The 115,343-nt window shown below is 43.8% G+C and carries 105 protein-coding genes, 2 pseudogenes and 1 riboswitch (1 of these 108 only partly in view); of the genes and pseudogenes, 17 read left to right on the top strand and 90 right to left on the bottom strand.

The annotated features are described in order from the left end of the window. From secA to fliS, 6 genes are all read right to left on the bottom strand, one after another. Positions 1-1,546, bottom strand: partial view of a preprotein translocase subunit SecA gene (gene secA / locus CZ434_RS20265; protein ID WP_077624789.1) — the 5' portion only. It extends 968 nt beyond the left edge of the window; 1,546 of the gene's 2,514 nt are visible here — the first part of the coding sequence; it begins with the start codon at positions 1,544-1,546; its stop codon lies beyond the left edge, outside the window. 264 nt (positions 1,547-1,810) lie between these two features. After that, positions 1,811-1,987 carry a hypothetical protein gene (locus tag CZ434_RS22335; protein WP_179107330.1) on the bottom strand — a complete coding sequence of 59 codons (177 nt, stop codon included), beginning with the start codon at positions 1,985-1,987 and terminating at the stop codon, positions 1,811-1,813. 269 nt (positions 1,988-2,256) lie between these two features. Next, positions 2,257-2,817 carry a ribosome hibernation-promoting factor, HPF/YfiA family gene (gene hpf, locus CZ434_RS20260; protein WP_077624788.1) on the bottom strand — a complete coding sequence of 187 codons (561 nt, stop codon included), beginning with the start codon at positions 2,815-2,817 and terminating at the stop codon, positions 2,257-2,259. Positions 2,818-3,270: 453 nt separating this feature from the next. Next, positions 3,271-3,657, bottom strand: a complete 387-nt coding sequence (locus CZ434_RS20255; RefSeq protein WP_077624787.1) for a DUF8042 domain-containing protein — start codon at positions 3,655-3,657, stop codon at positions 3,271-3,273. Positions 3,658-3,665: 8 nt separating this feature from the next. Then, entirely contained in the window at positions 3,666-4,019 is a 354-nt protein-coding gene (gene fliT / locus CZ434_RS20250) for a flagellar protein FliT (protein ID WP_077624786.1), read from the bottom strand. Next, a complete protein-coding gene (gene fliS, locus CZ434_RS20245) occupies positions 4,019-4,420 on the bottom strand; it encodes a flagellar export chaperone FliS (protein ID WP_077624785.1) in 402 nt (133 codons plus the stop codon). Before fliS ends, fliT begins: the two co-directional genes overlap by 1 nt. Before the next feature lie 205 nt (positions 4,421-4,625). Here fliS and CZ434_RS20240 point away from each other — a divergent pair, with 205 nt between their 5' ends. From CZ434_RS20240 to tatC, 4 genes are read left to right on the top strand one after another with little or no spacing between them, the layout of a single operon-like run. Next, positions 4,626-5,393 carry a gluconate 2-dehydrogenase subunit 3 family protein gene (locus CZ434_RS20240; RefSeq protein WP_077624784.1) on the top strand — a complete coding sequence of 256 codons (768 nt, stop codon included), beginning with the start codon at positions 4,626-4,628 and terminating at the stop codon, positions 5,391-5,393. Between the two features lie 18 nt (positions 5,394-5,411). After that, positions 5,412-7,151 carry a GMC family oxidoreductase gene (locus tag CZ434_RS20235; RefSeq protein ID WP_077624783.1) on the top strand — a complete coding sequence of 580 codons (1,740 nt, stop codon included), beginning with the start codon at positions 5,412-5,414 and terminating at the stop codon, positions 7,149-7,151. Positions 7,152-7,191: 40 nt separating this feature from the next. Continuing rightward, on the top strand, positions 7,192-7,410 hold the full coding sequence (tatA, locus tag CZ434_RS20230) for a twin-arginine translocase TatA/TatE family subunit (RefSeq protein ID WP_077624782.1): 219 nt from the start codon (positions 7,192-7,194) through the stop codon (positions 7,408-7,410). 20 nt (positions 7,411-7,430) lie between these two features. After that, the gene (tatC, locus tag CZ434_RS20225) at positions 7,431-8,183 is read left to right on the top strand and encodes a twin-arginine translocase subunit TatC (protein ID WP_245831037.1); all 753 of its coding nucleotides are present in this window, start codon (positions 7,431-7,433) and stop codon (positions 8,181-8,183) included. A 52-nt stretch (positions 8,184-8,235) separates the two neighbouring features. Here the strand turns inward: tatC and CZ434_RS20220 are convergent, their stop codons facing one another. The 3 genes from CZ434_RS20220 to mnmH all read right to left on the bottom strand — a co-directional run bounded on the left by CZ434_RS20220 (position 8,236) and on the right by mnmH (position 11,397). Next, positions 8,236-9,831, bottom strand: a complete 1,596-nt coding sequence (locus CZ434_RS20220; RefSeq protein ID WP_077624781.1) for a flagellar hook-associated protein 2 — start codon at positions 9,829-9,831, stop codon at positions 8,236-8,238. 14 nt (positions 9,832-9,845) lie between these two features. Beyond that, positions 9,846-10,232: a flagellar protein FlaG gene (flaG, locus tag CZ434_RS20215; RefSeq protein WP_077624780.1), complete on the bottom strand. Its 387-nt coding sequence runs from the start codon at positions 10,230-10,232 to the stop codon at positions 9,846-9,848. 115 nt (positions 10,233-10,347) lie between these two features. Continuing rightward, entirely contained in the window at positions 10,348-11,397 is a 1,050-nt protein-coding gene (gene mnmH / locus CZ434_RS20210) for a tRNA 2-selenouridine(34) synthase MnmH (RefSeq protein WP_077624779.1), read from the bottom strand. A 310-nt stretch (positions 11,398-11,707) separates the two neighbouring features. Here mnmH and CZ434_RS20205 point away from each other — a divergent pair, with 310 nt between their 5' ends. After that, positions 11,708-14,422: a P-loop NTPase family protein gene (locus CZ434_RS20205; protein WP_077624778.1), complete on the top strand. Its 2,715-nt coding sequence runs from the start codon at positions 11,708-11,710 to the stop codon at positions 14,420-14,422. A 259-nt stretch (positions 14,423-14,681) separates the two neighbouring features. Here the strand turns inward: CZ434_RS20205 and CZ434_RS20200 are convergent, their stop codons facing one another. The 10 genes from CZ434_RS20200 to CZ434_RS20155 form a co-directional block, all read right to left on the bottom strand. Beyond that, positions 14,682-16,118, bottom strand: a complete 1,437-nt coding sequence (locus tag CZ434_RS20200) for a hypothetical protein (protein WP_077624777.1) — start codon at positions 16,116-16,118, stop codon at positions 14,682-14,684. A 788-nt stretch (positions 16,119-16,906) separates the two neighbouring features. Next, a complete protein-coding gene (locus CZ434_RS20195; protein ID WP_143262149.1) occupies positions 16,907-17,290 on the bottom strand; it encodes a hypothetical protein in 384 nt (127 codons plus the stop codon). A 200-nt stretch (positions 17,291-17,490) separates the two neighbouring features. Next, on the bottom strand, positions 17,491-18,540 hold the full coding sequence (locus CZ434_RS22560; protein ID WP_077624775.1) for a hypothetical protein: 1,050 nt from the start codon (positions 18,538-18,540) through the stop codon (positions 17,491-17,493). A gap of 323 nt (positions 18,541-18,863) precedes the next feature. Then, positions 18,864-19,388: a hypothetical protein gene (locus CZ434_RS20185; RefSeq protein ID WP_077624774.1), complete on the bottom strand. Its 525-nt coding sequence runs from the start codon at positions 19,386-19,388 to the stop codon at positions 18,864-18,866. 573 nt (positions 19,389-19,961) lie between these two features. Beyond that, entirely contained in the window at positions 19,962-20,345 is a 384-nt protein-coding gene (locus CZ434_RS20180; protein ID WP_077624773.1) for a hypothetical protein, read from the bottom strand. Positions 20,346-20,357: 12 nt separating this feature from the next. Further along, complete coding sequence (locus CZ434_RS20175) at positions 20,358-22,133, bottom strand: dynamin family protein (RefSeq protein WP_077624772.1); 1,776 nt, start codon at positions 22,131-22,133, stop codon at positions 20,358-20,360. Continuing rightward, positions 22,130-24,052 carry a dynamin family protein gene (locus CZ434_RS20170; protein ID WP_077624771.1) on the bottom strand — a complete coding sequence of 641 codons (1,923 nt, stop codon included), beginning with the start codon at positions 24,050-24,052 and terminating at the stop codon, positions 22,130-22,132. The genes CZ434_RS20175 and CZ434_RS20170 overlap by 4 nt, the downstream gene beginning before the upstream one ends. Continuing rightward, positions 24,049-27,126: a TcaA NTF2-like domain-containing protein gene (locus CZ434_RS20165; RefSeq protein WP_077624770.1), complete on the bottom strand. Its 3,078-nt coding sequence runs from the start codon at positions 27,124-27,126 to the stop codon at positions 24,049-24,051. Before CZ434_RS20165 ends, CZ434_RS20170 begins: the two co-directional genes overlap by 4 nt. Before the next feature lie 149 nt (positions 27,127-27,275). Next, complete coding sequence (locus CZ434_RS20160) at positions 27,276-27,476, bottom strand: YjfB family protein (protein WP_077624769.1); 201 nt, start codon at positions 27,474-27,476, stop codon at positions 27,276-27,278. A 107-nt stretch (positions 27,477-27,583) separates the two neighbouring features. Beyond that, complete coding sequence (locus CZ434_RS20155; RefSeq protein WP_077624768.1) at positions 27,584-28,819, bottom strand: flagellin N-terminal helical domain-containing protein; 1,236 nt, start codon at positions 28,817-28,819, stop codon at positions 27,584-27,586. 358 nt (positions 28,820-29,177) lie between these two features. Between CZ434_RS20155 and CZ434_RS20150 the strand changes: the two genes are divergently transcribed. Then, positions 29,178-29,738 carry a hypothetical protein gene (locus CZ434_RS20150; protein ID WP_077624767.1) on the top strand — a complete coding sequence of 187 codons (561 nt, stop codon included), beginning with the start codon at positions 29,178-29,180 and terminating at the stop codon, positions 29,736-29,738. A gap of 886 nt (positions 29,739-30,624) precedes the next feature. Here the strand turns inward: CZ434_RS20150 and CZ434_RS20145 are convergent. The 15 genes and pseudogenes from CZ434_RS20145 to CZ434_RS20075 form a co-directional block, all read right to left on the bottom strand. Further along, positions 30,625-30,738 (bottom strand): annotated as a pseudogene (locus CZ434_RS20145) (flagellin); the annotation flags it as partial. A 343-nt stretch (positions 30,739-31,081) separates the two neighbouring features. Further along, positions 31,082-32,221: a flagellin N-terminal helical domain-containing protein gene (locus CZ434_RS20140; protein ID WP_077624765.1), complete on the bottom strand. Its 1,140-nt coding sequence runs from the start codon at positions 32,219-32,221 to the stop codon at positions 31,082-31,084. 118 nt (positions 32,222-32,339) lie between these two features. Beyond that, complete coding sequence (gene csrA / locus CZ434_RS20135) at positions 32,340-32,570, bottom strand: carbon storage regulator CsrA (protein ID WP_077624764.1); 231 nt, start codon at positions 32,568-32,570, stop codon at positions 32,340-32,342. Then, positions 32,570-33,016, bottom strand: coding sequence for a flagellar assembly protein FliW (gene fliW / locus CZ434_RS20130; protein WP_077624763.1), 447 nt, complete (start codon positions 33,014-33,016; stop codon positions 32,570-32,572). The genes csrA and fliW overlap by 1 nt, the downstream gene beginning before the upstream one ends. Positions 33,017-33,029: 13 nt before the next feature. Further along, positions 33,030-33,620, bottom strand: coding sequence for a DUF6470 family protein (locus tag CZ434_RS20125; protein ID WP_077625284.1), 591 nt, complete (start codon positions 33,618-33,620; stop codon positions 33,030-33,032). 440 nt (positions 33,621-34,060) lie between these two features. Then, positions 34,061-34,933: a flagellar hook-associated protein FlgL gene (flgL, locus tag CZ434_RS20120; protein ID WP_077624762.1), complete on the bottom strand. Its 873-nt coding sequence runs from the start codon at positions 34,931-34,933 to the stop codon at positions 34,061-34,063. Positions 34,934-34,943: 10 nt separating this feature from the next. Further along, positions 34,944-36,506, bottom strand: a complete 1,563-nt coding sequence (gene flgK, locus CZ434_RS20115) for a flagellar hook-associated protein FlgK (protein ID WP_077624761.1) — start codon at positions 36,504-36,506, stop codon at positions 34,944-34,946. A 24-nt stretch (positions 36,507-36,530) separates the two neighbouring features. Beyond that, positions 36,531-37,019 (bottom strand): flagellar protein FlgN, encoded by a 489-nt coding sequence (locus tag CZ434_RS20110; protein WP_077624760.1) that lies wholly within the window; start codon positions 37,017-37,019, stop codon positions 36,531-36,533. 15 nt (positions 37,020-37,034) lie between these two features. Further along, on the bottom strand, positions 37,035-37,304 hold the full coding sequence (flgM, locus tag CZ434_RS20105) for a flagellar biosynthesis anti-sigma factor FlgM (protein ID WP_077624759.1): 270 nt from the start codon (positions 37,302-37,304) through the stop codon (positions 37,035-37,037). A gap of 87 nt (positions 37,305-37,391) precedes the next feature. Further along, entirely contained in the window at positions 37,392-37,805 is a 414-nt protein-coding gene (locus CZ434_RS20100) for a TIGR03826 family flagellar region protein (protein WP_077625283.1), read from the bottom strand. A gap of 106 nt (positions 37,806-37,911) precedes the next feature. Then, positions 37,912-38,598 (bottom strand): ComF family protein, encoded by a 687-nt coding sequence (locus CZ434_RS20095; protein WP_077624758.1) that lies wholly within the window; start codon positions 38,596-38,598, stop codon positions 37,912-37,914. Between the two features lie 2 nt (positions 38,599-38,600). Next, positions 38,601-40,025, bottom strand: coding sequence for a helicase-related protein (locus CZ434_RS20090; protein WP_077624757.1), 1,425 nt, complete (start codon positions 40,023-40,025; stop codon positions 38,601-38,603). 57 nt (positions 40,026-40,082) lie between these two features. Beyond that, positions 40,083-40,925: a DegV family protein gene (locus CZ434_RS20085; protein WP_077624756.1), complete on the bottom strand. Its 843-nt coding sequence runs from the start codon at positions 40,923-40,925 to the stop codon at positions 40,083-40,085. A 152-nt stretch (positions 40,926-41,077) separates the two neighbouring features. Next, positions 41,078-41,758 (bottom strand): response regulator, encoded by a 681-nt coding sequence (locus CZ434_RS20080; protein WP_077624755.1) that lies wholly within the window; start codon positions 41,756-41,758, stop codon positions 41,078-41,080. A gap of 172 nt (positions 41,759-41,930) precedes the next feature. Then, positions 41,931-43,070, bottom strand: coding sequence for a sensor histidine kinase (locus CZ434_RS20075; RefSeq protein ID WP_077625282.1), 1,140 nt, complete (start codon positions 43,068-43,070; stop codon positions 41,931-41,933). A gap of 170 nt (positions 43,071-43,240) precedes the next feature. Between CZ434_RS20075 and CZ434_RS20070 the strand changes: the two genes are divergently transcribed. Next, entirely contained in the window at positions 43,241-43,873 is a 633-nt protein-coding gene (locus CZ434_RS20070) for a YigZ family protein (RefSeq protein WP_077624754.1), read from the top strand. 93 nt (positions 43,874-43,966) lie between these two features. Here the strand turns inward: CZ434_RS20070 and nagB are convergent, their stop codons facing one another. Then, on the bottom strand, positions 43,967-44,698 hold the full coding sequence (gene nagB, locus CZ434_RS20065) for a glucosamine-6-phosphate deaminase (RefSeq protein WP_077624753.1): 732 nt from the start codon (positions 44,696-44,698) through the stop codon (positions 43,967-43,969). 3 nt (positions 44,699-44,701) lie between these two features. Beyond that, a complete protein-coding gene (gene nagA, locus CZ434_RS20060; RefSeq protein WP_077624752.1) occupies positions 44,702-45,880 on the bottom strand; it encodes an N-acetylglucosamine-6-phosphate deacetylase in 1,179 nt (392 codons plus the stop codon). 194 nt (positions 45,881-46,074) lie between these two features. Here nagA and CZ434_RS20055 point away from each other — a divergent pair, with 194 nt between their 5' ends. After that, positions 46,075-46,797 (top strand): GntR family transcriptional regulator, encoded by a 723-nt coding sequence (locus CZ434_RS20055; protein WP_077624751.1) that lies wholly within the window; start codon positions 46,075-46,077, stop codon positions 46,795-46,797. 253 nt (positions 46,798-47,050) lie between these two features. Here the strand turns inward: CZ434_RS20055 and nagE are convergent, their stop codons facing one another. From nagE to CZ434_RS20045, 3 genes are all read right to left on the bottom strand, one after another. Further along, positions 47,051-48,991, bottom strand: a complete 1,941-nt coding sequence (nagE, locus tag CZ434_RS20050; RefSeq protein ID WP_077624750.1) for an N-acetylglucosamine-specific PTS transporter subunit IIBC — start codon at positions 48,989-48,991, stop codon at positions 47,051-47,053. Positions 48,992-49,200: 209 nt separating this feature from the next. Further along, positions 49,201-49,341 carry a hypothetical protein gene (locus tag CZ434_RS22330; RefSeq protein ID WP_179107329.1) on the bottom strand — a complete coding sequence of 47 codons (141 nt, stop codon included), beginning with the start codon at positions 49,339-49,341 and terminating at the stop codon, positions 49,201-49,203. A gap of 147 nt (positions 49,342-49,488) precedes the next feature. Then, positions 49,489-49,977: a VanZ family protein gene (locus tag CZ434_RS20045; protein ID WP_077624749.1), complete on the bottom strand. Its 489-nt coding sequence runs from the start codon at positions 49,975-49,977 to the stop codon at positions 49,489-49,491. Between the two features lie 134 nt (positions 49,978-50,111). Here CZ434_RS20045 and CZ434_RS20040 point away from each other — a divergent pair, with 134 nt between their 5' ends. Further along, a complete protein-coding gene (locus tag CZ434_RS20040) occupies positions 50,112-50,645 on the top strand; it encodes a phosphatase PAP2 family protein (RefSeq protein WP_245831087.1) in 534 nt (177 codons plus the stop codon). Positions 50,646-50,785: 140 nt separating this feature from the next. On the opposite strand, the gene CZ434_RS20035 is transcribed toward CZ434_RS20040, so the two are convergent. From CZ434_RS20035 to sinI, 3 genes are all read right to left on the bottom strand, one after another. Further along, positions 50,786-51,514, bottom strand: coding sequence for an SIS domain-containing protein (locus CZ434_RS20035; protein WP_077624747.1), 729 nt, complete (start codon positions 51,512-51,514; stop codon positions 50,786-50,788). Between the two features lie 78 nt (positions 51,515-51,592). Continuing rightward, positions 51,593-51,925 carry a helix-turn-helix domain-containing protein gene (locus CZ434_RS20030; protein WP_077625281.1) on the bottom strand — a complete coding sequence of 111 codons (333 nt, stop codon included), beginning with the start codon at positions 51,923-51,925 and terminating at the stop codon, positions 51,593-51,595. 81 nt (positions 51,926-52,006) lie between these two features. Beyond that, positions 52,007-52,141, bottom strand: coding sequence for a DNA-binding anti-repressor SinI (sinI, locus tag CZ434_RS21785; RefSeq protein WP_095742941.1), 135 nt, complete (start codon positions 52,139-52,141; stop codon positions 52,007-52,009). A 23-nt stretch (positions 52,142-52,164) separates the two neighbouring features. Then, positions 52,165-52,250: riboswitch (cyclic di-GMP riboswitch) on the bottom strand. 393 nt (positions 52,251-52,643) lie between these two features. Between sinI and CZ434_RS20020 the strand changes: the two genes are divergently transcribed. Together CZ434_RS20020 and CZ434_RS20015 are read left to right on the top strand one after the other, a co-directional pair. After that, entirely contained in the window at positions 52,644-53,594 is a 951-nt protein-coding gene (locus CZ434_RS20020) for an LCP family glycopolymer transferase (RefSeq protein ID WP_077624745.1), read from the top strand. Positions 53,595-53,770: 176 nt separating this feature from the next. Beyond that, complete coding sequence (locus CZ434_RS20015; protein WP_077624744.1) at positions 53,771-55,801, top strand: penicillin-binding transpeptidase domain-containing protein; 2,031 nt, start codon at positions 53,771-53,773, stop codon at positions 55,799-55,801. Positions 55,802-56,050: 249 nt separating this feature from the next. On the opposite strand, the gene CZ434_RS20010 is transcribed toward CZ434_RS20015, so the two are convergent. The 19 genes and pseudogenes from CZ434_RS20010 to nikB form a co-directional block, all read right to left on the bottom strand. Beyond that, positions 56,051-57,046 carry a Gfo/Idh/MocA family protein gene (locus tag CZ434_RS20010; RefSeq protein ID WP_077624743.1) on the bottom strand — a complete coding sequence of 332 codons (996 nt, stop codon included), beginning with the start codon at positions 57,044-57,046 and terminating at the stop codon, positions 56,051-56,053. A 27-nt stretch (positions 57,047-57,073) separates the two neighbouring features. Continuing rightward, positions 57,074-57,844, bottom strand: a complete 771-nt coding sequence (locus tag CZ434_RS20005; protein WP_425442106.1) for a carbohydrate ABC transporter permease — start codon at positions 57,842-57,844, stop codon at positions 57,074-57,076. Positions 57,845-57,894: 50 nt separating this feature from the next. Further along, positions 57,895-58,899, bottom strand: coding sequence for a carbohydrate ABC transporter permease (locus tag CZ434_RS20000; protein ID WP_077624741.1), 1,005 nt, complete (start codon positions 58,897-58,899; stop codon positions 57,895-57,897). Positions 58,900-58,993: 94 nt separating this feature from the next. Beyond that, positions 58,994-60,322 carry an ABC transporter substrate-binding protein gene (locus CZ434_RS19995; protein ID WP_077624740.1) on the bottom strand — a complete coding sequence of 443 codons (1,329 nt, stop codon included), beginning with the start codon at positions 60,320-60,322 and terminating at the stop codon, positions 58,994-58,996. A gap of 119 nt (positions 60,323-60,441) precedes the next feature. After that, on the bottom strand, positions 60,442-61,866 hold the full coding sequence (locus CZ434_RS19990) for a response regulator (RefSeq protein ID WP_077624739.1): 1,425 nt from the start codon (positions 61,864-61,866) through the stop codon (positions 60,442-60,444). Beyond that, positions 61,863-63,320, bottom strand: coding sequence for a sensor histidine kinase (locus CZ434_RS19985; RefSeq protein WP_077624738.1), 1,458 nt, complete (start codon positions 63,318-63,320; stop codon positions 61,863-61,865). Before CZ434_RS19985 ends, CZ434_RS19990 begins: the two co-directional genes overlap by 4 nt. Continuing rightward, positions 63,317-64,318 (bottom strand): sugar-binding protein, encoded by a 1,002-nt coding sequence (locus CZ434_RS19980; RefSeq protein ID WP_077624737.1) that lies wholly within the window; start codon positions 64,316-64,318, stop codon positions 63,317-63,319. Before CZ434_RS19980 ends, CZ434_RS19985 begins: the two co-directional genes overlap by 4 nt. A 139-nt stretch (positions 64,319-64,457) precedes the next feature. After that, positions 64,458-65,114 carry a class D sortase gene (locus CZ434_RS19975; RefSeq protein ID WP_077624736.1) on the bottom strand — a complete coding sequence of 219 codons (657 nt, stop codon included), beginning with the start codon at positions 65,112-65,114 and terminating at the stop codon, positions 64,458-64,460. After that, on the bottom strand, positions 65,111-66,310 hold the full coding sequence (locus CZ434_RS19970) for a processed acidic surface protein (RefSeq protein ID WP_077624735.1): 1,200 nt from the start codon (positions 66,308-66,310) through the stop codon (positions 65,111-65,113). Before CZ434_RS19970 ends, CZ434_RS19975 begins: the two co-directional genes overlap by 4 nt. Before the next feature lie 115 nt (positions 66,311-66,425). Next, entirely contained in the window at positions 66,426-67,217 is a 792-nt protein-coding gene (locus tag CZ434_RS19965) for an SDR family oxidoreductase (RefSeq protein ID WP_077624734.1), read from the bottom strand. An 873-nt stretch (positions 67,218-68,090) separates the two neighbouring features. Beyond that, positions 68,091-68,621, bottom strand: a complete 531-nt coding sequence (locus CZ434_RS19960; RefSeq protein WP_077624733.1) for a chromate transporter — start codon at positions 68,619-68,621, stop codon at positions 68,091-68,093. After that, positions 68,618-69,199, bottom strand: coding sequence for a chromate transporter (locus CZ434_RS19955; protein ID WP_077624732.1), 582 nt, complete (start codon positions 69,197-69,199; stop codon positions 68,618-68,620). Before CZ434_RS19955 ends, CZ434_RS19960 begins: the two co-directional genes overlap by 4 nt. 26 nt (positions 69,200-69,225) lie before the next feature. Next, complete coding sequence (gene ggt, locus CZ434_RS19950) at positions 69,226-70,839, bottom strand: gamma-glutamyltransferase (RefSeq protein WP_077624731.1); 1,614 nt, start codon at positions 70,837-70,839, stop codon at positions 69,226-69,228. A gap of 455 nt (positions 70,840-71,294) precedes the next feature. Next, positions 71,295-72,191, bottom strand: a pseudogene (locus CZ434_RS19945) (gamma-glutamyltransferase family protein); the annotation flags it as partial. Positions 72,192-72,886: 695 nt separating this feature from the next. Further along, positions 72,887-73,858 (bottom strand): ABC transporter ATP-binding protein, encoded by a 972-nt coding sequence (locus tag CZ434_RS19940; RefSeq protein ID WP_077624729.1) that lies wholly within the window; start codon positions 73,856-73,858, stop codon positions 72,887-72,889. Continuing rightward, entirely contained in the window at positions 73,833-74,831 is a 999-nt protein-coding gene (locus tag CZ434_RS19935; RefSeq protein ID WP_077624728.1) for an ABC transporter ATP-binding protein, read from the bottom strand. The genes CZ434_RS19940 and CZ434_RS19935 overlap by 26 nt, the downstream gene beginning before the upstream one ends. A 5-nt stretch (positions 74,832-74,836) precedes the next feature. Continuing rightward, complete coding sequence (locus CZ434_RS19930; RefSeq protein WP_077625280.1) at positions 74,837-76,372, bottom strand: glutathione ABC transporter substrate-binding protein; 1,536 nt, start codon at positions 76,370-76,372, stop codon at positions 74,837-74,839. 23 nt (positions 76,373-76,395) lie between these two features. Beyond that, positions 76,396-77,292: an ABC transporter permease gene (locus tag CZ434_RS19925; RefSeq protein ID WP_077624727.1), complete on the bottom strand. Its 897-nt coding sequence runs from the start codon at positions 77,290-77,292 to the stop codon at positions 76,396-76,398. A gap of 18 nt (positions 77,293-77,310) precedes the next feature. Continuing rightward, on the bottom strand, positions 77,311-78,252 hold the full coding sequence (nikB, locus tag CZ434_RS19920; RefSeq protein WP_077624726.1) for a nickel ABC transporter permease: 942 nt from the start codon (positions 78,250-78,252) through the stop codon (positions 77,311-77,313). A 297-nt stretch (positions 78,253-78,549) separates the two neighbouring features. On the opposite strand from nikB, the gene CZ434_RS19915 reads away from it, so the two are divergent. Further along, positions 78,550-79,005, top strand: a complete 456-nt coding sequence (locus CZ434_RS19915; RefSeq protein WP_077624725.1) for an Lrp/AsnC family transcriptional regulator — start codon at positions 78,550-78,552, stop codon at positions 79,003-79,005. A 758-nt stretch (positions 79,006-79,763) separates the two neighbouring features. Here CZ434_RS19915 and CZ434_RS19905 read toward each other — a convergent pair. Then, entirely contained in the window at positions 79,764-80,201 is a 438-nt protein-coding gene (locus CZ434_RS19905) for an IDEAL domain-containing protein (protein ID WP_077624723.1), read from the bottom strand. A 253-nt stretch (positions 80,202-80,454) separates the two neighbouring features. On the opposite strand from CZ434_RS19905, the gene CZ434_RS19900 reads away from it, so the two are divergent. From CZ434_RS19900 to CZ434_RS19885, 4 genes are all read left to right on the top strand, one after another. Then, on the top strand, positions 80,455-81,519 hold the full coding sequence (locus CZ434_RS19900; protein ID WP_077624722.1) for an aromatic acid exporter family protein: 1,065 nt from the start codon (positions 80,455-80,457) through the stop codon (positions 81,517-81,519). A 154-nt stretch (positions 81,520-81,673) separates the two neighbouring features. Further along, entirely contained in the window at positions 81,674-82,363 is a 690-nt protein-coding gene (gene pxpB / locus CZ434_RS19895) for a 5-oxoprolinase subunit PxpB (RefSeq protein WP_077624721.1), read from the top strand. Continuing rightward, on the top strand, positions 82,364-83,344 hold the full coding sequence (locus CZ434_RS19890; protein ID WP_077624720.1) for a 5-oxoprolinase subunit C family protein: 981 nt from the start codon (positions 82,364-82,366) through the stop codon (positions 83,342-83,344). It begins immediately after the preceding gene. Further along, positions 83,326-84,075 carry a 5-oxoprolinase subunit PxpA gene (locus tag CZ434_RS19885; protein WP_077624719.1) on the top strand — a complete coding sequence of 250 codons (750 nt, stop codon included), beginning with the start codon at positions 83,326-83,328 and terminating at the stop codon, positions 84,073-84,075. Before CZ434_RS19890 ends, CZ434_RS19885 begins: the two co-directional genes overlap by 19 nt. A gap of 127 nt (positions 84,076-84,202) precedes the next feature. On the opposite strand, the gene CZ434_RS19880 is transcribed toward CZ434_RS19885, so the two are convergent. From CZ434_RS19880 to xylA, 23 genes are all read right to left on the bottom strand, one after another. After that, positions 84,203-84,943 carry a SurA N-terminal domain-containing protein gene (locus CZ434_RS19880; RefSeq protein WP_077624718.1) on the bottom strand — a complete coding sequence of 247 codons (741 nt, stop codon included), beginning with the start codon at positions 84,941-84,943 and terminating at the stop codon, positions 84,203-84,205. Between the two features lie 245 nt (positions 84,944-85,188). Then, positions 85,189-85,539 (bottom strand): DUF779 domain-containing protein, encoded by a 351-nt coding sequence (locus tag CZ434_RS19875; RefSeq protein ID WP_077624717.1) that lies wholly within the window; start codon positions 85,537-85,539, stop codon positions 85,189-85,191. Positions 85,540-85,588: 49 nt separating this feature from the next. Next, positions 85,589-87,109: an aldehyde dehydrogenase gene (gene adh, locus CZ434_RS19870; protein ID WP_077624716.1), complete on the bottom strand. Its 1,521-nt coding sequence runs from the start codon at positions 87,107-87,109 to the stop codon at positions 85,589-85,591. Positions 87,110-87,284: 175 nt separating this feature from the next. Next, positions 87,285-87,473, bottom strand: a complete 189-nt coding sequence (locus CZ434_RS19865) for a cold-shock protein (RefSeq protein ID WP_077624715.1) — start codon at positions 87,471-87,473, stop codon at positions 87,285-87,287. Between the two features lie 266 nt (positions 87,474-87,739). Continuing rightward, a complete protein-coding gene (locus tag CZ434_RS19860) occupies positions 87,740-88,354 on the bottom strand; it encodes a YesL family protein (protein ID WP_077624714.1) in 615 nt (204 codons plus the stop codon). Between the two features lie 62 nt (positions 88,355-88,416). After that, positions 88,417-89,379: a 2-hydroxyacid dehydrogenase gene (locus CZ434_RS19855; RefSeq protein WP_179107326.1), complete on the bottom strand. Its 963-nt coding sequence runs from the start codon at positions 89,377-89,379 to the stop codon at positions 88,417-88,419. A gap of 34 nt (positions 89,380-89,413) precedes the next feature. Continuing rightward, on the bottom strand, positions 89,414-90,547 hold the full coding sequence (locus CZ434_RS19850; RefSeq protein WP_077624712.1) for a glycerate kinase: 1,134 nt from the start codon (positions 90,545-90,547) through the stop codon (positions 89,414-89,416). Positions 90,548-90,667: 120 nt separating this feature from the next. After that, positions 90,668-92,164 (bottom strand): aldehyde dehydrogenase family protein, encoded by a 1,497-nt coding sequence (locus tag CZ434_RS19845; RefSeq protein WP_077624711.1) that lies wholly within the window; start codon positions 92,162-92,164, stop codon positions 90,668-90,670. Positions 92,165-92,185: 21 nt separating this feature from the next. Further along, positions 92,186-93,376, bottom strand: coding sequence for an iron-containing alcohol dehydrogenase (locus CZ434_RS19840; protein WP_077624710.1), 1,191 nt, complete (start codon positions 93,374-93,376; stop codon positions 92,186-92,188). Between the two features lie 21 nt (positions 93,377-93,397). Then, positions 93,398-94,486, bottom strand: a complete 1,089-nt coding sequence (locus tag CZ434_RS19835) for an Ldh family oxidoreductase (protein WP_245831036.1) — start codon at positions 94,484-94,486, stop codon at positions 93,398-93,400. Continuing rightward, entirely contained in the window at positions 94,455-95,150 is a 696-nt protein-coding gene (locus CZ434_RS19830) for an RraA family protein (protein WP_077624709.1), read from the bottom strand. The genes CZ434_RS19835 and CZ434_RS19830 overlap by 32 nt, the downstream gene beginning before the upstream one ends. An 89-nt stretch (positions 95,151-95,239) precedes the next feature. Then, the gene (locus tag CZ434_RS19825) at positions 95,240-96,211 is read right to left on the bottom strand and encodes a carbohydrate ABC transporter permease (protein WP_077624708.1); all 972 of its coding nucleotides are present in this window, start codon (positions 96,209-96,211) and stop codon (positions 95,240-95,242) included. Between the two features lie 10 nt (positions 96,212-96,221). Next, the gene (locus tag CZ434_RS19820; protein WP_077624707.1) at positions 96,222-97,112 is read right to left on the bottom strand and encodes a carbohydrate ABC transporter permease; all 891 of its coding nucleotides are present in this window, start codon (positions 97,110-97,112) and stop codon (positions 96,222-96,224) included. A gap of 92 nt (positions 97,113-97,204) precedes the next feature. Beyond that, entirely contained in the window at positions 97,205-98,533 is a 1,329-nt protein-coding gene (locus tag CZ434_RS19815; RefSeq protein ID WP_077624706.1) for an ABC transporter substrate-binding protein, read from the bottom strand. Positions 98,534-98,603: 70 nt separating this feature from the next. After that, positions 98,604-99,068 (bottom strand): RpiB/LacA/LacB family sugar-phosphate isomerase, encoded by a 465-nt coding sequence (locus CZ434_RS19810; RefSeq protein WP_077624705.1) that lies wholly within the window; start codon positions 99,066-99,068, stop codon positions 98,604-98,606. A gap of 28 nt (positions 99,069-99,096) precedes the next feature. After that, a complete protein-coding gene (locus CZ434_RS19805; RefSeq protein WP_077624704.1) occupies positions 99,097-99,957 on the bottom strand; it encodes an NAD(P)-dependent oxidoreductase in 861 nt (286 codons plus the stop codon). A 39-nt stretch (positions 99,958-99,996) separates the two neighbouring features. Further along, entirely contained in the window at positions 99,997-100,716 is a 720-nt protein-coding gene (locus CZ434_RS19800) for an RraA family protein (protein ID WP_077624703.1), read from the bottom strand. Positions 100,717-101,127: 411 nt separating this feature from the next. Beyond that, positions 101,128-101,838: an RraA family protein gene (locus CZ434_RS19795; protein ID WP_077624702.1), complete on the bottom strand. Its 711-nt coding sequence runs from the start codon at positions 101,836-101,838 to the stop codon at positions 101,128-101,130. Positions 101,839-101,890: 52 nt separating this feature from the next. After that, positions 101,891-103,237: an ABC transporter substrate-binding protein gene (locus CZ434_RS19790; RefSeq protein ID WP_077624701.1), complete on the bottom strand. Its 1,347-nt coding sequence runs from the start codon at positions 103,235-103,237 to the stop codon at positions 101,891-101,893. A gap of 498 nt (positions 103,238-103,735) precedes the next feature. After that, positions 103,736-103,915 (bottom strand): hypothetical protein, encoded by a 180-nt coding sequence (locus tag CZ434_RS19785; protein ID WP_077624700.1) that lies wholly within the window; start codon positions 103,913-103,915, stop codon positions 103,736-103,738. A 210-nt stretch (positions 103,916-104,125) separates the two neighbouring features. Then, positions 104,126-105,253: a LacI family DNA-binding transcriptional regulator gene (locus tag CZ434_RS19780; protein ID WP_245831035.1), complete on the bottom strand. Its 1,128-nt coding sequence runs from the start codon at positions 105,251-105,253 to the stop codon at positions 104,126-104,128. 124 nt (positions 105,254-105,377) lie between these two features. After that, on the bottom strand, positions 105,378-106,877 hold the full coding sequence (gene xylB / locus CZ434_RS19775) for a xylulokinase (protein ID WP_077624699.1): 1,500 nt from the start codon (positions 106,875-106,877) through the stop codon (positions 105,378-105,380). Between the two features lie 34 nt (positions 106,878-106,911). Next, positions 106,912-108,237 (bottom strand): xylose isomerase, encoded by a 1,326-nt coding sequence (gene xylA, locus CZ434_RS19770; protein ID WP_077625277.1) that lies wholly within the window; start codon positions 108,235-108,237, stop codon positions 106,912-106,914. 401 nt (positions 108,238-108,638) lie between these two features. Here xylA and CZ434_RS19765 point away from each other — a divergent pair, with 401 nt between their 5' ends. After that, the gene (locus CZ434_RS19765) at positions 108,639-109,259 is read left to right on the top strand and encodes a YesL family protein (protein WP_077624698.1); all 621 of its coding nucleotides are present in this window, start codon (positions 108,639-108,641) and stop codon (positions 109,257-109,259) included. Between the two features lie 137 nt (positions 109,260-109,396). On the opposite strand, the gene CZ434_RS19760 is transcribed toward CZ434_RS19765, so the two are convergent. The 5 genes from CZ434_RS19760 to CZ434_RS19740 form a co-directional block, all read right to left on the bottom strand. Then, complete coding sequence (locus CZ434_RS19760) at positions 109,397-109,681, bottom strand: hypothetical protein (RefSeq protein ID WP_077624697.1); 285 nt, start codon at positions 109,679-109,681, stop codon at positions 109,397-109,399. 209 nt (positions 109,682-109,890) lie between these two features. Beyond that, a complete protein-coding gene (locus CZ434_RS19755) occupies positions 109,891-112,002 on the bottom strand; it encodes a glycoside hydrolase family 52 protein (protein ID WP_077624696.1) in 2,112 nt (703 codons plus the stop codon). A gap of 39 nt (positions 112,003-112,041) precedes the next feature. Further along, positions 112,042-112,863, bottom strand: coding sequence for a carbohydrate ABC transporter permease (locus CZ434_RS19750; RefSeq protein ID WP_077624695.1), 822 nt, complete (start codon positions 112,861-112,863; stop codon positions 112,042-112,044). A 14-nt stretch (positions 112,864-112,877) separates the two neighbouring features. After that, complete coding sequence (locus CZ434_RS19745) at positions 112,878-113,756, bottom strand: carbohydrate ABC transporter permease (protein WP_077624694.1); 879 nt, start codon at positions 113,754-113,756, stop codon at positions 112,878-112,880. A gap of 85 nt (positions 113,757-113,841) precedes the next feature. Beyond that, the gene (locus CZ434_RS19740) at positions 113,842-115,146 is read right to left on the bottom strand and encodes an extracellular solute-binding protein (protein ID WP_077624693.1); all 1,305 of its coding nucleotides are present in this window, start codon (positions 115,144-115,146) and stop codon (positions 113,842-113,844) included. Between the last annotated feature and the right edge of the window lie 197 nt (positions 115,147-115,343).

The raw sequence follows: 115,343 nt of genomic DNA, 5'->3' as shown, positions 1-115,343 counted from the left end.
ATTCATGGCGTTCCGTACCGATTACCGCCAAGCCGCCAAGTTCCTTGACGCCCTCGCCGAGTTTGATATCCGTACCACGTCCGGCCATGTTGGTCGCAATGGTAACGGCACCGCGCTGGCCGGCGTTTTCGATGATTTCCGCTTCCCTGTAATGGTTTTTCGCATTCAGGACATTGTGCGGCACACCGGCTTTTTTCAACAGTTTGGAAATCAATTCGGATGTCTCGACAGCGACCGTACCGACAAGCACCGGCTGGCCGGCGTTGTGGCGTTCCTTGATTTCTTCCACTACTGCATGGAATTTCCCTTCCATTGATTGATAAATCAAATCCGCTTTGTCATCACGCACGATCGGTTTGTTCGTCGGAATGACAACAACATCCATGTTGTAAATGTTGCGGAATTCTTCTTCTTCTGTCTTCGCTGTACCAGTCATACCGGCCAGTTTTTCGTACATCCGGAAGAAATTCTGGAACGTGATCGAAGCGAGGGTCATGCTTTCATTCTGGATCTGCAAACCTTCTTTAGCCTCGATGGCCTGGTGAAGTCCGTCACTGTAACGGCGGCCTTTCATCAAACGTCCAGTGAACTGGTCGACGATGACCACTTCGCCTTCTTCCACCACATAATCGGTATCACGATGCATGGAAGCATGTGCTTTCAGCGCCTGGTTGATGTGGTGTGTCAGTGTGACATTATTCAAATCGAACAGGTTTTCAATACCGAAGAACTTTTCAGCTTTGTTGATCCCTTCTTCAGTCAATTGGACGCCTTTCGTTTTTTCGTCGTATGTGTAATCATCTTCATTATTCAACGTACGTACAAAAGAATTGGCCCCATGATAAAGGTTGGCCGATTTTTGCGCAGATCCTGAGATAATCAATGGTGTTCTAGCTTCATCGATCAAAATCGAATCGACCTCATCAATGATCGCAAAGTGAAGCGGACGCTGCACCATTTGCTCTTTGTACAGCACCATATTGTCACGCAGGTAATCGAATCCAAATTCGTTGTTCGTACCATAAGTAATGTCTGCCTGATATGCTGCGCGCTTTTCTTCTTTACTCAAGCCGTTGCCGTTCATTCCGACAGTCATTCCGAGGAACTGGTATAGCTCGCCCATTTCCCGTGAGTCACGTTCGGCCAGGTAATCATTGACCGTGATAATATGAACGCCTTTTCCAGTCAATGCGTTCAGGTAAGCCGGCATGGTAGAGGCAAGTGTTTTACCTTCCCCAGTTTTCATCTCGGAGATGTTCCCACCATGAAGGGCGACCGCACCTAAAAGCTGGACATTGTATGGACGCATGCCCAGTACACGCTTTGCTCCTTCACGGACGACAGCGTATGCTTCCGGCATCAAATCGTCCAGAGATTCACCGTCCTGATAACGTTTTTTGAATTCTTCAGTTTTATTTCGCAATTCTTCATCGGATAATTTCTCTATTTCAGGTTCCAGCGCTTCTATTTCATCTGCCACTTTCTGCAGTTGATTCAATTGACGTTGGTTACCATCACCAAAAACTTTCTTCAGTAATCCACGCATGTAAAACGCTCCTCTTTATTTATGAAACCCTGCCTGCTCCGGCAGGTTTCTATTTGCTAGGAATCTTCCTATTTAAAGTGTTTGAAAACATAGTATAGTCCAACCATAATAATAACACTAGCACCACTTGATGACAAGAACACTGAACACGTCCACAGGCAGCAGGCGAACGAAAGAAGCAGCCCGGGGATGGACTGCTTTTTCGTCAGCAATGAGGATTAAAGTTCTGGAGGTTAAAGAGGATAACGGGGATTTAAAACGAGGTTAATGAAGATGAAGTAAATAATCCTTGGCAAACGCCGTCTGCTTCGTATCAAGCTCGGTCAATTTGCGGTTGGTCACAGCAATGATCGCCATCAGCTGTGTGATCGTCTGTTCATGCTGCTTTAGTCTGAGGTGGATGTTGTCGCATGTCGGACAATGTTTCGCTGCCTTTTTCAAAAAGCATCCCTCCTTGCTAGTAACTCATTTATATCACAACGCAAATTTCGAGGCGAACTGCCTATATGCGATAATATGCGCTATTTTTTGCGCCGTTTTCCTGTTTTGTCCCCGGATTTCCGAGAAATACCTGCCTGTCTCTTTCCTTTCCCATAAAATTATCAATCCGGAAAACAAAAAAGACGGCCCGGTTACTGCAACCGGTCCGCCCTTTACAAAAAGTTTACTTTATATTTATATCCACTTCATCTTGTTCATTTATACTGAAATCAGCTTGGTTCAATCAACCCGTACCGTCCATCGCGGCGACGGTAAACAACATTGGTGTCACCACTGATTGCGTTCGTAAACACATAGAAGGAATGGCCTAACATATCCATTTGCAGGACAGCTTCTTCGGAATCCATCGGCTTCAAGTCAAAAGACTTGGTACGGACAATTTCCAAACCTTCGTCATCTTCTTCCTCCTGCAGCTGTGCTTCCAAAGCATCCTGTTCCATACCGGCAAACACATGTTTCGGAGAGCCATTTTGACGGGATTTGCGGTTCACCTTCGTTTTATATTTTCGGATTTGTCGTTCCAATTTATCGACTACAAGGTCGATGGCAGCGTATAGATCATCATGCCGCTCCTCGGCACGGAGTAACAGATTCGGCATCGGAATCGTCACCTCAATTACCTGCTCATCGTTATAGACACCTAAATTAACATATACATCAGAGGTAAGCGGCGTTTCAAAGTACCGCTCTAGCTTGCTCACTTTTTTCTCCACATAACTGCTTATGGGTTGAGTCACCTCAAGATTTTCTCCACGAATGTTAAATTTCATAGTTAGTGTCCTCCTTTCATCCTTATGTATTTATTATTCCACAGTACCCCGTCTAATTCCTTCTTAAACAGGGCGAATTTTCAACTATTTTGTGTCTAAATCTGACGAAATGTCGGAATCTGTGTGTGTCGGGGATTAAAGGAGAATTTTGTCTGTGGCCGCTCCAGTTTTGATTATGGTGAGCATGTTGGCCTGGGGGACGCTCAAAATTTGGATCATGATAATCTTGTTAACCTTGAAGGCGCTCCTGTCCGGGGCTGCATGTTCCACGGATGCGCGCTCCACTCAGGCGGGCCCGCGCTCAGCTTCCTTCCGTACCTGCTAACTGGATCACCAGCCACCCGTTCTAGAGCGCCTCGATCTGAAACTAGAGCGGCATCCGACGCCGGCCACCGGCCCCAATCACAGCCCCCTACCCAACGAAAAAAACCACCCGATCGGGTGGTTTTTCCATTAATGCACTATATACGGTGTCAGGAATTTATCCATCTGGCTTTTCCAGCTTTCAAACTGTGGAAGTACCCGCGCTTTGATAAGCAGGCGTTTTTCGTCATTAGTTTGGAAATCAAACCACTCTGCAAAGGACTGGATAATATCCTTGCAGTCCTCTATTAACTCGCCCAGCCTGGTTTTGTTTTCTTCAAAGATTTCGGCCATTTGCTGGTGGCAGTTGTTTAATTGATCGAACGCTGACAGCAAATCTTCGAATACCCGGACAACCTGGGGAGGTGCTTCCTCTTTCAAGTTATGCTCGAGATACGCCAGGCCTTCTTCCATGACATTCAAGAGTTCAACATATTCTTTCAGCATATGACGCTGAGAATCTTTCAGGTTGGTCATCCTATCACCTATTTCTTTTGATCTAGAAATGCCCCATCGAAATTGGCGACATTTTGGTATGGATTCGTATATTTCACGTTCGATGTTTTTTGCTTTTTGACGGCTTTCATTTCCGATTTCAACTCAGCAAACAATGTTTGAAGCTTCTTTTCGATGCCCTGGTCGAGTGGCAAAAGGGCCCGTCCCAGTTTCTGCTCTTCTTCTGAGTACGGAGGTTTGACTTGTGCAAGCAGTTGTTCACGCTCATCGAGCAGGGAAGTGATCTCTGCAATGGCTTCCTCCCGCTGTGTCGACGGGCCGATTTTTTGCAATAGATTGTGAAGGGCATCTGTCGCTTTATACAATGGAACCAATCTGTTCATTACACATTCGCACCTTGGGAATATTGCTGCTGGCGGGTCACTTTGATTACTTCTTTCCACGTATCGCGGAATTCTGTGACAAGTCCTGCCACCTCATCCAGTATTTCCGTGTCGTTCTGGATGTTCGCTTCGATCAGACGGCGGTTTATGTAATCATACATCGGCATGATTTCTTTGGTGATGGCCGCATCCTGATCCAATGTCACCATCAGTTCATGGATGATATTTTGTGCCTTTTGGATGTTCGTGTTTTTCATTTCGATGTTCTTTTCTTCTATTCCGCGTTTTCCATGTTTGATAAATTTCAAGCAGCCATTATACAGCATGAGTGTCAATTCCCCTGGTGATGCTGTTGTTACAGAATTGCTTTGGTAGGCTTGATATTGCTGTTTTATAGACATAGGTTTACAAAACATCTCCCTTATATTGCTTAAATATCCTTATTGTTTATATCGGCCGGAAAGTGGAATCTGTTAAGCCTTCTTTGAAAACTTTTTTGCCTCCCCTCCCCCACGCCTGTCATCTCCGGCTTTAAAGAGTATATGATTCTACATTTGTGTCCATAGTATAAAAGAAAAGAAACCCATATGGTATAGGAGGCGCAAAATGGCAGACGAAAAAGAACGCTCAACCATGTCCCGGCGCCGGTTCATCAAAAACTCAAGCTATGCAGCTGGGGGTGCAATCGGCGGAGGCTTTCTAGGTACGATCCTTGGCAGGAACCTGTTCGGCGGCAACAATACCGAAAAACAAGGACAGCAACAGCATGCCAACAACGACGAATCGACGAATTTCAACCAGGCATTGATGCACTTTACTAGACAGAAAGATTTTCAAATCATCAGTGCCGCAACAGAACGGATTTTTCCGGAAGACGACAACGGGCCTGGCGCCATCAAACTCGGTGTCCCGTTTTTCATCGACCACCAGTTGGCCGGTTCCTACGGGCATAACGAAAGAGAATATATGATGGGGCCGTTTTATCCTGGTTCCGACTTTCAGGGATACCAGACGAGGCTGAAAAGACATGAAGTATTCGATGTCGGCATCCAGGCGATCGAACGGGAAAGCCAGAACGAATTCGGTGAATCTTACATTGATCTGGAAGGCGAACAGCAGGATAAAATCCTGCAAAGATTCCAGGATGGTGACGTGAAATTGAAAGGGGTCACCTCGACTACTTTCTTTGAATTGCTTCGTTCGGCCACGATAGAAGGAGCCTATTCCGATCCGCTGTACGGAGGGAACGGGAACATGGAAGGCTGGCTGATGAAAGAATATCCTGGCAACTATATGAGTTATATCAATGAAATCGAAAAAAAAGAATTTATCGAAAAAGAACCACAAGCTTTAAGAGCACACATTTCCCAATAAAGAAATGGAGGACGAACAGTGGCTAAAAGACTGGATAAGGTAGAAGTAGTTACCGTCGGAGTCGGTTGGACAGGCGGTATAATCGCAGCGGAACTTGCCAAACAAGGAGTGAAAGTCGTCGGACTTGAACGGGGCAAATCGAGGTCCACGGACGATTTCCAGCATGTGCACGATGAATACCGGTATGCCATCCGCTATGAATTGATGCAGGATTTGTCCAGGGAAACAATCACCTTCCGGAATCACCGGGAAGAACGCGCCCTGCCAATGCGGCAGCTGGGCTCTTTCCTTTTAGGGGAAGGACTTGGCGGTGCAGGCGTCCACTGGAACGGCCAGACATGGAGATTCCTTCCATATGATCTTCAAATCAAAACAATGACCGATGAAAAGTATGGAAAAAACAAACTCGGTGAAGACTATACCCTCCAGGACTGGGGGATCACCTACGAAGAGCTGGAACCGTATTTCTACCAATTCGAACTAACCGCCGGAATAAGCGGTGAAGGCAACAAGAACAGCGCTCCAAGAGAAAATGACTACCCGACACCGCCGATGAAGGAAACACCGATCACGAAGCGGTTCAAGGACGCGGCTGAAAAATTGAAGTTGAGCCCGTTCCATATGCCGTCAGCAAACCTTTCCGAAACTTACGAAAACCCTGATGGCCAAACGATCAACCAGTGCCAGTATTGCGGTTTTTGCGAACGGTTCGGTTGTGAATACGGCGCCAAAACTTCCCCGAATATCACGGTCATTCCGACTGCCGAGAACACGGGGAATTTCGAACTGAGGACACATGCCAATGTGACCGAAGTGATTTATGAAGGCGGGAAAGCGACCGGTGTGAAATATATCGACTTGCAGACAGGCGAAGAATTCATCCAGCCGGCCGACATCGTGGTCTTGACGAGTTATGTCATGAACAATGTCCGGTTGTTGTTGAATTCCGGAATCGGCCGCCCGTATGATCCGGAAAGCAGAACAGGCGTAATCGGCAAGAACTACTGCTATCAAATTTTGCCTGGTGCGACAGGTTTCTTTGAAGACGAAAAATTCAACACCTATATGGGAGCAGGTTCGCTCGGAGCTGCAGTCGATGACTACAATGGCGATAACTTCGACCATTCCGACCTCAATTTCATCCATGGCGGCACCATTGCGATCACGCAAACAGGACAGCGCCCGATCAACAACAATACCGTACCGAACGATACACCGAACTGGGGAAAAGAGTTCAAGTCCCAGTCGATCAAATACTATCACCGGAATCTGTCTATCGGCGTCCAGGGAGCTTCCATCCCACACCGCAACAATTACTTAAGCCTTGATCCGGACTATAAAGACGTATTCGGCAGACCGCTGCTCCGGTTAACTTATGACTTTACCGAGCAAGATCGAAATCTGCACAAATATTTGTCAGAGAAGTGCGTAGAAATCATGAAAGAGATGGGTGCAAGCAAGGTAGAGCCAAGAGAAATCAGCGACCATTACAGCATCGTGCCATACCAGACCACCCATAATACCGGCGGCGCAATCATGGGGGCAGACCCGGAGACTTCGGCAGTGAACAATTATTCGCAGATGTGGGATGTCGATAACCTGTTCGTGGTCGGCGCTTCGGCATTCGCCCATAACGGCGGTTACAATCCGACAGGTACAGTCGGCGCATTGGCATACCGGGCTGCAGAAGGGATCATGAAGTACAGAGAAGGAAGCGGGCAATTGGTGAAGGCAAAAAACAACAGTGAACATGTTTAGAAGAATCCGCTTATCTGATGCGTAAAAAGGAGCTAATATGATGGGAATAACCAATATAGGCATTCCAGGGTTGATTATTATTCTGGTGGTGACACTGATCATTTTCGGACCGAAAAAACTTCCGGAAATCGGTGCCGCCTTCGGACAAACACTTTCCGAGTTCAAGAAGTCTGCAAGCAATTTGATGAACGATGATGGAGAGGAACAGAAGAAATACATTGAATCCGCGGAAACAGACAAAAAAGATAATCCATCTTAACCTGGCGGGGGGAATCGATGATGCGCGAAGCACATATGGATAAAAATGCTTTGGAAGCAGAGCAGACGCTCGTTGAACACCTTACCGACTTACGGAAAGCTGTCATCAGCTCTGTCGTCTTCTTTCTGGCTTGTTTTATAATCATACTGGTTTCAATCGACCATGTCATTCCATTGTTGACCGATGAAAGCAAACTGGTCATGCTGGGACCGCTGGATGTCGTCCGATTTTATACAGGGATAGCCGGAAGCCTCAGTCTCGGGCTTTCGGCCCCGTTTATCGGCTACCAAGGCTGGAAGTTTGTCAGACCGGCATTGACTAACCAGGAAAGCAGGACAGCCCTGTCTTTCATACCGGGAATCTTTTTCAGTTTCCTGGCTGGTATTTCCTTCGGTTTTTTTATCATTTTCCCTACTGTCTATGGCTTTCTAATGAGGATCGGGTCGAATAATTTCGATATGATGATCACCGCCAAAGAATACTTCTCGTTTATGCTGATGACATCGATCCCACTTGGCTTTCTATTCGAAGTACCATTGTTTCTCATGTTCCTGACGGCTATCGGCATCATCACACCGGCCAAACTGGGAGAAATCCGGAAGTATGGTTACCTGCTGATGGCGATCGTTTCGGCGCTGATCACGCCACCGGACCTGCTTTCCCAGATGATTGTGTTAGGACCGCTGATCGGGTTATACGAGTTAGGTGTACTCTTATCAAAAGTCGTCTATAAACGAAAAGAAACGGCAGAGGAACAGGTCGATCCCACCTAATTGAATTTCACATAGCAAAAAGGAGCACCATCCCCACATGGTGCTCCTTTTTTTATCCGCCGAATTGGTTCATTAAATACATCGACTGCTGATTCATCCGCTGGATCGCTTTTTCCATTTCCGTGAACTGACGCCAGTAACGGTTTTCCGTTTGCACCAGTTTGTCCTGGAACCGGTCGATCCGGGTGTCGATATCCTTCAACTGTTTACCCAGCGTGTACTGCTCAAGTGTCTGCGTTCCCTTGCCGGCCCGTTCCTGAATCCGGTCCATCGTCCCTGCCATCGAATCTTCGAGGCGGTTGATGATCCCTCTTCCACTGCCTTCCACGTCGTTCGAAAACAGCTTGTAGACAGATTGAGGATCTTCCCGTAAAGCAGTCCGCAAATCTTCCTCATCGACAATCAGCTTGCCCCCGTCCATGTAGTTGGGAGATGTTTCAATGCCGATATTCGACAGATGGCTGAAACTGCTTTCGTTATCAATCTGGCCGTACCAGCTTTGCCGCATACTCACCAGCCCGGATGACAGCATGTTGTCCCCTCTGAGCAGGCCGCTTTTTGCCCTTTCTTCCCACTGTTCGATTTGTTTATCGGACATTTCTTCTTTTTGGGCATCTGTCAGCGGTTTGTAATCGCGATACCTCGGTTCGCTTACACTTTCATTGACTTTCTCAAGCAATTCGTTGTATTTATCAACAAAACCGACGATTTTTTCGAGAGCGGCGTCGACGTCATTGTTGACAGTCACTTTGGCAGGGCCGTCTGTCGTGTCCGTGAAGTTGAACGTAACGCCGTCCAGTGTATAGGAGTTTTTCGTCGTTTCCACTTCATAGCCGTTGTTGTAAATGAACCTGGCATTGGAACCGCCTGTTTCCGCTCGCTGCCATTCAGTCGTGCCGTCTTCCAAGGTGACTTGTTTGCCATTTTTAATCTGCAGGATATCGGTCAGGAAACTGGAATTTGTCTGGCCGTTGAAGCCAATCTCGGCGCCGAGAAATTCGTCGGACTGGTTGAAATTCCCTGTCTCCGTACGTTCCAAAATCACTTTATCTGCTTCATTATCATAAAAGGCCCGGACAGCCCCGTCAGATGCTGTCGAGATTTTTTTGAAAATATCGTTCATGGAATCGTCACCGGTAAACTTCACCTGGTGATCCTGCCTGTTTCCATTCTTGTCATACGTGAAGAAATCGAAGGAAAGCTCCGTGTCAGCCCCCGTGTCGATCGATCCATTGGCAAAAACCTGTTCATTCAGTTTTCCATCAAGGTTGATCGGTTCATCCCCGCCGGAAATCGCCGACTGGCTGAAGTTGACCGCTGAAGTCGCCAATTGATCGACTTGGATATTGTAAGTACCATTCGTGGAAGCAGCCGTTGCGGAAGCAGTCACCGCCCCTGATTGTGTCGTCGATGTCGACTTGGAGCTGTACGTCTTCTGCAATTTCATATCGAGCACTTGCTGATCCAAGTCATAGAACAATTTGTTGACATCGCGATAAGCGTCACGCTGCCAGGTCATCCATGTTTTATCTTGTTCAAGCTTGTCGAGCGGCATCCGTTCCGCCCGCATCAGGTCATTGACCATTGATTCGGTATCCATCCCGGATGCCAGCCCGCTGATTCTGTTTGTATTAATACTGTCTACCATTTTCTCACCAGCCTCTATATCTTCTCATCCACGATGAAACCCATCATTTCAGCCATCGACGCATACATGTCCAGCAGCTTTTTGGGTGGAATTTCCTTGATGACTTCATTTGATTCCGTATCAATGATCGTGGCATAATATTTTTCCAATTTCTCATGATATTCGAATTTAAGTGATGATCGGCTCGGTCCGATGAATTCGTTCAACGCCTCGACCATATCTTTCACTCTTTGTTTATCCGACTCTCTGTCTTCATTTAATCCATCTTCGCGATTGCTAGTATCATTGGATTCGATTTGTTTGATTTCAGTAATGGATCTGTCTTCTGCAGATGTAGGATACTCGATGTGTTCAGCCTTTTGCAGTAGTTGGGATCCAGATATGATTCTCCCAACATTCATTACAAAAGCCAACTCCTTTATATGTATTTTCTTTTTATATCGGCTCTGTCTGGCGGGATTTTAAGTTTTTTCTTAAAAAAATATGAAAAAGAGACCGGCGGACCGGCCTCTCTTGTCAAGCATGGATCGGCATGTTCATTTGTGCCAGCAATTCTTCCATCGAAGCAATCGCATCTTCTATGTTATCCACTTTGATGTAACGGGTTTTTTCATCTGCATATTGTTTCCGGGTATGATCATAGCGCGGATCATAATAATATTCCAGCAAAAGCCTGACAGCGGTCGCATAGTCTTCCGAATGGAGTGCTGTTTCGATTTCTTTTGCTATCGGGGTATGGATCCGTTTTTTAATATGGTCAAATGCATTCAAATTTTCCTGATGGTGTTTCCATGGCTCATAATCTTCGAGAATGATTTTGACCCGCTCTTCCACCGGCATATCGATAAAAATCTGGATGCCGTTCGATTTTTTCTCGGACAAAAAATCGGGAAGGGCCACTTTGCCGATCCGTTTGCTTTCTGCTTCGAACAAAATATAGGGAGCGGATTGATAGTGAATCAACTGCTCGAGAAGCAGGGAATCAAATTTTTTCTGGTTGTTCGGCGTCAGGCCGATTTGTCCGAACACAGATCCCCTGTGCTGGGCCATGCCTTCCAAATCGATGACCGGATACCCTTTTTTCCTCAATTCGTGTAAAATGATGGTTTTGCCCGATCCGGTATAACCGTTCAAAGCAATCGACTCTGGCTGTATATGATAACTGTTCAATGTGTCGACCACCCAGCTGCGGTATGTTCTGATTCCGCCAACCAGACGGGATACAGACATCCCCATCAAATCGACCACGGTGGCAGCCGTTTTACTGCGCATACCCCCGCGCCAGCAGAACACGGCTTTCGGACCTTCGACTTCTTTGAACTTTTCGATAAACTGCGGAAGCTTCGCCGACATGATTTCGAGCCCGCGTTTTTTGGCAGCTTCGGTACTTTCCTGTTTGTAAATCGTGCCTACCTCCGCCCTTTCCTCGTCATTGAAAACAGGAATGTTGATACTCCCGGGGATGGTCCAATCACGAAACTCGGACGGCGACCTGACATCGATCAGCTTGATTTGTTGTTTCTGATGTAAGGCTAATACTTCATCTAGATGGATATCTTGAAACATTTTTTTACATCTCCAACTTTTTTAAAATTGCCGATAAAATCTATCAGCTTAATATTACTATTTTATCACTGTCATGCCGGGTAGTAAATCGGCAGAAAGATTGATAAAATTCTCGTATAAGATACAAGACTGTAACAAAAAACTTAGCGAATTGAAACATTGCAATGCAGGATTTTTTGTTACCATATAAGGATAGTAAAAGAATAATGGCGTACTATGCGATTTTTTAGCATGTGACTTCCTTCGTTGTTAGAAGGACGTTGTCGTAATCTGAATTCACGCTTTTAAATAAGCACTGCGGGGGATCTAGATGACAGTAGAAAAGCAACTGATCAACAAAACCTATTACGAAACATTGATGGAAGAGAATACAAACGCCCAGCCAATCCAGGTCTTGGGCGAGCTGTACAGCGAAGAACAGAAACAGGAAATGCCCGAATTATCGTCAATCCGGTTTGCACAGGGAGAAATCTATTTCCAAAACAAAGACTATGAAGCGGCGATTTTCAAATGGGAAAATGTTTCCGATGAATTGAAGCCGTGGGCTACCAAAAATATCGCCGATGCCCATCTTGAAATCGACTTACTCGCCATCGCCGAGGATTACTATAAGGAAGTCGAAACCGACTCGGATGTATTGAAAACGGAAGTGCTTCTGCAGCTGTTCTCCTTGTACATACAACGCGACAAGCTGGAGCTTGCGGTAGAATCGATCAAAAAAGCGGTCGATCTCAATCCGGATTACCCGGATGTGACCGATATGGCGAGATCCTTTTTCGAAAAACAGCACGACTGGGACAATGCCGTGGCACTCGCTATCAACGAAGCGATCCGGACCGAGTCGCTGTCATGGTTCAAGGTGGTCGAGTCCTATGTCGAAGCAGGCCATACGACTGGCAAACAGCCGAATTACTTCAAGCAGGCTTTGGTTCGTTTATTCAGTCTGAACCAGGCCCGTTTCGAAAGCCTCTCGGCGGCACTTTGGAACAGTTATAAACACACCGACATGTATTTCACATGGCTTGAGGAGTACAACAAGCTGTTTCTCGTCTTGAAACCGGAAGACTCTTATGTGTGGCGGGACCTTCCCCTTTTATATGAAGAAACGTATTTGGAATTGACGAACCGGGAAATGCTGATCGAGGATTTCTCTTATTTGATTCCGAATCATCTGACCAATTGGCTGAAGGTGTCAGCTACTTCCGACCCGCTCGTTTCATCAGCAGCAGTTCTGGCTTGGAACGAGCTGTTCCCATCTGCCATCGACGAAGAAGTCGTTAGCAAGGCCGAAAATCTGCTCAAAAAATCGGGCCGCAATCACAATGGTGTGGAAGATGGAAGCAAGTTGTTAACATCGCTCCTGAACTGGGCGGAATATGAAGGCTTTTCATTCGGGGAACAATTCCAGGCAATGGTCCGGGAATTGCTCGATGTCCAAGCCTACAACTTGATGGTGGCAGGACCGGAAACTGCCGGAAAAACGACATTTCTCAATACTCTATTAAATGAGCGGCTCGTCGAGGACAGCACTTCTGCGACGATTCTTTTCAAAGACGCAGAAGAAGCGGAAATCCAAGTTGTATCAAACAATCAACAAAGCAGTGTTTCCGACTCCGAGGCTTACCGGCAGGCTGTCCGGATCAGGGACAACTTCATCAAGTGCAGAAGACCTGTTTCGTTCTTGCAGGATCATAAGCTCGGTTTGATTCACAGCCCGCTTCCGGTTGCAGGACGACACGCACATCTAGCGGATGGACTGCTGTTCGTGATGAACGCCGATTCCCATCTCACCTTCGAAGAGCTGGACAAAGCGGTCAAAATCAAAGAACAGGCACCAGACCTGCCAATCCATTTCCTGTTATGCCAAATGGACTGGGCAGCCGATTATCAGCAAGAAGCGGAAATGTTCAAAACGACAACCGAACGAATTTATTCCTATTTCCCTAATGCCAATGTGTTTTCTTTCCGCGTCAATGACCGGAAAAACCGCCTGGCTGAAGCGTCCGAAATGATCTGGACGATTATCGGAGACGAAAACCAGGAAAAGATACGCGCAATCAACCTCCTATATTTCGTCAACAAAGCGATCCAGACACTGCGCGACCGCCGTACAGAAATGGAAGATTCCTATGTCGAGAACATCAAATGGAACGATGAAATTGTCGTAAAACTGAAAGGCGCCCAACACCAGTTAAGCGACATGGAGGAAGAAAAAGCCCGCGTCGTCAAAAAATCCTACAAAGCGATTACAGACGACTTGCGGAAAGAACTGAACAAAAAAATACCGGAACTGTTGAAGAACTGTTCCAAATTGGTCAACGAAAAAAGTGATTTCAACAAAATCCATATCGAGTTGAATGAAGAAATGAACAAGCGCATCGCCGATTACCTGGAAGACACGGCCCTGCCGAACTTCCGCACAGCCATCCAAGGATGGATCGTCAGCTGCGAAGGCCAGTTCAACGACAGCCAGGCATACCTGCATGACATCAGCGAAAGCTTCAATCAGCTATATGGCGAAGAAAAAATCACCCTGGACTGCGACTTCAAAGTACTGAACGACTGGCGCCGGGATGTCGACCGGATGACAAGAGGAAGCGCACAACCCGAAAAAGTCAACATCATCACCAATTCGGATCCGACCCAGTTCCTATGGAAAAGTGCCGGCAGACTGTTCGGCGCGTTCTCGCAAAACGACATGATTCATAGTAAGTACAAGCAGTTCATCGAAAACAAAGACTACAGCGCCGTAACCCAATCCATTACGGATCAGTTCATGCAGCAGTTTGAGTTGTTTGAAAAGTATCTGGAACGCGACATCAGCATGTTTTTCAAAAATCCTAATGAAGAGCTGGAGAGAACGTTGGAAGAGGCACTGGAGGACATCGAAAAGAATAGAAACGCCCTGAATGAAATGAGGGAACATCCTGAGACACAGCTTGATCCGCTGAAGTTGTTTGAGTTGAGGCATCGTCAGTATGAGTGGATGGAGAAGTTTGAGGAACGGATTCATGAGTATCAGTAGGGTGAAGGATAAAAGAAGAAGGCTGCCGGTGGGGCAGCCTTTTTCGGGTTTGAGTTTTTTATAGAAATGTTATGTTCCGTTAAACTGCCTGATTGCAAAAAAATTATCTATAATTTTTTAGATTCATATCCTGAAGGGGGGAATGATAGTTTTTTTAAACTTAAGAAAAATATCTTTTTAATAAAAAGATATGTTCGCCCTTTTGCTTTAACTTCTACTGAATAACCTTTCTTACATGATATAGTGAATACTCTTGATTTTACAAATTGTAATAATGAGTATATTCATAATACTTTAATTTTTCCAAACAACAAGATTCAAATGACTCTCTGGATCCACATGGGCAATCTTCTTCTTTAGGTGTTTGACAATTTCTTCTGAAAGCATTCATACAAACCTCATCATTATATGAGCGCCTCTGTTCTTCCTTTTCTACTATTCTCAATGTTTCTGGGTGGTGAGCTACCGCCCCACTAAATTCTAAACTGTTTTCAATAACTGCAAAGAATTCCTCTTCAAATGTCACTTCATCATAACCATATTCTCGTAAACTAGAGTAAATTATATCTATATTAACATTTCCAAAATAAGCTATGTCTTTATAAGGAATTTTCACACTTGAAGATAGTCTTTCAAGGAAATATAATAAAACCTTTTTTCTGATTTCCTCTGGTAATGTATTAACACCTGTAATAGAAGTCATTGACTTCCAATCTACAAAATCAGTAGAATTGTATTCTGCCACCAAAGGGTCTAAAACATCTAAATAATGTCTAACTTGAAATAACGAAAGGTATTCTAATGGAATTTGTCTTCCTATTGGATTTGGAAAATATATTGAATCAACCATTGGGTTAGAATAATCAAAAGCATCATAAACTCCTTCTTGTCCATAATTGACTATTTCACCATACTGAAGCATTCTGAAAAATTGATGTAAATGTCTTATGACGATTACACCATCAACATTTTCAAAGCGAGAATCTTTATAAAAAGAGTTTTCAGTTAACAAGCCGGAATAAGGGTTAGCCAGAGCACTTAGAGGTTCATTAATATAGTCGTCCCAAAAAATACAGAGAAGGCGTAAATCACCTTTAAATTCTTCTTTTTGTTTGTATTGCTCAAATTTTTTGTCAGCACTAACTAAATAATCCTTCACTTTTAATGCTCGAGAATTAACTGTTTTTCCACTTTGAATAAGTATATCTAGGTCTTCATCATCAAACCTACTCGTAATTTGTAAACCAGTTTGCCGTTCGATATTAAATTTAAATAAACTTGCAGTTTTAACCTCTATAGCAAAATATATGTCTTTTACTCGGCCTCTGTACTCGGGATTTTTACCACCTTTTTTTGCCGTAGGGTCCAATGTAATAGTATTGGGTGGCGTTGCAACAGTAACTAACCTTTTTAAAATAGTAATTTCAGCAAAAGTCTGTATAACTTGCTCAAAGTTATCCTTGTTAAAACTAGCTATTCTTTCTATAGTAGTTTTTGCATAACTCTTGTCTGGAAGAGCCTGTTCTATTTTATCTAATGCGTTTACTAGATTTATTATAAAAGGATGTAGATTTCCGTTTGTGATAAACGGATGTACATGTACCGAATATTGCAGAATATGTTTATTTAAATTAGCTTTAACTGAGTAGTCAGGTATGTTAGATTTTAAGTAATTGATTATTTCGTTTTTATTCATTTAAATCCCCCTAATGGCAGTTTCATCTAAAGTTTTAGACCTAGCTTTTCGTCAACCTTTTATGAGCTTCTCCGACTATAAAATAGACACCGATTTTGTCCTAGCGGTTGTATGTAAATTTAATTACTTATTAAAACTTTTTATATTAATAACATACTCTTCGTATATTACAATATTTTACCATATCATATTTAACATAATTATCCAATTGATCTTCCACTCAAACTGAAAAATACTCTTTCTCACAAGTCATTGAAGTAAAAGCTTATACTAGACAATATGTTATAAAGACTGATACAAATATACGTGTTACTCCATAATCTGCCCTATAAATAATAAAACAGTTATAAAACACCCCTGATTACCTCACCGACATTCTCAGCCCCTCCTAATCAGCACGAGCTCGTTTGCTTCCGTTCTTATAACCATAATCGTCTCATGCTCGCAATTAGGTGTTGCGTTCGGAAAAATCAAGAGATTATTTTATTGATCATGGAGGATTGGGTAAAATTTTCTAAGCTAAGTTCGTCTAAAAATTTTTACCACGCGCCTTTCCTTTTCTCTTTTATATCCTCTTTCTTCTTCATCTCTTTTAAGTACGGTAAACCTTTCCACTTCCAACCGGTCCACAATCTCTAATACAGGTGCAGATTGGTACACCACTTGGTCTACAAATTGGTCAAGTAAATTAAATACATTTGGTATAAATAGGATTTTTCACAGCGCCCACAAAAAAAGAGGCTGTAACATACTCACACAGCCTCCTCTTTCACTATCATTCTCTCAACTCACCCAAGATTATTACCACTCACCCCATCAGGATCACTCCGATAATAACCCCCACCTTCTTCTTTCGTTCGATCTATATCCGTATTTCCATCACCATCGCGATAGTAACCATCCACATAAGTGCCGTCCGCCCTTGTGTACCCATCTACATAATGGGGATCAACAGAATGGATATTCCCTACATCCAATTTCAGCTCCGGGCACTTGTAACTGTGTGCATGCTTCAACGGATCGCCTGCATTGAAAATGTCCTGTCTGGAGAAAGAGTTGATATCCAGATGCGGAACTTCCTGATAGTTGTCTTGAAAACTATGATTCTGGTTTAAGTCGGAGTCGAACACATCTCCTGCATCAATCGGCTGATTGTTATAAAGTTCGCTCATTATCATTTTAGTTATGTGCGGTTGAAGAAGAATCAATTTATTAAGGTGGTGACAGGCACTCAATCCTCAAGATGATAAACTATTTAATATTTTCTTTATGATAATGTTCTGCGTGGTAATTTAAGCAGGAAAAAACAAGGAAGGAGAATAGAACCTTCTACCTCTCTAACAGCGAAAAATTCAAAAATCAATTAAAGAAATTAAGGTTTTACTATAATTAGTTCATTTGGATTAAGTCCCTTTTTCACGTATAATCCTGGTGTATTTTCTTCTGGAATACCTTCGAGCATTAGAGCAGCTTTTCCTTGTTCGAAAGCCCTCTTCACCGAAAGTCCAAAGCCAATGGCAGCATAAAAATGAGCAGCAAAGACCCTGGCGGCTTCATCACCTATTGTGGTCGTCATCCCAATAGCTGCGTCCACATGTTGTACCATCGCCTGTGCTTGTCCATATGAAAAACAGGTGTTAAAAAAGACCAATTTAATTTCATCCGATGTACTCATCATTGTTTGGACTATTGCCTCCTTGGAGACAAGTTTAGCATTCCCTTGATTGTCTTGGAAAACAATTTCATCATCCTCCGATCCATGCCCACTAAAGTGAATGATTGTGGGATTTTCCTCATTAATAGTTTGTATTACGTCCAAAGCTCTAGTAGCCCATCTAGTTTCAAATGATACAGAATCTCTATTTTCTGATTTTCTAATCATCCCTTGAATGTCTCTAGCCTCTTCGTCCAATCTTAATTTTGGTGCATCTAAAGGATTAGAAGCCATAAATAGGACAGTAATTTTATCTGGTAACTTTTTTAATTCTTCCAATGTCCTATTTGTTTCTTGGTGTATTTTACCATGCTTATCCAGCATACTACTAACCTCCTTCATGCGTTTTTCGTTATTAGCTAGTCTCTTCTTTTCTGCAGCATTTCTTTTCTTTTGCTCACGTTCAACCTCTCGATCTAGCTTTTTTTCTTCAGAGATTATGTCACCTTCAATTTTTGCTATCTTTTTATCAAACTCAGCAATCTTTTTATCAATACCAGCTAGTTTTTTCTCTTCACGTTCAATTTCTTTATATTTAGAAGTCATGCTAACAGCCGACTTTGTTCTACTGATAGTTGCTTGGGCTGAAAGTATTTTTTTCTTATGTGACGGTATTTTTCCTACCTCGGCAGCTTTAGAAGTCCTAAGTTTGCTTAACTCTCCCTTTTTCCTTTTAATTGTTCCTCTATACGTTTCAATGAACGACAAATTGTCCGACCTCCTAAGCTCAATTTCATCACTTATATTATACGAACACCCTTCGGAAACAAACGTTCTTATAATTGCCAATAAAAAGACAGTTCCATTATTCTGTTATTGGAACTGCCTTTTGCTGTCTATTCTTAGGTTGTCTTTTGACTAGTTATATCCCAGCCCTTTTAATTGAATTGAAACACTAGGGTCTTTTGGGTTTACTTTTGCTTGACTGCTTATTTCCATTACTTTCACTGAACTTATCTTTTGTCACCTTACTGGTTCCAAGGCCCGGAATTTTTGAAGTAGATTCATTGAAAACATGCGGTTTCCTATCGTTAGACAATTTTTATGACCTCCTCTACTATAAAGTGAATAGCAAAAAGTATAAATCCCCACAAAACAAGAGTTAATCCTATGCTGTAAATCTCCATTTTCCGCTCTACTAACTTCTTATTTAAATCAATTGCATCCTTGTATGTTGCAGCGATCTGCAACTTTACCCAACTTGCATCTTCTCGACTAAGGTCATCCTCTACAATCGCCTCTAACGAAACCTGATCGTATTTTCCAGTTCCAATTGCTTTCAATAATTGAATTATACTAAGTGAAAGTAATATAAAAATTAAAAATTTGAACAAGAAGGTATAAATTAGATAAGCATCTTCTTCAGTAGTAGGCTCAAATGAACTCAGATAAGTTAGGTAAATACCAAACAAAATACCTACAAATGCAATTGCAATATTTGTTTTATTTTCTGCTTGTTTGAAACGCTCAGATTCTTCGTTGTAAATGGTTTTTGCAGTATCTAAAATCGTTTCACAAGAACTCTCATTTCTACTGTTTTTTTCAGGCTCGCTCATTGCTTTTCTCCAATCTATACTAATAGATTAATTATATTACCTATCATGAAAATCTTCAATATTTTCTGAAAGTTTTTAACTTTTTATGTCTATCACCATTAAATTTAGTTAACTCTAGAATAACACTTTCATTCTTATTTTGTATTTTTGATACTTATTGTTTTTTCGCTTGATGGTATAGGTAGTTAGTTTCTAGCCGTTTAGTAGTTTTATTTAATAATCTCTATTACTGAAATGGCGGAAATCGTCAACCAAATGAACCATTTTTTGCTTCACAGGCTTTTTCGTTGCCTTGCTTGTATCAAGATATGATATTGAAAGTGAATACTCAATCTTTAATCCCCAAAACAGTTGCTGATCGGTACCACACTTAGTCTATGAATACCCATCTGGTATTCATTTTAGTCTACAGATTGATCATTTATATATAATGCATCCAATAAAAACAGATTTCTTAAAGCATTTTAGGCTCACTTAATACCCAAAGATAACTTGAATCTGATTCGCTCGCCCACAAAAAAAGAGGCTGTAACAAATTCACACAGCCTCCTCTCTCACTATCATTCTCTCTACTCACCCAAGATTATTACCACTCACCCCATCAGGATCACTCCGATAATAACCCCCGCCCTCTTCTTTCGTACGATTAACATCCGTATTTCCATCCCCATCGCGATAATATCCATCCACATAGGTTCCATCCGCCCTTGTGTACCCATCTACATAATGGGGATCAACAGAATGGATATTCCCTACATCCATTTTCAGCTCCGGACACTTGTAATTGTGCGCATGTTTCAGCGGGTCGTCCGCATTGAAAATATCCTGTCTGGAGAAAGAGTTGATATCCAAATGCGGCACTTCCTGATAGTTGTCTTGAAAACTATGATCCTGGTTTAAGTCGGAGTCGAACACATCTCCGACATCAATCGGCTGGTCGGTATAAAATTCGCTCATATTATCCTCTCCTTATACTGGTTGGATTTCCTTGCTTTGCATCCATTTCTCTTGAAATTGCACCAATCTGTCTAAACGCTCCGCTTGGTCGCGCTCGGATTGCTGCTTTGCCTTTATCTTCTGATCAATGGAAGTTTCATAGTGGGAGACCATCCGGTTGAATTCTTCGGACGAACCTTGTTGAATCTTTCTGATCGTTTCCTGCACGTAGGCATTCATATGTTGGCGGAAATCGATAAAGATCATGGAAACATGATTGTCTGTTTCCTCGATAATAGTTGGTTTTACCTTTTCCCACTTTCGTTCCTTCAGTTTGTTGCTCAACCATGGTTGTCCGACAAAAGCGACGATTGGGAACAACACCCCGGCTCCCAGGGCCAACGCCAATGCACTTGCTCCCCCTAAGAGGGCACCTGAAGTAATCGCAGTGTTGGAAGAATCAGGTGAATCCATATCGATTGCCGCTGAAAAAGTTACGGAATCTTTCACTGTTTGCAGTTCGGAGTTCTGTTGAAAAGTGGCTGTCAGCCCTTTTGAAATTTCCACTTCCAGCATTCGAAACAACGTATAGATTGACTGGCTGTGGTGATCTACCCATTTTGTCAGTTCATTTTTGATTTTTCTCGACAGGTCTCTTTCCACAAACGTTTTGATATTGTCCCCTGTATGATAGTCAATCGCTTCAGCTAATTCGGTTTTGAGTTGTTGTTCAAAGTGATCCATTGACTTGATAATCATGAAGTTTATTTCAGCTGTCCGTTCGTCAATATAATCATGCAGTTGGTTATTCCAATCCTCTTTGCCTTCGGTTAACTGCTGTAATTGGCGTTTTTCTGCTTGGAGCTTGTCCACTGTCTGGCTGGCAAAAGTTTTCTCTTGTTCTATTTCACGATTCATTTCGTTCTTCAACAATTGGAAACGATACTGATATCTGTCGACCTTTTCCTGTTGCTTTGTTCCGTTTAGAATCAGTTCCTCGACAGACTGTCTTATCTGCTCCATGCCTGACAACTCATAGGTTTCCTCATCATTTTGGAGTGTTCCTTCCAACGCTTCCAAGGCCGACAATGGCAGGATGTTGTGTTGTTTACGACCGGTGACTTTGGACAGTCTTCTATTGGCAAATTCAAGCACTTCATCTATCGCATCTTCATCGTCAAGAAGGTCGATAAAGTTGGCAATGAACAAAATATTTTCGATGCCGTTGTGCAGGAGATAATCCTCGAGAAATTCCATTTCACTTTTTCGAAAAGGAGCCGTGATATCTACCAAAAACAAAATGCCGTCAGCACGGGGGATGAATTGGTGGGTCACGGCGACACGGTGCGTGTTCAAATCATTCACTCCGGGAGTGTCGACCAGCACGACCCGGTTACCCAGCATCCTCGAGGGGTGGGGTACTTTAATATATTTGACCGTATCAGGGTCAAATTCTGCCTGGGCTGTGAATTTCTCCAAAGACTTGCTTACCAATGGAAGATATTCTTTTTCTCCGTCCGCTTTCACGACTTCCATTTGCCTGTTTGTCCCCTGATAAAGCATATGGATGGCAGCCGTTGTCGGGGTGACATTAACCGGAAGCAGCTCTTCTTCCAACAAGGCATTCAAAAAGGTGGACTTTCCGTTTTTGAACTCCCCTACGGTGACCAAAGTAAAATAATCCGCTTCTATATCCTGTTTCAATTCTTCCAGCTTCTCCAGTTGGGGACTGGCAGGTGCAATTTCCCCCCATTCTGCCAGGGCTGCCTGGATATCTTTATACAATGAGACCTTTGTCGCTTCACTCATCCGAACACTTCCTTTTCATTCCGAATGTTCATCCTCTCGACCAGCTGCTGGAGCTCTTGCTGGATCTGTTGCAATGAGCGTTCTTGCTCCCTGATTTCAGCCAGCCTGTTTTCCACTTCGCTTTTTTCCATTTGCGCATTTTTAGTCAATAAAGCGAGTTGTTGTGCTTTTTCCCGGACCATTTGCTCTACCGTCTTCCGGTAGTTGGATTCGATCCCTTTTACGACAGCTTGCCACTCTTTTTTGAACGCGCTTGCTTTATTTTTTCGATTGGATTCCAATTGGTTGGACAACTGGCTTCTCAACTTTCTGCGCTTTTCGTTTTCCGATATTCCAAACAAACTTTTAAAAAAGGAAGTAATACCTGATGCGACCGTGTTCACCATATAGCCGACACCGATGACCGCTTTACCGAGAAGGCTCGTACTCTTGCTCCAGGCAACATCCAATTCTGCATATATATCATCAAAAATGTCATAATCAGGTTGTGCCGGCATGGAGTTGATCGTCACTCGGGTGTCATCGCCCGTTTCAATTAATTGATTAAATTGAGTATCGATCTGTAGCCATTGCTGGTTGGTGTTTTTACTTCCGCTTTCGATTACTTCTTTGGCCGTGTTTTGCATTTTTTCTACTTTCTGTTCATGCAATCGACGTTCCAACGGAGCCATCGCTTCCTCTACCTCCCCGGTAATGGTCGTCTCGTCGATGAAAGTATGCCGATCAAATTCATGCATTCCTGCTTGTTTGATTTTCACTAGCTCGTCCTTATACCACCGCATCAATTCTTTTTCTTTGATTTTCAGCTTGCCGCTTATATCACTCAACGATTTTTCGCTGTTTTCTTTAAACGACTTCAGTTGCGTCTGTATTTGGGTGATTTTAGCTTCGAGACCGACCTTCTCCAATTCCAATGACCTTCTAGCAATGTTAATTTCTTGTTCGATCGTGTCGTCGATAAGGCGCAATGTCTTATGGACCGGTCGTTTCATTTTCACTTGTGCCCGTTCATACTGCAGGAAGTCGGCCAAGGATTGCTCGAATTCCGGTACTCCCGTTTCTTCTATCGGCACCGACTTTCTCACCCGGAGCTTTTCGCCGTTAAGAAGCCTTCTGGCAGTCAGACCCTGCTTGGCCGATACGAGAAAGATTTTTGGTTCATCGATGATCCCCTGCAGATTTTCCCTTATGTATTCGATTACTTCCCTTTCATCCTGTTCCGTACGGATGGCATCTTTGAAATTGGCCACGAGAAATACCTTTTGAATATCATTTTTCAAGAGGCGGTCTTTGAGCATGGTCATTTCCGAAGCAGATAATGGAGACTTTGCCGTCAACAACAAAATGGCCACATCCGAACGTGGGATAATTTCGGATGCAAGCCGGTCACGTGTCGCGTTCCCATCGTTCAAACCAGGCGTGTCGATGATCCGGACACCATCCTTGCAAAAGTCAATCGGGTAACGCACTTCAGCATAGGCGATGCTTTCTATATAGTTAACGGCCTCGTCATACTCTTTCTGCCCCTGCTTATCTTCCTCCATCACTTCCAACGGAGCCACGATCTGCTGGAATTCTTCCAGACTGATGACTTTTTCCGGGGTGTTCTCATCCTCGAATCGCAAAACAACTTCTTCTTTCTCTCCATATGTAATATGGTTCAGCACGGTAGTTGTCACCAATGGGGACGAAGGCAGGATTTTCTTCCCGAGCAACGCATTGATAAACATCGACTTACCACGCCCGAATTCACCCACGACTGTGATGTTGAATTGGTCGTTTTGCAGTTCTTCCCGATAGCTGGCGACTTTGTCCGCTTTCGCTGGGACTCCAATGTCACGGAATACAGCCATCAGCCGCTTGGTTTGTGATTGAAAGTCTTGCAATGATTCTACATAGTGTTCTAAAGAAAAACTCATACTTCTCCTCCTTCATCTGACACTGGCTGCTCTTCTTCCGGCAGCTGTTCCTGCGTTTCCTCCTCAGGTGGAGCATCCTCTATTTCCATCTGTTCTTCTTCTGTAGGAACGGGCGAGTTTTCATTCTCTGCCGGTGCTTCCGGAAGTATTTCCTCCTCACTTAACACGTCTTCCCTTGTTTTATCTAGGATGGTGAGATTGCCATACCGATCAACGGCCAGCCTGTATTGCATTTGCTTATCGAATATGTGGGTCACCCCGTCCATCGAAAAGATTTTCTCCTGTAAATCTATGTCTGCAAGATAGTTCCTGGCATCCTCTTCCTGGATCGAATAAACGGACATTTGGACGATTTCGAGTTGATCGCCCGCTATCGCTGCACCTTCTATGTACTGCTCCATCTCCTCCCAAGCAGAACCGGAAGGATGAAAATACTCTTGCAAAGCATTGGCAGAACCGCTGTAGACCGCGTACTCTTTCTCGCTTATAAAGTTCTGCATAAAACGTCTCACTTGATCCTCTGAAGCCAACTCTACCGTCCGGAGCTGTTCCAATGTTTTTTCCGTATTGTCTGTATCGATTTGGATGATGGATAACGAATCAGCATCTGTCCTGATTGTATAGGTCTTCTCTTTTTGATAATGAAGCAAGTCGCCTTTTTCGTCTTCATATGTAAATGTCTCGTCGGTTTCCACGTGGAATGTGCCCTCTAGCACTTCGGAAGTGGAAGTTATTTCGATTGCCTGATTGCTGAAATGATAGACTTCCGGAAGCCCTTTTTCCACATAATCTTGAAGTGCTGTATAGGCTTGGCTCCCATATTCCAAATATGGGGAGACATAGTCAAAGTCTTTGCCGTTCAAAGCAGTAAAATAGTCATCACGGTAACTTTCCATAAAGGCTGAAACTTCCTCAAACGGAACAAAAACAGGTTCCGCTTCCTCTTCTTCTACTGGCTCGGCCCCGGATTCTACTTCCTCTATTTCTTCCACCGGGGTTGTTTCTTCCTCTTCCGGAGCATCTGAATAAGTAGAGAGTTCTTCCGTGTCAGCCTGTGCATCCTCTTTTTCAAAAGAAGAAAACAGACCTGCCAAAACGTTTGTCTGCCATAAGAAAATAAACACTGCCGCAACAATTCCGGATGAAAATACCCGTTTCCTGTTCCTGTTCAGCCTCCAAAGCTGGGTCCGTGTGTCAAAAAGCTTTTCCATCGTCGGCTCCTCTACATGCAAGGAAAGGAGTGCTTGTTCATCCAACTCCAAATTGCCGGGAACAGTGTCCGGGAAAACATCCTCCCCTACACTTGCAACAGCCTCTGCAAACAAATGAAATGCTTGTTTGTTTTCTTCCGTGAACCTTTTTGTCCAGCCGATGGAAACAATCTTGTCATACTCCGCATATGCCGCCTGGTATTCTTCTTCGGAGACAATATCCGGATCATCGATTGTAAAAGAGGGGTTCAGTATCATCAGTAGTTGTTGAATATCCTCGGTAAAACGATGCATATCTTCGACTGTTTCCTCTGATAAAGAAGGATATTTTTTCTGAAAGCCTGACAGGTACTCTGTCAATTCGGTTGTTAACAGCTGGTAGTTATCGACTAGGAGATTGGCAATCTGTTCATGGAACGAAGAAAAGCTTTCCTCGAAAGACAGCATCTGGTTGTATAAATCCTTTTTCTGTTGGTTGATTCGTTCATATTCCTCGTGCAGCTGAATGGATTTTTCCCTTAAATCTCCATCTTTTGCTTCGAATTTCTTTATCCGGCGAATCCCTGTCAATTTGCGGTTGATCAGATTGCTCCATTCCACTTTTAAGGCAAGCCGCTCCTGCTTAACGTTTGTTTTCTTTGCTTGCCAAGCCTCGATGTTCTTCTCCCAGTCATTAATCTTACCGATCAATTCTGTGATCTGCTGTTCGGTGTGATGAAATTCCTGTATTTCCTCTTCCGGAAGGTGGGGGTAAATGGAACTGCATTCTCTTAACTGGGCAAGTAATTCTTCCAAATCACTTAAAGAGTTTATTGGAGTTCCCCCAACTTTTTCCCAATCTCTTAAGAAATTCTCTACTTCATGAACAGCAGCCCGCTTTTCTTCGTATTGAAGATGAAAAGTGTCGGCCTCTTCCTGGCAAAATTGATCAACAAACCGGGCATATTCTTCAAACGGCAAGTACTTCTCCCGCTCCGCGATCGAAACATGGAGTGCCTGCAGCAGCTCTTTCAATTGATGGTACTGCTTTTTATATTTATAGGATGGATCGTCCTTTATTTCGTCTAAAAGGTTGTCGATGGCCTCCCAATTACTAAGCTCCAAATCTTCCTCATGGCCATTCAGTTTCGCCTCAAGTGCATTCGAAGCTGTAATGCCAATAATCTTGTCCTCGAAGGCATTATTGGTCAATACCTGGGCCCGCTGATTGATCCGTTGCAGGTTAATTTGCAGATCCTCTTCTTCCTCTTCATCGACTGCCTCCATCAATCCATCGACATGATTGATAATCGAAAAGACGGGGACATGGCGCTGCTTCAATTTATGGACAAATTCCCTGTCGACCACATTCATCGGACTTTCATAAAACAAAAGCCAAAAGGCAAGGTCGATGTTATCGAAGTAACCTTCCGAAATATCGTTGTGCTCCTGTTTAGCATTCACACCAGGAGAATCGACCATATGTATATATTTCAAAACCTCAATCGGCAGACGGATTTCGATCAAGTCGACATACGGCTTCAACGCCGTACCGCCGCCTTGGCGGTCGGAAGTGAGAGAAGACAGCCATTCCATCGGCAGCTTGGCTTCCCGTCCATCCTTATAATGGGCGATCAGTTCCTTCTCTTCTCCATAAGTCAGCTTCGTGATAATCGCTGTTTCGGCCCGCTTCGAGGAATTTAATATTTCTTCGCCAATAAACGTATTGAGAAAAGTAGACTTTCCCGCCCCAAACACCCCCGCAATCATCAACTGCAAAGGCTCATCAAATTTATCGCTTTGTTCCTTGATTTGTTTATATAAGAATGGGTTGTAATTTGTATTTTTCACCCATATTCCTAATTGTTCTAAAGTATTTCGCACATTATCTTTCCAAATGACAAGCCCTCCCTCGTGACTATTCTCCTATTATATCGGTCAGAATGTTAAGTTTATTTAGTAAAATAGGGATAAGTACAGTAAAAAAACCTACTCTTTTTATAGAGCAGGTTTCTGTTAAGACATTTAGTTTTTTATCCTTTTATATCAATCGAAGCACCTAAATGTGGTTGTGCAGCTTGCTGCATGGCTTTCACACTTGAGTGTTGCATCATATCAATCATTCCTTGACTCTTGTGTTCTGCCTGGTCCATTACCTTGTTCATAAGAGACAAGTTTGCATCCTGGCGAACACTCGATTGACTTAGTGCCATAGATAATGCGGCGATATCCATTCATCATTCCCCCTTTTTTCTATGTAATGAAAAACTACAATTGAGTCAGGTAGAATACACAAATGCAGTTGCCGTTTATATCGGCTTGAAAAGAGTGGAAATGAAGGTTAACTTAATAATTGCAAAACACTTTCCGTTCTTTGGTTTGCCTGAGCCAGCATTGCTTGGGATGTCTGAGTGAGAATAGAAGTCTTTGCCTGCCTCATAATTTCTTTTGCCACGTCCACATCCCTAATACGCGATTCTGCAGATGTTAAGTTTTCCTTAGAAACTGCAATGTTTTCACTTGTGTATTCCAATCGATTTTGAATAGAACCGAACCGTGTCCTTTCTGAGGTTACTTTATGAAGGGCATCGTCAATTGTCGTAATCGCATTTTCCGCATCTTCCCTTGTTAAAACAGAAATGTCCTCAATCCCTAATGAGAACGTACTGACATCGTGGACATCGACCTTTAGGTTATCGCTTTGATTAGCACCGATTTGTAGTTGTATAGAATTTCTTTCCGGCGAATGGAAGCTAAATAGTAAGTCATCCCTTATATTACTTGCGCCTGAATTGTCCACAATTTCAGCAGCTCCAAAATAATCTTGAGCTGATCCACCAGGAACTCGATTGATGGTAAAGCTGTTGCTCCAGTTTCCTGAGTATGTTATATCCCCATCGGTACTATTGTTTACTAAAAAATATCCATCTCCCATGGTGTTTTCCAGCTTGATTTGGTTATCAGCAGGTTTAGACAAAACCCATTCCTCAGCAATAGCCTGCGTTGAATCATTGCCTATTTCACCGTTCTTAAGTTTGGTGAAATTTTCCATAATATTATCAGCTGTTTCTTCTGGTGAAGCCCCAATTAAAGTGGAAACTTCTACTCTTGTCCCGCCAAAGGAGTTACTACTAGTTAAAACTTCCACACTATTAGATTGAACCGATAATAATGGAATATCATTAAACTTTGTATTTTTCGCAATGTTATCAATAGAGCTTTTTATCTGCTCTATTTCCTCTTGTATGTATTTTCTATCTTCTGTTGTCAGCGTATCATTTGCAGCCTGAATAACCAGTTCTCTCATTCTCTGAATTGGAGGATTTGTAATTTGAGCCAAGCCGGCTTCAGCTGTTTGTATTAATGAAATTCCATCCTGTACATTGCGTGAAGCCTGATCCATCCCCCTTATCTGTGCTCTCATCTTCTCAGAAATCGCTAGACCTGCAGCATCATCGGCCGCTTTATTTATTCTTAATCCGGAAGATAATTTTTCCACACTTTGCGATGCTTTTTTAGAATTTTTATTCAAGTTATGTAGATTGTTAAGCGCTGGTATATTATGATTTATAATCATCTTCACACCTACTAAATTTGTTTTTCTCTTCTTTTATCGGATGAAAAATATAAATGTAAAGTTGTACTGTAAGGTGTGTTCCTTTCGGTGAATTTGCTTTTCCGCAATGTTTTAGATAATAGCATATTATTTCTACACTCTAGTATTCTTCCTAACTTTTCCGATAAGATTTGAGTTTTTTGGGGTAGAGACAGACATTAATACCATTCGTTACATATTACAGTCCTGTCATTAATAACGGTTTAAGAATAGTTGTGAAGGTAGCTAAGGAATGCAAATTGCATTGTTTGTTGAGTAAATTTCACTTCTGAGATATAATTTAATATACGAACATACATTCTTATCAAAGAGGTGGACTATGGATAATAGAGAGGTCATTTCTTATATTCGGAAACACTTTCCTAACACCGCTACAAATAAAGTGGCAAAACATTTAAACATAAGTACTTATCAAGTGAGAACAATAGCAAAAAAGCATAACATAAGAAAGTCTTCATCATACTTAAAAAGCCTAAAAACGGAACTTGTAAACAAACGAAGAAACTGGTACTTGAGCAATATACCTGACTTTAATCCTTCTTATTTTCAAGAACAGATTCTTCTTGGTAGTTTACTTGGCGACGGCTATATTAGCAAAGGTGCAAAACGAAGTAAAAATTTTTATTATCAAGAACATTTCGGAAATCGGCAATTAGAATATCGACAATGGAAACTGTCGCAACTCGAAGATTTAGGTTTTTCCTTAAACGGCACTTTTCTTAATTCAATAAGCCATCCCTACTTCACTGATTTGTATCCTCTACTTTATGAAAACGATGAAAAAATTCTATCTCTCAAATTACTAACCAAGTGTACACATCCCATCTTTTTAACTACCCTGGATGATGGCAGTTTAGTATTATCCTATAAATATAATTAATCTAAACATACTGTATATTGCCATCCAAGTATCATTTTATATACTTTAAACTTTTCTTCAGAAGAGAATCATTTACTTGCCTTCCATTTAAACAATACCTTCAAAACAAACTTTGTCGTTTCTGGTCATCCGGATGGAAAAGGATCGCTCCTTAAAATCAATAAAGAAAAAGAAGTTATAGACTTCTTAAACTGTTTGGACCCATCTGTAGCTTGCATAAATGCAATGAAATATAAATTGAGTTTAACCGAATAATTAGATAGCCAAATCGATAGGATCAAGCATAGATTCGGACATGATGTAACTGTTAAGTTAAGTTCTTCCAATCGAAATAAACCATACACTCAAGAAGAAATCAGTTTGATTGTTGAACTGAAAAGACAGAGGTTGAAGAACCAGGTAATTGCTGAACGTTTAGGAAGAAGTTATTGGTCAATTGTCTACAAGGTGAAAGAGTTAAAGAAGAAAAATTTACTATAAAACAAAAGAGACCCCGATTCAGGGATCTCTTTAATTTGAATATTATCGAAGTAACTGAAGTACTCCTTGTGGTTGTTGATTGGCTTGCTTTGCCGCTATGTCTTTCGATCATAGAATAGACTATATCTTCATCCATGTGTTTCATGGAGCTGGGCACTTCGAATGTTTATACATCCTACGAGATTCATAATCATAGTTTCCCTAAGACCGTATTCTCTAGTCGTTGAACCTTCTCCAGCGTTTCCGCACAGGAGCTTGGCTGCTGATTATCCATATATCTCTATCATTTTCTGACCTTCACGCTTGCCGTTTCCAGCTACGTTGTGGTTGAGAGAGCTTTGGGAAGTTCCAGCAATTCACCCAGTAATACTCTTACCCATTGCTGGATAAGACGCCCTTTCAATCATTACCGTAGAAGTTGTAGTACTCCCTGCGGTAATTGTTGAGATTGAGCCAACATTGCTTGAGATGCTTGTGCAAGAATAGAATTCTTAGTTTGGTTCATCATTTCTTTCGCCATCGTGCGAACATTTACTTTCATAAATGACTAGACTATATCTTCACCCTTATGTATTAATAAGGGGTCGGGCACTTCGGATTCACAATACGATGATATATTGCTTCACCTATGGATTTCATCATCATAGCTTTTGCTTTAGATGGTTTATCCTAGTCGTTGAACCTTCTCCAGCGTTTCCGCACAGAAGCTTGGCTGCTGATTGCCCAATCTTTTCTTTTTTTGAACCATCACGCTTGTTGTTCCCAACTACGTTGTGGTAAGAAAAGCTATCAGGGGTTTCCAGCAATTCACCCGATAATTATCGCTAACCGTTACCAGCTAGGACGACTGTGCTTAATACTGCTTAAGCAGCTAAAGCATAATCTACGTCACGAATACGAGATTCAGCAGCAGTTAAGTTTTCAGATGATGTGCTTAAGTTGTTGATAGTGTGGTCTAAACGGTTTTGAGTTGCACCTAATTTAGAACGTTCTGCTGAAACTGCATCAATAGCACTTTGAATTTTTGTTACAGCATCTGCAGCACTAGTATGTGATGTTACATCAAGAGCCATTTCCTTAATAGTATTATTTGTACCATCTGTAACACCAAATTTAGCATCATTACCTGCTCTTGTAATCCCTAAATTTTCTGCTCTCATATCAGAGATATCTAGGGTTAAGCTTTGGTTTTCATTTGCACCGATTTGGAATTGAAGGGATGTACCTGCATCAGTACCACCTGCTAAAGCACCAGATGCACTTCCAGTAGCTGTAGAAGTAGCTGTTCCACCTACAGTTACAGTAACACCTGCAAAGTCTCCACCTTCAGAAGTAAGAGCTGTTTCGATTGCATCTTTAATATCAGATGCAGCTGAGAAAGTACCGTTAGTATCAGTATCATCGAAGTCTCCATTAATTACAATCTTTTTGTTAGTTGTATCAATAGAAGCAGTTTCCGCAGTATCATCATCAACAGTTCCTAATTCCAACGTATAGCCATTTAACGCAGATGTTGCTGAAAAATCAAAAGTTAATCCTCCAACAGCTTCTTGATCTGGTGCAGTCCCAGTACTGCTAGAGTCTTTTGAACCGTTTAATAGTTTTTGTGTATTGAATTCAGTAGTATTTCCAATACGGTTTATTTCAGAAGTTAATTGGTTAACTTCTTTTTGAATTTCCTCACGATCAGAAGTTGTATTTGTATCATTTGAAGCTTGAACTGCTAGTTCACGCATACGTTGGAGTATATCTGTTGTTTCACTTAAAGCCCCTTCAGCTGTTTGAATCATTGAATTAGCATCTTGAGCATTCGAAGAAGCTTGATCTAGTCCACGAATTTGTCCACGCATTTTTTCAGAAATGGCAAGACCTGCTGCATCATCTTTTGCACTGTTAATACGAAGACCTGAAGAAAGTTTTTCCATTGAAGCTTGTTGACCATTATTTGCCGCACCCAACTGACGATACGTATTCAACGCCGCAATATTGTGATTAATTCTCATTATAAAATTCCTCCTTGATAATAAGTCCCACATCCTTGTGGTCTTTACCTATGTATGGAAGTCGGCCGCCTTCCGTAACATGGTTACATAGATATTATCGGAGGAATCTGTCGAATGTTTAATCTTTTTTGATATTATTTTTTAAAATATTTAACAGGTCTGCCGAACCTTGAGCGGCGCCTTGGTTTTCCTGCTGGATATCCACATAAATCTCTTTTCGGTATATGTCTACATGTTTCGGTGCTTCGATGCCAAGCTTAATTTGTTCCCCATCAATCGAAAGGATTTTGATTTCAATGTCTTCGCCAATTTTAATAGCTTCATTTATCTTTCTAGTCAGGACAAGCATTATTTCTCCCCCTTTACTGGGGTCTGCGCCATAATCGGAGTGCGGATGGAGTAATTGCTGTCATTCAAGATATATTGCTTCGCTAATTGCTTCGTCTGATTCATGATAATAGGTGCCTGCAAGTTCATCGTCGACTGTTCAAACGGATCTTTGATCGACAAAATCACATAAACAGCTACTTCTTTGTCAGAGATGATCCGCAAAGTATCCAGTATATTCTTATCCAAATCAAATGCATATTCTTCCCTAAACAAATAAGGGTTGGCAACAATAAAAGCTGCCTGGGAAGAAGTTGTCGATTGCAGTACCTGAAAAGCAGGGTTATCTTCAATGTCCAGCAGAGTAAATTTCTTCTCATCCGGAAATCCCGGCAACCCTTGTGGAAAGTCTACTATATTGTCTTCGTTAATCTTTATCTCGCCGAAAAACTTCGAATTTATTTTCATGATGAATCATCCTTTAAATAGATATTTCAAAATTTATGCCATGGTGCTTTAAGTTCTCAAAGTCAATTTGTAGATCCTCACGCTGTACCAAATTCACATCTACACTGCCGGGCTGGTAATTGACTGTCGGCTTTTGGGGTGTCGCTTCAATAACCGGTCTCCGGGCTTTAATGTCGACATTCACTTCCGATGGCTGATAATCAATTTTGACAGCACCATGTGATGGAATCCAGCCGATATTGAATTCCATCGGTGCATCGAATCCATTTTCGTTCGCTTGTCTTGCAATCGGATTGCCGCTATTCTCTATTTTCATCAATTCGTCACCCTGCCTGGCCACACGGGCAATCCCTTCCAACCAGTCCTGTCGTGCCAAGTCGGCCGCATGCTCTGTCAGCCGGAAGACGCTTCGCATGTTCATATCCTCCCATGCCTGGGTCTGGTCGATGCTCAACTTTGACGGAGTGCGCTGAATATTCATTTCAGCCCTTGGCTGCCGGATCGACTGTTCTGCTTTGGGCTGTTCCATCGTCAATTGGGCAGCAGTCATTTCCAAACCGATTTTAGCCGGACGAGACTGCAGCCGTATTTGCGGAAATTCCATACCCATCCCTCTCTCCAATAGTAAAAAGCCTTGTCACCCCGCTCGGAGGACAAGTGCTCTCATCTTTATGTTTGGTTCTTTTTATATTGATGTAATTTAAGTCCTCAGAGTTTCACAGGAAGATATAGTGCTTAAAGAGGACTTCGATAGCGTTACTCACGCATGTCTTAAATAAGTTTTGTTATGTTACCAAAGTCGGAGTCCGATTAAAATAATTGGAAACTACAACTTTATAGCACAATATTTAAACGTACTTCCTCACCCTAGTACAGAAAACTACCCTAAACTGCGGAAAAATGCGAGACTCCAGGGGGAATGGAACAGTCTGAAGATCCCGCAGGGGTGCTCTTCCCCGAGGAAGCTGAAGCGTTCCCCACGGAAAGCGAGTATTTTTCCGCAGCGCTGGACTAGCACTCATCTCCAAAAGAAGTTTTAAGACATTACCTTAAAAAGTCCAACAACGTCGGCTGGATAATCTGCGCACCAGCACTAAGCGCAGCACGATGCACACTTTCCTGTGTTTTCAAGTTCATGATCACCTTTTCCATATCGGCATCTTCATTATCCGACATCGTCTGCGTAGCAATCACTTCCTGTTCAGCCAAGCGGTTTTCAATCAAATCCAACCTGTTCATCCTTGCCCCCAAGTCGGCACGTTCACCAACAACGTTATCGATATGCCCATCCAAATCTGCAATCGCAGATCTGATACCGTCCTCAGGTCCTTCCGTCAAAGCAGTAGAGAAAGCGGCGATATCATCAAATAAATCATTACCGAACACCGCTCCAGCGTCGATGTTTGCTTTCAAGTTCGTCCCTTTCGAAACCTCAATAACGACTTCATCCCCTAAATCACCATTCACCACACCGCCCTCTGAAATAGGCGGTATGTCTGTTTTCGTACCGTTAAAAATATACTTGTTATTGACCTTCGTATTGCCGATATCGATCAAGTGTTCCCGCAGCTGATCGACTTCTTTGGCAATATTTTCGCGTTGGCCTTCTTCATATGTATCATTGCTGGCCTGGACCGCCAACTCTCTCAGGCGCTGTAATGCTTGTGTCGCTTTGTCCAATGCCGAGTCCGAGTTGTCCATCCAGTTATGCACTTCGCTCGTGTTGCGTTGGAACTGTTCGATTTCCGTCACCTGTGACCGGTAATTCATGCCCTTCATCGCCACGACCGGGTCGTCGGAAGGACGGTTGATCTTTTTTCCGGTCGACAGCTGGTCCATGTATTTTCCCATGCTGTTGTAACTGTTGCTGAGGTTGCGCAGCATGTTATTGAATAGCATACTTTGTGTTACGCGCATATTTTTTTACCTACCTTCCTACCAAGCCCATGTTATTAATGATTCGGTCGAGCATTTCATCGACAGCGGTCATGTTTCTGGCCGCTGCGTTATACGCATGCTGGAACTTGATCATGTTGGTCATTTCCTCATCAAGCGATACGGCACTGACCGACATTCTGTTTTCTTCGACTTGCTGTCTCAATGTACCGGCATTGTTGACCATGCGATCTGCTTCCTGGGTCACGACAGCCATGTCCCCGATCGCCGATTCATAAAATGATTGAATCGATGTGTTGTTGCCGAGACCGACATCTTTCTTGCGCATCACTTCGGCTAAATCCAAGGCGTTTTCGCCGTTTCCTTTGTCACCGGAATCACCGGCGCTTGCCGCGATTTTATCGGCATTATCTTTGATATCCTGATGGACATCCATCGTTGCCGCCGCACTCTCACCGTCTGTGACAGTGAAGAAAGTGCCTCCCGCATTGCCTTCAAGGTCAATTCCCGCTTGGTGGGCCGCATTGAATTCTGCCACAAACGTGCCGGCCATTGTATCCAAATCGGCAAGCATGCTCGAAAATTCACCGACAACCTCACCATCTGCTTGTACATACCCATTGGATTCCATCAATGCTTTCAGCTTTCCATTGGAAGAAAAGTTTTCAGGGCCGACGGAAGTACCGCCTGTTGGTGGATTGTCCTGGCTGATTTTGCCTGTCTGGTCGGCAGGGTTATAAAAAACGATATTATCGACGTTCTGCTTGTCATCGTAACTTACAAATACTTCGTTGACTGTTCCTTCCAGGCCGTCTACAAGCTTCGTTCCTGTGGGCCTTCCTTCGCTGTCTGCCAGTTCGATTGTCGCCAGGCCGGTTGCCATCCCGTTCGGCTGTCCACCGCTTTTGTCATAAGAGACATTGATGTTGACGATACCCGATAACTTGTCGATCAAGCGGTCGCGCTCATCGTATAAATCATTCGGCAAATAGCCATGCGGTTCGATACCGGCTATTTGCTTATTGACGTTGTTGATTTGGTTGATCAAGGAATTGGCTTCCGTTTCGGTGACTCCCATTTCGCTTTGAAGGTCGCTGCGAACAGAATTCAAGGAGTTGGACAGATAGTTGAATGTTTCTGCAACTGCCAGCCCTCTCTGCCTTACTACAGAACGGGCTCCGGAGTCTTCCGGGTTCACCGATAAGTCCTGCAGTGCCTGCCAGAAGCGGTCCATAGTTTTGGACAGTCCTTCTTCTGAAGGCTCGTTCATGATGCTTTCCATCTGCTTCATCGCTTCGGCTTTTGATTCATAATAGCCCAGCTTGGCGTTTTCGCCGCGATACTGCATGTCCAAGAATTGGTCGCGGACCCGTTCGATCGAGCCTGCCTCGACACCGCTTCCCACCTGTCCGGGGATTTCCGGGCGGTTCCGGGATGCCGGCGGATATGGAGACGTCTGTTCAAAGTTGACGCGCTGCCTCGTGAATCCTTCCGTGTTGGCATTGGCGATATTATGTCCGGTTGTATATAAAGCGGATTGCTGGGTGGTCAGCGCCCGGCGCGCTACCTCTAATCCGTGAAAAGTTGAACTCAAAATAAGTACTCCTCTCGCTGCCCTTTAGGCCTTTGAATCAAACAGGGACCGCTTGTTTGACTGTTGTCCGGTCCCAGTGCCGTAGTTCATGTTCTTGATGGAAGGATCGAGCATGTCGATCGAGAATTCGAGAAACTGCAGCGACTGTTCTGTCAGTTCCTGGTTCAGCTGTTCCTGTTTTTTCAACTCGATCAATACATCTGTCAAGTGGTGGAACTGTTTCTCCAGGTCTGTCTTGTCAAGATGATCATCAAGCTTCTCGATCATGGCCGAGACGGTCGCTTCTCCCGGTTTCATGTTGTTTAAGGCGGCCCATTCACCGACAAGTTCCTGCCGTTTGGTCTCGAGCTGGTTGATTGCTTGAACATGTTTTCGTTCCTGTACCAGCAGTTTTTGCAGCTTGTCGGTATCGCCTTCCTTCAGGCAGTTCGTTTTATCCTTTGATATCGATAACAAGCTTTCGTGGAGCTTGGCGATATTTTTCAATGATTCGACTATCGGTTTAACGGACATGTTTCGTCCTCCCTCTTATGCTTGATTGTTCCAAAAATCAATCATCTTCTTCGCTGTCTGTTTGGCGTCGACATTGTATTCACCGGATTGCACCTTTTGTTTCAACTCTTCGATCCGCTGTTGTCTGGCCGGATCGGTTTTCGTGCTCTCCTGCAGCTCTTTTGCCTTGTTCGATATTTGGACTTTGTCTTCTTTGTTGGTTGCTTCTTTCTGTATATCCGCCTGCTTCTGCAGCTGTTTTTGATATGGATTGAAATTGGAATGGTTCGGACCCTGTATTTTCAAGATCGCTCACCCCTTTCATTGGTAAAGCTTATCGTTCATGCTCTTATTCCTATTATCGGCTCAAGCGGCCGATTGTTTAATACTTTTTCACTGATTTTTCCCTGTCGTGTAATAAGTAGTTCTTTCTTCCCGTACGTTCCGGTCAGCGATTTGATCTATTTTCTCTTGGTCGGCCAGCGCCTCGTTCAGTTCATTCATACAGCTCTTACATAGTTCTCCGTCCTGGATTCCTGTTCCGCATTTTTTGCACGGATAAGTCAGGTTCGGAAATTGCGATGTCCGGAGCCGTTTTTCCCGGACAAATTTATGGATCAATGCCTCCTCGACACCAGTCGCTTCGACGATTTGATAAATCGTTGCCTGCCTGTTGATCCGTTTCTTCAAAAAATCGTAAACCGTGTTGTAATCCTGTTCTTCTTTTCTGTGGCAGTCACGGCATACTTTGCTGATACTCGCTACGAACAAGGCATTGCACCGTTCGCAATTTGCTAACTCTCCCATTTGTTTCACTCTCTCGCATTTTTTCGTTCATTATAGCATAAGATCTCCTGCGGAAAAGCCTTGTTTTTCCAGAGGAAGCCGAAAAACAGGTAAAAAGTATCACCGGTCATCCCCTCGCCAATGTTAGTGCATATACTTCCGGACATCCGCTCTCCTTCAGGACTCTGGCCGCATGGCGGAGGGTGACCCCGGTTGTATATATGTCATCGATAAGAATCACCGGACGATCGACGGCTTGTTCCAGCTTGAACGGATTTTCCGAGCCCAATCTTTCCCGCCTTGTTTTCTTCGACTGTTTTTCCCCATTTGTTCTCGACAGCAATTGATGAACCGGTTTCTCCAACAAAGATGCGAGCGCTTCTGCCTGGTTGAATCCGCGCTCATGCAGCCGTTGCTCACTGAGTGGAACCGGGACAATCCATGCCTCTTTTCGAAGCTGTTTGGGAAAGGCGCTTTTGTACTTTTCCTTGAAAGCACATGCAAAGCATTCCTTTAACACATAGTCGCCTCTGTATTTCCATTTGGCGAGCATTTCCTGCATCCGCTCATTGTAAGCAAACACCGATTGGTTGAACGCCAGCAAATCCCTCCACTCCCCATCCTTTTCCCAGTAGAGACAATCCGGACATATTTTGTCCCTTGATTCCCGTCCACATTTCCTGCATAGTTCGCCCTTCAGGAAGTGCAGTTCCTTCTCACATATTTTGCAAAGGGGTTTGAGGGGATCAGGATATAACAGGTTGACCCAGCTGACTTCCAGGATGATTTCCGTGTCGCACCATAAGCAATACATTTTTACACCCCCGCCCGTTTGTTCATTTTTTTGATGGATTGGACCGATCCGATCATGGCAGCTGTTTTGCCGTCATGATAAAAAATCACTTCACCTGTCGGGTCATCCGGACTCCGGCCGGCCCTGCCGGCTATTTGGACGAGTGCGGCTTCATCGAACACTGGATGGCCGGCATCGAATATGACGACATCCACTGAAGGGAAGGTCACTCCCCGTTCCAGGATGGTCGTCGTGATCAACACGGACAGCTTTTTGTCGCGGAATGATTGCACCTTGTCAGCCCTGTCCGGATCGGCCGCATGGACGGCGGTTATCTCACCAAAATATGCGCTGAGTGTTTTTTCCATCTTGGCAGCCAGTTCGATGGTCGAAGTGAAAATAAGCAGTTGCCTGTCCGGATTTTCCCGTTTCTCGAGCCAGTCGAAAAAGGCTTTGGGCGGTTGATTTTGTTGGAGCGATTTTTTCAAAGAAAAACACATGTGGAGCTTTGGAACTGGAAGGGGATGGCCGTGAAAACGGACCGGGACGAAGACATGAGGGAGTTTGCCTGCGTCGACAAGCCTGCGGTGATTTTTTCGCGGAGTGGCGGTCAGGTAGATACGGGCTGCATCTTCTTTGGCCGCCCTGTCAGCCGCGAATGGCAGCGAAGCATCGATATGAAACGGGAAGGCGTCGATTTCATCGATGATCACGACGTCGAAAGCCCTCCCGAACCGCAACAGCTGGTGGGTGGTCGCCAAAATCAGCTGTCCGTCGCCTGCCTTGTCTTCACTGCCGCCGTACAGGCCGTTTATCGCAATTTCCGGAAAGGCGGCCCGGAATCTCGGTAACAGCTCACGGACCACATCCGCCCTCGGGGTGGCGAGGCATACCCTTTTTCCCGCTTCCAGCGATTGTCCGATGCCATAAAAAAGCATTTCTGTTTTGCCGGCCCCGCAGACAGCCCAGGTAAGCAGTTCGGCATCGCCCTTGTTCATTGTTTCGGCAATCTTATCGGCAGCTTTCTGTTGATAAAGGGTCAACTCGCCGGACCATTTGCACGCATTCTGTACACTCGGCCAGACAGGCGCCGGGCCGCTCCAGCCATACAAAGACTGACAGGCCAGGACCCGACCCATCGAGATGCATTTCCGGCAGTAGGGATGCTCCTTGCCGCACCTGGCGCATGGCATTTTGCCAAACTGACTTCTTTTTTTGTTGCCACAGCGCCGGCAGCGATATTGGCCCAGTATCTTCTCAAATGGTGGAATTTCGGTAAACAGGTGTCGGGAAAGGCAGTTTTCGAATTCTTCGTTTTCCAGGGGGATTTCTTCTCTTAGCAGGATTTTGCCTGCAAAGCGGTTGGTTAATGAGGAAGAAATGTTGGTTGGGGAATGGGAATCCTGACGGGGTATCCAGTCAAAATCCGGGGCGAGAAAACTTATCATAATCCTCTCCTTTGTTTGGAAGATGCCCCGCTAGAGGCACCTCCGGAATCATAATCATTACTTAAAATACCAGCCAAGCCCGATTGCACCTTCACCGAGGTGGGTGCCGATGACAGGGCCGAAATAACTGACAGACACTTCGACATTGTCAAAGCGCGCTTCCAAGTCTTGTTTCATTTCTTCTGCTTCCTGTTCACGGTTGGCCTGGATCAGGACGGCCCTGATTGGCTTCCCTGTATTGGCGTCTTCGGCAAACAGGCTGTCGATCCGTTTCAACGCTTTTTTCCTTGTCCGGATTTTTTCAAACGGCACGATTTTCTTGTCGACAAAATGGAGCAGCGGCTTCACTTGCAGCATACTGCCGATAAGAGCCTGCGCCCCGTTCAAGCGGCCGCCCCTGTGCAGGTTGCTCAGATCATCGACCATGAAATAAGCGGTTGCCGTTTGTTTCATTTCCTCAAGCCGGGCCATGATGTCGTCGATAGACTTATTGTTTGCAGCCATATCGGCAGCCTCCAACGCATAAAAGCCTTGGACCATACAGCTTATTTCCGAATCAAAAGCGTAAACATCGATGCCTTCGACCATACCGCCGGCCGAAACGACGGCCTGGTAGGTACCGCTGATGCCGCTGGATAAATGGACGGAGACGACGGCGTCATAATCTTTTGCGAGTTCTTCCAGCTTTTCGGTAATCAGCCCGATCGATGGCTGGGAGGTTTTCGGCAGCTCATCCGCTTTTTTGACCATTGGGTAAAAGTCGGCCGCGGTCAAATCGACTTCTTCCTTGTACGTTTCCTTTTCGAACACGACGCTTAGCGGGATCATATGTATATTTTTTTCGTCACGGACATGTTTGGGAATATATGCCGTGCTATCGGTCATGACAGCGATTTTCATGAGTATCTTACCTTTCATCAACAAATGGTGTGACCCATTTGCTGTTAATTCTGCTTACGTCTGCCTTTATTTTACATGATTCCCCGGAAAAGGGAAACGACAAAAAAGCAAAATAAAACCCGGTGTCTTAAAAACACCGGGCCTGCCGCTTATTATAATACTTCCACCCAGCCATTGCGGATCGCCAGTACAACGGCTTGCGTGCGATCGTTGACATTCATCTTTTGCAAGATATTGCTGACATGGTTCTTGACTGTTTTTTCACTAATGTATAAAGCCTCTGCTACTCCACGGTTGCTTTTTCCGTCTGCCAAAAGCTGCAGGACTTCGCATTCCCGTCTGGTAAGGAGGTGTAGAGGTTTTCGGTATTCTATGGATTTCTCTGCTGGTCTGTTTGCATTTTCTTCTGCAAGTCTGCGATATTCCTGGACTAGATTATGGGTGACTTTCGGGTGGAGATAGGAACCGCCTTCACTCACGACTTTGATCGCTTCAATCAAAGCGTCGGAATCCATCTCCTTCAACAGATAGCCCTGGGCCCCTGTTTTCAATGCATGGGTGACATAATTTTCATCATCATGAATCGACAAGATGATGACGTTCACCTCTGGATGGTGCTTGATCAATTCCGCTGTGGCCTGAACACCGTTCAAATTCGGCATGTTGATGTCCATCAATACGACATCCGGATGGAATTCCTCTACTAATTGGACGGCATTCGACCCATCGTCCCCTTCGGCCACCACATTGAAAGAAGGTTCAAATTCTAGTATCCTTTTGACGCCTTCCCGGAATAACTTATGGTCGTCGACTAATAATATATTGGTTGTCATCTCTGCTCCTCCTATACCCATAATTCCATATGCTGTAAATAGTGCTCTATCTTTTACCCTGACACCAGTAATAGAAAACCAGTATTTTTCTCTAATTATACATGAATTATACTAGATTTGGTGAAAATCACCTGCATAATTAGTCAGTTTTACGTAAAATGATACTTTCTATTTACTCCTGGTTCAGCGGCACTTTTATTAGGACAGAAGTCCCCTTATCGATTTTCGAATTGATTTCAATTTCGCCGTCGAGCATCTCGACACGCTCTTTCATGCCAATGATGCCGAAGGACTTGTCCCGTCTTTGGTTCATGTTGAAGCCTTTGCCATTGTCCTTGATCACGATGACCACGGTACAGTCTTTGATGTCCATCTTGACCTGGATCAACGAGGCTTCCGCATGTTTGACGGCATTTTGCACGGATTCCTGGACAAGCCGGAACAAGGCTACTTCGTACTTCGAGTCGAGCCGCTGTTCTTCCCCGATCGATTTGAATTCTATTTTGATTTTATTGTAATCTTCCACGGTCGCCAAATACTTCTTCATAGTCGGCACCAAGCCTAAATCGTCCAATGCCATAGGCCTTAAGTCGTAAATGATCCTCCTGACTTCCGACAGAGACGAATGGACCATTTTCTTGACGCTTTTCATTTCCTGGACGGCTTCTTCGACGCTCCGTTCCCGGAAGGTGCGGTCGACAAGTTCAGAACGAAGCAGGATGTTGGCAAGCATTTGCGCCGGTCCGTCGTGCATTTCCCTGGACAGCCTTCTGCGCTCTTCTTCCTGCGCTTCGATGATCTGCAGCCCGAATTCCTGTTTTTGCTGGGCATCCTGCAGGACTTCGGAAACATGCTTGAAATCATCGTTCAGGTAATTGAGGACAACCGAAATCCTGCTGACGAGTCCTTCCGCCCGCTTGACGGTCTGTTCCAGGTTTTTGAGCCTCCGTTCGATTTCATCGCGTTTTTCCCGGAGGTTCTTTTCTTTCTCTCGTTTCATCTTCAACTCTGTCTGCATCGAATGGGTTTGATCATAGACCTCGCGGATTTCCTTTTCGGAAAAGTTGTCGAAATGCTTACTCACCTCAGAGAGCCGGATTCTGGAAAACCGGACTTTCTGCTCGAGATCGTCGCCCTCTTCAATGACCTGGATCACCTTACGCTTGGTTTCCTCCAGTTCATTTTGGAGTTGTTCGTATTCCTGCCGCGATTCTTCTCCTATAAAATACACTTCATCTTTGCTGTTTTCGACGGTTTCAATCATCTCGGTAATAATATGATCCAAGGTTATCTCATCCGCTTTCTTTGTCATACATTTCACCATTCTTCATATAAATCCTTTCGGGGTAAAATGCCTGCTTTTGGGGGCAGTTAAGAATTTTTTTCCTGCTTTCATTTTACCTTCATCTATATAATCTCTCAATTGTTTGCCGGCTTCTGGCTTACTCTTATATAATGATGTTTTAGGAGGTATAATGCAAGATGTTAAATAGCTATTTTACCGTAAAACCTGAGGGCAGTGACGAAATCGTCATCCAGAAATCGCGCTTCATCGGTTATGTCCGCAGAGTGGAAACCGAAGAAGAGGCACAGGAATTCATCAAAGAAATCAAGAAAAAGCATCATGATGCCACCCATAATTGCTCCGCCTATATGATCGGAGAGACAGATAATATTCAGAAAGCGAATGATGACGGGGAGCCGAGCGGTACGGCTGGTGTCCCGATTCTTGAAGTGTTGAAAAAACGGCAGTTGAAAGACACCGCCGTTGTCGTGACCCGTTATTTCGGAGGCATCAAGCTGGGTGCGGGCGGTTTGATCAGAGCCTATTCCAGTACCACCTCCCAGGCAATCGATACAACCGGGATGGTCAACCGCAAACTAATGAAAAAAATGACCGTCAAAGCCGATTATCCGTTGTTAGGGAAACTGGAAAACCAGTTAAGGAACTCCGAATATATTCTAGAGAATATCGATTATCTGGAACGCGTCGAATTCCATGTCTTTGTAGAAAATGAGAAAGAACAGGCATTCACCGAATGGATGGTCGACTTGACCAGTGATCAGGCAGAAATCGATTCGGCAGGGACCGCATATCTGGAAATCGACGTGTGACGAAAACCGCCAACTTATTTCCCAGGAAATCATTTTTCGACAATTCGCCCAAAAACAAGGCAGGCAAATCAGCCAACCCGGCTGACGCCTGCCTTATTTTTTCATTAAAGAACGTGCTGCACGATCTGCGATGATTTTAACGTTCGGATGTGTTTGTAAGATCGATGCAGGAAAATCTTCGGTAACCGGACCATTCAACAGCCTGTCGAGGGCTTCTGCTTTTCTTTCCCCGGACACGAGCAGGATGATTTCCCTGCTGGCCATGATTGTTTCGATCCCCATCGTGATCGCTTGTTCCGGCACTTCTTCCAGGCTGTCGAAAAACCGTGCATTCGCTTTTCTCGTGGATTGGGCCAATTCAACGACATGTGTCCTGGTTTGGAGAGATGTCCCCGGTTCGTTGAAACCGATATGGCCGTTCAATCCGATTCCGAGCATCTGCAAGTCGATACCTTGTTTTTCCTTGATCAATTGCTCATATTGCCCGCATTCTTGTTCCAAATCCTTTTTCATGCCGTTCGGAACCCTGGTGTTTTCTCCCGGAATGTCGATATGGCTAAACAGTTTCTCATTCATATAATAACGATAGCTGTTCGGGTCGTCGCCATCCAATCCGACATATTCATCAAGATTGAATGTGGACGTATTGGCAAAGGAAACATTCCCCTGTTTCCGTTTCTCGATAAGCTGTTTATATACCCCTTCTGGAGTCGACCCTGTCGCCAGTCCCAGTACAGGGTTGTCGAGTAGCTGTACCTTTTCGATGATAAACTGACTAGCGACACGGCTCATTTCCTGGTAATCTTCGACTTCGATCATTTCCATGTTCTATTCCTCCTTAAAAGCAATTTCTCCCCGGCAGATGGTATAGTGAATGTTCAATTCATCGTCCACCAGGAGAATGTCGGCATCCTTACCGGCTGTGATGCTGCCTTTACGATCATACAGCTGGATTTGTTTGGCCGGATTGACGGAAGCCATTTCGATGACATCGCGGATCGTCGCTTCGGTCATTTCGAGCATGTTCCGGGCGCCTTGGCACATTTTCAAAATGCTTCCGGCCAATGTACCATCATGAAGGGTGGCTCTGTCTTCGTTCACGGTCGCTTGCTGCCCGCCAAGATCATAGGTTCCCGGCTTCAGGCATTTTGCCCTGAGTGCATCGGTGATCAGCATCAACCGGCCGCTTCCGATATTACGGTAGATTAAGTCAATCATCTCTGGAGACACATGGATTCCGTCTGCAATCAATTCCGCTTTCAGATCATCCAGTGTGAATGCAGCCCCGACGACGCCGATGTCGCGGTGGTGCAGGCCTGTCATCGCATTGCAAATATGGGTGACCTGGCTGACACCGTACCCGACTGCCTGCTTCATGTCCTCTATCCCTGCTTCCGTGTGACCGGCAGATACGTTGACCCCATGCTCTGCCAAATAGCGGATCAAAGCTCCGTCTTTATCTTTTTCCGGTGCCATGGTCACCGTTCTGATGTTGTTGCCGGATATACGCTGCCACTTGGTGAACTGCTCCACTTCCGGTTCGAGGATGTGCTGTTTCGGCTGTGCCCCGGCTTTCTTTTCCTCGATGAACGGACCTTCGAGATGAACGCCGACGATTTCTGCATATCCCGGTTTGTTTTCATATTCGGCAACATTCTCCAATGCTTTATGGATGTTGTTGGCGGACTGGGTGATCGTCGTTGCCAAAAAACTTGTCGTCCCTTCTTTTGGCAAAACTTCGGCCATTGTATCGAGCGCTTCTTCCGTGGCGTCCATGACGTCCGCCCCATTGGCCCCATGGATATGGCCGTCGATAAATCCGGGTATCGCGTTAAGTCCCTTGCCGTCAATGACAGGCAAACCAGTTGCTTCCGCTTCTTCCCACTCTTCCTGTCTAAAAGCTTTTTCTATTTTTTCCCCTTTTATCAGTAAGCATCCATTCGGGATGATTTCGTTTTCCGTGAAAATATTGACATTGGTAATCAGCAGTGTTTTTTCTGCAGCCATGGACTGCACCCCTTCCTTCTAAATCAAAACGATTCGTTTACGAGCTTTTTCCCAAACTAAAGGTAACACAATCATATATAGTTGTCTATACATTAGTATCAGCCTATACATGTGCTCCGTACATTGTTATAATTTTTATATTACTTTGCGACACGATGCACAAGATAATACCTGTAATCTGAAAGGAGATTGTCATGATCGATAAAAACTCCCCTTTGCCCATCTATTATCAACTGGAAGAAGAAATCAAACAGCTTATAAAGTCGGAACAATTAAAACCCGGCGAATTGCTCCCATCCGAAAGGGAATATGCGGAAAAGTACAATATAAGCAGGATGACTGTCAGGCAGGCCATCAACAACCTCGCTTCGGACGGGCTGTTGATCCGCCAAAAGGGCAAAGGCACGTTCATCGCCGAGAAAAAATTCGAACAAACGCTGCAAGGGCTGACAAGCTTCAGCGAAGACATGAAAGCGCGCGGATTGACTCCGTCCAGCAAATTGGTCCGGTTTGATGTCATCCAGGCAGATCAGAAACTGGCAGAGAAATTGCAGCTTGCCGAAGGGGACGACTTGTTTATCATCCACCGGATCCGGCTTGCCAACGAGTCCCCGGTCGCCGTGGAGACCATCTACACGCCCAAAAGCATTGTCGGTGACATGACAGAAGCGGATTTCACTCCGTCGTTCTATCACTATATGGAAAAAAAGCTCGGGTACAGCATCAAGCAGGCACATCAGGAAATGGAAGCATCCCTTGCCAACGATTTTGAACGAGAACATCTGCGAATAAACGAAGGCGACCCGGTATTGTTGATGGAACGGCTTACCTTTTTAAGCAACGACATTCCGTTTGAGTACGTAAAATCCGCTTATCGCGCCGACAGATACAAATTCAAACTGCAAATGCCGAGATAATCACAAGGAGAGCTCAAGGGCGCTCCTTTTTATTTGCGCGAATTTCCCCTTTCCCGCCTGAATCGTTCTTATATCGTCTTAATTTCCCCGTTTTTCGGAATAATCGCCCCGTTTGGAACGGTATTTTCCCCGAAATGCGTGCTAATCGCCCCAAAAACGCTGATATTCTCCCCAACCCCACCCAACCCACCTCCAACGCTTAAAACAACTGCACAACAAAAGGCTGCCGGGTTTTCCCCGACAGCCCTTACGCCTATTGTATCTCGATAATATTCGCTTTCTTTGCTTCGATCGTGCCGCTCTTCGTCAGTCTCACCGACTGGCCTTCCTCCAAGTTGGTAAACACTACCGGAGTCACGGTTGATGCAGCATTAGTTTTTACATAATCAAGGTCGACGGTGATCATTTTCTCCCCTTTGGACACTTTCTGCCCTTCTTTGACATGGACTTCGAACCCTTCTCCATTGAGCCGGACAGTGTCCAGTCCGATATGGACAAGCAGTTCATGACCGGTCGCCGTTTTGATTCCGACCGCATGCTTGGTAGGGAAGACACTTAAAATCTCTCCGTCTACCGGTGACACAAAATGACCGTCGGCAGGTTCGATCGCAAACCCATCGCCCATCATTTTTTCGGAAAACATCTGATCAGGCACCTCGGTGATGTCCAGCAGTTTTCCGTTGACCGGTGCAGCAACATCCTCTGCTTTCAACGGTTGAAGAACGCTGTCTTCTTCAGTTTGCGGTGCTGTCTGTTGTGCTTGGCCTGGTGCTGCCATATCGTTTTTCTCCATCCGTTTGCGCATGGCATCTGCAAGGAAGTCGACCGTCGTACCAACGATCACTTGCAGGTTGGTTTTGTTTATTTTCATCACACCGTTGGCACCTTGTCTTTTCAGCGCTTTCTCGTCTACTTCGTTCATATCGTTCATTTGCAGGCGAAGCCTTGTGGCACAATGGTCCAATGTCTTGATGTTTTCCGGTCCGCCAAGGGCTTTCAGGTAATGATACGCTTTGGCATCATAGTCTCTAGCCCCTTTGCCGCCCGATGGACGGCCAATTTGGTCGTTTTCTTCCACTTGTTGTTCGTCTTCGTCTTCACGGCCTGGTGTTTTCAAATCCAATTTGACGATCAATAGATAGAAAATCACGAAATAGATTCCCGCGAATACAAGCCCCTGCACAAATAGAAGAATCGGGCGTTCGGCGATACCGAAATTCAACAAGTAGTCGATAAGTCCTGCCGAGAACCCGAAACCGTGCCGGATGTCGAGCCACAACGCTACCATCATCGACAACCCTGTCAACAGTGCATGGACAAAATACAATAACGGGGACAAGAACATGAAAGAATATTCAATCGGTTCTGTAATTCCTGTCAGAAAGGCGGTAAGCCCGATACTGAACAGCATCCCGCCGACTGCGGCTTTACGGTGTTTCTTGGCAGCCGCATACATCGCGAGACATGCAGCCGGAAGCCCGAACATCATGATCGGGAAGAAACCGGCGAGGAACGTACCTGCTGACGGATCTTCTGCAAGGAACCGGTTGATTTCCCCGCGTACCGCTTCCTCAGCGCCAGGTGGCGTAAAGGTACCGAAATCGAACCAGACGAGCGTGTTGATGACATGGTGCAAACCGATCGGGATTAACAATCGATTCAAGAAACCGTAGACACCGACACCCATTGCACCGGCGCCCAGAATCCATTCACCCAAGGCATTGATTCCTGCTTGGACAGGCGGCCATACAATACCGAAAATGCCGGATAATATCACCATGACAACTGCGGTGATGATCGGGACGAACCTTTTTCCTCCGAAAAAGGCCAGCCATTCCGGCAATTGAATATTGGAGAACCGGTTATAAAGCAACCCTGCGACAATACCGGATATAATCCCGCCGAATACACCCATGTCGAGGTCCTCTCCAAACGTCTCAATTCCTCCGGTCAAAACGAGAAACGCAACAGCTCCGGATAACGCTGCCGCCCCACTTCCATCTTTAGAAAAACCCATCGCAACACCGATGGCAAAAATTAGTGCTAAATTTCCTAAGATTCCATCCCCTGCAGCGCTGACAAATTCGATGCCGAACATGTCATCGGCACCAAGCCTGACAAGCAGGGCCGCAGCAGGAAGCATGGCAATCGGGAACATCAATGATTTACCAATTCTCTGTAAAAACGCTAACATATAGAAACCCCTTTCTATCCAACATTCTGAAAACGCTAACTAGTATAACACGCCCATATATAGTTGTCTATACCATTAGTCTGTAACCTTTATTCCTTTTCCACTTATGTACTAAGTTCCGGCAAAACCCTTGTGCTTATACATAGAAAAAGGAAAGACGCTGTTCCATTATTCAACGCCTTTCCTTTTTATTCAACCATTTTTTTCTATCACTCGGGATCGGTCAACTTATGGTAACTCAATTCACGGATTAAATGATCAACGAATTCCTGCGTATCGCTTATTTGAAACTTTTCGGTTTTATCAATCAATTTACTTAAAACATCTTTATATATATCTTGTTCTTTCATCCTATCACCTCGATTAAAGTAGATATCTCCCCTGTAGTCTATTTATATGAAAAATCGACATGCTCAGTTCCAATGCTAAAACTATACCACGACCGCTTGGCCAAGGATATATAAATTTTCAAAAATTTAGTCATCGACACAGATATTTCACTTTCTCGATTGCTTCCATTTCACTGAGCACAAAATGAAACCGGCCCCGATCAATGCACCGCAAGTGTCCAGAACCACATCTCCTGCGTACGGTGTGCGGTTTGGGGTCAGTCCCTGGTGCCATTCATCGAATGCAGCGTAAGCGATCGTCAATCCCAGAGCGATGATCAATTTCCTGCCAGTTTTCAATGGATACGTCTTTGTAATCGCAACATAGAAAAAAATCATCAATAACAAAAAGACGGTTACATGTGCACCTTTTCTTATGAAGAATTCTATAAAACCATATACCCCCAACTGGTCAATACTAACCACGGAATTATGGTAGGTAAAGGAAATTTGGTCCAGATAAGGGATTAGAAAAGACAAATCGAAATAGTCTGCAAGGAACGGCCTCATATCCTGTTCTTGATATGGCTGGGATGATGAATAGAAAATGATTGCCATCCACCCAAGCGGTAACAACCAATATAGATAATTTTTCATAAGACTAACCACCCGAAAATAAGATAAGGAGATTATACCAAAAATTTATTCGGTAATCCTTCTTTTTTTGAGGCCGTACCCTCGGTCTTATGGTAAACTTTTATAGGATAAAAACGGAGGTGGGCATAGTGGATATGATGGTTTTTGAGGCGATTCATGACATGGCCGGGAAGAGCGGCTTCCTTGACCAGACGATGATCCTGTTATCAAGTTGGGGATTTGTGTTATTCCTGGTGTTGATGGTGGTGATGCCGTTGGTTCCTCGAATCAGAAAGATTGCTCTCTTTAATCTAGGAGGCCTGGCAGTTGCCCTGCTTTTGAACAGAATTCTAAAAATCTTGATTGATCGGCCGAGACCGTTCATGGAAAATGAGGTAGACATTCTTGTACCAAAACAGCCTTCCCCGTCCTTTCCCAGCGACCAGGCCTTGATTGCCGGTGTTTTTGCCGGTGCTGTCTGGTTCCTGAACCTGAAAAGATGGATGCGTATCACAGCAGTCGCGATCGCCATCCTTGTCGTGATATCAAGAGTGTTTGTCGGCCACCATTATCCAGCAGATGTCGCTGCCGGATTTTTATTGGGGGCAGGAATCAGCATGGTCATCAACACACTGATCCCTCACCGAAAACAGGCCGGACAGAAGGAAATGAAAAGAATTCCCTCTTAAATGTCTGGATGTTTTTAATGAATGACGTGCAAAAAATGGGAGCGGGAGGGGTTTTCCCCGTTAATCTCGTCAGCTGCTGGAAACGAGGGTAACCGCCGTAACCCCGCTTCAAGTTCTCTCTCCTGGCGTAACAACCCTTGTTACAACTTCAGCCTGTCACTATATCTTTCCAAAAGTCGCTGGTTGTGTTCATCTGTTCCATCGAGATTACCGCTTTTGAAGACAGGCGGTTCGACGCCCTTTTCGATCAGGACATCGATCGCTTCTGAGAGGATGCCATGAATGATGGCTGCACCTATCACCGTGGAGCCTGGTCCGAAGTTTATCCCCGACTTTTGATGGCTTAACAAAGCATCCCCTGGTGGTACATGGTTGTCTATGGCCAGGTCGACAACTTCGTATAAACGTTTTCCACTATGATGCCTGGAAGGCTGACTCATGGAATACCCCTTTGATGTCAACCCGATCACAAAGGCCCCCATCTCGCTTGCAATCAAGGCAGCGTCGATCGGCACGGGGTTCCGGCCTGATGTCGATACGACTATTACAGTATCTTCTGGACGGATATCCTGCTTTCTCATGAACGTTCCGGCATATCCGTTTTTCCTTTCGAGATCGGATGACTTTACTGCCCCTTCATGCAGCATCAGCGGCGGATGAAGGATTGGGTGGACCGGTACAAGCCCGCCGGCCCTGTAATAAACCTCTTCGGCCAGAAGATGGGAATGCCCGCAGCCAAATAAATGGATGATCGCGTTGTTTTCCAGCGTTTCCGCTATTTTACCGGCAGCCTGTGACATCTTCTCCGCTTCTTCTGCTTCGACTTTGTCCATCAGGCGCTGCAATTCCGTAAAGTATTTTTTCCGCATGGTTCCGTCCTCCCCGACATGTAATCACCAACAAAAAACCGAAGGGCTGTCAGCTCTTCGGCTTTGATCAAATGGCGGCTATTTGTCTTGATTCTTGCGCCATCTGTTGAATTCCAAGTATTCCTTGAATTGTTCTTTCGTGACTCCAGAATCCATGGCCTCTTGAACGAGATTCAGCCAATCTTCGTCTAGTTGTTTTTCCAACTCTATCTCTTCTTCTTTGCGTAGAAGCTCGTTCACAGAAATACCCAGAACCTTGCTGATTTTCTCCATGAACTGGATGGAAGGATTGGACTGTAGATTCCGCTCGATTGAACTTAGGTATGATTTTGCGACTCCAGCTTGATCTGCTAATTCGGATAAAGACATTTTCTTTTCTTTGCGTAATTGTTTTATTTTTTCCCCGATCAAGGCCATTCACCTCTTTCAAAGGAGATTATAACACAAGAGGCTGAATGGTTCTATATAAAGCACAAAGATCCTAAAAAAAATTTAGTCTTGTTCTTGTTTTGTATTTTCTCTCAAAAATAATTTGACCTCTTCCACTGTCAGACCGATTTCCTTTGCTTCTCCCAACATCTCCAGCCAATCTTTGTCCAAAAGTTCGGTATGTATTGTTTTCAACATTTCAATACCCTCCAAAGTTTCCATCAGGCAGCACAGCCATCATAGTCTGAAAGACTTTAGACCTGGTACTTTGCGTCCTTATTTTTCAATAAGTTTGCCTTTATTAACTGAAGAAGCAACTATTTGATAAGCTAAATATACTATAAAACCCCATTCTTTTGTACCGTTTATTTTGTCTAATTTCTTCTAGTTTTGTTGGATTCTAAAAATTCAGAATAAATAAGTCTTTTTTCCTGTTTCCCCCTTCCATTCTCTATGTAAACCGGCAGAAACCCATAGAATTTTTATTCTTTATATCGAATACATTAATTACCCGCGATTATATTGTCGATTGCTGGGCCTTTTCCTGCCATGACTTCTGAACTAAGTCGAAACACATAGAAAAAATGGCATTTCACCTCTTTAAGGCCACTTCTTTCAAGCCACGGTTAGACGGGCACATGTAAATGGGATATAATTACCATAGAACGCTTGGATATTCTGTAAAAGAGGAGATATTTCATTGGCTTCCAGAGTTGAAAAAAATCAAAAAAAACGTAAATTTCGTTGGTTGTATTGGGTTGGCGGCATTTTGCTGATTTTGTTGATTTCCGCTCTTGGCTATGGCTTTTATCTATACCAAGAAGTAAATGAAACAGCCGAGGAAATCCACGAGCCGCTGGAAAGAGATCAGGCAAATCCTGAACGGAAAGAACAAATCGAGAATACATTGGAATATGAAAAAACATTGAACATTCTCTTGCTGGGTGTCGATGAACGGGCAGATGACAGCGGCAGATCCGATACGATGATCGTACTGTCGGCAAACCCTCAAACAGATTCGATGTTGATGTTGAGCATTCCCCGAGACACATACACGAACATCCCCGGAGTCGGAATGGACAAGATCAACCATGCCTATGCTTTTGGAGGGACAGATTTAGCCTTGGAGACGGTGGAAAACACTTTCGATATCCCGATCCATTTCTATGCCAAAGTGAATATGGAAGGTTTTGAAGACGGAATCGATGCCATCAATGGCGTAACGGTCACGAACGACTTCGCTTTTAAACAAGATGGAGAAACCTTTCCTGAAGGCGAACTTCAGTTAAATGGAGAAGAGGCATTGAAATATGTGCGGATGAGAAAAGAAGATCCGCAAGGCGACTTGGGCCGGAATGAACGGCAGCGCCAGGTAATCGAAGCAGCCATGGACAAGGCAGCTAATTTCTCCAATATCTCCAAAATAGGCAATATACTCGAAATTATCGGGGACAACGTCCGGACCGATATGAAAATGAGCAACATCCGGACGATTTATTCCGGTTACCAGGATACACGCAAAGACATCGAAACTCTCGAAATAGAGGGTACCGGGCAGACGCTTGAGGACGGTATCTGGTATTACATGGTCCCGGACGAAGAGTTTAACCGACTGCAAACCAAGTTCAAAGAACACATGGATGCGTCCTAGGGGGCGTCCCATCTAGAAAGCCATTCTTTCAGGAATGGCTTTTTTTGTTTGAAAGATTATATCCAAGCAATTCATTTTCATGGAAAGAAACGGTGCATCTGTGTATAAATTTTAGATGAGAACCTTTAAAATAGAAGCATATCCGAAATAGATATTAGATTTGGGGGGCTTGGAAAGTGAAGAAAGTGTTTCATTTATGTATTCCGCTTTTACTGGTTTCCATCCTTTCAGCCTGTTCCGGGGAAGAAACGACACCCGAAGAGCGTCTGGAAGAGTATGTCAACCATTGGAACAACCAGGAATTTGAAGAAATGTACGATATGTTATCTACCGAAGCTGCAGAGGCATATCCAACAGAACAATTCGTGGACCGTTACCAGAAATTATATGGAGACTTGGACGTCGAGAATTTGAACGTGAACTTCGAAGTCCCGGAAGAAGGGGAAGAAGCGGAGCCAAAGGAAGACGGAACTGTTTCTTATCCAATCACTGTAGAGATGGACACGATGGGCGGTCCGATTTCTTTCGATTATGATGCAACAATGGTCCAACAGGAAAGCGATGAGGAAACAAATTGGTTCGTCGATTGGGATCCAGGCTACATATTTCCTGAACTGAAAGACGGAGGTGAAGTGAGACCCGTCTTCGACTCGCCACAACGGGGGCAAATTTTTGACCGCAACCACAATGGGCTGGCCGTAAATGAAGTCATTTATGAAATAGGTGTCATTCCGGGGGAATTTGGTGAAAACGAAGAGGAAACCAAAGAAAAGCTTGCCGATTTACTGGCAATGGAAGTGGACACCATTGATCAAATGCTCAGCGCTGACTGGGTGGAACCAGATTTGTTTGTTCCATTGAAAAAAGTACCGACCACGAACGAAGAAAAACTGGAAAAACTTTTCGAGTTGGATCCCGTCCGCAAGCAAGATACGACAGGGAGGATGTATCCATACGGGGAAGCAACTTCCCATCTTGTCGGTTATATCGGCGATGTAACGGCCGAGGAACTGGAAAATATGGAAGACGGGAATTATTCTTCGGGTGACCAAATCGGCAAACGCGGTTTGGAATTGCTTTATGAAGACAGACTTCGAGGCAAAGCCGGTACCAAAATCGTTGTGACTTACCCAGAACAAGATAAAGAAGACGTGGTTCTAACGGAAACTCCAGTAGAAAACGGGGAAGATATCATCGTCACCATCGATGCCGAGTTACAAAAAACCATTTATGATTCCTATGGAGACGATACAGGTTCAGCAGCCGCCATCCACCCGAAAACCGGAGAAACGTTGGCGCTTGTCAGCAGTCCCGGTTTCGATCCGAACGAAATGGCTTATGGAATAAGCTCGACACGACGGGAGGAGCTGCAAAGCAACCCGAAACAACCGCTCCAAAATCGTTACAGTGCCACTTATGCACCAGGTTCTACCATCAAGCCGATCACAGCGGCGATTGGATTGGAAGCAGATGCCTTTGATCCGAATGAAGGAATCACAATCGAAGGAGAAACCTGGCAAAAAGACAGTTCCTGGGGCAATTACCGGGTCAAAAGGGTATCTGAATCGACAGGTCCGGTGGATTTGACAGATGCGTTAGTCCGGTCGGATAACATTTATTTTGCTCAGAAAGGTCTGGAAATGGGCAAAGACACGTTAGTGAACGGTCTGCAACAGTTCGGTTTTGGCGAAGAGTTTCCTTTTGCCTATCCGATCGAACAATCGACCATCAGTAATTCCGGGGAAATCGACAGCGAAGCACAGCTTGCAGATACCAGCTTCGGCCAGGGACAAATGGAAATGAGTTCCATTCACCTTGCTGTAGCTTATACACCATTCTTCAACGAGGGCGACATCATTAAACCGATTCTGGAAGAGGAAGAAGAAAAGAGCCAGGTGTGGAAAGAGGATGTTATTTCCACAGATAACATCCAATCCATCAAAGATGCCTTCCGGAAAGTGGTGACAGCACCAACCGGAACAGCCCCAGAAGCCGATATCGAAGCAGTCGACTTAGCAGGAAAGACAGGCACTGCCGAATTAAAGCAAAGCCTGGATGACGAAGACGCAGAAGAAAATGGTTGGTTCGTTGTTTATCCGGATGATGAAGAATTATTGCTGTCGATGATGGTGGAAAACGTGAAAGAAGAAGGCGGAAGCCATTACGTAGTGGAAAAAGCAGCAAACATTTTTAAAGAAATCAGATAAAAACAGCTGCCGGGGAGCTCTCGGCGGCTTTTTTTTCGTCCTATGCGCTCTTGTTTTAGGGTAGTTCGATCCAGTTGAGAATCATCCCGCACCACAACTTAGGAGAATCGGTGATCTAGTTGTTGTGTCTGACGCTCCAGTTGCCCCGATCCAACCAATTCTAAGCAAAACAAACAAAAGAAGCCGCCCATGCAGGCAGCTTCCGGGTTATATCAACATAATTAAGGGGAAATTATGATGACTGTTTATTTACTTATAAAGCACAGGCTCACCAGTATCGATCGATGTAAAGACGGCATCCATTATCCTCGTATGGCTAAGCATCTTTTCCTTATCATATGATAAAGGTTGATTAGTGAGGACAGCTTCGGCAAAATGTTCGACCTGGAGTTTGTATTGATCTCCCTCTATCGCCACTTCTTCCGTTTCACCATTCGACCTTTTAATCCGGAGCAGGCCTTCCCCGTTTTCATTCAGATCCGGGCGGTATGCATTTTGCACTTCGATACTGCCGGTTGTGCCGATCACTTCGTAATAATTCTGCGGCGCGGCTTGGAAGCTGCAATCGAATATGCCTTTTACACCGCCAGAAAATGCAAGGACACCGGCGACATTGGTATCGACACCCGACTGATCATGAAGCTTCCCGCTCGCATACACGGATTCCGGTTCTTCCTCTAGAATATGCCGGATGGAATGAAGGCAATAGCAGCCCACGTCATACATGGCGCCCCCACCCAAATCCTTGATCATGCGGATGTTCGAGCTGTCGTCCAGGACAAAAGAAAAACTGGAGCGGATCAACGAGATATCCCCGATTTCTTTATTTTGGACCAATTCCTTTACCCGTTGGTGCTGTGGATGGAATTGATACATAAAGGCTTCCATGAACCTGACACCGTTTTCCTCACAGGCTGCCAACATTTCATCCAGCTCTTCGCCATTCAGTGCAGCAGGCTTTTCACAAAGGATGTGTTTCTTTTGCCTGGCCGCTTCCAATACCCATTGTTTATGCAGGCTGTTCGGAAGCGGGATGTAGACAGCATCGATATCCGGGTCTTCCAGAAGAGCCTGGTAGCTGTCATAAAATTTCGGGATGTCGAGTTCATCTGCTACTTGTTTCGACTCTTGGCTCCTGCTGGCCATCGCCGTTACTTCTCCATTTTTTGATCGTTTAATCGCAGGAATGACCTGCTGCCGGCCGATATCGGCCGTGCTTAGTATTCCCCATCTCAATTTGTCCAAAGTATCCCGCCTTTACGTAAAATTTGATTAACCTTTTACAGACCCAGCAAGCAATCCCCGGACGAAGTATTTGCCTAATAAAATATATACAAGCAGTGTCGGCAATGCCGCTAACAGCGCACCTGCCATCTGGACGTTCCATTGGACGATCTGGCTTCCTGACAAGTTTTGCAAAGCTACCATGATCGGCTGGCTGTCAGAGTTGGTGATGGTCACCGCGAACAAGAATTCATTCCAAATGTTGGTGAACTGCCAAATCGCCACCACAACAAAGCCAGTGATCGACAGCGGGATGATGATATGCCGGAATATCCCGAGGAAGCTTGCTCCGTCGATTTTGGCGGCCTCCAGCATCGTGTCAGGTATGTTCGCATAAAAATTCCGGAACATCAGTGTTGTGATTGGCAGCCCGTAGACAACATGGGTCAGAATCAAACCTGCAATCGAATTGTACAACTCTATGTTTCTCAGAAACTGGATCAATGGAATCAAGATACTTTGATAGGGAATGAACATCCCGAATAAAATGACCGTGAAAATCACTTCTGAACCCTTGAACTTCCATTTAGAGAGCACATATCCATTCATCGCGCCCAGCAATGCCGACAACAAGGTTGCCGGTACAACCAAATAGACACTATTCATGAAGTTTGGAGCCAATTCCGAAAATGCATGGGTATAACTGCTGAAATCGATCGAGGACGGAAGCGCCCACATGTTGGCGAGCGATACTTCATCGAGCGGTTTCAGGCTTGTTACCAATATAACATAGACAGGTGTCAAGAAGACGACCGCCATCACGATCAAAATCAAATACTTGAACGGTTTCCACAAATTGAATGTCGCCATTAATGATCACTCCTTCTGTTGGTCAACAAATATGGAACGATAAAGACCGCCACAAGAAGCAGCATGATGATGGCAATCGCAGCACCGTTTGCATAATAATTACCGCGGAAGGTCGTTTCAAACATGTACACCCCAGGTACATCTGTCACAAAGTTGGCGCCAGAACCGGTCATTGCATAAATAAGATCAAATATTTTCAATGAAATATGGGCCATGATGATGACCACGCTGACCGTGATCGGCATCAACATCGGTAATACCACTTTTTGGTAGACTTGAAACTCGGAAGCGCCGTCCATCCTTGCCGCTTCTCTTAGTTCGTCAGGAATTCCGCGCAATCCCGCCAAGTACATGGCAAGCGAAAAACCTGTCATCTGCCAGACCGCCGCGATGACTACCGCAATGATGGCCACCGGCAGCCCGAATTCAATGCTCCCCCATTCGAACCCTGCCAGAATATTTGTATCTGTGTACCATTTCGGCTGGATACCGAATACGGAAAGAAATTGATTATAGCCTGTCGAAGGGTTGAGAAGCCATTGCCAGACGACACCTGTCACAACAAAGGACAAAGCCATCGGAAACAAGAAGATGTTTCGGAACAAGGATTCGCCCTTCAGTTTTTGATCGATCAAAATCGACAAACCAAGCCCTAACAGAATAACGAGACCGATGAATAATATTGTAAAAAAGACCGTGTTCCTGACATCCGCCTGAAAGCGGTAGTCACTGAACAAATAAGCATAGTTTTTCAATCCTGCAAAAGAAAAATCCGGAACAAGGGTATTCCAGTTACTCACCGACACCCACCCCGTCCAGCCGATAAATCCATATACAAAGACAAGGACCAGAATGAATGATGGTGCCAAAAAGGCCAACGCGACCAGCTGGTCTTTCGATAGTTTCTTTTTCTGCCTTTTTTGAGGCGAATGTTGCGGTTTTTCCGCCTGTTTATTATTTGATGAGTACTCCTCCGTACTCTTATTCACAGCATGTTCTGCCATCACGATCTCCTCCTCTCACCATCAGGTATGTCCTTTCAGGAAAACGGCTGACCCTGCCCCGAGTCAGCCGTTCTACTTTGAAAGCCATCCTAACTTACAATTCAGCTGCTGCGTTTTTCAATGTGTTGATGAAGTTTTCGACGTCAAGCTGTGTCACGAAAATATTGACTGCCTGGTTCGCTTTCGTCACAAACCCTTCCGCTGCAGCAGAACCGTGTGCAAGACTTGGAGTCAAGTTGAAATTGTTGAAATCATCCATCGCATCTTGGCCATACTCGTCATATTTGGAAGTATCGGCATCGACACGGGCTGGAATCGAACCTTTCAACGGGTTGAATGCATCCTGTCCTTCCTTTGAACCCAACACGCTCAAGAAAGACTTCACATCTTCTGGATTTTCCACCCCTTTAGGCAATCCGAATGTATCGGTGATGACCATGAAGTCCCCATCCGTTTCAGGATATGGGAAATATCCGAAGTCGACATTTGTTTCCAAATTCAAGTCATTGGAGAAATAACCTTTGGCCCAGTCACCCATGTTGATCATGGCTGCTTCCCCGTCTCCTACCAATTGGGCGGCATCCTGCCAGTTACGGGAAGCATGGTCTTCATTTACATAACCAAGCACTGTTTTGAATTTTTCTGCTGCTTCGACGACTCTCTCATCGTCAAAAGCTACCTCGCCTTCCCAAAGCGCCCGGTAATCCTCCGGTCCCAGCTCGCCAAGAAGGATATTTTCAAAAATCTGGGTGGCTGTCCATGCTTCCTTATCACCCAGCGCCAATGGAGTGACTCCTGCAGACTTCAATGTATCAGCCACTTCGATGAACTCATCGTAAGTGGTCGGAACTTCCAAACCATGTTCTTCAAAAATCGCTTTGTTGTAAAAAACAACGTTTCCTCTATGGATGTTGACCGGGACAGAATAAATATTGCCATCCTTGCTCACCAGATCGATCAAATCCTGCGGGAATTTATCCATCAAACCTTCTTCTTCATAAAAATCGTTCAATGGCTCCATTTTATCTGCAGCCACCCAGCCATCATTCAGCTCGGCTCCGCCGTGAACCTGAAAAGTGGATGGTGGATCATCCCCCTGCATCCGGGTTGCCAGTACTGCTTTTGCGTTGGTACCGGCACCACCTGCCACTGCGGCGTTTTCCACCGTAATGTCAGGATGTTCCTGTTCAAATAAATCGATCAGTGCAAGCAGGCCGTCCTCTTCCCCTGCACCTGTCCACCAACTGAAGATTTCGACAGTACCGCCGTCTCCACCTGATTCTGCAGCTTCTTCCGAATCACCGGAGCCTGCGGATGCATCCGACTCTTCCGCTCCGTCGCTTCCGGAGGAGGAATCAGAACTGCAGGCCGCAAAAACGATCGCCATAATCATTAATAATAAAATGCCAAGTAGTTTCTTCATGATAAAGCCCCCTTCTTTTGTCTTGTAAAACGCTTTAGATAACGCTTACATGTTGATTATAGAAGACCCGTACTTAAAATAGAGAAGTGATTTTCTGTACTTTTTTATGATTTTCTTCACTATTTTAAGATTTGCTTTTGATATTGTTTCGGGGACATTAGATAATACTTTTTGAAAACCCTGCTGAAGTAATTCGGGTCCTTATAGCCGATCATAAAAGAAATTTCTTTCAAGCTGTACTGATTGGATTCCAGGAATTCTTTGGCCTTTCGCAGCCGGATATTGGTCAGATAATCGATAAACGTTTCCCCTGTAGCTTCCTTAAAAAGGTTGGAAAAATAATTCGGGCTTAAATCCGTATGTAATGCCACATCTTCCAGGCTGATCGACTCGTGGAAATGATCGGAAATATATTTTCTGGCCCGCTCCATCTTGTGGTGGGACTGGTGAAAATACTGCACCTGCTGGCAGACATGTCTAAGCAAACCCGCCCAATCTTGTCGTGTTTGAATAGAAGAGAGGGATTCCTCCGGTGGGACTATTCCTTTTTCATGCAATTCTTGTTTCAATCGATAGTAGCATTCCACCAACACTTCCCTATTGGAATCGACCTCCAATAATTTGTAGAGGTAATGCAAGGCATTCTTTTCATTTCCTTGTGCAGTCTCTTCGACAATTTTTCTTATCAGCGCACTATTCTGTCCCGACCCATCCTGAGGTGGAAAACCATAGCTGCTGCCACCCGTTTCAGCGAGCTGGTTGACCGCCGAATTGGCCTGGAAAAAGGATTCTGGCAAGTCTTTCAGTTTCCTGCATGGATGGCCCGCTCCCACGAATGAGTCTTTCCCAAATTTCAACTGCAATTTGCGTGCCAGCTTCAATACGGCTGCTTTATTTTGCTGAATGTCCGAAAAACCTGCAATGACGATTTGTCCGTCAACCGATTGCAAAATGTATTGATCGGAAGACCATTCCCTCAATGATTCCGCTATCGAGGATAGGTTTCCTCCCCATCCGACCGCCACGAGGAAATAGGCAGACTGCATATTCGGAAAAAGGGATTGAAGCAACTCGAGCGTGTCGCTGCCTGTGTCGTATTGCATGATTTTTGCCAGCAAAAGCTCTCTTGCCAGTTGATCGGACTGGCTCTCCTGCCTGCGCCGTTCTTCTTGTTCGGCAATTTCCTTTTTAACCCGCAAGACCGCCCGGATTGTCTCCTCCTTTTTACTAGGTTTGAGGATATATTCGCGGACACCCATCCGCATCGCTTGTTTGGCATATTCGAACGAGTCATAGGCCGAAACGAGAATGAATTTGATATCCTGATTATCTGCACGTATTTTCTCGATTGCTTCCAAACCATTTATTCCCGGCATTTTGATATCCATCAAAATGACATCCGGTCCCAGTTCAGCCGCCATTTCAATTGCTTTCCGCCCGTTGACCGCCTCCCCGACGACCGCCAAATCCTGAAAGTTGTCTTCCAAAAACTTTCGCATTGCTTTCCGCTCCAACAGTTCATCTTCTGCTATCAGCACTTTCATGTTCCAACCTCCTCCAAATCTTGGTCCATCCTGTTGAAGTCTCTCGGCAGCATAAGTTTGATTGTCGTCCCTTCTCCGGGTTGGGAATCAATCCGGATGATATTTTCCCGTCTGTAAAAAAGCTGCAGTCTTCGAATCACATTGGTAAGACCTAATCCTGTGGAATGGCCGATATGATCTTCCTGCTCTGTATGAGGAAATGATAAAACCTTGCTCACTTTTTCCCTTGTCATTCCTGCACCGTTATCCCGAACCTCGACGATGATCGAAGAAGTCTCCTCATATATGAATAACTGGATAGTCCCGCCATCCTCCTGTTCTTCGACACCATGGATAAAGGCATTTTCAACCAAAGGCTGGAGTGTCAATCTTGGGACAGGAAAATCGAGGCAGTATTCATCTACATCGATCTTGAAGTCGATTCTTTCCGAGAACCGTGTTTTTTGGATGCTTAAGTAATCCTCGACAACAGCAACTTCTTCTTTCAATCGTACGAACTTCTCGATATCTCCGAGACTGTACCGGAGAAGCGCTGCAGTGGAGTCGATCAAATTGGAAGTGGAGCGGGCATCTTCTAAATAAGCCATTTTCGATATGGTATTCAATGTGTTAAACAGAAAGTGGGGATTCACTTGATTTTGCAAATGTTTCAGTTCCAATTCCTTCATCAGCCTGTCCTGTTCCGACTGATCCTTAATCTCTTTGATCAATTCATGGATACTTGCTCTCATATGATCGAAGGAACTGCCTAAGAGCTTCAATTCATCGTTTGAATCAATCTCGACAGGCTTGCCGCTGAAATCCCCTTTTGAAACCTGCCTGGCAGCATTGGTCAACTGCTGTATCGGTTTATTGATCCCCTGGGCAAACCAAATCGCGAAAAATACTGCCAGCATGATCGTTGTCGTAAATACAAAAATAATGAACAGCCGGAACGACTCGTTTCTGTCCTGCAAATCGGCATAAAGTGTCTGATATTCTGTAAGCTCCAAATCGATCAAGTGGAGAGTCGTTTCCTGAATGTAACTTGCGGTGCTTTGTGTTTCCTTCAAATGGGCTGTGTATCGTTCAATATCGTCTTTCAGAACAAAACCAATCGTAATCTCACTTTCATACAGGACATTATCGATCAAGTTAAGGTAATTCCTTGCTTGTGTTTGTTCCTTGTGATCAAGTCCCGCCAGGAAATGTTCCTCCTGTTCCTTGAATGATCTGCGGGTTTCATAATACGCCTCTAAATTTTCATCTGTCTGATCCATGACATACGCTTTTGTATCTTCAAATAACTGATTGGAGATGCTGGAGATTGAATTTAATACGAGGAACCGGTCGAAACTGGCATCATATTTTTCGGTCAGCGTCCTGGAACTTACATAAATCGAGATGGATACAATATTGAACAAAACGACAAATACGAAGAAGTAGACGATCAATTTACTGCGGATCGATTTCATGACTGATCACCCTTCGTGATGACTTCCCCGTTTTTTATATCTTGATTGCGAATGATACTCGTTTCCGTATTTTGCAAGGTAGGTATGACCTTTTCTTGCTGGAGATCAATCATGTAGCGGACGGATAGTCTCCCCATCTCCATCGGAAACTGTGTAATGGTCGCGTCGATTTTTCCCTGTTCAATCAACTCTACTGTCTGCGGGAGAATATCAAACCCGACAATATATGGATGTTCAGGTAAATGGATTTCTTCAATGCCCTGGACGATGCCAACTCCGTCCAAAGCACTCGTGCCGAACAGTGCGTTAATATCCGGATGGTCCTTCAGCAGGGAATAAGCTGCCTGTGCAGCCCCTATTTCCGTAATGTTCGATTCTTCTATATCAACGAGCCGTACCCGATCCGCCATTTGCAATGCATCTTTGAAACCGGCAATTCTTTCCTGTTGATTCAACGCATCGAGCGATCCAGTAACAATACCGACATTGACCACACCTGAAGTATCGTTGAGCAAGGCCTTGCCTGCCAGAAAGCCGGCTTGATAATTGTCAGTCCCCACATAAACTTGGCGGTCGCTGTCCGGAACATCTGTATCCACTGTGATGACGTCAATACCTCTCTCAACGGCCTTATGAACGAGTTCTTTAAATGCCTCACCCGGAATTCCCTGGGTAATTATTCCGTCCACTTTTGATGAAATCATCCGATCGATCGTATGCAGTTTTTCTTCTTTATCACTTTTCCTCGGACCGACATATTCCAAATAGACGTTATGTTTCCCGGCTTCTTCCTTGGCTCCGTTTTCTATCAATCTCCAGTACTCATTTCCTACTTCTTCCGTTATCAGGGCGAAGTGGTAATCGTAGATTTGCTGGGAGGATGCTGTCTGGTTTTCCATATAAAAGGTCTCTTTCCCGTAATAAAGCATAAGAAATAAACTGACTAGAAAAATTACAGCACCCAGAGTGTACATGGTTTTTTTCGGTAAATTGTTCATCGTCTCCCCCCTCGCATTTTATGTAAACGCTTTATTTAGATTATATTATAAAAGTCCTCTGTTAATCTAACGGACGTCCGATAAATAGTACGGACCATCAAAAAAGCAAGCCTCCCCATTGAAGGAGGCTTGCTTCTATTTAGTCGGCAGAAATCAAATCCGCGACAAGAATATATCGCTCAGGTGCATCGCCGGCAAATTCAAACGGATAACAAGTAGTTACGGTCAGGGTGGCTTCCGGCTTCGGTACAATTACCGTCCGGTCATCCTTGTCGACAATCCTGACTTTACGGACTTTATAAGTGAACTCGCCTTTTGCCGTACGGGTTATTAAAAGGTCCCCCTTGCCCACTTCCCCGAGATTACGGAAGACAGTATCGCGGTGTCCTGACAACACCGAATTGTCCGCTTCACCCGGTAGAACACTGTCGGCATAATGGCCAACGCCGCTTTCCAATTCCTCTTCATCTGTTCCGTGATAGATTGGCAGCTTTGCGTCCAGTTTCGGAATGATCAAATCGCCCATATAATCACCCTGCTCGGGAACCTCTGGATAAACTTGTTCACTTTCCGACTGTTCTTCCGGCTTCTCCTCAGAGACAGTTTCCTGTTTTACCGGCATAGCCTGCTTATGGCTGATCGCCTGTTGTTTTTCCACTGCAGTTACTTGTCCCGTTTTATAAATCAGGTAACCTTTCCCGAATTTATAGACGTTCGTGGTCATGAAAAAAAGTCCTGCAACCACCAAAAGGCATGATAAACCAAGGATAATCAGCCTCCCTTTTTTCCTGTTCATTCAGCGGATCCGCCCCATTTTCTTGAGCGGCGGAACAGGAAAAGTCCCAATCCTGTCAAAGCAAGACCGAACATGGCATGTTGCGCATAATCGCCAGCCGTTTTCGGGAGCTGACCGCCTTTTACCGTTTGTCCAGAAGTGCTTTTTTCTACTTTCTTTACAGCTTCCGGTTCTGGTTTTGTTGTCACGATTTCTTCAGCTTGTTTGATATCTTCGCCTGTTTCTTTGATTAGATCGGATCCGAACATTTCTGCCGTCAACAAAATATCAGCAAGGAAAGCTCCCTGTTTGTCATATAATTCGATAAGTAAATCGAAGCCATTTGTACTTGTCATCGTCATCATCGTTTGCAAGGACAAAGCTTGTTTATCCCCGTCTTTCACAAGATAGAATTTTGCCTCCATCTGAAACAAATCGAGAAAGTCCTGGTATATATCCAAAAGTTCTGCGATTTCTTCAGCAGACAACTCATCCGCTGTTTCAAAATCTTCGAATGCAAGCATCCTGTCGCTTAATTCCAACAGTTTGTCGGAGAAAGCAGGATCTTCGTAATCGAGAGTTTCCAAATGCGCAGCCAATCTTTCTACCTCTTTCTCTGTAAGGCCGAATTCTTCGAAAAGGAGGAAAAGCTCCGAAAAGTAATCTTCTTCATACAAGTAGTAGTCGACTGCCCATTCAAGGTCTTCTATGTACTCATAATTTTCGATAGAGTCGCCATACTCCTGTAAAAATCCTTCCAGTTCTTCCTTGGAATCAAATTCAAACCAGTCCAGCAATTCCTGAAGGTTCTGTTCATCAATCAGAGTCCCTTCCCAGCCATTCAAATAAAAATCAACATACAGGTCCAGTTCTTCCGAGAAGATGATCCAGCTGCCTTCCAGCACATCCTGGCCTTCCTCGATATCGCCATACTCGACAAGCAGGGAATTCAATTCTTCCCTAGTCAAAACGTATTTGTCGAGTACTGGCTGGACCGACTCTTCCGTAAGCGGCGTACCCAGTTCATCGACTGACTCGAAATCATCCAAATACCAATCTTTCTCCTCCAGGTAATCGATGTATGCTTGTTTTTCCCAACCGGTTTCCTGCAGGAATTGATTGAATTCTTCGTCCTCTGTCTCGATCGCAAACACAGAAGCAGGCACAACCCCCATACAAATTACGACAGCCAATAACATTGCCACTACACGCTTCATCCATCTTCCTCCATCACTCGCATTCTATTAAATCTAGAATAGTATATTCGATTAAATAGCTTTTGGATAGAGGCTTTTTATGTCGTTTTTTGTATTTTTCAAAAATTACAGATAACTACAGAGCTTTCACTAAACCGCCGTCGACGACAAGGGATTGGCCGGTGATGTACGTATTGGCACCTGAGCCAAAGAACACGATTGTTTTAGCGAACTCTGCAGGATCGCCTGAACGGCCCGCCGGTATTTCCTGCTCAGTAAGGGACTTGATTTGGTCGACAGAAACCCCTTGTTCTTCGGCCTTCTTTCTATTTAATTCCATAATCCTGTCGGTTTCGATCCGGCCCGGGCCAATGGTGTTGATCATGATATTGTCGGGTGCAAGCTCTTGGGAGAGGCTTTTGGACAGTCCCGCGATGCCGGGACGGAGTGTATTCGACAATAACAGGTTGTTCAGGCTTTGTTTTATGGAAGAGGAAGCGATATTGACGATATGCCCTTTTTTCTGCTTTTTCATATAGGGAAGCACTGCTCTTATCGAGCGTATGAAGCTTAACAGATTCAATTCGAAGGCGTGCTGCCATGCCTCGTCATCGAAGTCTTCGAAGGTACCTGCGGGAGGTCCGCCGGCATTGTTGATCAATACGTCGACTGTTCCATTCCAGTCGACTGCTTTCTGTACCATGTTCTGGATGTCTTCGGCTTTCTTCACATCGCATACGATGTACTCGACCTGGTTGTTTCCGGTTTCTTTCTTGATTTCTTCGGCTGTTTTAGCAAGTTCTTCTTCACTTCTGCTGGATATCAACACACGTGCACCTTCTCTGGCAAACTCCATAGCACTCGCCTTCCCAAGCCCTTTGCTTGCGGCCATGACAATAACTGACTTTCCTTTTAGTTTTAAATCCATGATTTATCTCTCCTTTAATAGATTTTATATTTTTCAGTTGAGGCAAATTGCGACATCGTGAAAATTACTTTTTGTGACGTTTTCTCTCATTCTGATGTTTATAGAGTGTTGGTACTCGCTGCGGCTGAACACTTCGCTTTCCGCGGGCACGGCCTCAGCCTCCTCATCAGCAAAGAACGCTTCTTGCGGGGTCTTCGGACTCGCGCTATTCCTGCAGGAGTCTGCGTGTTCTGCCTTCGCTGGTTGCGATTTTCTGAATTTTGCTCGGGATTTACCCCGTGTTTGACATATTATAGGGTCACTCACTTGATCAGAAAATCTATATGAGCGGTGGAAAAATTGTGATGCTCCTTGAAAATAAAGTTCGATGTTCTGAGTGCGTTGTAAACTTTCAAAAGCAGGGTTCCGAATTCAAGGATTAATGTTTACGCAAGAGTCACCGTGTTCTGCCTCTCACCACTCAATGGTTTTTATCCATTTATGTTAGGGAAAACCATGTTAGATACATTTCAGGATTACTTCTCACCTAATCAGAAAATTACACCAAGCTGCGGAAAAATGCGAGACTCCTGTGGGAAAGGAACAGTCTGAAGACCCCGCAGGGCGCTTTTCCCGAGGAGGCTGAAGCGTTCCCCACGGAAAGCGAGTATTTTTCCGCAGCGCTGGACTACCACTCAATCAGAAAAGGATGGTAGGAAGCCATACTGAAGTTATGTCGTAGTATATGGTTATCACGCTACAGCAACTAGAAGCAGCTTTTGTCTATTATACCGCTTTCTTTTTTGCAAGCTAAGCAATTTGAATATTGGGAGATGGGGGTACTTGCAAATAAAAAACCCGATAGATTTTTTCTATCGGGCTTTCTTTTCAGTATCAAGCAAGAAAGACGGCGCCATATCCCAAGGCTCCGAGAATGACGAAGGCTGGATGTACTTTCAGCTTTTCCATAAGCACATAGCTAGCCGCAATCAAAAACAACGTTTGACCAATCCCTGCCCCTTCATAAGAAGTGCTGAAAAAGTTGAAAGCCATCACGCCCAGAAGGACGGCGATTGTCGGCCGGATCAAAGCTGTCATTTTTTTGACACGTGGAGAATCTTTGAACTTATTCAACAAGCTCAATAAAACGACCATCAATATCAATGATGGGGCTACGGTCGCAAACACCCCGATAACCGAACCAAGAACCCCTCCCTGTTGATACCCGATATATCCTGCCATTTTCGTCGCAATCGGGCCTGGAAGCGCATTGGCCATCGCCAGCATTTCACTGAAATCATTGACAGACATCCATTCGTATCGATCCACCACTTCATTTTCGACTAACGGAATGGAAGCAGGTCCGCCACCATATCCGACTATTCCCGGAATAAAAAATGCTAAAAATATTTCCCAATAAATCATACCGACTGCCCTTTCTGTCTGGATTTATCTGTTGGTGCCTCGTCTTTCTTAGACGGTTCTACAAGGGCATATATCAGGAGTGCCGCAATCAGGATTCCTGGGTGCAGTCCCGCAATCTCAATCAAAATCAGAGAACCGACTGCCAAAATCCCTGTAAGCGCCCAGCCTAGTCCACCTTTTGCCTTAATTATAAAGTTATAGGTTAAGACTGCCAGCATCACGCCAACTACCGGCACGACTGCATTCGTCATCCCTTGAACGATTGGATTCCCGCTCATCGATGCCAGGAATGTAAGCAAAATAATCAAAAATACAATCGTCGGAACGATAGTAGCAAGGACTGCATTGATCATTCCCATTATTCCGGATACCCGGTAACCGATATACCCGGCCATTTTGGTGGCAATCGGTCCGGGCAGTGAGTTTCCAAGTGCCAATACGTTCGCAAACTCTTCATCAGACATCCACTTGTACTTTTCGACTACCTCTTTCTGGACAAGCGGTATGGAAGACGGTCCACCGCCATAGCCTAGAATGCCGACGCGGAAAAAAGCTAAAAATAAGTGCCATTGTGTCATAAGGTGTACCTCCGAACATCTACCAATTAATAAGAAGCGATCGAGCCATCTGTCCGTGACTCTGTTCCACCGTAGAGGGTTCCCGTATCATTGTCCCTCCAGATGATTTGTCCTCTCCCGAACGCGCCTTGTTCCAATTCTACTTGGATTTGATGGCCTTTCCTAACAAGGTGCTCAGCGATATGGTTCGGAAAATGCGGTTCAACGACAAATTTCTTGCCTTCCATCCACTGCCAACGCGGCGCATCGAGTGCTGCCTGCGGATTCAAATGAAAATCGACCGTGTTCATGACGACCTGCAAATGTCCCTGTGGCTGCATATATCCACCCATCACTCCGAAAGGACCAACTGGCTGGTTGTCTTTTGTCAAAAAGCCCGGAATGATCGTATGGTATGATCTTTTTCCTCCTTCAAGTGCGTTTGCATCAGAAGGATTCAACGAGAAATCGTAACCCCTGTTCTGAAGGGAAATTCCTGTTCCTGGGACAACCAGTCCTGAACCAAATCCCATATAATTGCTTTGGATAAAGGATACCATATTCCCCTCGGCATCAGCAGTGGCTAAATAAACTGTGCCGCCTTTTGGAGGTGTGCCCGGCTCTGGAGTCAGTGCTTCATCCGCAATTTCGGCTCTTCTCTGTTCAGCGAACTGCTCAGACAACAAGTCCTTCACCGTATGCTCCATATGATTTCGTTCCGTAATGTATTCTTTCCCGTCGGTAAAAGCAAGCTTCATCGCTTCCAGCTGTTTATGGTATGTATCGACAGAGTCCTTCTCTTTAAACGAGTACCCTTTCAGGATATTCAAGCCCATTAATGCGATCAATCCCTGGCCATTCGGCGGAATCTCCCAAACATCATATCCCCTGTAGTTGACAGAAATAGGGTCTACCCATTCCGGTTTGTAATCAGCCAAATCTTCAGCTGTTAAGAATCCATCATATTGATTAGAAAAATCGGCAATCTTTTCAGCCAACTCGCCACGATAAAACGACTCGGCTTTGGTTTCAGCAATCGAACGAAGTGTATTTGCATGTCCCGGGGATTTCCAGACTTCCCCCACTTCCGGAGCTTTGCCATTTGGCGCAAACGTCTCGAACCAATGTTTGAACTCATCACTAGTCAATACTTCTTTATATTTTTTGTAGGCCATTTTCCAAAACTTGCCCAGAACCGGAGAAATTGGGTATCCATTTTCCGCATAATCAATGGCAGGCTTCAAGACGTCAGTCAAAGGTAATTTCCCGAAACGCTCGGACAATTCAGCCCATGCTCCGGGAGCTCCTGGAACTGTAACAGGCATCCATCCAAATTTCGGTATTTCCTCATATCCGCGTTCTTTCATTTGTTCTATCGATATGTTTTTCGGTGCAGGACCGCTGCTGTTCAGACCGTGCAGTTTTCCCTTGGTCCAAACCAAAGCAAATGCATCACCGCCGATCCCATTTGATGTCGGTTCAACGACTGTCAGGGCTGCAGCGGTGGCAATGGCAGCATCGATAGCATTCCCGCCCTGCTTCAAAATATCAAGTCCTGCTTGTGCAGCCAGTGGCTGGGACGTTGCCACCATTCCCCTATTGGCAACTGTGGTTGTACGGCGGGATGGGTATGGATAATTTAAATGATCAAATGATTTCATTAAAACCGCTCCTCTCTTTTTCAAAGAAAATTGGCTTCCCATCATACATTCGGAAGCCATTTATTATGTAAGAATATGCCCCCGCCGCTGGCAGGAGCCTCAGCTGTCTTACTCTTACCAGAAGCTGACCGGGCACTTCAAAGTTGATTCAGCCTGTTTTATTAATTCACGATTGAGAGAAACCTCTAAATAGTAAAATTCATTCTAGGGACGCTTCCTCTTGTTCTGATGATTATGAAGGGGATATACTCGCTGCGTCAGAACACTTCGCTGTTCAAGGTTGGCTGAATTTAGGTATTAGCAACATCCATGTTAGAGAAATTTCTGCGATTTCTCCTCACTTAATCAAAAATTTATCATAGGCAGCGAAAAATTGCTTGCATTCCTTGAAAAACAAAGGAAAAACCATGTTAAACACATTTCAGGACCACTTCTCACCAAATCAGAAAAATTATAATTANTTTATGGTATGTATCGACAGAGTCCTTCTCTTTAAACGAGTACCCTTTCAGGATATTCAAGCCCATTAATGCGATCAATCCCTGGCCATTCGGCGGAATCTCCCAAACATCATATCCCCTGTAGTTGACAGAAATAGGGTCTACCCATTCCGGTTTGTAATCAGCCAAATCTTCAGCTGTTAAGAATCCATCATATTGATTAGAAAAATCGGCAATCTTTTCAGCCAACTCGCCACGATAAAACGACTCGGCTTTGGTTTCAGCAATCGAACGAAGTGTATTTGCATGTCCCGGGGATTTCCAGACTTCCCCCACTTCCGGAGCTTTGCCATTTGGCGCAAACGTCTCGAACCAATGTTTGAACTCATCACTAGTCAATACTTCTTTATATTTTTTGTAGGCCATTTTCCAAAACTTGCCCAGAACCGGAGAAATTGGGTATCCATTTTCCGCATAATCAATGGCAGGCTTCAAGACGTCAGTCAAAGGTAATTTCCCGAAACGCTCGGACAATTCAGCCCATGCTCCGGGAGCTCCTGGAACTGTAACAGGCATCCATCCAAATTTCGGTATTTCCTCATATCCGCGTTCTTTCATTTGTTCTATCGATATGTTTTTCGGTGCAGGACCGCTGCTGTTCAGACCGTGCAGTTTTCCCTTGGTCCAAACCAAAGCAAATGCATCACCGCCGATCCCATTTGATGTCGGTTCAACGACTGTCAGGGCTGCAGCGGTGGCAATGGCAGCATCGATAGCATTCCCGCCCTGCTTCAAAATATCAAGTCCTGCTTGTGCAGCCAGTGGCTGGGACGTTGCCACCATTCCCCTATTGGCAACTGTGGTTGTACGGCGGGATGGGTATGGATAATTTAAATGATCAAATGATTTCATTAAAACCGCTCCTCTCTTTTTCAAAGAAAATTGGCTTCCCATCATACATTCGGAAGCCATTTATTATGTAAGAATATGCCCCCGCCGCTGGCAGGAGCCTCAGCTGTCTTACTCTTACCAGAAGCTGACCGGGCACTTCAAAGTTGATTCAGCCTGTTTTATTAATTCACGATTGAGAGAAACCTCTAAATAGTAAAATTCATTCTAGGGACGCTTCCTCTTGTTCTGATGATTATGAAGGGGATATACTCGCTGCGTCAGAACACTTCGCTGTTCAAGGTTGGCTGAATTTAGGTATTAGCAACATCCATGTTAGAGAAATTTCTGCGATTTCTCCTCACTTAATCAAAAATTTATCATAGGCAGCGAAAAATTGCTTGCATTCCTTGAAAAACAAAGGAAAAACCATGTTAAACACATTTCAGGACCACTTCTCACCAAATCAGAAAAATTATAATTAAGCTGCGGAAAAATGCGAGACTCCTACGGGAAAGGAACAGTCTGAAGACCCCGCAGCTGGTGCATTTTCCAGCGAGGAGGCTGAAGCGTTCCCCGTGGAAAGCGAGTATTTTTCCGCAGCGGCGGTTTACCACTCAATCCGAAAAGGATGGAAGGAATTCATGCTAAAGAATGTTAGTTCGCAGTTTATGGATTATATGCCCTTCAACAATCTTTCATTAAAATGTTTTTCTTTATTATACCTCATGACACGCGACAAAATGACCTTTTTCTACTTCGCGCCATTCTGGGCGTTCTTCTGCGCATTGGGCGGTAGCCAATGGGCAGCGGGTGTGGAACGGACAGCCTTTTGGGTAGTCTGCCGGGTTAGGCAAGTCTCCTTCCAGACGGATCCGGTCTTTTTTCCTTCCCGGAATAGGTCTCGGGATAGCCGACAGAAGTGCGCGTGTATAAGGATGGAGCGGGTTCCGATAAAGCTGATCAGAACTAGCCAACTCCGCTGTGGCACCTAAATACATGACAAGCACCCGGTCGCACACATGGCGGACAACCCCTAAGTCATGGGAAATGAACAAGTATGTCAACTGGTGTGACTCCTGAAGCTTCTTGAGAAGCTTAATGATTTGCGCCTGGACCGAAACATCCAATGCAGACACTGCCTCGTCACATACGATAAAAGATGGATTCAAGGCAATCGCCCTGGCAATGCCAATCCGCTGCCTTTGACCACCACTGAATTCGTGCGGATATCGCTCGTAAAATTCTTCTTTCAAACCGACTTCCTTCAACAGTTCCCTCACGCGCTGCTGGCGTTCTTTTTTGGGTAAGTCGGTGTGGATGATGAAGGCTTCCTCCAGTGCATCGCCGATCCTCTGTCTTGGATTAAGGGAAGCATATGGATCTTGGAAAATCATCTGCATCTCTTTTTTGAATTTTTTCAGTTTGTTGTCTGGCAGACCGCCAATGTTTTCGCCGCGGTATTTGATCGTGCCGTCGGTAAGTTTTTCCAACCCAAGAACAGTTCGCCCAAACGTGGACTTTCCACAGCCGGATTCGCCCACCACCCCGAGTGTTTCGCCTTCATACACATCGATGCTGACATTTTCCACGGCCTGGACATTACCTGTGGTTCTTTTCAATATACCGCTTTTAATAGGAAAGTATTTTTTTACATTTTTCACTTCAAGAAGGGGTTGCTGTTTTGTCATGTGCGTTAACCTCCTGGAGCCAGCATTTCGATTCGTGCGTTTCAAGGACTTTGAAGGATGGCGGCGATTCTTCCCTGCAGCGATCTGTCGCGAATGGACATCTCGCATGGAACCTGCATCCTTCTATTTTCTCATCAAGGTTCGGGAGTGATCCTGGTATCGATTCAAGCGAATGTTCTGCATCATCCACATTCGGGACAGAAGCCAGCAACCCTTTTGTATATGGGTGCTGCGGATTGTTGAAAATTTCTTCTACATCCCCTATTTCGACTACTTCACCTGCATACATGACCATTACCCTGTCAGCTATTTCGGCAACGACTCCCATGTCATGGGTCACGAAAACGACACCCATATCCATTTCTCTCTTCAAATCGTCGATTAAATCCAAGATTTGCGCTTGTATGGTAACATCAAGGGCCGTAGTTGGTTCATCTGCAATCAATAAGGATGGATTACAAGCAAGTCCCATCGCAATCATCACCCGCTGCCTCATACCGCCGCTAAGTTCATGCGGAAACTGGTTGAGGCGCTTAGCCGGATCAGGAATACCTACTTGGTTGAGCAATTCGACCGCCCTTGTGTTTGCCTGACGCTTGGATAGTCCTTTGTGAAGCATCAAGGGTTCACGTAACTGGTAACCGATCGTGAAGACAGGATTTAGAGCGGTCATCGGTTCCTGGAAAATCATCGACATTTTGTTACCGCGCAGGCGCCTGATTTGTTCTTCTGATTTTGTTGTCAGTTCTTCTTCCTGAAAGGTAATCGAACCTTCTGCGATTTCTCCATTCGATGGCAATAACCCCATGACAGATAAGGAGGTTATACTTTTTCCACAGCCGGATTCTCCAACAATGCAAAGCGTTTCCCCTTTATCAACTGAAAAAGATATCCCACGGACAGCGGAAAGTTTTCCTTTCGCTGTCCGGAATTGGGTTACCAGATTATCGACTTGCAGTAGTTTTTCCATCATTCACCCTACTCTCTAGTAACGTTAAGCAGTCTCCATTCACCAGTCGGATCAAGCTCCAGACCTTTCACATCTTTCTTATAAGCAGCAGAGACGACGCCGTGGTTCATCGGTATGTTGACAGCATCTTCCACCGCTATCAAGTTAGCTTCCTGGATTTTCTGCTTGCGGACTTCTTGATCTACAATGGTGCGTGACTCATCTACTAACTTATCAAACTCTTCATTGTTGTATCTCATTCTGTTAGAAGACCCGATATTATCCGAATGAAGGTTCGGATAAAGCATCTCACTTCCGTCGGCAGTACTGTTGCTCCATCCCATGAAAGTCATTTCGAAGTTTCCTTCCAAAGTAGTGTCAAGGAAAGTTCCCCATTCCATTGATTCGATCTCGGCATCTAGCCCTACTTCAGTCAATTGGGATTGGACAATTTCAGCCATTTTCATATAGCTTCCTGTATTTGCTGCAAGCAATGTAACCTTCTGTCCTTCAAATCCGTTTTCTGCGATGATTTCCTTCGCCTTTTCTACATCATACTCATATCCAGCCTCTGCAGCTGCTTCATCATATCCGAAAACTTGCGGGCCTATGATACTGTCATTTTTAACCCCTAACCCTTTAAGCTGGTCTACATATGCTTGTCTATTAACCGCATGTGCGACAGCTTTACGGAACTCAAGATTATTGAATGGTTCTTTTTCCATATTGAAACCTAAGTAATAAACCGGTGTACCTGGTTTAGTTTCTACTGTCACATCATTCATGGACTCTACTCTGGATAGATGCTCTGCAGGCACTTGGTCGATAAATTGTACTTCGCCTGTTTCCAGCATGGAGACAGCTGTAGAGTATTCAGGTACGACTTTCATCGTTACAGTTTCTAATTCAGGTGCGCCGTTCCAATAGTCTTCATTCTTGGTCAATGTGACATGGTCGCCTTCTACCCATTCTTCAAATTTGAATGGTCCCGTACCGACTGGTTCACTGTTGATATCCCCTTCTTGGTCGGCAGTCGGGCTCACGATGGAAGCATTTGTATGGGACAATGCCGCAAGCAATGGACCGTATGGTTCTTTTGTTTTGATTACAACTGTGTATTCATCTTTCACTTCGATCGATTCGACAGGTGCGAGTAGAGAAGCACGAGGAGCAGCTCTGTCTTCATCCAGGAATTGTTCAAATGTGTATTTTACAGCTTCGGCATTGAAATCTGTGCCGTCTTGGAATTTGATATCTTCTTTCAATTTGATTTCCCAAGTGTTTTCATCAGGTGTTTCATAAGACTCAGCCAACAATGGCTCGATTTCCATTGTTTCCGGATTGCGGACGAACAATGTTTCATATATCTGGGCAATCATGTTAGACGATACGGAATCATTCGTATCAATCGGCGATAATCCAACTACATCGGAAGTTGTTGCATAGGTGATTTCCTGAGGAACATCTTCTCCTCCTGTAGCACCACTGCTCGTATTGCTGCCACTGCAACCTGCAAGTGCCAGTATCAAAACCATCAACGAAATAAATAACGTTCTCTTTTTCAACACGGTTATTCCCCCATTTAAAATTAGTTATTAAAATCCATATTCGGATCTAACGCATCCCTCAAACCATCTCCTACTACGTTAAACGCAAACACTACCAGCATAATGGCAATGCCCGGCACAATGGTCATATGTGGTGAAGACCACATAAAGTCCTGACCGGCGGCAATCATGGCACCCCATTCAGCGGTCGGCGGCTGTGCACCAAGACCCAAGAAACTAAGGGCTGATGTGGATAGAATCGAAGTCGCCATCCTCATGGTTGCGAACACGATAATCGGAGCTGTACAGTTCGGCAAAATATGTTTCAAAATTATCCTTGTATTACTAGCCCCCAGCGATTTCATCGCCAGTACATACTCTTGTTTCTTAACAGTCAACACACTGCCGCGCACAATTCTGGCACAACCCGGGATCGACCAGATACTGATGGCAATCACTACATTCACCAAGCTAGTACCAAGCATGGCAATAATAAGCATAGCCAGGAGGATTCCCGGAAAAGCAAACAACAGGTCGACAATCCGCATGATTATTCCATCCAACCTCCGGTAATAACCAGCGAGTAATCCTAATGTCACCCCGCCAGCTAAACCGATGACGACAGACGTGATACCGACTATTAAGGAAACCCTTGCTCCATAAACCAATCTTGACCACATGTCCCTGCCATAGTTATCTGTTCCAAGCCAGTGGCCATCTGCCCCGATCCCAAGTTCGGCATTGGACAAATTTTGTTCGACCGGCGTATATTGCACGATCCAGGGTGCCAGGATTGCCATCAGCACTTGCAGGAAGATAACGATCAATCCGAAAACAGCAAGTTTGTTTTTCAGCAATTTCCGAATGGTATTCACTATTTCGCTGCTCCGTTTTTTCTCTTTTGGTTGAGCACTTTTCAATGCTGCTTCTGAAGCCATCTATTACACACCTTCTTTCTAATCGTAGCTGATCCGAGGATCTATCAAAGCATAGATAATGTCGACGATCAAATTAACAAGGACAAACAACGCTGCAACTAACAGTACGGTAGCCTGCACAACCGGAAAGTCTCTAGAAGCAATGGCGTCGATCATCAATCTGCCAACACCGTTTATGGCAAACACCTGTTCTGTGATGATTGTGCCACCAAGCAGTGCGCCGAAGTTGACGCCGATTACGGTAATAACAGGAATCATGGCGTTTCTTAAAGCATGAATCCAAATGACGTTCCGTTGTTTGACGCCTTTTGCCTTTGCAGTCCGGACATAATCAGCCCGAATTACTTCCAGCATCGTCGATCTGCTCATTCTGGCAATCATGGCGGCAGAACCTGTTCCAAGCGTAATTGCCGGCAGTATCAGTTGTTTCATTCCTTCTATTGTATAGAAGGGAGCATTCAACCCGCCGACAGGCAGCCATTGCAATGTCACCGAAAACAGGAGAATCAGCATGGTACCAAGCCAAAAGTTTGGAATGGAAATCCCGGCTAAAGCGAAGGTTGTGCTGGAAACATCAAACCAGGAATTTTGCTTCACCGCTGAAATAATACCGGCAGTGACGCCAATAAGTACTGCAACAATCATGCTGGCAATCGCCAGGTTCAATGTATTCGGAAACCTTGTAATGATAGCTTCTGACACAGACTGACTTGTTTGAAATGAGTAACCAAGATCACCTTGCAATAGACCACCCATGTAATCCAAGTACTGAACGAGTACCGGCTTGTCCAGACCCAAGTCTTTCCTGATTGCCTCTAAATCGGAAGCATTTGCAGTCGGTCCTCCGATAATCGAAGCCGGATCCCCAGGTGCAATATGCATGCTCATGAAGACCAAAAACGAGATACCGATCAAAAGTATGATCATTTGAAAAAAACGACGAACGATTAAACCGATCATGTAACACGCCCTCCTCCCCGAAGTGAAAATTAAAGTAAGTAATTAATGAAAAACGACATCTAAACTAATGTTTAACATCTGTTTTCACTCCGTCTGTTAACAAAAAATAATAATTTGGTTAACAAACGATTAAGTTATAGTTTTTGATTATATACGAATGTTTTGAAAAAATAAATAACTAAATGACAAAAAAGTGTAAAAATATTTATTTTTCATCATTTTCAGACAACTTATTGTGTTTTAAAATTGTTTCTAGTAAAATGCGTTTAAAGAGCGTGATTGGCTGGGAGGGAAACAATGGAAAAGGTTTTGGATGAAACGGATAAAAAGATTCTTGAACTGCTGATTGAAGATGGCAGGATTTCCTATACAGATATTGGCAAACAATTGAATTTGTCTCGCGTCTCCGTTCGCGCGAGAGTAAACCAGTTGATCGAAGACGGGATCATCGAAAAATTTTCCTGTGTGGTGAACAGTGAAAAGGTCGGAAAAAAGGTGTCTGCTTTTTTCGATGTCGATTGTGAGCCATGTGACCTTGTCGAAGTGGCAGAGAACCTGGCAAACAACCCGTACGTAGCAAGTTGTTATCAAATGACAGGTCCAAGCACTTTACATATGCATGTACTCGTCGATGACTTCACCCAGCTGGAATCATTTGTGAACAACGAGTTATACGCATTAAAAGGAATCACCCGTGTAGACAGTCAAATCCTTCTACGCCGCTTCAAGAGCAGAACAGGCTTAAAGCTATAAACAGCACAAAAACCCGAAATCGCAGTGACCCTACTGCCATTCCGGGTTTTTGTTTCTTTTTAAATGTATGGTTGAGGCAAACTGCGACATATTGAAAATTCCTTCTAGGGAGACTTCCTCTCGTTCTGATTAAAATGAGTGGTATGACTTCGCTGCGGCAGAACACTTCGCTGGTAGGAGCTCTCTGAATTTTGGTCAGGAATACCCCACTTTTGACTTATTATAGGACCACTCTTACTTGATCAGAAAATCTATCTTAAGCGAAGGAAAAATGCGATATTCCTTAAAGATAAATTGCAATTTTCTGCGAGTGGTGTAAATACATGGATGTCTCTTCAAAATCCTCGGGGTTCCGAAACCGGGGAGTGATGTTCCCGCAAGAGTCATCGTGTTCTGCCTCTCGCTATGTAAAGGTTTTTCTCCATTTTTGTCAGGGAGAACCATATTAGATGCATTTCAGGATCACTTCTCACCTAATCAGAAAACTATACCAAGCTGCGGAAAAATGCGAGACTCCAGTGGGAAAAGAACAGTCTGAAGATCCCGCAGGGGCGCTTTTTGCACCGAGGAGGCTGAAGCGTTCCCCACGGAAAGCGAGTATTTTTCCGCAGCGTCGGCTTAGCACTGAATCCGAAAAGGATGAAAGGAAGCCACACTGAAGTTATGTCGCAGTTTATGGTTTCTGTGTCACGGCAAACATTTTACAAAAACAAATTATCCTAAGAAAAAACAGGCGCCGTTGGGCTCCTGTTTTCTTTTTACATTTTATTCAGTATTTCGGTATATTTCACAAAAGCTTCTTTATCTTTTTCTCCCAGCGCTCTATCAATAAGTCTTTTCACATTTTCTCTTTCCAAGGCTTCAATAATAGGACCTGCTTCATCCGGTTGAATAGGAGTTTTTAATAAGTAAGGATGTACAATCGTATCAAGCTGAGTCAAAAAATCCTTCAGCTTCATTAAATCAGACAGCGGCAGACGATTATATTCCTTTCCTTTCTGAAAGACGAATATATCATTCTCGTTTTCCACCTTGCGCGTTTGCCTGTTGACCCGGATTTCTCTGGCTTCCAACGGGACAAACTGATATACCTTGTCATCAAGCAGCAAAGAAAAATATTGATAAGCCAAAACCACCCGTACACAGTCACGCTCTTCTTTAATATAATACGGTTTAAATCTTTTAACAGAAAGCATCCCGACACCCCCTTATGGTTATGGAACTACAGTAATTACCAAGTTGGATTTGCTATATTATATGACGGCCATCAAAAAAAGTGATGCACTTTGATTGTCTCGCCCAGTTGTTAATATTAATCATAACATACATATGATAACGCTTACATTATTATTATTACTTCTTCCCTACTCCCATTTCTCCTGCATCTTTTTCTCGAATAGTAGAGTGTATGATATAATTTTTATAAAAAGCATTAAAGGTGCGTTATTCATGAAAAAGTTCCATTTCTTTGGGGGACGGATCTTCAAAACTGGTGTGGCCGTCTTCCTGACATCATTGATTTGTCAGTGGCTTGACTGGCCGGCTGTTTTCGCGGTCATTACAGCCATCGTCACAATTGAACCAACAGCAGCTGATTCGATTAAAAAAGGCATGATCAGGCTTCCTGCTACGGCAATCGGTTCCGCTTATGCTGTCTTTTTCATTTATTTATTCGGAAATTCTCCGATTACATACACAGCAGCTGCCGTGTTTACGATCATCACCTGTTTCAAACTTAAATTGCATTCAGGTTTGTTGGTTGCTACGTTGACATCGGTCGCCATGATCGAGGTTATTCACAGCAACTTCCTTGTTTCCTTTTTCATCAGGCTGGGAACCACATCCATCGGGTTGTTAGTATCAACGGCGGTCAACATGTTTGTGTATCCACCCAACTATTCCAAAAACATCCTGATTAATATCCACTCTCTCTCAAGAACGACGGGGATAGAGTTGGAAAATATTCTGAAGACAATACTTGGAGAGAAGAACATAGAAGAGCAATTGATCCGCAATACCTTTTCCCAACTTAAAAGAAGACTGGATAAAACGGAAATGCTGCTCCGTTTTCAAAAAGAGGAATCAAAATATCATCGCTTTGATGAAGAAGCCAGGAAAGTTTACCGAACGGAGCAGGAAAAACTGTCTGCGTTGCGGATGATTCATTATCACCTTGGCAATCTAATGAACACACCGCTATATGATGTAGTATGGAGCAGACAGGAGAAAGAAAAAATCCTGGTTACGGTCGATAAGCTGGCAGATGCCTTGAAAAACCCACAGAACTTTGAGCCAAAAACACACAATGAACAAATACAGAAATTAATGCAGCAGTTCTGGGAAAGCAAAAAAACGGCAGCAGCTGCCACCGATCAGCCGAATCCAACATTTTTTACGGCTGAGATCATTATCTTATATGAATTGCTTTCCATCTACCATCTGGTGGAAAAGCTACTTAAAGAAGATAAGTCAGAATCAGCTGCAAAGAAAAAATTGCAAAAAGCCAGATCGTGAAAACTCTTTCATGTTCTGGCTTTTCTGTATAATTCCTGGCTTCAGGAGGCAAAACAAAAAGCGTTCTCCTTAGCGTATGCAACAAACATACGTTAAAATAGGAAAAAGATTGTATCGGTAACTAAGTAGGTTTTCGATAAAAGAGGGTGAACTAATGAGCATAAATTTTTTCCCATTGAGTGAGACATCCATACTAATTGACTTTGGAAAGGAAATATCGATTGAAAGAAATACCCGGATCCATCAAATGGCCGGTATGATATCCGAGCGCCCCTTTCCAGGTTTTATTGAAACAGTGCCAGCTTATACCACGCTGGCAGTTTACTTCGACCCACTGGCTATTGATGCGGACAATCCATTTCAAACAGTGTGCAACCATGTCGAGAGTTTATGGGAACAATCAGACTTTAACAACCGTTCAACAAGAAAGATAGAACTTCCCGTCTGTTACGAAGGGGAGTTCGCTCCTGACCTGACAGAGGTTGCCGATAGGAACGACTTATCGGTACAAGAGGTCATCAACAAGCATGCGGAAACGGAATATTACGTGTACTTTCTCGGATTCGCACCAGGATTCCCTTTTTTGGGCGGAATGGATTCCGCCATTGCCACGCCCAGAAAATCATCGCCGCGTCGTAATGTATCAGCGGGATCAGTCGGAATCGCCGGACAGCAAACAGGCGTTTATCCCGCAGACTCACCCGGTGGCTGGCAAATTATCGGCAGAACACCAACAGCTTTATTTCGCCCGGACGCCAAACAGCCTGCTTTGCTTCAGCCAGGGGACAGGGTCAAATTTTATCCAATCACGAAAAAACAGTTTGATGCTTGGGAGGAAGAATAAATGTCACTCAGAATCATAGAAGAAGGACTGCAGACATCCATACAGGATTCAGGAAGGCCAGGCTCCCAATCATCAGGCATTTCGGTAAGCGGCGCTATGGACTCAAAGGCCATGAAGTTAGCCAACATTGCTGTCGGCAACCATGCACATGAGGCTGTATTGGAAATGAGTTATATGGGGCCAAGTATCACTTTCGAAACGGATATGGTCATAGCACTGACAGGGGCAGACATGTCCGCAAAAATTAACGATAAGCCTCTGTCATTGGGAATGCCGCTTGCCGTCAAAACCGGCGACACGCTGCAACTTCGGACGGTACGGACAGGAATGCACTGCTACCTTGCCGTTAAGGGAGGCTTTAATATTCCGGAAATACTGGGTTCGAAAAGTGCATCTATCAAAGATGACCTTGGTGGTGAGTTTAGCAGGAGGCTGAAGACAGGTGATTCCATTCCGATCAATACCCCTTTAAAAAGCACTCCTTTCAGTTGGAGGTTAAGTCCACAGCTGTTTAGCTATATCCAAGAAGAGCCTGTTGTCAGGTTTATTGAGGGGCGGCAGTATCATTGGTTTACCGAGGAAGCCAGACAAATGTTCATGACAGAAAGCTACAAGACAACCACTCAATCAAACCGCATGGGTTACCGGCTTGAAGGTAAGCGAATTAATAAAAACAAGGAAGAAGATTTAGTGACAGAAGCTGCCACTTTTGGCACGATTCAAATACCTCCTGATGGGAACCCCATCATCTTGATGGCCGAAAGCCAGTCGACAGGCGGCTACCCTAAAATAGGTCAAGTTATCCAAGCCGACCTGCCTGTTTTAAGCCAAGTAAAACCGGGCAAATCCGTCACTTTTAAAAAAGTAAGCCTTGATGAGGCGATCAACGAATTGCGGAAAGAAAGAAGTGAAATATTAGCTGTTCAAACAAGCGCAAACATGAAATGGAGGGAACTGGCATCATGTACACAGCCAACTTAAACTGCGATATGGGAGAAGGTTACGGCAGATATGAACTTGGTAATGATAAGGAAATGATGTATTACATTTCTTCGGCCAACATTGCTTGTGGGTTTCATGCAGGGGATCCGGGTACAATGAGTGAGACAGTGCAGCTGGCAATAGAAAAACAAGTTAAGATCGGAGCACATCCCGGACTTCCTGATCTTCATGGTTTCGGGCGCCGTTTCATGCAGATTACCCCTGAAGAAGCTTATCAACTGGTTGTTTATCAAACTGGTGCACTATCAGGTTTTCTTAAAGCATATAATGGCAAACTTTCGCATGTGAAACCACATGGAGCGCTTTACAATATGGCTGCCAAAGATGCGGAAATTTCAAAAGCCATCGTCCAGGCAGTGAAGGATATCGACGATACAGTTACCTTATTCGGGCTTGCCAACAGTGAATTGACCAAAGCTGCGGAAGAACAGGGACTTCCGGTCGCTCATGAAGTCTTTGTCGACAGAACTTATCAGGATGATGGGACATTAACACCGAGAAGCCAGCCGAACGCCTTGCAACCTAATGAAGAGGCTGCAATCAATCAAGTAATAGAAATGATTACATCCAATTCTGTTACAACACTGTCAGGCAGACAAATCCCCATCAAAGCGGATACAATCTGCATACACGGAGACAGTCCGTTTGCACTACCCTTTGTGAAGCAACTGCAAGCGAGGTTTGAAAAAGAGGGTATTACCCTCGAATAACAGGTACCATTAGAAAAGGCATGTCCCGATCGGGACATGCCTTTTATGATAAAATCCAAGTTTTTAATAATGTAGGATATATGGGGGGAGGTCATCTCTACTTAATTACTTGGATTTTATAACAACATTATACTCTTACTTCGATTTCACTTTCTTCTCTTAACTCATCAAGCAGTTGAGTCAATTTTTCATTTTGTTTTTGCTGCTCCAGGCTTTGTCTGATTTGTGACTCTACCTCTTCGAATTTAGGCAGTTCGTCGTTCTGACTAGCCAATTGATCATAGTATTCTTGTACTTCATCATCAGTAACTTCCGTTTCCGGAAGTTCTTCATCAAGGTATTGCTGTATTTTCAACTCATCGGAAATATCTGCTTTTAATGATTCTTCGGTATAGTCATTGGTTTCCAGTGCTTCGTTGAACTGTTCATCAGATTCATATTGAGATTTAAACTCATCGAAATTCTCGGCAATTTCATCTTCGGATACTTCGATTCCTTTTTCCTCAATATCCTGCATAATAAGTTCCTGATTTACCAATGAATCAACTGTCTGCTGTTTGACCTGCTCCTTGTCAACTTGTTGTCCAGATTGCTGGGCTGCCTGCTGCATGGATGCAAGTGTCTGGTTGAAGGCAACATTATACCTTTGGCCTTCTATTTCTTCTCCATTTACAATTGCCACAACTTCATCATCACCGACGTTGGATTCTATTTGTTCTTGTTCCTGCCCCTCCTGTTCTTCTTGTTCCTGGGCAGTTTCTTCTGTGTTTTCATTGTTCTCTGCGCTCTCATTGTCATCTTCGCCACTACATGCTACCAACAAGACATTTATAAATAGAACTGCAAGTAACAATTGCAATTTTTTCATACAGAGATTACCTCATTTCTTTGAAGATTCTACCCTATTTAAACATGCCCTGATTAAGGATGCAAACAATAAGATAATGGCCAGATTGTCCAAAAGCTATATATACGGGGGTTACCGCTTTTTTTACATTTAAATTACATTTGAAAAAGATATTTTGAAGTAAACGGATTAAGGTCAGCGGGTCCACCTAATAAGCATTAGAACAAAAAAGAACCGCCTGTTTCTAAAAACAGACGGTTCTTTTTTTATAGTGTTTGTCTTTCCTCATCTGTGAATACCCGCGATCTTGTCAAAAATCGTTTACCCTCAGGTCCTTCCAGTGAAAACATGCCTCCCCTGCCATCGACGACATCGATGATCAATTGCGTGTGTTTCCAATATTCATACTGATCTTTTGACATATAGAACGGGGTGCCATCAATTTCTCCGAGCTTCACATCCGAATTTCCCACACGGAATTCATCCCTCGGAAAACACATAGGAGAGCTGCCATCACAGCAGCCGCCCGATTGGTGAAACAACAAAGGTCCGTGCCTTTTTTTCAAACGGCCAATCAGCTCTAAAGCAGTTTCTGTTGCGGTCACTTTATCGACCATTCTCCCACCCTTTCCGGAAAGTATATTCCTGTCCGGTAACATTTTGCTGTTAAAATAAACCGGCTGGATCAGTGCTGTAACTTACCAGCAGATTTTTTGTTTGCTGGTAATGATCAAGCATCATGCGATGGTTTTCGCGTCCGATTCCAGATTTTTTGTAACCACCGAATGCTGCATGTGCCGGATACTGATGGTAGCAATTCGTCCATACACGTCCGGCTTCGATTTCCCGGCCGAACCGGTATGCTGTATTGATATTGCGTGACCAGACACCTGCACCAAGACCGTAAAGCGTATCATTGGCAACAGACAATGCCTCTTCGTCATCTTTGAATGTTGTCACAGAAAGGACCGGGCCGAATATCTCCTCCTGGAACACTCTCATATTGTTGCTGCCTTTAAAAATAGTAGGTTCCACATAATATCCATTGGAAAGGTCCCCTTCAAGGGCATTCCTGTTACCGCCGACAAGCACTTCCGCTCCTTCTTGTTTTCCGATATCTAAGTATGAAGTGATTTTTTCCATCTGTTCCAAAGAAGCTTGAGCTCCCATCATTGTATCCGTATCAAGCGGATGACCGATCTTGATTTCCTTAACTCTGTTGACTGCTCTTTCTATGAATTGATCATAAATAGATTCATGGATCAGTGCCCGCGAAGGACAAGTACATACCTCTCCTTGGTTAAGAGCAAACATAGTAAAACCTTCTATTGCTTTATCAAGAAATGAATCGTCCGCATCCATGACATCTTTAAAGAATATATTCGGAGACTTACCGCCGAGTTCCAATGTGACAGGGATGATGTTTTCTGAAGCATATTGCATGATCAGGCGTCCTGTCGTTGTTTCACCTGTAAAGGCGATTTTGGCAATCCGGCTGTTGGAAGCAAGCGGCTTACCTGCTTCGACTCCAAATCCGTTTACTATATTGACCACACCAGGAGGCAGTAAATCATGAATGAGCTCCATCAATACATGGATAGAAGCCGGTGTCTGCTCAGCAGGCTTAAGCACAACCGCATTTCCTGCAGCAAGTGCTGGAGCCAGTTTCCATGTTGCCATCAGAATCGGGAAATTCCACGGGATAATCTGACCTACCACTCCAAGCGGCTCATGGAAGTGATAAGCAACTGTGTCATCATCCAACTGGCTTAGACTGCCTTCCTGTGCCCGGATTACTCCAGCAAAATATCGAAAATGGTCAACTGCAAGCGGAATATCTGCAGCCAATGTCTCCCTGACAGCCTTTCCGTTATCCCATGTCTCAGCAACAGCCAGCTTTTCAAGATTCTCTTCCATCCGGTCGGCTATTTTATTAAGGATAACCGCTCTTTCAGCAGGAGATGTTTTCCCCCAGGCTGTTTTTGCTTCATGAGCAGCATCCAATGCCCGCTCCACGTCATCGGCGTTAGACCTTGCTATTTGACAAAACACTTCACCGGTAACCGGGCTCACATTGTCGAAATACTCCCCACTAACCGGTTCTCTCCATTCACCACCAATAAAGTTACCGTACCTTTCCTTAAACTCCACTACAGATCCTGGTTGATTTGGCGCTTCATACTTCATTAGATATCCTCCTTTTTAAAATGCAATCGCTTACATTATAAGGATGAAAATCATGGAGTGGTTAATCTACTGTAGATTATAACAACAAATTATTTAAAAACACAAATAATTTGTATTTTTTGCCAAAAAATAACCACCCTTTATCAGAGTGGTTATTCCTTCCGTTCTATGATAATTAATTTCCGTTAATCTGTGGTAAAGTTTTCGTTCCTTTTTCCATCTTTGACTGGCATAAAGGACAAGTAGGAGTTTCTTCAAAAGTGAAATCTTCTCTCATCCAACCTGCACAGTCATCGCTTGTACAGGACCAAACGTTCGTTTCTACTTCCGGGGTTGGTTCTTTCTTGTTGTTATAATAAGCCATTTACATTCCCCTTTCTTGTTCCTAATACTATTATACCCTTTTTTTAGGAAAATTAGTATAGTCACAAAGGATTAATGTATGGTTGAACATGTTTCTACATCCAGAATTAATTTATGTAGAGCCCTCATTCCTATTCGACTTATCATAAGTTTTAGTACACACATACCTCTTCATCTTAAACTTTTGCCTGGAACCATGTTTTCATCAACTATCGCCCAATTTCATTAAAAGGGCTGTTATGTTGTTGACTTTCTGCCTGGGTCTCCTTATGTTTCTTCTATGCTCTTTGCTTCCTCTCTTGTATTTACGATTCTGTTAAATAGTAAATACAGGAGATAAGAGGTAAGACTCCCTAATACGACGATCAGGAAGGGGAATAAATAAACAAGGAACAAAGATACGGCAATGATTACAACGAATATTGATGTGTAAACAATATTGGCTATTGAAAAAAGAAAAGAATTCTTGATTAAATCCTTGATAGATAGTTCATATGTTACCAGCAAGAATAACAGATATATACTTATAAATATAAAAGCGGTCGAGAGTAATACTAGTAAGACAAATAATGGCCTACTACCGGCAAACTCCGCTTGTAGCAAAATGCCAAAATCAAACCACAGTACGAGGGCAATTCCCCAAAGCATTAAGCCGATAAGGAACGATTTTCTGAAGTCTTCTTTAAAGCAGTCAAGGAACTGTCGTAACACACCCCCCTCCACCTTTTCTATAACCCAATTCCGCGATACTCCCATCATCGCTTTAGAAGCAGGGAAAAAAGTGATAACAGGAAGGCAAAATAATAACCATATGACATTCAGGATAATAAAATTCACAAAGTTTTCCATTATTTTAAATACAATATTGTCAGAACCTCTCATTCCATCACCATCCTGAATTTATAGCCTTATGTATAAGGGCTAAGCATGTTTTAGAAGAATCTTCATACTATAACGTTTTGCGGCTTCTCGCTAAAAAGAACAGAAAGTAAATTATCAGCAGCTAAATCTGCCATTTTCATTCTTGTTTTTATGCTTGCGCTGCCTATATGGGGAAGTGTCACGATGTTATCCAATTTTAATAATGGATTCTCTAAATCTATTGGCTCTTTTTCAAAAGTATCAATTCCTGCTGCCCATATCTGTTTGTTTTTTAAAGCCTCGTAAAGATCCGTCTCATTGACGATACCCCCGCGCGCCGTATTGATTAATATGGCAGTTTCTTTCATGAGCGCCAGTTCTTTGGCGGTAATCAGATTTTCTGTTTCAGGGGTATAAGGAGCAAGGATGCAAACAAAATCTGATTGCCGAAGCAAATCTTCCATGGCCACATAAGTGGTCCCAAGCTCTTCTTCTACTTTAGGTTTCCTACTTCTATTATTATATAATACTTCCATATCAAACCCGCGCGCCCGTCTGGCAACCGCTTCACCGATCCGCCCCATACCGATAATGCCCAAGGTCGCCCCAAAGATATCCTGACCAGTCAGTTGCATTGGTGACCACGTCTTCCAATCTCCGTTTTTCAAATAGTCCGAGGCTTCCACTATTCTTCTGGCTGTTGCCATAAGCAGAGCGAACGTCAAGTCAGCGGTGGTTTCTGTTAAAACTCCGGGAGTATTGGTAACAGTTATCCCTTTTTCTGCAGCAGCATCTATATCAATGTTGTTGTAACCTACAGCCATATTGCTGACTACTTTTAAAGAAGTAGCTTTATCGAGTAAATCCTTATCAACCGACTCTGTTAACAAACAATACAAGCCGTCAATATCGGCTACTTCCTTTTCCAGTACCTCTCTCGGAACAGGAGCTTCGCTTTCCTCCCACATCCGGACCTGGCACTCTTGTTCCAGTTTATTCACAATCTCGTCTGGAATTTTTCTTGTTATGTAAATTTTCGGTTTCACCATAATCCCTCCTCTGTCTGGCAATTGATCCGCGTCACTTGTAATGTTTAATAATTTGCATAATCGCTTCTGTTCTCTCCGTTATCCACGCCGGTGCTTCACGCAGAGCAGTTTCAAGCGAACAAGGTCCCGGTACTATCGATAAAGCACACAAAAGGCCCATGTCATTTGATTTGTCCGTTCCTATATCCACAGTCCCGCATAAAGCAATAATTGGGACATCTTGTTTAACTGCCGGAGCGCAAACACCTTTTATGACTTTCCCTGACAACGTTTGTCCATCCAGCTTACCTTCCCCTGTAATTAATAAATCAGCATCCTTCAATCTTTCCTCGAAACCTGTTTGCTCCATTACCACATTAATCCCGGATTTTATCTCGGCACCTAAAAAGGCAAGCAGAGCTGCACCCATTCCACCTGCTGCTCCTCCGCCTTGCATTTCTTTTACATTGATTCCAGTTTTCTTCTCTACAATTTCAGCAAAATTGTTCAGTGCCATATCCAGTTTGTCGATCATTTCCGGAGTGGCCCCTTTTTGCGGTCCAAAAATTGCCGAAGCTCCATTAGGCCCGCACAATCTATTCGTCACATCGCTTGCTATAGTGAAATGCGATTCTTTAACTCTAGTGTCTAGCCCGCTGCCATCATAAGTCTTCAAATCAAGCAGTCCTCTTCCACCTTTACTAATATGCTTTCCATTCTCATCGTAAAAATTAATGCCAAGGGCTTGCAGCATGCCAACTCCCCCATCATTGGTGGCGCTTCCACCCAAGCCGATAATAAATTTACGATAGCCCGCATGCAAAGCATGCTTAATCAACTCTCCGGTTCCGTAGCTTGTTGTCACCATAGGATTGCGTTTATTCTCCGGTACAAGCGGAAGACCTGAAGCTTGAGCCATTTCGATTACTACTGTCATACCGTCGCCCATTACCCCGTAGGCAGCTTGTACTTTATCTCCCAACGGACCCGTTACATTAACAGGGTAAGTGCTTCCATTAGAAGCAAAGACAAGGTTTTCCATGGTACCCTCCCCGCCATCTGCCAAAGGTATTTGGTCAACAATGGCATCAGAGAATACTCGTTTAATCCCCGTTTCCACTGCTAAACAAATATCTTTGGCACTAACAGAACCTTTAAATGAATCGGGAGCTACTACAACTTTCATCTTAAACCGTCCCCTTTTCTAGTCAAATGGAAAAAAGGAGGAAGACCGACACAACTTTATGCCCTACTGCATAATTGCCAGACTGCATCCTCCCCTCTCCATCTATCATACATCTATTTGCTAGTACTGAAAATATACAGACTTTAACTCAGTAAAAAATTCAACATTCGATTTGCCGATTGAAAAGGCACCTGCTCCAGACTGCTTCACACCGCCAAACGGCATATGGGCAGCACTGGCAGTTCCGTGATTGACGTGGACCATTCCAGTTTCGACTCTATCAGCGAATTGATAGGCTGTTGTTAAATCATTGGTAAAAATAGAGGCAGCCAACCCATACTCCACATTGTTGGCAACGCGTAATGCCTCTTCCTTATCCTCTACTTCCAAAACTACCAATACAGGTCCGAATATTTCTTCCTTAGCCACCCGCATTTCAGGTGTAACTTGATCCAGCAGTGCCGGAACGATGTATGCACCTTGTCCATAAGCACCTTCTGAAAGAGTCTCTCCCCCGTAGACGACTCTGGCACCTTCTGCTGAAGCAATCTCGAGGTATTCTCTTACTGAATCAAGATGCTGTTCATTGATTAGCGGGCCTACCGTAACCCCTTCTTCCCATGCCGGACCCACTTTTGCATTTTTCATTTCTTTGACTAGCGCTTCGGTCAATTCAGCTTTGTTTTCTTTCGTAACAATCACACGGCTGATCGATGTACAGCGTTGTCCGCTACACGCAAATGCAGCAGATACAATTTGTTTAGCAACATTTTCAGCATCTTTATAATCCAATACGACTGCCGGGTTCTTGCCCCCCAATTCCAGCTGGGTTTTAGCAAGACGTCCTGCAGCAATTTCATTGATATTTTTCCCTAATGAAGAAGATCCCGTAAAGCTGATCCCTTTGACAAGCGGATGTTTCACAAGAGGGTTTCCAACTCTTGACCCACTGCCGACTACAAGATTGACTACTCCGTTCGGAACACCTGCTTTCGCAAGTAGTTCCATTAAAACGACAGAGGTCCAAGGCGTGACTGAAGCCGGTTTATAAACAACTGTGCAGCCGTAAGCAAGAGCTGGCGCAATCTTCCTTACAGGGGTGACTACCGGAAAGTTCCACGGAGCAATAGCAGCGACAACTCCAAGTGGTTTACGGATGGTGGAACTCCATACATTACTTCTTTCCCCCGGAAGTGTGTTCCCTTCAATGCGGAAAGCCTCGCCTGCACCGAAACGGGCTTCCTTCGCTGCCCGCATGACTTCACCTTTCGCTTCTGTCAGTGCTTTTCCTTGTTCAGCGGATAGAATATAAGCAAGCTCTGTTGCATTTTCTTCCAATAAGTCTGCGAAGCGATACAAAACAGCCCCTCTGTCCGGCCCAGGAACCTGTGACCAGCCTTGGAAAGCTTCAGCTGCGGCCTCTACTGCTTCATTCACATCTTCCTCGTTAGAGTCTTGAAAAAATCCAAGGACTTGGTCACGCTGAGCAGAATTGCAGATGGAAAAAGTATTACCGCTTGTACTTTCTTTCCATTCTCCGTTAATGTAATTACCATGAACTTTTACTTCCTGTTGACTCAGCCATTCCTGCATATCGGTTAGAGTTGTTGAAGGCATAAAATCCACTCCCTTAATGTATTAAGCTAAAACTTCTTTTTTTACACCCGTCGTCATTAATGACCGGCAAATATTTTTCAGATCCTCTTGTGTAGGCTTGACCGGATTCACAGGCACGTTTCCTGAAAGTAACGCTTCCTCGGTAATTAAATCCAAGTGCTGTTCTTCCACACCATAATCAGTCAATGTTTGTGTAATTCCTACATCCGTTTTCAACTGGCGGACCGCTTTCACAGCACGCTCAGCTGCTTCCCGATCGGTAAGCTGTTCCACTTTCTCCCCGAAGATTCTTGCAATTTCTATAAATTTATCGGTATTTCCAATTAAATTGAATTCCATGACTTCAGGAAGCAGCATTGCATTTACTACACCATGAGGGATTTTGAAATGTGCTCCCAACGGAATTGCCAGCGCATGCGCCAATCCAAGTCTTGTAGAGTTAAATGCCATTGCAGCCAATGTACTTGCCATGAGCATATCTGAACGGGCATCCGTGTTTTCTCCCTGGATAACCGCCAGACGAAGGCTTTTCGCCACCAATTTCATGGATTGAACTGATAGACCTTCAGAAATTGGTTGTGTTGCTTTATTTACGTAAGACTCAAGAGCGTGAGTTAAAGCATCCATTCCAGTAGCAGCTGTGATGTGCGGTGGCAGAGATAAAGTCAAATCAGGATCGCATAATGCCAAAGCAGGACAGTTATACATGCTGCCGACACTTAGTTTTGCTTCTGCTTTTTTATCCGACAGGACTGAAAACCGAGTGATTTCACTACCTGTTCCGGCTGTCGTCGGCACGGCAATCACAGGAGCAGCTGGAGCAGGAACTTTATCGATCCCTATGTAATCACGGATGTTACCTCCATTAGTCAGTAACAACCCAATCGATTTGGCAGTATCTAGGGCACTGCCTCCACCCACGCCGACTACAATGTCACAGCCTTCAGTCTTCGCAAGAGCAACACCGTTGTCTACCGATTCAATAGTAGCTTCTGTCCCTACATCCGTAAATGTAACGAACGGAATGCCTGCTTCTTGAAGAGGATCTTCCAATTGTTGGACAATGCCAGCTTGATAGACACCCGGATCCCCAACGATAAGAACTTTTGATCCGCCCAGTTCTCTGACAAATTCATTTAACCTCTTTGCATAACCACGGCCAAATTCAATTACAGTCGGTATTTGATAACGGAAATTAGATAATGTCAACATTTGATAATAAATCTCCTTTCATTAATCAGGAACTTTTACTTTTAGAGCTGCTTTCGTAAAATCCAAATCGTAACGCTTTCCTATTTCGATGAACTCTTCCACCAATTTTTCCGGAAGTTCGATGCCGCTCTTCTTTCGTTCCAACACGCACTTTTGTTCGAGCTCACCAGGTATAAAAATTTCCTCCACATTCGGTGCTTTTGGTTCCGACTTAATTTCCTTAATATAGGTATCCATCCGCTTTTTAAAAGACTCAAGCGGGATGAATTGATTGATATCAACCGCCACGAAAAAATGGCCGACGTTTTGCGGATCTTCCCAGTTCTCATACATATTGTTTACATACTTTCCAAACCCCGCGCCCGTAAGAACTCCCGACAAGATGTCAATGAACATCGATATACCGTAACCTTTTGGTCCTCCAAGCGGTAAAACAGCTCCCTCAAGTGCTGCCTCTGCATCTGTCGTATCATTCCCATCCTTGTCGACAGCCCATCCGATCGGGATATCCTCTCCTTTTTGTGCTGCAACGATGATTTTGCCACGTGCCACCACACTCGTGGCCATATCAAGAATGAATGGTGCTTCTTCTCCGGACGGGATCCCGACCGCAAGAGGGTTCGTGCCGATAAATGGCCTTACTCCACCTGTTGGCGGCATTGTTTGGGAAGCATTCGACATGACCAGAAGCAGCATATCTTTTTCAATTGCTTTCAGGGCATAATAGGCGCCAGTGCCAAAATGATTGGAACCTTTCACTCCGACAATTGCAGCTCCCCGTTCTTTCGCCTTGTCCAAAGCCTTCTCCAGTGCCTGCATCCCCACTACGGATCCAAAATGATTGTTCCCATTAATTAATGCGGTGGCATCGCTTTCATTTTCGATGGTTACATCTGCATGCGGATTGATCATTCCTTTTTCAACTCGTTTTAAATAAATGGAAGTCCTTACTACCCCATGAGAGTCGACACCTCTCAGATTTGCCTGCACAAGAGAATCCGAGACAATCTCCGCATTTTTCTCCGATAGACCTGCTTTTGTAAATACATTTGCACAGAAACGCTGCAATTTTATCCAGTCATACCTTGTTGGCAACGTCACTAAAATCACAGCCTTTCCCTCTTAATGTTTCATCAATCCAGTTTCTGTCAATGGTATTATTCTTGATGGCTTCCATCATCCTGGTTTCCTTCACCTGCTGCGCTTTCACTTTTTCCAAGAGTTCCTCTGCCTCATCTAACGGAACGACTGCAAGTCCGTCTTCATCACCAAGCACCAGATCACCTGGATTAACAAGCATGCCGCCAACAGAAACCGGCACATTTATCTCGCCTGGTCCATCCTTATATGGACCGCGGTGTGTGATGCCGCGTGCGTACACCGGAAAGTCACCTTCAGAAAATGCAGCAGTATCCCGGATAGCTCCGTCGATAATAAATCCGGAAATGCCTTGTCTGCGGGCCAGGAGAAGCATTATCTCTCCTACTATTGCATTCGTTACATCTCCCCCTGCATCTACAACAAGGACTTCGCCTGGTTGGGCCATGTCAATTGCTTTATGCACGAGTAAGTTGTCGCCAGGTCTTGTCTTCACCGTTAGAGCAGTTCCTAGTAATTTCCCTTGTTTATGATAAGGCCGAAGATGGCTCGAAACGGCATGCATCCTGTTTAAATTGTCACTTATATGGGGAGTGACAACTTCTCTATATTGTTCAACAATTTGCTTTTCAACCCTTTTTTCAACTGGTAATATGCGAAAACCAATATTGTTCATCCAGAAATTCCTCCTCTTTTTGTCGCCATATATTTTCAAAATCGAATTAGCAACCAGGAAGTTTATGATAGGATTCAAAGAAGAAGAATTTACCCTTTCACACTTCCAGCTGTAATACCTTCAATGATATATTTTTGGAAAAAGATAAATACAACAAACAGCGGGATAAGCGACAATGTAGACATCGCAAACAATGCACCCCATGAGCTCTGACCCATTGAGTCAACAAACATTCTCAATGCAATCGCTACGGTATAAAGTTTGATATCGCTTAAGTACAATAACTGACTGAAGAAGTCGTTCCAAGTCCAGATAAAGGTAAAAATCATGGTTGTAACCAAAGCGGGAACTGACAATGGAATGATCAACTGCCAATACATTCTGATTTGGCCACATCCATCTATCTTTGCCGCCTCTTCTAATTCACGGGGGATGGATCGCATGAACTGAACCATCAAGAAAATGAAAAAGCCTTCAGTTGCCAGAAATTTAGGTAATGTCAATGGTAAATAGGTGTTTATCCAGTCTAAATAGTTAAAAATAATATACTGTGGAATAACAGTTACATGAAAAGGAAGCATCAATGTTGCGAGCATCAGAGCAAATAATGTCTTTTTAAAAGCAAAGTCAAGACGAGCAAACGCATAGGCTGCCATTGAACAAGCTATGACGTTGCCGGCGATTGCCAATGCTACAATAATTGCCGAATTCAAGAAGAATCTGCTAAACGTTGTACCAGATAGACCAAGCCATCCTTGCATATAGTTTTCAAACGTAATGTTACTTGGGAAAAAGGCAGAACCCTGGAAGATTTCGGTATTCTCTTTAAACGAAGCTGCAACCATCCATAAAAGCGGATAGAGCATTATCAATCCCAATGCAATGATACAGATATGAATGAGAATGGTTATTGATTTTCTTCGCTTTCTCAACCCGACCTTTTTCGGCCTTTCTATCTTCGACCGGGCTGTTTTCCCAGGCTTCTTGATATGGTCTTTATTGTCTGGCTCTTGATTTCTTACAGGGCTTACGGCATGATCTCTAATTTTTTCCGGTTCCATACGATCACCTCTATTCTTGATAGTGCACCCATTTTCTCGCCGAAAGAAAAATGAGAGCTGTGATAACGGCAATTGTCAATAACAACAGCCAGGCCATAGCAGATGCATATCCCATCTGAAACTGGGTAAACGCTTTCTGATACAGATATAAAGTGTAAAAAAGGGTCGAATCGAGGGGACCCCCAGTTCCTCCACTAACGATATAAGCAGGAGTAAACGCCTGAAAAGCAGAGATTACTTGCATGATGACATTGAACAAAACAATCGGTGTTAACAACGGAATGGTAATTTTAAAGAACTGCTTGGCTTTTCCGGCACCATCGATCATCGAAGCTTCATATAACTCTGTAGGGATTTGTTTGAGTCCTGCCAGGAATATAACCATCGGAGCACCAAATTGCCATACTGCCAATATAATCAATGTATAAAGAGCAGTGTCTGGCTGGGAAATCCAATTTGTCCCTTCTATTCCAAATTGCGCCAAAGCCCTGTTAACCAATCCTTCTCCGCCAAACAATTGGCGCCAGAGTAATGCAACTGCCACGCTTCCTCCAAACAGGGAAGGAACATAATAAATCGCCCGGTAAAACCGTAATCCTTTTAAACCACGGTTTAGTGCAGCTGCGACTCCCAGTGCAAACATAAGCTGGAGCGGAACACTTAAGAATACGTAGGTAAGTGTAACTTTTACACTGCTGATCCATTTATCATCCTCAAACATTTCTGTGTAATTACCCAACCCGACCCACGTCGGACTCGTAAACATATCATAACTAGTAAAGGAGAAGTATAGAGAAGCTCCCATTGGAATGGCCGTTAATCCTAATAGACCAATCAGCCAAGGCGTCAGGAAAAGATAAGCAACAGCATTTTTTTGCCAAGCCTTTTTCAAGGTGTGCATGGTTCCCTCCAATCCCAGCTAAATAGAAGACTGATAGGCTTCCATTTAGCTGTATTGATTAATTTCATTATCTGTTTAAAATATTTAATTCGTTACTCGGCAAATCCAATAACGCTTTCGGCTGTCTCCATAAAGTCTGTCACGGCTTCTTCTACTGTCTTTTCACCAAATCCGATTGCGGCTGCATTATCTGCAAATGCTTGTTCCACTTCACTTATACCGAGCGGCGCATACGCTGCAGGTTCAGCATATTCTACTGTTTCTTGAATGTAATCGACAGCACGCTGTTGTGCAGGTTCAAGTAAAGGCTTTACGAACTCTGCCATTTCAGAAGAACCTGGAGATCCTTGTTCTACTTTAAACAATTCCAGCGATTTCTCTGTGTTCACAAAGAAATCTATGAATTTGGCAGCAGCTTCTGGATGCTCAGACTCTTTTGTTATAGATAAATAAGCACCCTCAATATACTCACCATTTTCCCCGCCTTCAACTTGAGGCATTCTCAGCATTTGCAACTCACCATTTTCAAATTGCTCTTGATAAAGGTGCAATTGATTAGCTGGGATTTGATAGAAAGCAGACCTTCCGATCGTGAAGAGTTTTTGTTCTAATGCTGCGGATTCAAACTCGGTAGTAGTTGCAGAATCAGCAACTGCCCCCGCTTGTCTCAAGTCATCCCACATAGTCCACCATTTTGAAAGTGTTTCTTCGCTAAAGCCTAATTTTCCGTCCTCGGTAAATAGATCTTCACCTTGCTGACGTACATAATAGCGGAAATTCGGCTGTAATTGGCCGCCTCCCATGTCAGCTGTAGCAAAATCACCTTCAGGCATAGCTTTGTCTACTTCCAGCATCTTCGCTTGAAATTCTTCCCAAGTCCAGTCAAAGTTAGGGGCTTCTACACCAAGTTCCTCCAACTGAACAGGATTATAAACCCAACCCGGCATTGTGACACCTTTCGCTACCATGATCAGCTCATCGTCGACTTTACCACTATCCACAGTAGATTCAGCAAAGCTTTCAAGATTTATGGTTCCATCGTCTACCAACGATTGCAGGTTTAGCAAAGCTCCTCGTCGGGCATAGTCAGAAACATAAAATTGGTGCATACTCACAATGTCTGGAGCATTTCCGCCAGCAGTTTGAGTGGCTAAGCGATCCCAGTAATCCGTCCAGCCCCCGAACTCTCTGTCAACCGTTATATTTGGATTCTCCTCTTCAAACCTATCAATGATTTCATTGTAGATTTCATTTCGGGAAGTATCTCCCCACCAGGAGAAACGAAGTTTGATTTCTTCCTCGCCATCGGCTCCTTGGGCACTGCCGCCTGAATCAGACGAACTTTCTGAACTACATCCCCCAATGATTAAAATGGATAATATTGAAAGTGTCATCAAGAACATAAATTTTGAAAATTTCATGTAATTCCCCTCTTCCCCACTTTAGGTTTGTAATTTAATCTGAAAGGGTTTTCATTTTCGGATAGTTTTATTATTGCTGAACCTCTTTTGCTGATTTCAATTCAAGCGCTGTTAATTTGTCCACCCGTCTGCGAAACTGCTCTTCCTCGCTGAATTTTGCGTTGATAAAGGATTCTATCAGGTTTTCCGCCAGCCATGGCCCAATTATTTGGGCGCCTATGCACATAATGTTCACATTGTCATGTTCGACACATTGATGAGCAGAATGAATATCATGGCACACAGCCGCTCTAATTCCCGGGATTTTGTTAGCTGCTATTGCTGCTCCGACACCTGTTCCACAAATGATAATGCCCCGGGTATTTTCTTTGCTGCGTACAGAGTTGCAAACAGCCGATGTTATATCAGGGAAGTCAACCGGGTCTTTAGAAAAACAGCCAAAATCTGTGCTTTCACAACCGAGTTTATCAAGAAAGGGCTTGAGGGCCTCTTTCATTTCAAAACCACAATGATCGCTTCCTAAAGCAATTTTCATAAACTAGGCCCCCAACTTATTTGATATTCTAGCTAAGTACCTTTTGACTAATAGCGGAGAAATCCAACTCTCCGGCATCTTCTTCATATTTTTTATATAAATCGAGCGCTAATTGAGCAAGTGGCATGTCCAGATCTTGTCCTTCATCCACAGCAATCTGAACATCCTTCTTCATTAAATTGAGTTTAAATCCTGGTTCGAAATTTCTCTCGGATAGGGTATCAATCTTGTTAAGCAGCATCCAGGAAGCTCCTGAACTGTTTCCGATAACATCCTTAACCGCAGACTTATCAATATCAAGTTTCTCTGCCAAAGCAACCGCTTCAGCAGAAGCGATCATATGGATACCGGCAAGCATCTGATTGATAGCCTTAATAGCTTTCCCGGCTCCAACATCTCCGACTAAGTAGATGTTTTTTGCCATTGCATCCAAGACGGGTCTGACTTCTTCCAGGACTTCTGTTTTTCCACCTGTCATCACTGTCAAAGTTCCTTGTTCAGCTCCAGCCGTACCACCACTTACAGGTCCATCAAGTACCCTGATGCCTTGCTTTTGATAGGTTTCATTGACTTTTTTCATCATTGCAGCAGAACCGGAGGTCATTTCTATCAAAATAGCATCTTCAGGAAGACTATTTAAAACTTCATCTGAAAGTAGGACGCTTTCCATTTCTCTATCCGTTGGCAGAATACTGATTAAAACTTCTGAATTCGCTGCCACATCTGCTAAAGATATTTGTTCGTTAGCTCCGAGGCTTTTCAGTTGTTCTATTGGCTCACGGTTTCTATGGGCTGAGACATGAAGATCATAACCTGCTTTCACAAGATTTTTTGCCATCGGCAATCCCATTGCTCCCAATCCGATAAAACCTATACTTTTAATCGCCATCCATTACTCTCCTTCGTCTAAATAGTATTTATGCTGTTATTAAAGTACCGTTTCGTCTAGTTCCCATCCTAGCTTTTCATAAAGTTTCCTTCTGCCGGCTTTATCACCGCTAAGTTCCTGATGAGCATACTTTGCAACATCTCTAGCAAGCTTTCTCGGGACCGCTATTACCCCGTCTCCATCAGCAACGATTACGTCTCCCGGATAAACAGCCACGCCCCCAATTGCAACCGGAATGTCTTTTTCATGGTAGCGGATTCTTGCCTGATCCATTCCCTGAGAAACAAATTGGGACCATACCTGAATACCCTGGTGGATTACTTCGTCTGTATCTCTAATACCGCCGCCGTTGGTTAAGTATCCTCTTGCACCTTTCGACTTAAAGTCCAATGTGTTGTTGGAACCCAAAAGCCCTACGTCAAGCCCGCAAACGTCCAACACGATGAAGTCGCCATCCACTATGTCTTTGCCCCAAGGATCTGTACAAACTTCGCTGTAATACCACTTGGCCCAAGCCGTATATTCTTCACCAGTAACTCTTGGTACCGGACCTTCATACGGCAGGTATCTGGCAGTACGTGCAATGCCTACAACAGGCTTGCCGCGAAAAAGCGGTTTGATGCTTTTATCAACTGTTCCATAGTGATGCATGCCAACCCAATCCATTCCATCGCGTACATCGGTAACCCGAAGCCCTTCAAAAAGTGCCAATATTTCTTTCCTGTCATCTCTTACTTCTGTTTCGTTATTGTTAGCCATGTTTAAATCTCCCCTTAGTTTTTATAATTTTAATTCTGATTTTCACCATAAATGAATTACAAATTAACCTTTACTAGAAGAAGTGACTCACCTCCTTAAAGTTGAAAAAGAAAAAAATTTCCTCTCAGATGCGATAATTCGACAAAATAGTGAAACCGTTTACTTTTTAACTGTTGGGAAACGTTTTTGGAAACCGTTAACCTAATATAAAATTAACTTTTATAATGGCATTTGTCAACAGTTTTTTTAGAAAATTAAAAATAATAAAAAATTTTTTCTCGAATCGGTTTAGTAAATTATTCAAATAGAAAACTCCGTAATAACGGTTTCTTTGGCATATATGTAGGCAGCAGGATCAACATTTCCTGTTGAATCCTGCTGCCTTTAATAAAATCAGATTATATACAGAACCTATTTAACAGTGTGATCCAATTCCCACCCTAATTTAATATAAATACTCTTTCTGCCTTTTTTGTCAGCTTCTAATTCCTGATGTGCATATTTGGCAACGTCAAAAGCATATTTGTGAGGAACAACAATGGCTCCATCTCCATCAGCCACTACTATGTCCCCTGGAGACACTACCACTCCCCCTATATTGACGGGTACATCGTTTGCTTCAAAACGGATTCGTCCTTGGTTCATTTTTTGGGAAATCATTTTAGACCAGAATGGGACTTGATTTAAGATCAATTCATCTGTGTCTCTTACTCCGCCGTTTGTAATAAACCCTCTCGCGCCTTTACTGAACATTTCCAAGGAATTGTTGGAGCCCTGTATTCCTACATCGACGCCACTTTGGTCGATGACTACAAAATCCCCTTCCTCGATTTTCTTGTTGCCGGGGTTGTAACTAATATTCTGATAATACCAAGCAACCCATTCTGTGTACTCTTCTGGTGACATTTTGGGTACAGGTTCATCGTATGGCACATATCTGGATGTCTTGGCAATACCGACTGCTTTAGTCCTGAACAATGGTCTTATCTCCTGGGAGACTGATCCGTAATGATGCAGCATGTTCCAGTCCATTCCATCTCGCACATCCGCAACTCGAAGATCTTTATATAAACCTAGAATCTCTGTCCTTTCCTCTTTAGACCATACCAAATCGATCACCATCCATTTAATTTTTATTTTTCCAGTAAGAACACGGTATCGTTCCGTACAAACTCTATTGATTTTTCAAGACATTCTCTGCTTCTTCCATGAATCTATCAACGCCTTCTTCAATCGACACTTCTCCAAATGCAATACTGTCAGCAGCTGCCAGAAAAGCACTTTCTACCTCTGCCATACCTTTTGGCGGATATGTTGCTTTCTCGGCAATTTCCAAGGTTTCTGACAAATAATCCAAAGTTCTTTGCTGGGCTGGGTTAAGCAAAGGCTTCACTACTTCGACCATCTCGGTAGAGCCCGGTGAACCTTGTTCTAATTTGAACACTTTCATAGATTCTTCGGCATTTACAAAATAATCGATGAACATTGCAGCTTCTTTCGGATGTTCCGATTCTTCGGTAATACTAAAATAGGCACCTTCAATAAACTCACCAGTTTGGCCACCTTCTAAAGTCGGCTGGCGAACCATCCGGACTTCTCCGTTATCGAATTGCTCCTGATAGAGGTGAATTTGATTAGCAGGAATACCGGTGATGCCCACCCTGCCAGTTACAATCAGGCTTTGCTCAAGCGGGGCTTCAAAAAACTCAACAGACGTTGCAGCATCCGGAATAGCACCGTTTTGTCTAAGCGTATCCCACATAGAAAACCAGTCAATAGCATCCTGACGTTCAAACCCTAATTGGCCATCTTCCGTAAATAATGTGTTCCCACGCTGGCGCACAAAGTATTTGAATGTAGGTGAAAAGTTTCTGCTTTGGTCAGAAGCTCCCCAGAAACCTTCTTCATTCTTTGCTTCAGTCAATTCTTGCGCTTTGGCCATAAACTCCTCCCAAGTCCAATCCATATCAGGGTAATCGACCCCTAATTCATCAAAAGTAGCTGTGTTGAAGGCTTGTCCGGACATGGTTACTCCTTGAGCGATCATGACTGTTTCTCCCGCTAATTGACCACTTTCCACAACAGAATCCGGAAAATTATCGACATTTATCGTTCCATCTTCTATAAATTGACTTAAATCAGTCAAAGCACCTCTGCGGGCATAATCTGAAACGTATTCCTGATGCATACCAACTACATCCGGGGCGTTACCGCCTGCGATTTGTGTCGTCAATCTGTCCCAGTAATCAGCCCATCCACCAAATTCTCTTTCGATAGTGATGTTAGGATGTTTTTCCTCAAACTGATCCGCTATCTGATTGTAGATTTCATGTCTTTTGCTATCTCCCCACCAAGTAAACCGAATGGTGACGTCTTCTTCACTGTTCGCTTCCGTTTCTTTTCCTTCAGCATCTGTACTCTTGCCGCCTTCAGAAGAAGTCTCTGAATCACTGCACCCTGCAAGAAATAGGAAAGAAAAAACGAAAAGTACCATTGGTACAATTAGCTTGAATTTATTCATCACAGATTCCCCTTTGCCGAATAATTTAGGAAATAAGCTCTCATCTAATAAATTTAAAGCTTATATTTCAACAACTAACTGCATAAGTATATTGGAATTATTATTCTTATCTTCTTTACTCGACACTGATGTTTATCTGTGTTTTATCCTTTTGAGATTTCTGGCAATTGTGGGTATCTAGAATGTTTGATTTGCTCAAAAGACACTGGGTAGTTGGGGAGTCAAAGAAGAAAAATGGTACACGGATCTAGGTTAAATGAATCGTTTGTTCTTTTGAGCGGCTCCTGTTATACTTAACAATATTCGCTTTTCAGTGTCGTCAGCACTGAGGTGCGAGTGGTGATCAGTCGTTGCTTCTTCCCAGAATCCTACGGCTGATCATTTTTGTTAAGAAAATACTGTCTGTTAATTGGTTGTCACCTCCTAATCAATTAATGAGTACATACCGCTTTCCTCTACTTCTATCACCTCCTTAAAGGTGTGGTCAGTCAGGAGTAACTACTCCAAGATTTCGCTTGCTGTTTCCATGAAATTGTCTGCTGCTTCTTCTACTGTTAAGTCACCAAATGCGATTGCACTAGCATTATCACCAAAAGCTTCTTCTACCTGGTTGATCCCTAAGGGAGCATATGGAGCGGGACGAGCATAATCGACGGAAAGCGGCAATTTCGCTGGCACTCACCTCCTTTAGTGTAAAATTAGAAACTGCGGGAATTATTTGATTTGAAATTCTTCTTGTTGGAGTATCAAATATCATTAAAATGGACGCATTTTCCTGTGGTCTGTTTAGCCGAGGTGTCCATGAAGCAATATCGGAAGAATATATTGGTCTCTTAACCTACCAGTATTGTAAGCGCTTTATTTTCATCCTAAAAAAATAATCCCCCCTTATACTTTTGATTTAATATTTCCACAAGACTCTCGAACGATTAATTGTGGTTCCAAGATTATTGTCTGCCCTGTTTGAAAAGATGGATCTTCAATGGAATTAATTAAATTACGTGCAGCCAACCTTCCCATTTCATATCCCGGCTGCCAGATGGTAGTCAAAGGTGGAGTCAGATGCCTAGCCCAGACTGTTTCATCATAACTTACAATGCCAATGTCAACGGGTATTTCTAATCCCATCTCTTTTATAGCTTCAATTACTTCCATGGTAAGCATGTTATTCGTTGAGAATATTGCATCGATCTCTGGATTTTCTTTCAAAAACTGTATTGTTTCTTTTTTAACATTTCCCTTTTGTTGATCTACTTCCAATACCAAAAAGTCTTCTGGCATGAAGTTGTTGGCAAGTAGGGCTTTTTGATAACCTTCCTTCCTTTCCCTCCATGGACTCACAAATCTATTATCATAGAGAACAACCGCAACTTTTTCCCTTCCGTTTTTAAGGAGATGGTCTACAGCTGTCTTAGCTCCCTTGACATTGTCCATTACAACATTCAAAGCTGACAGATCTCCCACACGCCTGTTAATAAATACTAATGGAAGCTTCGAATCAGCCAGTTTCTGATAAATGTGATTGTTCTGCGCAGTAGGGTGCAATACAATTCCATCTACCTGTCTCATCTGGAATTCCTTTATAAACTGCTCCTCAACGGTAGGATCTTCGTTCGAATTACAAATCATTAAGTTATAACCAAGTTCCCGACATGTATCTTCCACACCTTCAAGAACGGTTGTCCAGAAAGGGTTCTTGAGGTTTGACAATACCATGCCTATTATATTTGTCTTCATAGATTTCAAGCTTTTGGCTAAAGCGTTTGGACTGTAATCCAATTCTTTTGCCGCATTTAAAATCCTTTGTTTTGTTGCTTCTGTAGTATGAGAAAAATTACCATTTAAGACACGAGATACCGTAGTTTTCGATACACCCGCCTTTGATGCTACATCAGCAATCGTCACCTTCATTGCCATCACCATTTTCTTTATAAACTTATTTCTTTTATTGGCAACCGTTTTAGGAAACCGATAACCTAATAAAAAGATACCTTTTATTCTAATATCTGTCAACATATATTTAAAATTCTCTGAATTATACTATTATTTACTTAAGACCGCATACAAAAAAATAATCAGCTATAGTGCTGATTATTTTTGAGCAATGCATAATGTGTGACACCTGAGATTAATCACGCTTTTACTTCCTGAACTTTACCAGATTCTCATTCAAGCTTTTTGTGTCTTTATATACATCTTGATATAACGCAAACAATTCCTTATAGGTCTCGGTGTTTTCTTTATTAGGTACATATTCTTTATCTTCTTTAAGGAAGCTGTCTGCACATTCTTTTAGAGAGTTAAACCAGCCCGAGCCATAAGCAGCTAACATGGCTGCTCCCATACCAGGCCCTTGTTCGCTTGCTAGTCTAACAATCTTGGCGTCGAATATATCCGCCTGCATCTGCAGCCAGGTTTCGTTTTGTGCTCCTCCGCCGATAGAGACGATCGTATCAATCGTTTTTCCATTTTTTCTAAAAATGTCGATTGATTCATTCAGGGAGAATGTGATCCCTTCCAGTACAGATCTAACAAAATCGATTCGTTTATGAGAACTGTCCATGCCGACAAAGCTTGCTCTTATCGCTGCATCTGCATGTGGAGTTCTTTCTCCAGCTAGGTAAGGAGTGAACAACAATCCGTTTGCGCCTGCAGGAACCTTCTCTACGCCTTCGAGCAGTTCGTCGAAACTTTCATCCTTGGCAAAGACGTCTTTAAACCAACTCAGGCTGTATCCAGCTGCTAGTGTCACACCCATCGTGTAATAGACATTCTCCGCACCATGGTTAAAATAATGGACCTTCCCTTGAAAGTCTTTGTCGTCGCTTTCTTCATAGGAGAGAACAACACCTGAAGTCCCAATACTGCAAAGCGTCTTACCTTCCTCCAGGATGCCTGAACCTATCGCACCGCACGCGTTGTCTGCTCCGCCGGCAAATACTCCGGTAGATTCAGAGAGGCCTGTTTTTTCCACCACTTCTGCTGTCAGTGTTCCTACTTTATCATGCGATTCGACTAAAGGAACACATAAGGAAACATCTATGCCGACCCGGTCACAGATTTCCTGGCTCCATTGTTTTTTCCCGATATCCAGTAATAAAGTACCGGCAGCATCAGAATATTCCATTTGCAATTGGCCTGTCAGTTTGTAGCGAAGATAATCCTTAGGCAGAACAAAGCTTTCCGCTTTTTCGAAAACCTCTGGTTCATACTGTTTCACCCATAATATTTTCGGCAGGGTAAATCCTTCCAATGCAGGGTTCTTCGTTATTTGCAGTAACGTTTCTTCTCCTACATTTTCATAAATCTGCTTGCACTGTTCAGTAGTACGGGTATCATTCCAAAGAATGGCATTCCGTAATGGAACGTTATTTTCATCAAGTAGAACAAGACCATGCATTTGACCGGAAAAGCTAATTCCTTCGATGTCTGTAATGTCACCTTGAAAATTCCGGACTAGATCAGACAGTCCTTCTACTGTCTGATCTACCCATACTTGAGGATCCTGTTCACTGTAGCCTGTTTTCTCCTGTATTAAAGGATACGATTTAGAAACTTCCTGGGTAATCTCCCCGTTCTGATTGACGAGCAGAATTTTGACCGCACTTGTCCCTAAATCAACCCCAACAACATACTTCATAAGGACCACCTCTCAACAACATTTTCCGGAAAAATTATTTACCAGCGTATGCGTTCAACAAATATTGGTTGATTGTCGCTTTAATTTTTTCCGTACGACCGGATTTGTTTTTGATTTCAGTCAGGTTCAAGGCATGGTCTTCTAACTTATGGAAGTCTGTTCTGCCTTCCACGATATCCAATCCAATACCTTCTGTGTAAGTCTGATAACGATCTTCGACAACGTTATCCAACACTTTGTCATCGACAAGCTTCTGAGCTACTTTGAACCCGATTGCAAAGCTGTCCATACCAGCAATATGTGCATGGAATAAGTCTTCCGGATCGAAGGAGCCTCTTCTTACTTTCGCGTCGAAGTTCAATCCACCACGGCCCAAGCCGCCGTTTTTGATGATTTCATACATTGCAAGAGTAGTAGAGTACAAGTCTGTCGGGAATTCATCTGTATCCCAGCCTAACAGTGTATCACCCTGGTTGGCATCGACAGATCCCAGCATACCGTTGATCCGGGCATAACGGAGCTCATGCTCGAATGTATGACCTGCAAGAGTTGCATGGTTTGCTTCAATGTTAAATTTGAAGTGATCTTGTAATCCGTATTTTTGAAGGAATGCATAACCGCTGGCAACATCGAAGTCATATTGATGTGTTGTCGGTTCTTTCGGCTTTGGCTCGATCAAGAACTGTGCATCGAAACCGATTTCTTTTGCATAGTCGACAGCCATGTGATAGAAACGGCCCAAGTTGTCCAACTCAAGTTTTAAATCTGTGTTCAACAATGTTTCATAACCTTCACGGCCGCCCCAGAACACATAGTTTTCTGCTCCTAGTTCTTTACCGATCTCCAAACCTTTTTTCACTTTGGCTGCAGAATAAGCAAAGATATCTGCATTGCTCGAAGAAGCAGCACCATGGGTGAAGCGCGGGTTTGTGAAGTTATTCGCTGTATTCCAAAGCAGCTTTGTTTTGCTGTCTTTCATGTAATCTTTGATCATGCTGACGATTGTATCCAGGTTTTGGTAAGTTTCTCTCAAATTGCTTCCCTCTGGAGCGATATCCACATCATGGAAGCAGAAGTAAGGAACACCCAATTTTTCAAAGAATTCAAAAGCCGCTTCCACTCTGGCTTTCGCTAAATCCATTCCAGTGTATTTATCCCATGGACGGATCATCGTACCTGCACCAAACGGATCAGAGCCATCGGCGACGAAAGTGTGCCAGTATGCTACACCAAAACGAAGATATTCCTCCATTGTTTTACCGCCGATTTTCTCTTCTGGATTATAAAATTTAAATGCAAATGGATTCGTTGAAGCAGGTCCTTCAAATTTAATCTGGTTAACGTTTTCAAAATAAGCCATTGTAAAACCTCCCTGAATTGAATAAATATTTAAATTAGGCTTGAGCATGCCACTTGTAAAATGAATAAAAAGGTTGCCGCCCCCTTTTACAGGAAGCTGCACTATGTATGGATGCCCTCCTAAATTGTAACTGCTTACATTTTGTATTATATCAGTAGCAGAAGAGTTTGTCTATCAATTAAACAAAGTTTATAATAAACTAGTAAAATATTTATAAGAGTAAGGAATAATGCGATTTTTGATGACTTTTTACAATAGTGTACTGCTGTCCCGCTATTTGTTTTATAATAAGAAGATATTGGAGGTTCCTCTAATAACGCAGAGTCATCATCTGTCACATTTTATTCTTTTTTAACACTGGCCGACAGACAATCAACCTAGACCTAAAAGGAGGACTCCTTATGAACGCTACGAGTAGTTTTTTATACAGGAGCATGGAATGGATTACTAGATTCGCCTACGCAAACTTGCTATGGTTCCTTTTCACCCTGATGGGGGGTGTATTGCTGGGTATCTTCCCGGCAACTACCGCTTTATTTGCTTTAAACCGGGAATGGCTGAAAGGCAATGGTGACCTTCCTGTGTTCCGGACATTTTGGACATATTACAAGAAAGATTTCCTGAAAAGCAATCTTCTCGGCTTATTCCTTGGAGCCGCCATTTTGCTCATTGTGATAGATTTCTTGTTCATGCACGTGAATACCAATGATCTGTGGAAAATTGCTTACCTACCATTATTTGGTTTCATGGCACTGTTTGTATTATTTTTCTTTTATGTGTTTCCCGCGTTTGTCCATTTTGATTTAAAAGTGGGCCAAATAATGAAAAATGCTTTCTTGATTATGCTCATTAATCCAATCCACAGTTTTTTGATGGCTGTCTGCCTTGTTTCCATTTTTCTTATCATGAGGGCAATTCCTGCATTGGCGTTTATTTTCGGCGCCAGTGTTTATGCATTCATCACCATGTGGATCAGCTACCATGCTTTTAACAGAACGAGAAATAAGAATAAGCAGGCATAAAAAGCATTCCGACAGTTGAAAAGGTTTCCTTTTCAAGGTGCAGATTGACAAAATGACGTGTGAATTGGCACACGTCATTTTTGTGGTTATATATGAAGGTTTTATCCGTTTTTCAGACTGAATTGGAATCCAAATAATTATTCCTTACTTTTTTGTTTTAAAAGTAAAGGTGCCATATTTAGTAAAATCGAAACAATTGTCAAAAACCATAATGCCCTTTCCATACCAGGAACTACATCCGATAAAGCTGCCCAATCTTCCACTTTTACCCACCGAGATACAAGACTGTATTCAGCACAAAGTGTTAATGCTGTAAATGATAATCCCATCGCCATAGCAAGCTTATAATCCTTTCCAGCTTTATATAAATAAAGATTTATAAGAGTTGCTGCTATAGCAATTACGCCCAATATTACCCACATAACCATGCCCCCTTTCTTATTGAGCAAATCTGCCCATTCGTTTAAAAATTCCCCATCACAAACTCTATATTTAATTTAACATAGGCATTCAAAAAAATGGCAACTTTTAACAAATGTCGTCTTCTCACCTATCTACCCATCTCATGGATGCCAACAATACAAAAAAGCCTTACCATTAAATATGGCAAGGCCTTGACCAATAACTGGTTTTATTCGGATTCTTCCAGCCAAAGGATGCTTGTAACACCCCTCGGATAATATTTACTGCCGATGATCTCGCCTGATAAGATCTGATCACTCCAGCTCCAGACGGACAATTTTGGATGGGTAAGCCATTTCACATGTGCAGCATCGGCTTCTGTTCCGCCTTCATCCTGATAATTCAATATATGGCGTGAGATGAACTGACTTAGATAGATTTTGCTTAACCAGGAATTATTGCTTGTCGAAGACAGTTTCCAGCCTCCATCCTCAAACCGGCAGCTTCCATCCTTCAAGACAGAATCAAGGTGGTTTTTCAACACTTTTATATAACTGCCGAAACGCCCCTCCGGATCCAAAGCTTCCTGATTGTTTGTATAATAAGGGAATACAAGTCCTTCTATTGCAGGAATGATTTTGGAATCGTTGTTTTCACCGATGACAGCCGGAACATAGCCATCTGGAGTAACATTATCGACGATGGTCTGTGCGCATTTTTCAGCCTGGCTGCCAGCTTGTGCTGCCAATTCCTTTTGCCCTTTGTCATGAAAAATCTTTTCAAAAGCTACATAGGAAGCCCAGATTTTGCCGGCAAGATAAATATTGTTTCGGGCCTGACCTAACGAAACATCAAGACTGTCGTAAGTCGTTATCTCAGCTCCCCCCATTACTCTCGAGGAATCAAGTCCCATCAAACCGTTGCGCTTGTCGGGATCAGGATGGTCACGATTTATCATGCTGTGAAAACAACTTTCAAAAACATCAAGATTATTATCCAGCCATTGTTGATCTTTTGTCTGTTCTACATAAACGGCCGCTGTTAACACCCAATTCACCAGCTGTTCATGTGTCATATGGGAAAAGCATCCATCGATTCCGTACAATTCGTAAGAGGAATAATGTGGACGGCTGATTGTGTTCGCTACTCCCATATCATGTGTGAAGCTTATTCCTCCAGGATACAGCTTCTCTTCTCCCGGAAAACGGACTTCATCTGTATAACTAAACCGTTCAATGAACATATCAAGTTCGTTTTTGACCGTCCACGGGTTCATCTTCAGTTCAAAGAACAACTGATCAACGGTCAAATCAAAGGTGTTCATCATCCGATATTCACCTTCATTCACTACCCAGAACGGTTTGTCCTCACGGAGCAATAACTGCGTACTTCCATAGTAACTCCTGATTGAATGGGCAAGCATGAATTTCTGATCTTCAGATAAGTGGGTTGCATTATCGACCATATCGTTCGCTTTCAACGCCCTATCTTTGATTTGGTCGAAGTTTTCCAACGCAAACTCTGCTACTTCTTCTATGTTTTGGAAATACTTCGTGTAATAATAGGAGCTATCCATACCGGCAGTCACGAGTCCGCCTCTGTAAAAACAAACAGCAAACTGATAGGTGACTTTTTCACCGGCAGGAACGTCGGCAATTAGCGTTCCGACAGGGCCGAGCCCAAATGCCCAGTTCTCTTCGAATGGAGTAGTGAGTATGTTTTCGACACTGAAATGCAAAGCCGATTTGACCGTGTCACGAGATGCTGCGAGAGCAGTAAACCTGCCTTGTCCTATCCCGGCTAATTCTTCTGTCGTGGCATCAAGCCTTCTCATGGAACTGTATGGGTCACTACCTTCATAACCAAAGAAAGCACGGCGTTTTTTCGTACCTTTGGTATTATCAACCGTCAATTCTGCTAGTACTGCCGGAAGCAGTGTTCGTTTCAATTCATCTTCGGAAGCAGTCTCCGGATTTTCTACCGGTTGGACTTGTGAATAGATGGTGAAGGTAATATCGCCGGCTTTCCAAGTATCACTGCCAAGTCGGAAATCACGTTCCACTTCTTCTTTAGGAAAAGCATGAATGATTTCCGGCTTATCAGGATCCGGGTCAGGGTTTTCGATATCATAACGCTTACTTTCATCTTCACTGGAACCGAAGAATGGCAGTGCCTCATAATGCCCTTCTTTTTCCAATGACTCTAATCCGATAAAGACATTTTTACGCGGGGATCTGCCCAATTCCACATCCAACCCGCCGCCATTGCCAGGAAAACCTAACGTGAAGCTCGAAAATGCTCCAATGGGGGAATGGTGGGCATTGAAAAATTTATTATCCAAATCTGTTCTTCCTTTCCGCCATATTATAGTAAATAAAATTTACCCTTTAACAGCACTTGCAGAGATACCTTCCACAATTTTGTTACTGAAAAAGAAAAATGCTACAAGGACAGGTAGAACACTGATTACCAATGTTGCTCCGATTGCGCCCCAGTCCGTCATATATTGGCCGACAAAGTTTTGGATACCAACAGTCAATGTCTTGTACTTATCTGAACTGATGAACGTATTGACGAATACAAATTCATTCCAGTTATAAATCATATTGATAATAACCGTGGTAGACATCACCGGAATGGTCATCGGCATGATGATACGGAAAAACAAGCGATGGATAGAACAACCGTCGATAATGGCTGCCTCTTCAATTTCCCTTGGCAATGTATAATAAAATCCGAGCAAAATCATCATCGTGATCGGCAGGTTATAAGCAGTATAGGTGATGATGATCGACAATGGATTATCAATCAAGTTTACACTTAAAAACATGCTGTAAAGCGGGATCAAAGAAGAATGAATCGGAATCATCAAGCCAACCATGAATAAGCCTAATGCCAATTTATTTAATTTCCAGTTCATTCTTGTAATCGCGAATGTCGCCATACTCGCCAAGATAACCGTTAACAAAATGGCAGCTACTGTGTACCAAACACTATTTAAAAAGTAAACACCGATGTTTCCTTCCCATACTTTTACATAGTTTTCCCATTTAAGCTCTTCTGGCAGGGAAAGCGGTGGCGAGGCAAAGATTTCCCTGCTGTCTTTCAGCGAGAATAAAACCAGCCAGGCAAGCGGGAATATTTGAAAGACCGCAACAAGTGCCAGACATATATAAAGAATGGTATAACCTAATTTACCCATAGCGATTGCCTCCCTTAATACTGTAATTCATCTTTATCTGCAGTAAGTTTTCTGATCAAAACAGTGACAATCAACGTGATAATCAACAACAAGAAACCGATGGCACTTCCATATCCAAAGTCATAGCTGGCAAACGCGAGCTTGTACATGTATGAAGCCATAACTTCACTGGCACCACTCGGCCCCCCGCCGGTCATAACATAAATCAAATCGAAGTATTTCAATGAACCGACAATAGCCAGGACAATCGTCACTTTCACCACACCCATGATCAGTGGAAGTTTGATTTTATAAGCTATTTCAAAAGCCGATGCTCCGTCAATTTTTGCTGCTTCAATTAGAGAATCTGGAATGTTTTTCAATGCTGCATAATAAATCAAAATGTAAAAACCGGCATACTGCCATAAAATCGGAATGAATATGGCATACAACACGACCGAAGGGTCCCCTAACCATGCCGGAGGATTATCAATGCCGAACCAGCCTAGTAAACTATTTAAAATACCGTTCGCTGGATTATAGATTTTAATCCAAAGCTGGGCAATCGCTACAGAAGATAGCAACATTGGTACCAAATAAATCTTGCGAAGCAAATCTGCCCCTTTAATTTTGGAAGCCAGAATCAGCGAAATGGCTAAATAGATGACAAGACTAAGCGTTGAGAAGACAGCCAGCAAGAATGAATGGCCGGCACTTTCCCAGAATTTCGCATCTTGAATTGCTGCAATGTAGTTTTCCAGTCCGATGAACGTCATATCCCCGATTCCATCCCAGTCCATCAAGCCGTAATATCCCGTCAGGATCAATGGAATATAGATCAACACACCAATCAACAATAAAGCCGGCAGGGTATATAACGCTATCATCAATTTGTTTGACATAACTTTGTTCATAAGCTTCAACCCCAAATCCTTTATGTATTGGAAAAGGACACACCGAGAGATATGTCCTTTTCACTTAAGGCATTTATTTTCCAGTTTATTCCTCTTCAGCTAATGCTTCTTCTTGTAATTCAGTGAATTCTTCCGGTGTAATTTCTCCGCCAAACAAGGATTGAATAGCATCCAAGTGAACTTGGGCAACTTCCGGACTCATTTGTACGTCGGCAAATAGAGTGATATTGCTCGCTTGATTCAACTCATCCAAAACATCGATATACATTTGCGGAAGCTCAACTGCTTCTGTATCGACTTTTGTCGCCGGAATTACACCTGCATCCGTAACTGCCTGTTCGCCCCAATTCTCTACGAAATACGCTGCAAAGTCTTTCGCTTCTTCTTTCACATCAGAATTTTCGGCTACGAATAGTCCCACACCAGGTCCACCAACCCAGCTATTCAAATCGCCTTGTCCTTCAACAGTAGGGAAACCGAAGAAACCGACATTATCTCTGAACTCTTGTGGTACTTCTTCATTCGTTGTGTAGTTCGGCAAGTCCCAAGAACCGATTAAGTACATTGCTGCCTGGCCATTCATAAACAAGCTTTTTGCTTCTTGATCAGATAGCGCATTGTATCCATCTGCGAAAGCGTTCAAATCGACAAGTTCCTGTACCTTTGAAGCCGCTTCCACAAGAGCCGGATCTTCAAAAGAACCAGAGCGGTCAATGGCTTTTGTCAGTGTTTCTGCTCCGCCAATTCGATCAGCAAGGTACATATACCACAAAGAGCCTGTCCATCTATCTCTGTTACCGAGTGCTATTGGAGCAACACCGTTATCTTGCAATGTTGTTACGACATTTTGAAACTCTTCATATGTTTTCGGTACTTCTAATCCATTCTCTTCAAATATCGCTTTGTTGTAGAAAATAGGTGCGATATTCAATTCAAGCGGAAGGCCGTAAGTATTGTCATCGATAGCATATGCTTCCGTCGTACCTGATACAAACTGATCTTGTAAACCATCTTCTAAAACATCATTTAAAGGCGCGAACATTTCACCATCAACATACGGCTCCAAGAAACCGGCAGCCCATGTCATTCCCACATCTGGAAGTTCTCCTGAAGTCGACAGGACTTTCAATTTCTCTTTATATTGTTCATTTCCTAAAATCTCTAACTCTACATTTACATCAGGGTTGTCTGCTTCATAGTCCTCAACTATTTTGTTAACGATTTCATAATGGTCTTTAGAACTTCCTTCTGGCCATAAATGCATGAACTCTACAGTTTTCTTATCACTATCTCCGCTAGCTCCTTCTCCACCACCTGAACAACCTGCAAGAACCAGCAGTACTGTAGCTAATACAGCTGCAAAAGATGCAATCGCTTTCTTTCTGAACATTAACCTTACCCCCTATATTTTTGTAAACGCTTTATCAATTTACAAATATAGAATAGCAGATAAAAACTTGTTTGTCTACTGGATAAACTAAGTTTATAATAGAATTATAGAAAGAAAGCTAGGAGAATAGTTGTAATCCCCCTCGAAATATAGGAAAAGATAGGGAAAAAGAAGGACCTGTCAATGATGCCGAAAAG

This window comes from Sediminibacillus massiliensis (genome assembly GCF_900156915.1).
GTDB classification, from domain to species: domain Bacteria; phylum Bacillota; class Bacilli; order Bacillales; family Amphibacillaceae; genus Sediminibacillus_A; species Sediminibacillus_A massiliensis.
Note: the sequence above shows the minus strand (reverse complement) of the source record. Positions and strands in the feature narration are given on the sequence as shown.

Bases quoted from the DNA above. Each gene is read 5' to 3' on its own strand.
- hpf (WP_077624788.1), bottom strand. From the start codon at position 2,817: ATGAAATTTAACATTCGTGGAGAAAATCTTGAGGTGACTCAACCCATA.
- CZ434_RS20255 (WP_077624787.1), bottom strand. From the start codon at position 3,657: ATGACCAACCTGAAAGATTCTCAGCGTCATATGCTGAAAGAATATGTT.
- fliT (WP_077624786.1), bottom strand. From the start codon at position 4,019: ATGAACAGATTGGTTCCATTGTATAAAGCGACAGATGCCCTTCACAAT.
- fliS (WP_077624785.1), bottom strand. From the start codon at position 4,420: ATGTCTATAAAACAGCAATATCAAGCCTACCAAAGCAATTCTGTAACA.
- CZ434_RS20240 (WP_077624784.1), top strand. From the start codon at position 4,626: ATGGCAGACGAAAAAGAACGCTCAACCATGTCCCGGCGCCGGTTCATC.
- tatA (WP_077624782.1), top strand. From the start codon at position 7,192: ATGGGAATAACCAATATAGGCATTCCAGGGTTGATTATTATTCTGGTG.
- tatC (WP_245831037.1), top strand. From the start codon at position 7,431: ATGCGCGAAGCACATATGGATAAAAATGCTTTGGAAGCAGAGCAGACG.
- CZ434_RS20220 (WP_077624781.1), bottom strand. From the start codon at position 9,831: ATGGTAGACAGTATTAATACAAACAGAATCAGCGGGCTGGCATCCGGG.
- flaG (WP_077624780.1), bottom strand. From the start codon at position 10,232: ATGAATGTTGGGAGAATCATATCTGGATCCCAACTACTGCAAAAGGCT.
- mnmH (WP_077624779.1), bottom strand. From the start codon at position 11,397: ATGTTTCAAGATATCCATCTAGATGAAGTATTAGCCTTACATCAGAAA.
- CZ434_RS20205 (WP_077624778.1), top strand. From the start codon at position 11,708: ATGACAGTAGAAAAGCAACTGATCAACAAAACCTATTACGAAACATTG.
- CZ434_RS20200 (WP_077624777.1), bottom strand. From the start codon at position 16,118: ATGAATAAAAACGAAATAATCAATTACTTAAAATCTAACATACCTGAC.
- CZ434_RS20195 (WP_143262149.1), bottom strand. From the start codon at position 17,290: ATGAGCGAACTTTATAACAATCAGCCGATTGATGCAGGAGATGTGTTC.
- CZ434_RS20185 (WP_077624774.1), bottom strand. From the start codon at position 19,388: ATGAGCGAGCCTGAAAAAAACAGTAGAAATGAGAGTTCTTGTGAAACG.
- CZ434_RS20180 (WP_077624773.1), bottom strand. From the start codon at position 20,345: ATGAGCGAATTTTATACCGACCAGCCGATTGATGTCGGAGATGTGTTC.
- CZ434_RS20175 (WP_077624772.1), bottom strand. From the start codon at position 22,133: ATGAGTGAAGCGACAAAGGTCTCATTGTATAAAGATATCCAGGCAGCC.
- CZ434_RS20170 (WP_077624771.1), bottom strand. From the start codon at position 24,052: ATGAGTTTTTCTTTAGAACACTATGTAGAATCATTGCAAGACTTTCAA.
- CZ434_RS20160 (WP_077624769.1), bottom strand. From the start codon at position 27,476: ATGGATATCGCCGCATTATCTATGGCACTAAGTCAATCGAGTGTTCGC.
- CZ434_RS20155 (WP_077624768.1), bottom strand. From the start codon at position 28,819: ATGATTATAAATCATAATATACCAGCGCTTAACAATCTACATAACTTG.
- CZ434_RS20150 (WP_077624767.1), top strand. From the start codon at position 29,178: ATGGATAATAGAGAGGTCATTTCTTATATTCGGAAACACTTTCCTAAC.
- CZ434_RS20140 (WP_077624765.1), bottom strand. From the start codon at position 32,221: ATGAGAATTAATCACAATATTGCGGCGTTGAATACGTATCGTCAGTTG.
- csrA (WP_077624764.1), bottom strand. From the start codon at position 32,570: ATGCTTGTCCTGACTAGAAAGATAAATGAAGCTATTAAAATTGGCGAA.
- fliW (WP_077624763.1), bottom strand. From the start codon at position 33,016: ATGAAAATAAATTCGAAGTTTTTCGGCGAGATAAAGATTAACGAAGAC.
- CZ434_RS20125 (WP_077625284.1), bottom strand. From the start codon at position 33,620: ATGGAATTTCCGCAAATACGGCTGCAGTCTCGTCCGGCTAAAATCGGT.
- flgL (WP_077624762.1), bottom strand. From the start codon at position 34,933: ATGCGCGTAACACAAAGTATGCTATTCAATAACATGCTGCGCAACCTC.
- CZ434_RS20110 (WP_077624760.1), bottom strand. From the start codon at position 37,019: ATGTCCGTTAAACCGATAGTCGAATCATTGAAAAATATCGCCAAGCTC.
- CZ434_RS20100 (WP_077625283.1), bottom strand. From the start codon at position 37,805: ATGGGAGAGTTAGCAAATTGCGAACGGTGCAATGCCTTGTTCGTAGCG.
- CZ434_RS20095 (WP_077624758.1), bottom strand. From the start codon at position 38,598: ATGTATTGCTTATGGTGCGACACGGAAATCATCCTGGAAGTCAGCTGG.
- CZ434_RS20090 (WP_077624757.1), bottom strand. From the start codon at position 40,025: ATGATAAGTTTTCTCGCCCCGGATTTTGACTGGATACCCCGTCAGGAT.
- CZ434_RS20085 (WP_077624756.1), bottom strand. From the start codon at position 40,925: ATGAAAATCGCTGTCATGACCGATAGCACGGCATATATTCCCAAACAT.
- CZ434_RS20080 (WP_077624755.1), bottom strand. From the start codon at position 41,758: ATGACAACCAATATATTATTAGTCGACGACCATAAGTTATTCCGGGAA.
- CZ434_RS20075 (WP_077625282.1), bottom strand. From the start codon at position 43,070: ATGACAAAGAAAGCGGATGAGATAACCTTGGATCATATTATTACCGAG.
- CZ434_RS20070 (WP_077624754.1), top strand. From the start codon at position 43,241: ATGTTAAATAGCTATTTTACCGTAAAACCTGAGGGCAGTGACGAAATC.
- nagB (WP_077624753.1), bottom strand. From the start codon at position 44,698: ATGGAAATGATCGAAGTCGAAGATTACCAGGAAATGAGCCGTGTCGCT.
- nagA (WP_077624752.1), bottom strand. From the start codon at position 45,880: ATGGCTGCAGAAAAAACACTGCTGATTACCAATGTCAATATTTTCACG.
- CZ434_RS20055 (WP_077624751.1), top strand. From the start codon at position 46,075: ATGATCGATAAAAACTCCCCTTTGCCCATCTATTATCAACTGGAAGAA.
- nagE (WP_077624750.1), bottom strand. From the start codon at position 48,991: ATGTTAGCGTTTTTACAGAGAATTGGTAAATCATTGATGTTCCCGATT.
- CZ434_RS22330 (WP_179107329.1), bottom strand. From the start codon at position 49,341: ATGAAAGAACAAGATATATATAAAGATGTTTTAAGTAAATTGATTGAT.
- CZ434_RS20045 (WP_077624749.1), bottom strand. From the start codon at position 49,977: ATGAAAAATTATCTATATTGGTTGTTACCGCTTGGGTGGATGGCAATC.
- CZ434_RS20040 (WP_245831087.1), top strand. From the start codon at position 50,112: ATGATGGTTTTTGAGGCGATTCATGACATGGCCGGGAAGAGCGGCTTC.
- CZ434_RS20035 (WP_077624747.1), bottom strand. From the start codon at position 51,514: ATGCGGAAAAAATACTTTACGGAATTGCAGCGCCTGATGGACAAAGTC.
- sinI (WP_095742941.1), bottom strand. From the start codon at position 52,141: ATGTTGAAAACAATACATACCGAACTTTTGGACAAAGATTGGCTGGAG.
- CZ434_RS20005 (WP_425442106.1), bottom strand. From the start codon at position 57,844: ATGGCGGTCGTCTTCTTGACACCTGTCTATGTTATATTGGTAACAAGC.
- CZ434_RS20000 (WP_077624741.1), bottom strand. From the start codon at position 58,899: ATGGCAGAACATGCTGTGAATAAGAGTACGGAGGAGTACTCATCAAAT.
- CZ434_RS19995 (WP_077624740.1), bottom strand. From the start codon at position 60,322: ATGAAGAAACTACTTGGCATTTTATTATTAATGATTATGGCGATCGTT.
- CZ434_RS19990 (WP_077624739.1), bottom strand. From the start codon at position 61,866: ATGAAAGTGCTGATAGCAGAAGATGAACTGTTGGAGCGGAAAGCAATG.
- CZ434_RS19985 (WP_077624738.1), bottom strand. From the start codon at position 63,320: ATGAAATCGATCCGCAGTAAATTGATCGTCTACTTCTTCGTATTTGTC.
- CZ434_RS19980 (WP_077624737.1), bottom strand. From the start codon at position 64,318: ATGAACAATTTACCGAAAAAAACCATGTACACTCTGGGTGCTGTAATT.
- CZ434_RS19975 (WP_077624736.1), bottom strand. From the start codon at position 65,114: ATGAACAGGAAAAAAGGGAGGCTGATTATCCTTGGTTTATCATGCCTT.
- CZ434_RS19970 (WP_077624735.1), bottom strand. From the start codon at position 66,310: ATGAAGCGTGTAGTGGCAATGTTATTGGCTGTCGTAATTTGTATGGGG.
- CZ434_RS19965 (WP_077624734.1), bottom strand. From the start codon at position 67,217: ATGGATTTAAAACTAAAAGGAAAGTCAGTTATTGTCATGGCCGCAAGC.
- CZ434_RS19960 (WP_077624733.1), bottom strand. From the start codon at position 68,621: ATGATTTATTGGGAAATATTTTTAGCATTTTTTATTCCGGGAATAGTC.
- CZ434_RS19955 (WP_077624732.1), bottom strand. From the start codon at position 69,199: ATGACACAATGGCACTTATTTTTAGCTTTTTTCCGCGTCGGCATTCTA.
- ggt (WP_077624731.1), bottom strand. From the start codon at position 70,839: ATGAAATCATTTGATCATTTAAATTATCCATACCCATCCCGCCGTACA.
- CZ434_RS19940 (WP_077624729.1), bottom strand. From the start codon at position 73,858: ATGACAAAACAGCAACCCCTTCTTGAAGTGAAAAATGTAAAAAAATAC.
- CZ434_RS19935 (WP_077624728.1), bottom strand. From the start codon at position 74,831: ATGATGGAAAAACTACTGCAAGTCGATAATCTGGTAACCCAATTCCGG.
- CZ434_RS19925 (WP_077624727.1), bottom strand. From the start codon at position 77,292: ATGGCTTCAGAAGCAGCATTGAAAAGTGCTCAACCAAAAGAGAAAAAA.
- nikB (WP_077624726.1), bottom strand. From the start codon at position 78,252: ATGATCGGTTTAATCGTTCGTCGTTTTTTTCAAATGATCATACTTTTG.
- CZ434_RS19915 (WP_077624725.1), top strand. From the start codon at position 78,550: ATGGAAAAGGTTTTGGATGAAACGGATAAAAAGATTCTTGAACTGCTG.
- CZ434_RS19905 (WP_077624723.1), bottom strand. From the start codon at position 80,201: ATGCTTTCTGTTAAAAGATTTAAACCGTATTATATTAAAGAAGAGCGT.
- CZ434_RS19900 (WP_077624722.1), top strand. From the start codon at position 80,455: ATGAAAAAGTTCCATTTCTTTGGGGGACGGATCTTCAAAACTGGTGTG.
- pxpB (WP_077624721.1), top strand. From the start codon at position 81,674: ATGAGCATAAATTTTTTCCCATTGAGTGAGACATCCATACTAATTGAC.
- CZ434_RS19890 (WP_077624720.1), top strand. From the start codon at position 82,364: ATGTCACTCAGAATCATAGAAGAAGGACTGCAGACATCCATACAGGAT.
- CZ434_RS19885 (WP_077624719.1), top strand. From the start codon at position 83,326: ATGTACACAGCCAACTTAAACTGCGATATGGGAGAAGGTTACGGCAGA.
- CZ434_RS19880 (WP_077624718.1), bottom strand. From the start codon at position 84,943: ATGAAAAAATTGCAATTGTTACTTGCAGTTCTATTTATAAATGTCTTG.
- CZ434_RS19875 (WP_077624717.1), bottom strand. From the start codon at position 85,539: ATGGTCGATAAAGTGACCGCAACAGAAACTGCTTTAGAGCTGATTGGC.
- adh (WP_077624716.1), bottom strand. From the start codon at position 87,109: ATGAAGTATGAAGCGCCAAATCAACCAGGATCTGTAGTGGAGTTTAAG.
- CZ434_RS19865 (WP_077624715.1), bottom strand. From the start codon at position 87,473: ATGGCTTATTATAACAACAAGAAAGAACCAACCCCGGAAGTAGAAACG.
- CZ434_RS19860 (WP_077624714.1), bottom strand. From the start codon at position 88,354: ATGAGAGGTTCTGACAATATTGTATTTAAAATAATGGAAAACTTTGTG.
- CZ434_RS19850 (WP_077624712.1), bottom strand. From the start codon at position 90,547: ATGAAAGTTGTAGTAGCTCCCGATTCATTTAAAGGTTCTGTTAGTGCC.
- CZ434_RS19845 (WP_077624711.1), bottom strand. From the start codon at position 92,164: ATGCCTTCAACAACTCTAACCGATATGCAGGAATGGCTGAGTCAACAG.
- CZ434_RS19840 (WP_077624710.1), bottom strand. From the start codon at position 93,376: ATGTTGACATTATCTAATTTCCGTTATCAAATACCGACTGTAATTGAA.
- CZ434_RS19830 (WP_077624709.1), bottom strand. From the start codon at position 95,150: ATGAACAATATTGGTTTTCGCATATTACCAGTTGAAAAAAGGGTTGAA.
- CZ434_RS19825 (WP_077624708.1), bottom strand. From the start codon at position 96,211: ATGGAACCGGAAAAAATTAGAGATCATGCCGTAAGCCCTGTAAGAAAT.
- CZ434_RS19820 (WP_077624707.1), bottom strand. From the start codon at position 97,112: ATGCACACCTTGAAAAAGGCTTGGCAAAAAAATGCTGTTGCTTATCTT.
- CZ434_RS19815 (WP_077624706.1), bottom strand. From the start codon at position 98,533: ATGAAATTTTCAAAATTTATGTTCTTGATGACACTTTCAATATTATCC.
- CZ434_RS19810 (WP_077624705.1), bottom strand. From the start codon at position 99,068: ATGAAAATTGCTTTAGGAAGCGATCATTGTGGTTTTGAAATGAAAGAG.
- CZ434_RS19805 (WP_077624704.1), bottom strand. From the start codon at position 99,957: ATGGCGATTAAAAGTATAGGTTTTATCGGATTGGGAGCAATGGGATTG.
- CZ434_RS19800 (WP_077624703.1), bottom strand. From the start codon at position 100,716: ATGGCTAACAATAACGAAACAGAAGTAAGAGATGACAGGAAAGAAATA.
- CZ434_RS19795 (WP_077624702.1), bottom strand. From the start codon at position 101,838: ATGGTGATCGATTTGGTATGGTCTAAAGAGGAAAGGACAGAGATTCTA.
- CZ434_RS19790 (WP_077624701.1), bottom strand. From the start codon at position 103,237: ATGAATAAATTCAAGCTAATTGTACCAATGGTACTTTTCGTTTTTTCT.
- CZ434_RS19780 (WP_245831035.1), bottom strand. From the start codon at position 105,253: ATGTTGACAGATATTAGAATAAAAGGTATCTTTTTATTAGGTTATCGG.
- xylB (WP_077624699.1), bottom strand. From the start codon at position 106,877: ATGAAGTATGTTGTTGGGGTTGATTTAGGGACAAGTGCGGTCAAAATT.
- xylA (WP_077625277.1), bottom strand. From the start codon at position 108,237: ATGGCTTATTTTGAAAACGTTAACCAGATTAAATTTGAAGGACCTGCT.
- CZ434_RS19765 (WP_077624698.1), top strand. From the start codon at position 108,639: ATGAACGCTACGAGTAGTTTTTTATACAGGAGCATGGAATGGATTACT.
- CZ434_RS19760 (WP_077624697.1), bottom strand. From the start codon at position 109,681: ATGTGGGTAATATTGGGCGTAATTGCTATAGCAGCAACTCTTATAAAT.
- CZ434_RS19750 (WP_077624695.1), bottom strand. From the start codon at position 112,863: ATGGGTAAATTAGGTTATACCATTCTTTATATATGTCTGGCACTTGTT.
- CZ434_RS19745 (WP_077624694.1), bottom strand. From the start codon at position 113,756: ATGAACAAAGTTATGTCAAACAAATTGATGATAGCGTTATATACCCTG.
- CZ434_RS19740 (WP_077624693.1), bottom strand. From the start codon at position 115,146: ATGTTCAGAAAGAAAGCGATTGCATCTTTTGCAGCTGTATTAGCTACA.